Consider the following 112970-nt stretch of genomic DNA (forward strand, 5'->3'; position numbering starts at 1 on the left):
GCGTCACGTAGTCCTGCGCGTACTTGGTGCCGATGTACGAAAGGATGCGGATCGACACGAGGTTCTTGGACTTCTCGAGCGCGAGGCGCATCGGCATGGGCCCGTCGGGCTGATCGTCGTCCTTCGGCTCCCAGGCCTCGCCGCCGGGTGCGCTCGGCGGGAAATAAAGCGGCGCGTCGTTGATGATCGTTGCCGGCCCCAGGCCTTTTTCGAGCGACGCCGAGTAGATGAACGGCTTGAAGCTCGAACCCGGCTGACGCCACGCCTGGGTCACGTGATTGAACTTGTTCTTGTTGAAGTCGAACCCGCCGACGAGCGCGCGAATCCCGCCATCTTGCGGCGCGAGGGAAACGAGCGCGCCCTCGACCTGCGGAAGCTGCGTGATCTGCCAGTTGCCCTTTGCATCGGGCATCAGCCGCACGATGGAGCCCGGCTTGATCCGCAACGTCGCCGAGGCGCGCTGCGAAAGCGCGGAGGCAACGAAGCGCAAGCCCTCGCCCGTCACGTTGGCGGTATTGCCGTTGACGAACTGTACCGTCACCTGCTTGGGGGCGGCCGCTGTCACCACGGCCGAAACGATCTCGCCATCGTCGGGGTGGTCGGCAAGCGCATCGTCGATCGCTTCGTCGCGCTCGTCGCGCTCGGCCGGCAGTTCGACGAAACCCTCCGGGCCGCGATAGCCGTGGCGGCGCTCGTAGTCCATCACGCCCTTGCGCACCGCGCGGTAGGCCGCGTCCTGATCGGCCGAATCGATCGTGGTCACGACGGACAAGCCGCGCGTGTAGGTCTCGTCCTTGTATTGCGCGTACATCATCTGCCGCACCATCTCGGCGACGTACTCGGCGTGCACGCTGTATTCGTTGCCCGACAGCCTGGTGTGGATGTCCTCCTTCACGGCCTGATCGTACTGCGCCTGCGTGATATAGCGCAGATCGAGCATGCGCTTGAGGATGTATTCCTGGCGGATCTTCGCACGCTTGGGATTGACGACCGGGTTGTAGGCCGAGGGCGCCTTCGGCAAGCCGGCGAGCATGGCGGCCTGCGCGAGCGTGATGTCCTTCAGGTCCTTGCCGAAGTAGACACGCGCCGCGGCCGCAAAGCCATAGGCGCGCTCGCCCAGATAAATCTGGTTCATGTAGAGCTCGAGGATCTGATCCTTCGTGAGCGCGCGCTCGATCTTGTAGGCGAGCATCATCTCGTAGATCTTGCGCGTGTAGGTCTTCTCGCTCGACAGGAAGAAGTTGCGCGCCACCTGCATCGTGATCGTGCTCGCGCCCTGCGACGCGCCGCCGTGCAGCAGGTCGGTCGTCCCCGCGCGCAGAATGCCGATGAAATCGACGCCGCCGTGCTCGTAGAACCGGTAGTCCTCGATCGCGAGCACGGCTTTTTTCATGACGTCGGGAATATCGGCAAAGCGCACGAGACTGCGGCGCTCCTCGCCGAACTCGCCGATCAGGACGTGGTCGGCGGTATAGACGCGCAGCGGCACCTTGGGCCGATAATCGGTCAGCACGTCGAGCGACGGCAGTTGCGGCGCCATGACGATCAGCGCGTAGCCGACAACGAGGGCGCCGACGACGGCAACACCGCCGGCGAGCGCGCCGAAGGTCAATGCGAGCCGGGCCGCGATCGAGCCTTGCTGACGTTCGGAACTGCGTTTGGACGGTTGCCGGCGCTCGGCGGGAGACTCGGAAGTGGGGGGACGTTTGATAATTGGCATGACGGCAGGATCGGCGCGGCTGGCGGCGCCGCTTCGCGCGCACTCCGAGGTGGCGCCTTCAGGTCGTAATCATAATGGCGCGGCGCCCGCCACACTATCGGACGCGCCGGCGTAACAGCGCATTTTAATGAAATCGCGCTGGCGGAATCCAATTTTTTTGTAAAAATTCCCGACAGTTCGTCTACGCACGGCGCATTGGCGGTTATCAACAGAATATGTTGAAAGGCTTGTGGAAAACGTGCCGAAAAGCGCGCCAAGCCTTTGATCGCGCGCCGATTCCATGAAAAGCCCGTATTTTGCGCCGGCCCGCGGCATCCTATGATGGAAGGCGCTCCGTCGCAACGAGCGAACCCACACTGGCCTACATTCCGCTTGCGGAGCCGACCATGAACCAGAGCAGCGAACGCCTCGTCGTCTTCGTTACCGCCGCGCAAAAGCGGGCCATTGCCACGAAGGCTGCGAGCCTGGGGATCAGCGTGAGCGAATTGTTGCGCCGAGCCGTACTGGCCTACGGCGAGACGGCCGAAGAGGTGCGCGCCGCGCGCATCGTCGACAGCTGGCGCGCGCCCGCCCCGCCGGACGGGCTGAGCGACACGCTGCGGCGCATCGCGGCCGCGGCCGGAGCACCGGTTGCCGCGCCTGTCGAATCGCACGACCGGGCCGATGCGCCCGACGCGGCCAGCCGCCCTGCGGGACAGCCTGGGCAGGACGCGGAGCAAAGCGCGCCCGGTTCGGTTGCCGCCGCGGTCGCACAAGCGCTCGCCGAGCTTCCGCCAAATGGCGAATCTGATGAAGGTGAGGATGGCAACCCGGACGTCGACGTGCAAACGGTGGCCCGCGTCACGGCGAACTGGTGGCACGGTGCCACGGCGGCCGAGCCGGACGAGCCTGCGGGCGACGGCAAAGAGCGCGACACCCGCGTGCGCCGGCGCCGGCGCGGGCACGACGAGCCCTGAGCCCTGAGCCCTGCAGAGCGCCTGCGCCTCCGTGCACGGCGCACCGTCGATTCGCTTAAGCGTGCTTTAACGATCCGCTGTTGTAATATCCGCGACGGATCGCTCGGCTGCGCAATCTTTCGCCGGCTCGACCGTTGGAATCGGCGTGCGCACCCCGATATATCCGCCGAGCATGTTGGCTGCGCGGTGCCCCGCTCCCGCGTCATACATGCACTTCGAAACGCCGCCGGGACCATCGGCGGCGTAGTATCGGCGATTCAACGGCCAGGCGCTGCACGTTCGGCGCCGTAGTCAACCCAGGAGGATTTCATGTCGCTATTCGACACCATTTCGCGCACCGTCAAGGGTCTCTTGAACGACGCCGCCGAATCCGTGCAGGATCCGTCGCGCGACGCGCGGCAGATCGTGCGCGAACTCGACGACAGTATTGGCCGCGCCGAAAACGCGCTGATCGAGATCGAAGCGCAGGTGGCCACGCAACAGAGCAAACGCGATGCGGCCGCCGAAAAAGCGCGCAAATACGAGGACGGCGCCAAGCGCGCGCTGCAATCGGGCGACGAAGCGCTCGCGCGCGAAGCGCTTGCGGCCCAGGCAAACGCCGAAACCGAACGCGATGCGCTCGAACGCGAGTTGGCCACGCTGCAGCCGTCGGTCGACCAGTTGAAGAGCCAGATCGCCGATATGCGCCAGCGCCGCAACGATCTCAATGCGCGCTCCAACATTCTGCAGGCGAAGCAGCAGATCGCAGAGGCGAAGGACGTGGCGGCCACCGCGCTCGGCGGTATCGGCGGCAAGAATCTGTCGGAGGATTTCCGCAAGCTCGAGGACAAGGTCGCGCTCTCGAACGCGCGCTCCGACGCCCGGCTCAATTCGGCGGACGTATCGAGCGGCAAGGCGCTCGACGACAAACTTGCGGCACTCGACAGCGGCCCGTCCGTCGACGAACGGCTTGCGGCGCTGAAAAAGCAGCTCAATCCGCCGGCGCAATGAACGGCTGACGGCAAGGCAGCAGCAGTAACGACGGCCCGCATGCACGAAACTCGCTGCAGGCCGGTCGTACCCGAATGGGGATTGGCACGGAGACGGGCGCATGGCGCCCGGTTCAGCAGATGAAAACACTTTTCGCAGCGGCAGCCGTTTCGCTCGCTTTGCTGGCGGGGCCGGCATTCGCCGTGCCGAGCGCGCAACAAGTCGAACGGTCGATGGCGCAAGGCAACTGGCAGCAGGCCGATGCCGAGCTGACGCAGGTGCTCCAGGCACATCCGAACAACGCGCACGCGCATTACCTCTACGGCCAGGTTCTCGCACGCGAGGGCCGCTATGCCGAGGGCCTTGCGCAAATCGAGCAGGCGAAGCAGCTCGATCCGCAGATCCGCTTCACCGACGCGTCCCGATTCTCGCAGGTCGAGGCACGCATCCGCGGGCAAGCCGAGCGCGGTGCCCGCGCCATGGCACCATCGGCGCCGGCACAGCACGCGGCCAATCCATTCGTACAGCAGCAGGCGCAGGCAGTGCCCGCCGCGCCGGTTCGGCACGGGCCCTCGATGGCCGCATGGATCGGCATTGCCGTCCTGCTCGTCGCGATCGCCCTCGTCTTGCGCTGGACGCTGCGCCGCGCGCGTTCGAATGAAGAAGGACAAGCCGGCGAGCCCCGGCGCGCGCAGTTGAAACGCGCGACCGAGTTGCTCAACGCGGCGCGTGCGCTGAAGCTCGACGCCCGCCTGTCGAGCGCGCCGGGACATGAAGCGCTGCTCGCCGAAATCGAGGGCGCCGAGACCGAGCTGCGAGAACTTGTCGAGGGGCTGTCGAACGGCAATAACCCGGTGCCGCCCTATCAGCTCGACGATCTCGACCGCCGGCTCGATAGCCTGAAGGCACGCGCCGAGGGGCGCCCCGATCCGAATGCGGCGCCTGCACCGGTCGCGGGCGGCACGGGCGGCACGTCTGCGTACGCGCAGGAAGCCGAGCGTCTGCAGCAGCAAAGCGGGCAAGCGCCCTATCAACAGCAACCACCGCAGCAGCCGCCTGTCATCGTGCAGCAAGGCGGCGGGTTCGGCGGCGGAATGGGCGGCTTGCTGACGGGCGTGCTGCTCGGCGAAGCGCTTTCGCATGGGCGCGATCGCGTGGTCGAGCGCGAGGTGATCGTCGACGACGAAACGCGCCGCCGTGGCGACGCAGGCGGCGGCATCGACCTCGGCCAGGGCTCGAACGACTGGAACGATGGTGGCGCAGGCGGCGGCGTCGATTACGGCAGCAACGACTCCGGCAGCGACTGGAGCGACAATAGCTGAGCGCGTGCCGAGCCCGGGCCGAATCCTCACGCGTTCGTCTGCCGGGCCGGCTTCGAAACCTGAATCGCCGAGGCTCCCTTGCGGGAGCCTCTTTCGTTTCGCGGCGGCTGGTGCCGACCGCGCTGCCGCACGGCTGGAATTTCACCGAACACCGACCGATGACGTCTGCCCCCCCTCGCACCACCCCTCGCACCACCCCTCGCATTGCGATCATCGGCAGCGGCTTTGCCGGCATCGGCATGGCCATCCGGCTCAAGCAGATGGGCCTGACGTCGTTCACGATCTACGAAGCCGCAAGCGATATCGGCGGCACCTGGCGCGACAATCGCTACCCGGGCGCCGCCTGCGACATTCCATCGCATCTCTACTCGTTCTCGTTCGAGCCGAACCCGCACTGGTCGCGTACATTCGCGCCGCAGCAGGAAATTCTGGCCTACCTCGAACGGTGCGCGCAAAAGCACGGGCTGGCCTCGTTCGTGCGCCTTGCCACACGCGTGAGCGCCGTTCGCTTCGACGACGCGCTGCGCGTCTGGCGGCTCGAACTCCAGTGCGGTGACGCGCGCGAGCCGGCCGAAGCGCAAGCGGATATCGTCATCGCCGCGAACGGGCCGCTATCGCGCCCGTCGCTGCCGGCTATCGCGGGCATCGACCGGTTCGCGGGCAAGCTGTTTCACTCGGCTGCCTGGGACCACGACTACGTGTTCGAAGGCAAGCGCGTGGCGGTCATAGGCACGGGTGCGAGCGCCGTGCAGTTCGTGCCGCGCATCGCGCCACAGGTGTCGCAGCTCTTCGTTTTTCAGCGTACGCCTCCGTGGATCATGCCGCGCCGGGACCGCGAGATCGAAGCACGCGCGCAACGTCTTTTCCAACGATTCCCACTCGCGCAGCGCGCCGCGCGCTGGGCACTCTATTGGCAGCACGAAGCACGCGCACTCGCCTTCGTACTCGCGCCCGGCCTCATGAAGCGGCCGATGGCATTCGCGCGCGCCTATCTCTCCCGCCGCGTCCCCGATGCCGCGCTGCGTGCGAAGCTGACGCCCGACTACCGGCTCGGCTGCAAGCGCGTGCTGCTGTCGAGCGACTATTACCCGGCGCTTTGCCAACCGAACGTCGAACTCGTGACGACGCGCATTCGCGAAATCGTCGACGAAGGTGTCATGACCGACGACGGCCGCCTGCATCGGGTCGATGCGATCGTCTGCGGTACCGGCTTTCAGGCGGGCGATGCGGGAGCACCGTTCACGGTCATCGGCGAACAGGGCGCCGACCTCGACGCGCGTTGGCAGCGCGACGGCGCGCAAGCCTACCTCGGAACCGCGATCTCGGGCTTTCCGAATTTCTTCATGATGCTCGGCCCGAATACGGGGCTCGGCCATAACTCGATGATCTACATGATCGAGTCGCACATCGCCTATATCGCAGAGTGTCTGCGCACACTCGCGCGTCGCGGTGCGCGAACGATGACGGTCACGCCCGCCGCTCAGCATGCCTTCAACGGCCGCGTGCAACGCGCCTCCGCGCGCTCGGTGTGGCTGACCGGCTGCCGCAGCTGGTACCTCTCGAAAAGCGGCCGAAACACGCAGCTCTGGCCCGGCTTTACGTTTTGCTTTCGATGGCTGACGCGGCGCGTTCGCACGCGGGACTACCGATTCGAGAATTAGAAGACGTTTACGGGCTTTAACCCGGCAAAAACAGACTGAGGACCACGACAATAGCGACTGCTCCAAAGTGAAGCACGGTTGACTAGACCGGCAAAAGCCGGCTACAGGGAGAGAACCATGCATTTGAAGCTGTCCGCCGGCGCCGCCCCGTGGCGGCGCTCGCTCGTCGCGCGTCTGGGCATGACGAGCATCGACCGGCAAGCACTGGCACGCCGCCACGCATTGCCGAGCTCGCGTTTCGTGAACCTCCTGGGCACGCGGATCCACTACGCCGACGAAGGACGCGGCGATACGATCCTCATGCTCCACGGCTTCGGCGCGTCCTTGCATACATGGGACGCGCTTGCAGCCGACCTTGCGCGCGAGCGGCGCGTCGTTCGCGTCGACCTTCCGCCATTCGGCGTCACCGGGCCATTGCGCTCGCCCACCGGCGCCGTGGAGACTATGGATCTGCCGGCCTATCGCCGCTTCATCGACGCGTTCACCGCCGCGCTCGGAATCGGGCGCGTCACGCTGGTCGGCAACTCGCTCGGCGGTCTCATTGCCTGGGACTACGCGCTCAGACATCGCGGGGCCGTCGACAAACTCGTGCTCGTCGATTCAGCCGGCTTTCCGATGAAGCTGCCGATCTATATCGCGCTCTTCAACCATCCCCTCGTGCGCCTGAGCGTATCGCGGCTCATGCCCGACACGATCGTCAAGCGCGCCGTGCGCGACGTCTACGGCGACAAGCGCAAGCCCGATGCCGCCACGCTGCGCCGCTACATCGATTTTTTCCACGGCGAAGGGACACGCGAAGCGGTAGTCAAGATGGTGCCCGCGATCGACTTTGCGACGATCGACACCGGCGCCCTCGCCTCGCTCGACGTGCCGACCCTCGTGCTGTGGGGCGGAAAGGATCGCTGGATTCCTCCTGCCCATGTGCATGAGTTCGCCAAGCGCATTCCGAACGCACGCGCCATCGTGTACCCGGAGCTCGGTCACGTGCCGATGGAAGAAGCGCCGGCGCGCCTGGCACCCGACGTGCGTGCGTTCCTCGGCATGCGGGCCGCCGCCGAACCAGCGCGCTCGGCCGCCTGAAGCCGCAGCCCAAGCCGGCCGCGACCGCGACCCGCGCGCGATCAGGCGGCGAGCGCCGGCAGCGACGCGCCCGGCGCCGACCCAGCCACGGCCGGGTCCACACGCGGCACCGTTGCACCTTGTGCGCGCGCGTGCAGTTCGACGCGGAACGCCGCCACCGCTTCGTCGAGCCGTGCGGCCTGCTCCTCGAGCGACGCGGCCGCGGCAGCCGCCTCCTCGACGAGCGCGGCGTTTTGCTGCGTCACGGTGTCCATCTGCATGACGGCGCGCCCGATCTGCTCGATCCCGTTCGATTGCTCGTCCGAGGCCGTGCTGATCTTTGCAATGATGTCGGTCACGCGACGTACGGCGGACACCACGTCGTCCATCGTCGAGCCGGCCCGCGCGACGAGCGTCGTGCCTGCCTGCACCTTGTCGGCCGACTCCGCGATGAGCGCCTTGATCTCCTTGGCCGCGCTCGCGCTGCGTTGCGCCAGCGACCGGACTTCGGAAGCCACGACGGCAAAACCGCGCCCCTGCTCCCCCGCGCGCGCCGCCTCCACGGCTGCGTTGAGCGCGAGGATGTTGGTCTGGAACGCGATGCCTTCGATCACGCCGCTGATGTCGCCGATCTGGTTCGAGCTGGTGGCGATATCCTCCATCGTCCGCACGACATCGCCGACGACTTCGCCGCCTACCGTCGCCGTGCGGGACGCCTCGTGAGCCAGCTGGCTGGCTTCGCGCGCGTGGTCGGCGTTCTGCTTCACGGTGGAGGTCAGCTCTTCCATGCTCGAGGCGGTCTGCGCGAGCGAGGCGGCCTGCTGCTCCGTACGCTGCGAGAGATCCGCGTTGCCCGACGCGATCTCGCGCGCGCCATGCATGATCGCCTCCGAGCCCGTGCGCACGCGCGCCACGGTGGCGCCCAAGGCCGCCTGCATGCGCTGGAGCGCGACCATCAGCCGGCCCATCTCGTTGTTGCTGGACGCATCGATCGTCCCCGTCAGATCGCCGGCGGCGATCCGCTCGAAATGGCGGATCGCGCTGTCGATCGGTTTGACGACGGCCGCCACGATCGCAGTGCGCGCGATCACGCCGATCACGAGCGCGACGAACGCCATGATCGCCGCCGCGAACGCAAGCGTGCGAAAGTTCTGCTGCGAGCGGTCATAGCGCGCTTGCTGATGGCGCATCTGCAACGCTTCGAGCGCCCCGATCGCCGCGTCGTAGCGCGCATAGAGCTGGTTCGCCGTGCGGCCCTGGACGGTGCGAAACGCATTGAAATCGTTGTCCTGGAGCGCCTTGAACTCGGGCTCCACGGCTTGGGCGATGAGCGCGGAGCGGGCGTTGCCCACCGCATCGGCAAGCTTGGATTCCTCGTCGTCGCGCGGCTTGCGCAAGTACTCGGCCCAAGCCTTGTCGCTCTCCTTGAGCACGCCATGGGCCTTCGGCAGCATGTCGTCCGAAGCCTCGCCCATGGCAAAGAGCGTTTCGTAGCTGCTGAGCGCAAGTCGCACCTGCAGCATGCGTTCGGAACTCAGCTTCAGGTGCGTGAGCGCCGCCGTGTCGGTTTCGTACATCTGCCGCAGAGCATCGTTGCTCCGACCGAGGCCCAGCATGGCGATGGCCATCGTGGCCATCAGCGCAAGCGTATACCCCGCGATCGTGAGCGTAAGCCCGCCGCGTATCGTCAAGCGATTGAGCATGGTGTTGGCGCGTGCGTCGTCAGCGAGACGCGCACATCTCCCGTTGTAGTGTGAAGCACGCACGGATGGCTCTTCTTGCGGAGCGTTCTCGGACTGACCCGGCCTGCTGCGAGCGGTCTAATCGGGCGCGTCGTGCGTGCAAACCCTGAGCCAATCTAAGCGTTTCGCGGCCGGCACGCAACGGCGGGAAATTCACTACCCGCGCGGCCTCAAGTTGTGGGGCCCCGGCGCCGATAAAGCAAGGGTGAAACATGCACGAGCGCTCCGCTCGCCGCTCCGGGCCGCGTAAGTCTGGCGTAAGCGAACTTGGATAGAACTGGCCGCACCGGGCGACAGCCATATCGACAAAAATGCGGGGCTCGCGCACCCGCCTTCCAGGAGACCTGCATGAAGCGCTTCGCCTTGCGCCGCGCCCGTCCGTCGTCCACGCTCGTCGGCGACATCGCCGAACAGGCTGGCCGGCTCGGTATCGAAATCTGCGACATCTCGGGCCATGTCGAGGAAGTGGCCGAGCGCGTGGCCGAGCAGGCACATGTATGCCGCCGGCTGCGCGAATCCGCCGCCGTCACGATGGCGGGAAACCACCGGATCGCCGAGGCCGCGCGCGAGGTCAGCGCCGTCAGCGCACAAGCCTCGGAAGCGGTCGACACCTCCCGTCAGACGCTCGACGCCTCGCTTGCCGACATCCACGGCCTCGTCGAGGGGGTGACCGGGATCGCCTCCCAGATCGAGGCGCTGCGCGAAGCGCTGGCCCACGTGAGCAGCGTCTCCGAGGAGATCTCGCTGATCGCGCGCCAAACCCATCTGCTCGCCATCAATGCGGCAATCGAGGCGGCGCGTGCGGGCGAGTCGGGCAAGAGCTTCGCCGTCGTCGCTTCGGAAGTGAAGAACCTCGCCAACAAGACCGCGCAGGCCACCGCGCAGATCGAAACGACGCTTTCCCGACTGACCAGCCAGACCGAACAGCTCATCGCGGACGGCACGGAGAATACGGCGCGCGCACACCGCGTGAACGACGGCACGCGTGCCATCGGCGACATCGTGCAATCGACGGGCCATGCGATCACGCAACTGCATGGCCAGGCGCAGGAGATCGCGTCGCTCACGAGCGACATCGAAACGCAATGCCATTCGCTCGAGGCGGAAGTGCATACGATGGCCACCGGCGTGGAACAGTCGAGCGACAACTTTCTTCAAGCGAAGAATAGGCTCACGACGCTGCTCGGTGTTTCGGAGACGCTGATCGAGCTCACCGCTGCCACCGGGGCGGAAACGTCCGACACGCGTTTCGTCGAGGCCGCACAACGAACGGCGGCCGCGATCGGCAAGCTTTTCGAGCAGGCGGTCGCGCGCGGCGACATTTCGATCGCCGATCTCTTCGATGCGAACTACGTACCGATCCCGGGCACCGATCCTCAGCAGGTCATGACGCACTTCACGGCGTTCACCGACCGTGTATTGCCCGCACTGCAGGAGCCGATTCTCAAGTTCGATGCGCGCGTGGCATTTTGCGCGGCCGTCGATACCCGCGGCTATCTGCCCACGCACAACCTCAAGTTCTCCGAACCGCAACGGCCCGGCGACGCCGTCTGGAATGCCGCGCATTGCCGCAATCGTCGGATTTTCAACGATCGCACAGGGCTCGCGGCGGCCACGAACACGAAGCCTTTCCTCCTGCAGACCTACCGCCGTGACATGGGCGGAGGCCAGTTCGTGATGATGAAAGACGCTTCCGCACCGATCATCGTAGCCGGCCGGCACTGGGGCGGATTGCGGCTCGCGTACAAAATTTGAGCCCGGGCGCGCGCCGGCATCGCAAAAAAAGCCGCGCGCGCCCTACGTCCCTTCGCTATCATGCCCGATTGCGCATGCCGCGCGCCGCGGCATGCGCATGCACGTCTGCAAGGAGGGAATAACGCATGAGCATCGTGAAGGAATTCAAGGAGTTCGCACTCAAGGGCAACGTCATGGATCTCGCCATCGGCGTGATCATCGGCGGCGCATTTTCCACGATCGTCAATTCCATCGTGAAGGACCTCATCATGCCGATCGTCGGCGTGGCCACGGGTGGGCTAGACTTCTCCAACAAGTTCATCCGGCTCGGCGAGATCCCTCCGTCGTTCAAAGGCAATCCCGATTCGTTCAAGGATCTTCAAACAGCCGGCGTGGCGGTGTTCGGCTACGGCTCGTTCGTTACCGTGCTGATCAACTTCCTGATCCTCGCCATCATCGTCTTCGGCATGGTCAAATTCATCAACGCGCTTCGCCGCCTCGAAGAAAAGCCCGCCGAGCCGGAAAAGGCAGCCGAGCCGCCTCCCCCGCCGGAAGATATCGTGCTGTTGCGCGAAATCCGCGATTCGCTCAAGCGCGAGCCGCGCTAAACGCCGCGCCGCCCGTCTTGCCCGCGGCGGCCCGCTGAATGAGCTCTTCGAGCTGGATGAAGTTGACCGGCTTCGTCAGATGCGACGTGAAACCTGCCGCCAGGCAGCGCCTCACATCTTCGTCGGTGCCGAAACCGGTGAGCGCCACGGCCGGTACCTGGGAGCGCTGGCGAAATGCGCCGATGAAATCGATTCCCGTTCCATCGGGCAAACCGATGTCGCTGACGATGAGATCGAACGGCGCGGCCTGCGTGGCTGCAAGCGCGTCGGCCACCGACGATGCAACCGTCACATCGTGCCCGAGCCCGCGCATCAGTTGCGCCATGACCTCCGCCGTATCGGCATGATCTTCCACGAGCAGGATCGCCAGCCGCTCGTCGGCAGCAGCCGCGGCAGGCGCCGCCGCCGTTGGTTCCTCGGCAGGTGCGGCCACGGTGGGCAGTGCGATCGTAAACGTCGCACCGCAATGCGGGCCGGGGCTCTGCGCGTTGACCGTGCCGCCGTGCGCGTCGGTCAGCGCCTTCGTGATCGCAAGGCCCAACCCCAGCCCGCCGAATTGCTGCGTCATCCGCTGGCTGCCCTGCTCGAATGCATTGAAAAGCTTCGGAATCTGCTCGGGCGCGATGCCGATGCCGGTATCCTCGATCGAAATCTCGATCTGCATGCGCGCGTCGCGCGTGCGCACGTAGATGTGGCCGCCGTCAGGCGTGAATTTGGCCGCGTTGCGCACGAGGTTCCACAACATTTGCTGCAAGCGCGCACGATCGGCCAGCACGTAATGGTTCTCGGCCATTTTCTCGACGTGCACGTCCTGCTGCTTGACCTGAATCTCGCTGCGAAACAGCTCCAGCACGCTGTCGATGACCTCATGGACGTCGACGGTCTCGAGCGTCAGACGCAGCTTGCCGTTGGCCACACGCGTGAGGTCGAGCAGATCGTCGATGAGGCGCGCCTCGAGTTCGATGTTGCGCCGGATCATCTTGACGCTGCCCTGCGCGGCGTCGGGAAGCCCGGGCATCACTTCGAGCACGCGCGTGCCGGCCAGCACCGGGGTGAGCGGCGTGCGCAGCTCGTGGGAGAGCATCGCCAGGAATCGGTCCTTGGCCCGATTGGCCTCCTCGGCCGTCTGCCGCGCGCTCTGCTCGGCGGCGAGCAGCCGCTCGCGCTCGTCGATGGCCTCGCGTTGCGACTGAATGTCGGTGCAGCTCGCAAACCACTTGCCTATGCCACCGTTCGCGTCGCGCACGGGCGCAATGCGCATATCGAACCAGCGGTAGGCACCGTCGTGCGAGCGGAAGCGCAACTCGTGGCGATGGTCGCCCGCCTCGCCATGCACGGCGTCGAGCCACTTGCGGCGTAGCGTCTCGCGATCGTCGGGATGCACCGCCTCGAGCCAGCCAAGGCCTCGCGAGACCTGTTCGTCGAGGCCCGTATAGGCATACCACTGCTTCGAGAAAAAATCGCACTCGCCTTCTGCGTTGCTCGTGAACACGAGGTGCGGCAACGCCTCCGACAGGCTGCGGTAATGCGCTTCGCGGTCACGCAGCAGCAAGGCTTCGGCCGAGGCGCGCTGCAGCCGGAGCTGAGCCAGGACCCGCTCGACGGCCTCCGGCAAGTAATCGAGATAGCCTTCCGACTTGGGCACGACATCCGACACGCCTGCGCGCAACGCCTCGATCACGCGCGACTCGTCGGTAAAGCCCGTGACGAGGATCGCCGGCAACGCAACGCCCTCGCGTCTGAGCCGGCGAAAGAAATCGAGCCCTGTTTCGGCACTCTCGAGCTGATAGTCGAGCACCAGCAGATCGGGCCGGTCCCGCCCGATCGTTTCGCGTGCGGCGGCAACGCTCGAGCGCGCGAACACCAGGCAGCCCGCGCGCTCGAGCGACTTGCGAGCCAGCCGCAGGATGCCCTCGTCATCGTCGACGACTAGCACGCGGGCAGGTTCGGCGGGAAGCGCAGCGTCCGTCATGCTGTTTTTCGATCGTCCGATCGTTCTGTCGTTGTATTGCACAGATTAGGTCACGCGCAGCGGTTGTTCAGGCAGCGTCACAAAAAAAGTCGACCCTGCGCCTTCCGTCGACTCTACCCATACCCGGCCGCCGTGCCGCTCGGTCACGCGGCGCACGAGCGCGAGCCCGATGCCGTCGCCCTTGGCGCGCTCGCCGTGCAGGCGCTGAAAGGCGCTGAACATCTTCGACATATAGGCGCCCGGGATCCCGAGCCCATTGTCGCGCACATAATAGGTGCGCATGCGCGGCGCCCGTGCGCCCGGCTCGGCCGGCGGCGGCGGCTCGAGCGCCCCCACCTCGATGCGCCCGTTGCGGCTGGGATCGAGATAGTTGACGGCGTTGCCGATCAGGTTGCTGAAAATCTGCTCGATCGCGGTCGGGTCTCCCCAGACCGGCGGCAGCTCGCCGACCGAGACGGCCACGCCGCGCTCGCCGATCTGCGCATGCAGCGACTCGATCACGCGCGCAACGGCACGCGCGACGCTCACGCGCTGCCACTGGTATTCGAGCCGCCCCGCCCTGGATATCCGCAAAAGCGCGTCGATGATCGACGCCGAGCGGGAAACCGCCGTGCGCAAAAAGTGCAACGCCTCGTTCAGATTGCCGTCGAGCACGTGCGCGATGCGCTCGCGCTCGGCCCCAGGCAGCCGCGAGCCATCGAGCATCGTGCGCAATTCGTCGCACGATACTTGCAGCTCGCGCGAGAACCCCTGCAGATTGACGAGCGGCGAACGCAGGTCGTGCGAGACGCTGTAGATGAACATGTCGTTGTCCTGCTTCTGCTGGCGCAAGGTTTCGTTCACCTGCGTCAACTCGCGCGCACGCGCCTCGAGCGTCGTCTGCAGCGCCGCCTGTTCCTGCTCGGCCTGCGTGAGTCGTGCGCTTGTTTGGTGCAAGACGGTATCGAGCTGGGCGAGCTCGTCGTTGCCCGCGAGCGTCGCGCCGAGCGGTTGGCCGCCAGCCAGGCGCTGTGCGTTGGCCCGCAGCGTGGCGAGGCGCCGCCCGATGTCGCCGGCGAATCCGAGCGCCGCCACGGCCCAGATCAGCATGGAACCGGCGATCGCAGCGATGAGCGCATGGCGCTGCTCCTCCCGCGTGGCGGCCAAGCCGGCGCTCCGCTCGGCATCGAGCCGCGACTCGGCGGCGACGAACGCATCGAGTTCGTCGCGAAACGCCCGGATCGGCCGCGGCAGCGACTCCTCGTCGAACGCGGGCGGTTGCGCTCGCTGGCCGTCGCGCAGCGAAGCGTACATCGCCTCTACCTGGGCACGGTAGGCATTGACGGCTTCGCGCATACGGCGCACACGCTCGACTTGCAGCGGATCGTCGGCCACGAACCGTTCGAGCTGGTCGAGCCGATCGCCGAGATCGACCCATACCGCGCGGCGGTCGATGAAAGAAGGATCGCCGACGATCAGGCCTGCGCGCGAGCGCGCGGCCTCCCGCAGAAGCGGATCCACGATGATAGACGCCTGATACAGCACTTGCTTGCTGTGCGTGGCCCATTGGGCGGCCTTCGTCGTCTGCTCTTGTGTTTTCGACAGCATACCGACGAGCGCCAGCTCGACGACGCTCGGCACCGCGATCAGCAGCAGCCCCTTCGTGAACAGTTTCATGTGTCCTTGGCAGCCCTCCTGCGTCGTGAGTCGCCGCCGCCAGCCACCCGCCTCGGCACGACCCTTGCGCCGCACCGACGTGCGGGACGTGAAACCGACCCATTATCCGTGCACTCGGCAGATATTTCAACGAACCGCGGCCGGGCGGAAAGCGACCGGAGCGTGCGGTAGCCCCACGATTCGGGCATTTTTCTGCGCTCGATCAGCACGCCGACGGTTCTCGGGCCTATTATTGGCATAGACGGTGGACGAATCCTTCGACGCGAGCCGGAGGCTGACCGTCGGTGAAAGCGGATGGGACGCGATGGGGTTCGGCGTGCTTATCGTGAACACGCCGTATCGGTATGCTATAAAAGATCGACGTGCGGCGCGCGAGAGCCGGGAGTGGTCGCATGAGGACGCTGTGTTTCTTGCAATTCTTTTTCAGGCGAATGTTTATGTCCTTCCCGAAAAAGCGCAGGCGCGCGAGCGCGCAGTGCGAGGAGTCGTTTCTTGCCGTCTTGCGCCAATTCAAGCCTTTTGGCCAACTCGACACCAAGATCGCCCGAGCGCGCGCGCAGGATGAGCCGGTGCTCTATGCGCACGTGCTGCCAGGGCTCGACGTCCTGCTTTGCAGCGTGCGCGGCGCACAGCCGCCCTACCCGGCTGTCGACGAACTGCGGCGGCGCTGCATCGAGTCGATCGCCAACGCACTCGAGCAGCCGCTGGACGGGCTCGAAAACGGCGGCTACTGGTATGAGGCGAACGGCTTCGGCTTTCTCGTCTTTGCAAGCCGCGCGCGTTCGCGCATCCTGCCGGAGTTCGGTGCCGGCGGCGCCGCGCCCGGCACGCGCCCCCAGAGCACCGGCGACGCCACCCCGCGCTCGCTGCGCTGAGCGCCCTGGCGTGGGTGGCCGGTTTTGGTTCCGCCCGACGCGCGCGCGGGTTCGTGTTCCATGGCCGCTCAGTTGCCGCTCAGTTGCCGCGCGGGTGCACGACGTCGATGAACGCGGCCAGATCCGCATTGCCGAGTCCCATGGCGGCGCCGAGTCTAAGCACCTGCTGCACGGTGCTCGCCACCGGCATGACCGCACCCGATTCGCGTGCCGCGTCGGCCACCGCGTCGATATCCTTCTGAAAGGTTTTCAGTGAGCCGATGGCCGGATGACCGGCCTCTGTCATGCGCGGCACGAACGTACGCAGCAGCACCGAATCGGCCCAGCCGCCCGCAAGCGCCTCGGGCAACCTCGCCGCATCGATGCCGGCACGCTCGGCGAGCCCCACGGCTTCGGCGATCGCCGCAACCGTCGCACAGACGATCGCCTGATTGCACAGCTTCGTCGTCTGCCCGGCGCCCACTTCGCCCATGCGTGTCACGCGGGCCGCATAGGCGGCCATCACGGGCGCGAGCTGCGCCAGGTCTTGCTCGCCGCCGCCCGCCATCACAGCAAGCGTGCCGGCCTCGGCGCCCGGCACACCGCCCGAGACGGGCGCATCGATCCATGCCACGCCCGCGCGCTCGGCCCGCTGCGCGAGTACCCGGGTGGCCGACGGCGCGATCGTCGAATGATCGACGATCGTGTGCAGCCTGCGCGCCGCCGCGGCGGCACCGCCAGCCTCGCCGAGCACGCCGCCCGTGCCGAAGAGGACTTCTTCGACCGCTCGCGCATCGGTAACGCAAAGAAACAAGGCTTCGACGCGCGCAGCAAGCCCTGCTCTCTCCTCGACGGCGCGCGCCCCGTCCTTCACGAGCGCATCCACCTTCGCGCGCGTGCGATTCCAGACCCAGACCGTGTGCCCGGCGCGCAGCAGATGCCGCACCATCGGTGCACCCATGAGGCCTGGCCCGCAAAATCCGATATCCATCTCTTGTCCTTGCTCCTTGCGCCCAAGGCGGGAACGATCCCTGCGCGGCGCTTCGATGGCGGCGCGCGGCTCATTCAAAGCGGGAAACGAGGATCGCACGCCGCCTATACTTTTTTTCCCGGCCCAACAACGGAGCGCCATCATGAACGATCACGTCTACAAGCAGATCGAGCTGACCGGCTCGTCTACGACCTCGAGCGACGAGGCGATCCGCACCGCGATCCAGCGTGCCTCGAAGACCCTGCGCAATCTGCATTGGTTCCAGGTCACCGACGTGCGCGGGCACATCGAGAACGGCAATATCGTACATTGGCAGGTTTCGCTCAAGGTCGGCATGCGCATCGAAGACTAGCGCGATGCGGCGTCGCGCGTGGTCCGCGCCCACCCGAACAAAAAAGGCCGCGGCGAATGCGCGGCCTTCCGGCGCACTGCCGCTCGCATCGGGGCCGACCATGTCGGCAACGGCTGCGAGCCGGCGGATTTCGGCTTCGTCAAGCCCAGCCGTTACTTCGGCAGCGAGCCGTCCACACCCTCGACGTACCAGTTGAGCCGCTGCAACTCGGCGTCCGACAGCGCCTTGCCCGCCGGCACCTTGACGGCACCGCCCTGGTCCTTGATCGGGCCCGTGAATACGTCCCATTTGCCGCTCGCGATCTGCGCACGCATCGTCTCCACCTTTTTCTGGCTATCGGCCGAGATCGCGGACGTATTCAAATCTTCGAGGTTGACGGCCTTTTGCGGAATGCCCCACCAGATCGGGTCGTTCTTCCACTTGCCGTCGAGCACCTGCTGTATCACGGCCGAATAGTAGACGCCCCAATGGCCGACGACCGAGCCGAGGTGCGCGTCAGGCCCGAACTTCTTCATGTCGGAGTCCCAGCCGAACGCGTGCACCTTCTTCGCGGCGGCCGTCGCGAGCGTCGCGCTCGAATCCGTGTTTTGCAGCAGCACATCGGCGCCCTGGCCGATCAGCGTTTCGGCAGCCTGCTTTTCCTTGCCCGGGTCGAACCAGCTGTTGATCCAGACGACCTTCGTATGGATCTTCGGATTGACCGAGCGCGCGCCAAGCGTATACGCATTGATGTTGCGCACCACCTCGGGGATGGGCACCGAGGCCACGAAGCCGAGCGTGTTCGTCTTCGTCACCGAGCCGGCGACGATGCCGGCCAGGTAGGCGCCCTGATACATGCGAACGTCGTAGGTACCGAAATTCGGCGCCTTCTTGAAGCCCGTCGCGTGCAGGAACACCGTATCGGGAAAGTCCTTCGCCACCTTGAGCTCGAAATCCTGGTAGCCGAAGCTCGTGCCGACGATCACCTTGTTGCCCTTGTTCGCGAGATCGCGGAACACGCGCTCGGAATCGGCCGATTCGGGCACGTTCTCGACGCGCGTCACCTTGATCTTGCCACCGTACCTGGTCTCGGCCTCCTTCGAACCCTGGTCGTGCGCATAAGTCCAGCCGGCATCCCCCGGGTTGCCGATATAGACGAACGCCACGCCGGGTGCGTCGGCCGCGCGCGCGGCCGGGCCGAACCCGCAAGCAAGGGCCATGGCCGCGGCTCCGGCGAGCGAGGTCAACGTTTTTCTTTTCATCGAACTTCTCCAGTGGTGTGGGTTGATCGGTAGGTCTTTTCGATTCGACGGGCGGCGCACGCGTCAGCTCGCCGCAAAGAACGGCTTGCCCAACGACGCGGGCGCATTGAGCTTGATCGTATTCGGGTTGCGGGAAATCACGGCCAGCACGACGATCGTCGCGACGTACGGCAACATCGCGAGAAACTGCGTGGGTACGGCGACTCCGGCAGCTTGCGCATAGAACTGCAGGCTCATGACGGCGCCGAAGAGCAGCGCGCCGACCAGCAGCCGCCATGGCCGCCACGTCGCGAAAACGACGAGCGCGAGTGCGATCCATCCGCGGCCCGAGGTCAGTTGCTCCTGCCAGAGTTGCAGATAGACGATCGAGTAGTATCCGCCCGCCAGACCGGCCATGCCGCCGCCGAAAAGCGTCGCGCCGTAACGCACGCCCACGACCGAAAAGCCGACCGCGTGCGCGACGTCCGGCGACTCGCCCACCGAGCGCAGCACGAGCCCGGCACGCGTGCGATAAAGAAACCATGCCACGAGGGCGAACATGACGAAGGCCAGATAGCCGAGCGGCGTGAGCGAGAAGAACGCCGGCCCGAGCACCGGCAGGTGCGCCACGCCCGGTATCGGCCACGCGCCGATCGTCGCCGGAACCGCGGCCGATGTGTACGGCTTGCCGACATAGGCGGACAGGCCGATACCGAAGATCGTGAGCGAAAGGCCCGTGGCCACCTGGTTGGCGAGCATCGTCAACGTGAGAAAGCCGAAGAGCAACGCCATTGCGACGCCCGCGCCCACCGCGGCGGCCGCGCCGAGCCACGGGTTGCCCGTGGCCGACGTCACCGCGTAGCCGGTCACCGCGCCCATCAGCATCATGCCTTCCACGCCGAGATTGAGTACGCCGGATTTCTCCGTCACGAGTTCGCCGAGCCCCGCGTACATCAGCGGGATGGCGGCGACGACGGCGCTCGAGGCGAGTGTGCTGGCTTGTTCAACGTTCATCGGTCGGTCTTTACGAGTTATTCATCGTGGGGGCGCGAAGCGCCGCGCGTTCGGTGCCTCGCCGCGTTCAACGGTGCACGGCAGCCGCGACACGCCGCACGCGGTAGTTGACGAACAGATCGGCACCGAGCAGGCAAAAGAGCAGCAGCCCCTGGAACACGCCGCTCAACGCCTGAGGCAGCTGCAGCGACGTCTGTACCGCCTCCCCGCCGAGATAGAGCAACGCCATCAGCAGGCTCGCGAGCACGATGCCGATCGGATGAAGCCGGCCGACGAACACGACGATGATCGCGGTGAAGCCATAGCCCGGCGACCACGTGGCCTGCAACTGTCCGATCGGGCCGGCGATCTCGCCCATGCCGGCGAGCCCGGCGAGCGCACCGCTCAAGAGCAGCGACGTCCAGATGGTCCGTTTGTCGGAAAAACCGGCGTAGCGCGCGGCAAGCGGTGCAAGCCCGCCCACGTTCATACGGAATCCGGCAAAGCTCTTGCGCATGAAGAGCCACATCACGGGAATCGACGCGAGCGTAACGAAAAGAGACGCATTCAGACGCGTGCCGCGCAACAGCTTCCAGCGCCAGTCGCCGCCGAAAGTCGGATAGAGCGCATCGCCCGAGAACATCTCGGAAATCGGAAAGTTCATGCCTTGCGGGTCGCGCCACGGACCGCTCACGAGATAGATCAGCAGTTGCGTGGCCACATAGGTGAGCATCAGACTTGTAAGGATCTCGCTCGTATTGAAACGGCTTCGCAGGAATGCCGGAATGGCCGCCCAAGCCATCCCGCCTGCGACCCCGGCCGCCATCATGAGCGGCAGGATCCACCCGCCGCTCGATTGATCGAACGCGATCGCGATACCGCTCGCGGCAATCCCACCCGCAAGCATCTGCCCTTCCGCGCCGATGTTCCAGACGTTGGCGCGATAGCCGACAGCCAGCCCGAGCCCGATCAGGCAGAGCGGCGACGCCTTGAGCAGCAGCTCCGACCAGCCGTTCACCGTGGACAGCGGCTCGATGAAGAACGCCCACATCGCCTCGGCCGGATCCCGGCCGACGAGCCCGAAGATGGCGAAGCCGATGACGAGCGTAAGCACCGCCGCGATCAGCGGAACAGAGAAGCGCATCATGCGGGAAGGCGTCGATCGCGCCTCGAGTCGATAGGGGAATTGCATGGTCTGATTCAAACGTTGGCGGCAATCGTTTTGTGGTCGTATGCGTACTCGCGCGCGCGGCATCGAGCTCGTTGTGCGGCAGGCTCGCTCATGCGTGCAGCGGGTCCTCGGCGGCCGCAACGGCACCGCGCTCGCCGAAGAGGCCCGCCATCCAGCGGCCGATCTCCTCGGCGTTCGTTTCGCCCGTTTTCCGTGCCGGCGAAAGGCGGCCGCCGGCCAGTACCGCAATGCGGTCGCAGATATCGAAGAGTTCGTCGAGCTCCTCGGACACGACGAGCACTGCCACACCGCTGGCCGACAGATCGAGCAGTTGCTGGCGGATGAAGGCCGATGCGCCTACGTCCACGCCCCAGGTGGGCTGCGCGACGACGAGCACCTTCGGCGCTTGAAGGATCTCGCGCCCGACGATGAACTTCTGCAGGTTGCCGCCCGACAGCGATTGCGCGAGCGCCTCGGTGCCGCCGCAGCGCACGTCGAAACGTTCGATGCAACGCGCGGCAAATGCATGCATCGCGCGTGCGCCAATCCAGCCATGGCGCACCATGCGCGCCTGACGGTGCGCGGTCAGCAGGCCATTTTCGGCCAGCGTCATCGCGGGCACCGCGCCGCGGCCAAGACGCTCCTCCGGCACGAACGCGAAGCCGAGCCGGCGCCGCGCGTCGGGCGCAAGGTGCGCCGCCGGCTCGCCGCAGATCGAGACCGACTCGCGCGCCGCGTTGCCGCGCCGCTCGCCCGAGAGCGCCGCCAGCAGTTCGGCCTGCCCATTGCCCGAGACACCCGCAATACCGAAGATTTCGCCCGCGTGCACGTCGAAGGAAACATCGGCGAGCGAGGTGCCGAACGGATCGTCGCTCGCCACCGTCAGGTGCTGGACCGAAAGCAGGACCTCGCCGGGTGTATGCGGCCGGCGCGTGTAGTCCGGCAGCGAGTGCCCGACCATCAGTTGCGCGAGCGACGCGTGCGTCTCGTTGCGCGGTGTCACGCTGCCCGTGACGCGGCCCGCGCGCATGACGGTGGCCGTATCGCAAAGCGCCTGAATCTCATCGAGCTTGTGACTGATGTAGAGAATGCTGCATCCTTGCGCGGCGAGCCGCCGCAGTGTCTCGAAGAGCTTGCGCACGGCTTGCGGCGTGAGCACGGAAGTGGGTTCGTCCATGATCAAGAGGCGCGGGTGCTGCAGCAGGCACCGAACGATCTCGACGCGCTGCCTCTCGCCCACGGTCAGGCTGTGCACGTGCCGCAGGGGATCGATCTCGAGCCCGTATTCGGCCGATACTTCGCCGATGCGGCGCGCCAGCGCCCCGAGATCGAACGGTTCGTCGAGCGCGAGGGCGATATTCTCGGCCACCGTCAGCGTCTCGAATAACGAAAAGTGCTGAAACACCATGCCGATGCCGAGCTTGCGCGCGGCGGCCGGGCTGGTGATCTCGACGGCGTGCCCTTCCCAGCTGATCTCCCCCGCATCCGGCCGCACCGCGCCGTAGATGATCTTCATCAGCGTGCTTTTTCCGGCGCCGTTTTCACCCAGCACCGCATGAATCTCTCCGGGCGCGACGGTCAGATCCACCGCGTCGTTGGCGAGCACGCTCGGATACCGTTTCGTGATGCCGGCCAGCGCAAGACGCGGCACGCGCGCCGCGCGAGTCTCGGGACCGCCCTTCAATGGAATGTCGCTCATAACAATCAGTTGTCTGCTCTTGCTCGAAACGGGCGCATGCCGCCCCGCCGTGGCCCGACGATACCCAAATCACGACGCACCGTCGAGCCAACAAAATCGGCCGCCGAAACACTGTTCCGTTCGCGCGTCACCGGCTCGCCCCTTCTTGACGTCGATTTATGCACATATTAAAAGCCTGATATCCCCACCCGTGCTCGATCAGCGGTTCCATATATTCGGAGAGACCATGAGCCAGCAACGCGAAGCAATCGATACCTACCTGCTGCGCGTGTTGCACACGTTGCTGATGGAGCGCAGCGTGACGCGCGCGGCCGTCAAGCTCAACCAGTCGCAGCCCGCCATCAGCGCGGCCTTGCGGCGCCTGCGGGACATCACGGGTGACCCCCTGCTCGTGCGCGGCAAAGCAGGCATGGTGCCGACCGAATACGGGCTGCGGCTGCTCGAGCCCGTGCAAAACGCCTTGCGAGAGATCGAGCGGATCCGCTTCCAGCAGCACAACTTCAACCCCGCGACGTCGATCCGCTGCTACCGGATCGGCTGCCCCGATTATCTGAACGTCCTGTTCGTGCCCACGGTTGTCGAGCGCTTCCGGCAGGCCGCGCCGAATGCGCAGCTCGAGTTCCATTCGCTCGGGCCCGCTTTCGACTACGAGCTCGCGCTCGAGGACGGCAAGCTCGATATCGTCATCGGCAACTGGCCGGAGCCGCCCGAGCAATTGCATCTGTCGAATCTCTTCGTCGACGAGATCGTCTGCGTGATGAGCAATACGCATCCGTTCGCCAAACGCGGCAGCCTCACGCTCGATCAATATCTCAACGCACCTCACCTCGCGCCGACGCCCTACTCCGTCGGCCAGCGCGGCGCCATCGACGTCCATCTCGCGCGCGAGCGGCTGAAGCGGCATGTCGTCGTCACATTGCCCTACTTCAACCTCGCCCCCTACGTACTCGTCAAGTCCGATCTGATCTTCACGACCACGCGCCTGTTCGCCAACCATTACGCCGAACTCCTTCCGCTCACCGTCCTGCCCGCGCCACTCGACTTTCCGCCGATGCAGTACTACCAGCTCTGGCACGAACGCTCGCACTACTCGGACGAAGTGCGCTGGTTGCGCGGGCTCGTGGCCGACGCCACGCGCGCGCTCGTCGAGCACGCTTCCGATTCGGCCTAGCCAGCCGGCGGCGGATCGGCCTCGTGCCGCCGCTGCATCCGGCGCATGCGGCTCCCGACACGCCTGCCGCCGCACGCTGCAGGCGCACCGCTCAGCGCGCGGCCTCGGCCAGCTCGCGCGCGAGCCGGTTGTGTCGCTCGACGAGCGGCGCGACCTCGAGCCTCGTCAGCCGCCCGTTTTCGACCACGACTTTGCCGTCGATCACGCTCAATGCCACCTGGGACGGCGCGCACAACACGAGGGCAGCAACCGGGTCGTGCAACGCGCCCGCGAACTGCGGCTGACGCAGATCGAAGGCAATGAAATCGGCCGCCATGCCGGGCGCGAGCGCTCCAATGTCGTCGCGCCCGAGCACCGCCGCGCCGCCGAGCGTCGCCAGCTCGAGCGCATCTCTTGCCGTCATCGCCGCGGGCCCCGACGCCACGCGCTGCAACAGCAGCGCCTGACGCGCCTCGGCCACCATCTGCGCGCCGTCGTTCGACGCCGAGCCATCCACCCCCAACCCGACGGGCACGCCCGCATCGCGCATCGCACGAATCGGCGCGATACCCGACGCAAGCCGCATGTTCGAGCACGGGCAATGGGCAACGCCTGTGCGCGTGCGAGCGAACAGTCCGATGCCGGCCGCATCGAGCTGCACGCAGTGCGCATGCCAGACGTCGGGGCCGACCCAGCCGACATCCTGCGCGTATTGCGCCGGCGTCATGCCGAAGCGTTCGCGGCTGTACGCGACGTCGTTCGCGTTCTCCGCCAAGTGGGTATGCAGCCGCACCCGATATGCACGCGCGAGCGCCGCCGATTCGCGCATCAAGTCCCGGCTCACGGAGAACGGCGAGCACGGCGCGACTGCCACCCTCAGCATCGCGTAGCGCCCCTCGTCGTGATACGTCTCGATGAGGCGCTGCGTGTCCTCGATGATCGCGTCCTCGCGCTCGACAAGCGCGTCGGGCGGCAAGCCGCCGTCCTTCTCGCCGACACTCATGCTGCCGCGGCTCGCGTGAAACCGCATGCCAATGCGTACCGCCGCGCCGATGCTATCGTCGAGCCGGCTGCCGTTCGGATAAAGATAAAGATGGTCGCTCGACGTCGTACAGCCCGAAAGCAGCAGCTCGGCCATGGCCGTGAGCGTCGACACCTCGATCATTTCCGGCGTCAGATGGGCCCAAATCCGATAAAGAGCGGTCAGCCAGCCGAAGAGCTCGGCGTTTTGCGCCGCCGGCACGGCGCGCGTAAGACTCTGGTACATGTGGTGATGCGTGTTGACGAGGCCCGGCATCACGAGGTGCCCATGCAGATCGAGCACCTCGTCGGCCGTGTCCGGCAACTCGCTGCTGGCACCGACAGCCACGATCCGGTTACCTTCGACGAAGAGTCCCGCATCGCGCAGTTCGCGCCGCGTTCCGTCCATCGTGACCACAAGGTCCGCATGCTTCACGAGCAGCGTCTTCCTTCGGCTGGCCGCCCCGGCTTGCTGCTCGCCTGTCATGCGTTCTCCATGTGTCGTTTGCAGCCATCAGGTGCAGCCATAACGATCGAGGGCCAAAAACCGGCTGGCAATGCGTCCGGCAGCGATAGTCGCCTTCACGGCTACGATATAGTCCTCGTCTTCCCGGGTGGGGCCAGCCCGCGTCGGGCCCCGCTTCATGCGCCCGCCATTATCTTTCCTATCGCTCGTGCGCGCAGCATTGCGGCTTCTTAGAATGCCGGAACGACGCTCGCATCGCACTGAACTGCCCGCGGGCACGCGTTCAACCGGAGGAACCACCTCGAATGGGAAAACTCACGACCCACGTACTGGATACGGCATACGGACGCCCCGGTGCCGGCATCACCGTCGAGCTCTACGTACTGCAAGCCGACGCCCGGCGCCTGCTCAAGACCGCCGTCACCAACCGCGACGGGCGCTGCGATGCACCGCTTCTGGAGGGAGCCGAATTCGTACCCGGCGAGTACGAGCTCGTCTTTCATGCAGGGGATTACTTTGCCGCCGCCGGCGTCGCGCTTGCGAGCCCCCGTTTCGTCGATCGTGTCGTGCTGCGCTTCGGCATTGCCGATGCCACGGCCCACTACCACGTACCGCTTCTCGTTTCGCCCTGGGCGTACAGCACCTACCGCGGCAGTTGAGCGCTCACCGCACCGACACCGCGCCGAGAGGAGGCAATACATGGAAGGATTCATCATCGACTGGCTCAGCCTGGCGATTCGCTGGCTGCACGTGGTCGTCGCGATCGCCTGGATCGGCGAGTCGTTCTATTTCGTCGCGCTCGACAACGGCCTGAGAAAGCCCAAAGACGCGGCGCTCGCGGCACGCGGCGTGTTCGGCGAGTTGTGGCACGTCCACGGCGGCGGGTTCTACAACATGCAGAAGTACATGGTCGCGCCGCCCGAGATGCCCGAACATCTGCACTGGTCGAAGTGGCCGTCCTACACGACCTGGATGTCCGGTTTCGCGCTCTTCACCGTTCTCTATCTGTTTTCGCCGGGCACGTACTTGATCGACAGGAACGTACTCGACATGGAGCCCGCCGTCGCGATCGCGACGGCCCTCGGCTTTCTCGCGGCGGGCTGGCTCGTCTACGACACGTTATGCCGGCTGCTGGGCGGCAACGATCGCCTGCTCGGCCTGTGCGTCGGTGCCTATGTACTCGCGGCGGCATGGCTCGCCTGCCACTTGTTCTCCGGGCGCGCCGCCTATCTGATCGCCGGTGCGATGCTTGCGACGATCATGTCGGCAAACGTGTTTTTCGTCATCATTCCCGGCCAGCGAAAGGTCGTGGACGCCATGCTGAAGGGCGAGGCGCCGAACCCGGTCTACGGCAAGCGGGGCAAGCAACGCTCGGTGCACAACACCTATTTTACGCTGCCGGTCGTGTTCGCGATGCTGTCGAATCACTATGCGATGACGTACACGCACCGCTACAACTGGGCTGTGCTCGCGATCCTCATGCTGGCCGGAGCGCTGATCCGTCAATTCTTCGTGATGCGCCATCGCGGGCAGGTGCTCTGGTATCTGCCTGGAGCTGGCGTCGCGCTGCTCGCTGCCGCGTTCGCCTGGACGCTACCGAAGCCCGCCGGCGTCCCGCCCGGGGCGGCAGCCGATGCGCCGAAGCTGAGCGTCGCCGATATCGCGCCCGTCTTGCAGCAGCGTTGCGCGGCCTGCCACTCCGCACACCCCACGCTCATGGGTAGCGCCCCCGCCGGCGTCATGTTCGATACACACGATGAAATCGCGCAAAACGCGCAACGCATCTACCAGCAAGCCGTGCAATTGAAGGCGATGCCGCTCGGCAATGTGACGCACATGACCGACGCGGAACGCGTGAAGCTGGCGACCTGGTTCGAAAGCGGCGCATCGAGATAAAAAAAACCCGCCATTGGAGGCGGGCCGAAGCAATTCCGTCGTCAGACGGAAGGAGGAGACAAAACTGTCATGCAGCCGCGGCGAGCAGCGCATCCTGAACCACGGGAGCCGCCGTGGCAGGCGCGCCGAGACCGCCGAGCACCGCGTGGTCGTTGAAGCGGAAGAAACAGATCAACTGGTCGCGCGACGCGAGCTTGAGCGCCTGGGCCTGAGAGAGGCCCGTAAGCAGATCGGCGACGGGTGCCGAAATGCCGAGCACCTCGATGCCGCTCTCGCGGTTTTCACGCAGCATCCGCTGCACGAGCGAGAGATAAGACATGTTGATCTCGCGAATCGATTCAGAAGTATCGCAGCTGTTCATGGTATCCCCTTCCGCTTGAGTGTCCTGCTCACCAACCCCGTATTTCGTTGAATCCCTGATTGTTCGCCTGTCGCGCCGCCCCGGCTTCGTCGTCTTTTGCGCGAGCCGCCGGGTACGGCGTCGAATTTCGTCAGCAGCCGCCTCGTTGGTCGGCAACCCCCAATGCGATCAGGCTGGCGGCCAGTTCGCGCAGCAAATGCTGCGTGAGGGCGCCGGCACCGCCTTCGCTGAGGCGCTTGAGTTCGATGATGTCTTTGGCAATGCGGCTCATCTCGATGTCTCCTTGAGGTTGGCTGCTATCGCTTCGGGTCCGCGGCAACTTGTCGCATCTCCGTTTGCTGTGAGGAAAGTATCGGTCAGACCGATTCCGATTCAAATCAGCCTGCGCTGAAGCTCTCGTAATACCTACCGGCCGTCGTGTCAGCGTTTTCCTACGCGGGCACGCCAAAAGGCAGACGTAAACGCCGAAGCCCGCGCTGGACGCGGGCTTCGGGCGCATCGTTCGATCCGGTAAAAAGTGCTTATGCCCTGACAGCGCGTGGGGTTATCGCGCAGTCGCGGTGCGTTCGAGCGCTTCCTGGGTAAGCCAGAGCGGCTCAGGCAACGTCTGCTCATCGCAGTTGTTGCCCTCGCCCCCACGGTCGACGACGATGAAGTCGCTTGGTTCGCCGAGCGCAAGCAGCGGATGGTGCCAGACTCCTTTTGCGTAATTCACGCCTTGCCATCCGCGCGCGACGAACGCGCGGACCGCCTGCGGCGCCAGGGGCCCGGCCGGCGCCACGACGATCAGATAGGGCCGCGGCGCCAACGGCACGAACGCTTGCGATCCGAGCGGGTGGCGCTCGAGCATCGACACTTCGAACGGCAATGCGCGTGGCTCGCCGCGAAAGAGATTGATGAGTGGCCGCCCGCCGTCATCCGTAACGTCGATCCGGGCCAGATCGTGGTACCGCATCGTCGTTCCGCCGTTGATGGGAATACGGCGAGCCCCTTCGAGTTCGATCACGTCGCCGAACGGGGAGAAGCCCTCGCGTGTCAACGGTTCGATCACCAGTGCTTTCATGCAAACGGTTCCTTACTCGACGGTGCCCCACAGACGCAGCCGCGACACGCCGCCGTCGGGAACGATGTTGAAGCGCACGTGCGTGACGGGCCCGAGCGCCGCGAGCCCGCTTTCGAACACGTGCAAATGATCCATCTGCAGTTTCTGTTCGTCGAGCAGCACGGACCAGAACATCGCCTGGGTGACGAGCGAGCTGTCAGTGCCGCCCGCGACGTAGGCGGCTTGCAGCGAGCAGCGATCGGGATAGTTCCCCTTGAAATGCGCCGTATCGACTCCGATGCGCTTGATCGTGCCGGGGCGCGCCAGTGCGACGATGGCCCAGTCGTTACCCGGTTCGCGGCGCCGGCGCGTCTCCCAGCCATCGCCCATGTTGACGCCGCGGCCGGGCATGAGCAGATTCGACGCAGCGCCGAAGTGCTGATTGTTGGCGGCTACGATATACGCCCCATTTTCCAGCGCAGCGAGATCGACGAGCGCATCGGGCCCCACGCCCGCCCAGTCGATGCTCGGCTGGCCATAGACCCGCAGGCGCGCGATGCCGCCGTCGGGATAAAGGTTCAGGCGAAGGTGCGTGTACACCGCACAATCTTGCACATCGAGGTAATGATGGCTGTTTCCTTGCAGCGATACCGATGCGACGATCCCGGTCCATCGCGTCGATGCATCGGGCACCCCGCCATCCGGCACGTTCGCGGCTTCGATCGATGCGGCCGGCGGAAAGTTGCCCGTGAAATGGCTCGTATCGAGATCGACGCCCTTCACCACGCCGGCGCGCGCGAGTTTGATCACGCACCAGTCGTAGCCGGCCGTGCGCTTGCGCCGCGTTTCCCAGCCGTCCATCCACTTGCCGTGATCGTCGTACTTGCCGGGAACGAACACGGCCGGCTCCGGGTTCAGCATCCGCTCCTTCGGCGCGAAAAACTCGTCGCTTGCCGCGATTGCCTCGGCCCCAAGGCGCGGGTCGGCCAGATTGGCATAGCGCCGCGTGAATTCGGGCGCGTTCGGGTCGGAAATCTGTAGAGCCATTGTGTCGTCCTTGTTAGCGTGTGAGCGTCTCAACCGTGAATCGAGAAGCCCGGGGCTGTTGTGCCCCGTGCGTTTCGCGCGAAGATCTGGCGGCCATCAGCCCTCTATGAGCTCGGCAATGCGAAATCGCGCAATGCGATCGATTTGAGCGAGGCTCTCGCGCAGTTCCTCGTCGCGGCCGTTGCCGAGCCGTGCCTGGAAATTCGCGATGATCGCGCTTCGCTCATACCCGCGTACCGCGAGAATGAACGGAAAGCCGAATTTGTCGCGGTAGGCGCGATTCAGGTGCCGCAGTGTGTCCAACTCTTCCTGCGTGCATTGCGTGAGGCCAGCGCCGGCCTGCTCGCGCGTGGACTCGGCCGTCAGCTCGCCGCGCACCGCCGCCTTGCCCGCGAGCTCCGGGTGCGCCTTGATGAGCGCGAGCTGGCGCGCTTGCCCCGCGCGCGCGACGATGCCGGCCATCGCCTCGACGAGCGCGCTCACGCTCGCAAACGGCCGCGCGTGGGCGGCCTCTTCCGCCACCCAGGGCGAGCGTTCGTAAATACCGGCGAGCGCGGCCACGAATGCTTCGCGCGGTGCCGCATTCAACTGGTCGAGCGTGTATCGCATGGCGGTCATGCCGAAGCCACGCCCGGCGCAGGCTGAAACGGGTGGCGCGCACGCCAGTGCCGTGCGATGTCGACACGCCGCGCAATCCAGACGCGCTCGTGCTTCTCGACGTGATCGAGAAACCGCTGCAACGCGCGGAAACGGCCAGGACGCCCCAGCAGCCGGCAGTGCATGCCGATCGACATCATCTTCGGCGCTTCGTCGCCTTCCTCGTAGAGCACATCGAATGCGTCGCGCAGGTACGTGTAGAAGTGCTCCGCCGTATTGAAGCCCTGCGGCGTCGCGAAGCGCATGTCGTTGGTGTCGAGCGTATACGGCACGATCAGTTGCGGTTTTTTCTCGCCGCCCGTCACCTCGACTCGAGTCCAGAACGGCAGATCGTCGCCGTAGTAATCGGAATCGTAGAGAAACCCGCCGTACTCGGCCACGAGACGCCGCGTGTGCGGGCTGTCGCGTCCCGTGTACCACCCGACGGGCCGCACGCCCGTCACGCGTTCGATCGCCTCCATGCCGAGGCGCATATGCTCCGCTTCGCGCTCGGGCGGCATGTCCTGGTAATGGATCCAGCGCCAACCGTGGCATGCGATTTCGTGGCCGAGTTCGACGAAGGCGCGCGCGACCTCGGGGTGCCGCTCGAGCGCCATCCCGACGCCGAATACCGTCAACGGCAAACCGCGCTTTTCGAACTCGCGCAAGATTCGCCAGACACCCGCGCGAGAGCCGTACTCGTAGATCGACTCCATGCTCATGTGGCGCGCCGGATACGCCGCGGCCCCGACGATCTCGGAGAGAAACTGCTCGGAGGCCGCGTCGCCATGCAGCACGCAGTTTTCTCCGCCCTCCTCGTAATTGAGTACGAACTGCACGGCCACGCGTGCGCGGCCCGGCCAATCGGCCTGAACAGGATGGCGGCCATAGCCGATCAGGTCACGCGGGTAGGAAGGATCGAACGCCATGGTCTCGCGAAGGTCTACGGCAAGGGAGCCGATGCGCCGGCGGAGCCCCGAGGCCCATCGAGCCGGCTCTCGGCCGTGTCGGACCGGGCATCGGGAACCGGGCCAGTGTAACCAAAACACCAGCAGGCGCACATATGGCCGGGTGGATAGTGCGGGTCAGCGGCCCTGTATGATGACGGCGGCGAGGGGCGCCACCGGCGGGCGGACGCAGGCTGCCGAGCGGCGGCGCGCCTCAGGCCCTCGGCCGAGGATGGCCTGTCATCTCGAGCCGGAAGCCCCCGCGATCAGCGGCGAGATGCGCCTGCCCGCCGACAGGCAGGGTGGCGATGTCGGCCACATGGCCGAATGGCAACCCCGTGACGATGGGAATGCCGATGACCGCACGCATGTGCTCGATCATCGCCGCAAGGTCGTAACCGTTGTCGTAGTCGAACTGCCGGATGCCCGAGCATTCACCGATCACGAGCGCGTGCTGGCGGGCAAGCACGCCCGACAGATGCAGTTGATAGATCATGCGTTCGAGCCGAAACGGCTGCTCGTTCACATCCTCGACGAAGAGGATGCCGCCATCGATCCGGGGTAGATACGGCGTACCGACGAGCGAAACGAGCGTCGCGAGATTGCCGCCCCAGAGCATGCCGCGTACATCGCAGCATTCCCGCTGCGCCGATTCGACCTCCAGCACGAGCGACGGCTCCTCCATCGCCCGCCAGAAGTGCTCGAGGGTGAAAGCGCTCGGCGCCTCGGCGCCGAAATGCATGGCGAGCATCGGCCCACTGAAGCTCGGCAGCCCGGCGCGCGCGAGCAGCGCAAGCTGGATGGCCGTGAAATCGCTATGGCCGACGAGCGCCACGGGTTCGCCCGAAAGCCGACGGCGCAGCCCTTCGTAATCGAGCGAGTCGAGCAGCCGCACCGCACCGTAACCACCGCGCACCGCCATGACGATGTCGGGCAGCACGCGTGCCGGATCCGCGAGGCGGTTCAATTCGGCCGCGCGCTCGGCGTCGGTGCCGGCGAAGCGTTGGTGGCGCCGCTGCCCAGCCTCCTCGTTGACCACCTGGTGACCGGCCGCGCGCAGACGCGCGCAGGCGCGCTCGACGGCGGCCGCATCGGGCGGATAACCGGAGGGCGCGATCAGTTCGATGGTACGGGCGGCATTCGTGCGCATGATGGACGGGCAATGAGCGGAGTCACGAAGAGGACAGCTGCGCGGAGGCCTGGGCTTGCGTCGCCGCGGCACGCGCGGCCCGAATGGCCTCGCGCCGCTGCACGAAAAACGACTTGAGGGCCGCGCTGCACTCGGTTTCGAGCACGCCGCCCGTCACGCGCGTGTGGTGGTTCAACCGCTCGTCGGCGAAGGCATCGACGATGCTGCCGCATGCCCCGGTTTTCGGGTCGTGCGCTCCAAAAACGACGCGCGCAAGACGTGCGTGCATGATCGCACCCGCACACATGAGGCAAGGCTCGAGGGTCACATACAGTTCGCATCCGGGCATGCGGTAATTCTCGAGCGCTTTCGCAGCCGCGCGCAAGGCAGCCATTTCGGCATGGGCGGAAGGGTCGTGCGCGCCGATCGGATGATTGAAACCCTTGGCGATGATTTCGTCGCCGCGCACGAGCACGGCGCCTACCGGCACTTCGCCGGCCGCACGCGCGGCTTCGGCGGCCAGGAGTGCCTCGCGCATGAAGCGGTGGTCGCGCTCGGCCTGTACGTCGTTTGCATCCACGGGAGCGCCCGCGCTATCGGCTGCAGTGGTCACGAAAGCCCCGGCCGGTCGCCCGCGCCTTCGGCCTGCACCCGTTCCGACAGGCGCTCGGCGATACGCCGGCAATAGTCGCGCGGCACGATGCACGGCTCCCCGCGCAGCGATTCGAGCGCCATATCGAGCGCCAGCAGCTTCGCCTGCAGGCGGCCACGCGCCGCGTCGTCGCCGACGGCGCGCAATTCGTCCTGCAAATGCCGCAGCGAGCGCAACTGCTCGACGGCAGGCGGCACGAAACCGGCGTTTTTCAAGATCCGGTTGGCGACCCGGACCTCTTCCGGGACAAGTAGATCGTCGTCCAGATTCTGCGGTGCACCGGCACCGGGCAAGTCGTCGAACTCCCCGCGCGCGGCGGCGGCGGCAATCCGCTGTTCGACCAAGGCATCAAGCAATTTCATCGGCGATCCACTACGTGACGGCGCCGGCATTTTAGCAGGCCGCCAGACTGGATTTCATCGAGATACGCTAGATCCCCTCCTCGGTACCGGTGCCAGCCCCTGCAAAACCGCTGTCAGCGGCCGATCCGGGCTCGCAGCTCGCGCGCCGTCTCGAGCAGCGCTTCGTAGCCGGAACGGCTGTGCTCGGGGAGATCCGGGTCCCCGACGAGCGCGCCGAGCGTCTCGATCAGGCTGTAGAGAATGCCCTTGGCGGCGCCCGCCGCGATGCTGCCGGAATCGAGCGACGTATCGACGTGCGCGAGCGCGGCATCGAGCTCGTCCAACTGCTTGGACGATGAATCTTCAGGCGTCTTGTTCGACGGATCAGGCGTCATGCGTTGATTCCTCCTCGTTCGAGCCGGCCGCGCGCCTGCGTTTCGTGCGGCCACGGAGCCAAGCCCCATGTGGTCCTTATATACCCATGGCGCGCGGGCGTCCACCGCCCGGCCGTCGCACGGGCTCACCCAACAGGGCGCCCGGTGGCCCCATGGCCGGCGCAATCGTCGCCGCTTCGGTCATCCGGCGCCGCCCACCGATCAAGTAAAATGCCGCTCTTTCACGCGAACCCATCGACAGGCCGATGCTTCTTTCCAATGCGGACGGTGTTGCCGTTCTGATTCCTTGTTATAACGAAGCGGCCACCGTGGCAGGGGTGGTCGAAAGCTTTCGGCGCCATTTGCCCGGCGCCCGGATCTATGTTTTCGACAACAACTCGAAGGACGGCACGATCGAAGTGGCGCTGAACGCGGGCGCCATTGTCCGGACGGTCGGATATCAGGGAAAGGGTAATGTCATTCGGCGCATGTTTGCCGACGTCGAAGCCGACGTGTACGTGCTCGTCGACGGCGACGGCACCTACAACGCCGCGGATGCCCCGTTGCTCGTGCGCAAACTCGTATCCGAAGGGCTCGATATGATCGTCGGCGCCCGGGTGTCGGACGAGCAGGCCGCCTACCGCGCCGGGCACCGATTCGGAAACTTGATGCTGACGCAGTTTGCGGCCACGATCTTCGGCCGCTCTTTCACGGACATGCTCTCGGGCTACCGCGTCTTTTCGCGGCGTTATGTAAAGTCGTTTCCGGCACATTCGTCCGGCTTCGAGACCGAGACCGAACTCGCGGTGCATGCATTGGAGTTGCGGATGCCCGTGGCCGAAATGGAGACGCAGTATTCGTCGCGGCCCGAGGGTTCCGCGAGCAAGCTCAACACCTACCGCGACGGGTTCAGGATTCTGTTGACGATCCTCAAGCTCTTCAAGGCCGAAAAGCCGCTGTTGTTCTTTTCGATCGGATTTTTCGCCTGCGCCCTGGCGTCGGTGCTGCTCGCCCTGCCACTCCTGGACACTTACGTTCGCACGGGCCTCGTTCCCCGCCTGCCGACCGCGCTGCTATGCGCAGCACTGATGCTGTTCGGCACGATGCTGCTCGTTTGCGGGCTCGTGCTCGATACGGTGACACGCGGACGCACCGAGGCCAAACGCTTCGCCTATCTCTCGATTCCAGCGATAACGGGCCAGGATCATCGTGAATAGCCGGTTACGCGAGTTCATCCGCTTCGGAATAGCGGGAGGCGCCGGCTTCGTCGTCGATGCAGGCGTTCTCTATATCTGCCTCTGGGCCGGACTCGGCTACTTCTCGGGCCGGCTCGTCTCGTTCCTGTGCGCCGTGTTCTGCACGTGGCAGATCAATCGACGCTTCACGTTCGTCGCTGCCGGACGGCGAAGCTCGATATGGGCCGAATGGTGGCGCTACCTCGCCGCGATGTCCGCCGGGGGCGCGGTGAACTACGCCACTTACAGCGCCGCGGTTCTCGCGCTGGCGGGCATGCGGCTGCTGCCGCTCGTTTCGGTCGCTTTGGGTTCGGTTGCCGGGCTTGCCGTCAACTTCGCCGGCGCCAAGCTCTGGGTGTTCAAATCACGATGAAAACAAGAAACACACTCGCCTGCGACGGTTCCGTGCGCAAGCGTACGCTGCGGCAACGCATTGCCGGCATCGATCTCAACGATCCGCGGCTGACGGCCAAGGCGCGCATCTGGGTGCCCGTACTCTTTGGGCTCTGGTCGGTCTTCCTGGGGCAAGACCGCAACTGGGACGGTTTCAATTACCACCAGTACAACGGGTTCGCGCTGTTGCACGGCAAGCTGCTCGTCGATTTCGCGCCGGCCGGCATGCAAACCTACTTCAATCCGATGCTGGACGTCTTCTACTACGGATTGAACCAGCTTTTGCCGCCGCCGCTCGTCGGCTTCCTTCTCGGCACGCTGCATGGCACGATGTTTGTCCTGCTGCTGTCCGTCGTCAAACGGGTGCTTCCCGGCCTGCCCGCGGAGGACCGCTACCGGACCCCCTTGCTGCTTGCCGCCGCGGGGGTGTTGACCGCGAACTTCCTGTCCGGCCTCGGCAACTCGATGGGCGACGATACGACCGCTCTGTTCGTACTCGCTTCGGTGCTGGTCTTGCTTTCGCGCTGGGAACGGCTGGCCGCGCTCGACCGGCACGCATTGCTCGGGCTGACCGGCGCGGGCGTGCTCGCCGGCATCGCGATGGGGCTCAAGCTCACGAACGCCACGTACGCGCTCGCGCTCAGCGCCGCCTGTCTGCTGGCGCCCGGGAGCGCGCCGGGGCGCCTGCGAGCCGCGATCCTGTTCGGCGTTGCCGCGCTCGGCGGGCTGCTCGCTGCCGGAGGATATTGGATGGCCGTCATGTGGCACACCTTCGGCAATCCATTCTTCCCGCAGTTCAGTTCGCTCTTTCCCAACCCGCTCACGCCGCCGATCGGTGTATCCGATACGACGTGGCTGCCCAAAAGCGTGCTCGAATACGCGCTCTGGCCGTTCGTGTTTTCGCTCGACTCGAAGCGGGTCGGACAGGCAACGCTTCATCAAGTCATCTGGCCGGTGGTGTACCTGCTCTTTGGGGCGCTGGCCGCCGCGAGTCTCGCGAGGCTGAACGGCAGGCGACCACACCGACCGGCTCGCCTCGACTCCCGCGCCGCTTTCGTGCTCGTCTTCGTGGCATTGGGCTACCTCGCCTGGATGTTCGTCTTCAGCATCTATCGCTATATCGTGCCCATCGAGGTCCTCGCCCCGCTGGCCTGCTATCTGCTGCTGATGCGTCTCGCCCCCTACGCCACCGCGCGGCGCCTCGCCGCCTGGGTTCTGGGCGGCGCGACCGCCGTCGTGCTCGCGGGAGGCGTCGAAACCTGGGGACACGAACGCTGGGCCGCAAAGGCCTTCCGTGCCGACGTGCCGGCGCTGTCGAGCCCCGGGACCACGACCGTCGTGACCCTGGGCGGCGATCCTGTGTGGGGCTGGATCGTGCAGTTCTTTCCCGATACCGTCGCCTTCACGCAGATCAACGGGAGCTTCCCGCACACACCACTTTACGATCAGCGCATCGCGGACATGATCCGCCGCCGCGAAGGGCCGGCCTACGCCGTGATCGAAGGGCATTACAACTGGCGAGCGGATAGCGTCGAAAAGATGGACCGCATTGCAAGTGCCGTGGGCCTGACGGCGAGCGACAAAGGCTGCGCTCTGCTCCAGACCGCGGTTCTCAGGCTCCGCCTTCACGCAAGCGTGCGCACCGTGCCCGGCGGCAAGCCCGGGCATGTATGCAACCTCGGTCTGCGCGCGGACGACGTGCGGGACATCGCGGGGGAGAACGCCCGGCTCGTCGAGCGGGCGCAGCCGATATTCGCTCGCCATGGGCTGGCGCTCGATCAGCGTTCCTGCCAGGCGTATCGGGCCTACGTTGGGCAAGGCGTGTTTCCTTACCAGTGGTGCCGGGTCGCCTTGCAATGAGTGCCCGGCGGGTGCCGGTGCCCGCCCGCACGAAGTCAGTGCCGCACAGCCGTGTCGACGAACGTCGCGAGATCGCGATCGAAGCGGTCAGCCTCTTCGATGAACGGTGCATGCCCCGATTCGGCGTAGAGTTTGCTGCGCACGCGCGGGTTCAAAACCGTTGCGCGCGCAATCGCCGGTTTCGCCTGCACGAGCGCGTCGCGCCCGCCATAGATCAGCAGCACAGGCTTGTCGATCCGCTTCAGCCCGCGTTCGGCAAAGACCGTCATCGACTGCACCGCACGCTGCATGTCCCACGAGGCCATGGCCGCGTTGGCGAGCAGGCGCTCGAACGCGGGCGTCGGCGGCTGCGTCGCGAAGCACAGGCCGAGGAATACACGTTCGGCGTCGAGATGCGCGCGTAGATCCGGTGATATCAGATCGCGATAGAGCTGCGGATGCGCAGTGATCTGCTCGGGTTTCAACTCGATCACGCCGTCGACATAGACCGCGCCGGCAATTCGATCGTCGCCATAGGCGGCCAGATAGTTCGAAATAACGGCGCCGCCGAGCGACCACCCCACGAGCACCGGATTGCGCGCATGGGCAGCGTCGATGACGGCCGCCAGATCGTCGGCCCACCGGCGCCCATCCGCGTAGACATCGGTACCCGCGGGCTTGCCCGACAAACCGTGGCCGCGCATGTCGTAGGCGATGAGCCGGTATCGGCCCAGCTCGGCGCTTTTCAGTTGGACATCCCAGTCGAGCGTGCTGCCAAGCAGCCCATGAATGAAGATAACGGCAGGGCCGTCCGGGTCGCCGGCTTCCTCGACGGCCAGCGTCACGCCGTCGGGTGCCGTCACCGTATAGGTCCTGCCGACGTTCGCCGCAACGGCAGCCGGTACGGCGGCAAACGACACCGCTGACGCAACGAGCAGACAGGCGGTGTGGCGGATGTGGCGGAAAAGACAGTTTGGCATGGACACTCCGTGCGGTTGAGGAAATGTCCTGAGTGTCGACCTTGACATGGGTGTCAGGGTCAAGCGAAATCTGCTACGGTATCGGCCATGGATGAACCGAATCATTCGCGCAAAGCAACGCTGTCGATCGGCGAACTGGCGCGTGCAACGGGCGCCAGCGTGCGCTCGATCCGGCATTACGACAACGCGGGTCTACTCACATCGGCGCGCGCGAGCAACGGCTACCGTGCGTTTCCGGTAGCCGCCGTCGCACAGGTCAAGCAGATCCGCCGGTTCGTCGCGACCGGATTCAGCCTCGAGGAAATTCGCTCCTTTCCCGAATGCATGCTCGTGATCGAAGGTGCAGCCGCCTGCGAGCAGACCTCCGATGCCCAGCGCAAGCGGCTGGCCTCGATAGAGCGGCAAATCGCGGAACTGGAGCGTCGCCGGGCGCGCTTGCTGAAGACGCTCGAGGAAGGTGTCGTGCCGCCGTTGGAGTGACCGCCACCCAGCCGGTGGCCGCCAGCGAACCTCAATGCCGCCGGGCCTGAGGGCCTCCTTCCCGATTCGCTCGTTTCAAGAGACGCTCAATTGCGCCAAATCGGCAAGCAACCCCGGGCCGGTCGGCTGCCATCCGAGCTTTCTGCGCGTTTGCTCGCTTCGGGCCGGCATATCGTGAGCCGCGAACCCGGCGAGCCAGCCGAAAAATACCGGCGCCTCATCGGGCGCGATCGATTTGACCGGCAGGCCCAGACGCCGAGCCACAACCTCCGTGATATCTCGCAGCGTCACACCTTCCTCGGCAACCGCGTGATACCGTGCATTCGGTTCCGCTTTTTCGATCGCGAGCCGGTAAAGACGGGCCGCATCGAGCACATGCACCGCGGGCCAGCGATTGTGCCCGTCGCCGATATAGGCACAGGTGCCCTTCTCCCTGAACAGTGCAACGGCATACGAGACGAGTCCCTGTTTCTCCGGGTCGTGCACTTGCGAAAGACGCACGACGGAGACGTTGCCGCCCGCGGCCGCCACGGCAGCGGCCGCCTCTTCGGAAGCGGCGCGCGGAATCACATCGGCCGCAATCGTCGCCCCGTCTTCCGTGGCCGGCAACCCGGGCACCGCGTTCGCCATGCCCGTGCCCGACGTCACGATCAACGGCCGGCCGCTGCCGGCCAGCGCGGAGCCGAGCGCCTGGACTACTCGCCGATCGTCCTCGCAGTTCTGGGCGAACGTCGAAAAGTCGTGGTTGAAGGCGAGATGGATGACGCCATCTGCTTGCGCGGCCCCGCGCGCAAGGCCTTCCAGATCTTCGAGCGAGCCGCGATAAACCTCGGCGCCCACTGCTTCGAGTGCCGCGGCTTTTTCATCGGAGCGGCAAAGACCCAGCACCCGATGGCCGGCGGCAATCAGTTCCTGTACGACGGCCGAGCCGATGAACCCGGTAGCGCCGGTAACGAATACGCGCATGAACAAGATCTCCAGTGAAGAATGGCGCTCAGTCTGTGCGTGCGCGCCGGCCGGGAAAAGCCGGGAGCTTATCGTGGTATAGGCGTTAACAGGGTGGCGGTGGCGTACGGGCGCGCGCTCCGCACCCGGCACCCGTCCAGATGCGCTCGATCCGCACGCCGATGATAAGCTCCAGTTCGACGCACCAGCCGACGCGCTTTCGCTACGTTGCAAGGTCTCCGTACGTCTCCTTCGACAAAACGGAGACGTGGAGCCGATCGAAGCGACGGCGGCAGTCGAGGACCAGCCCGAATGCGCGCTATCGCGCTCACGCAGCGTCGTCCCGCCGAGTCGGCAAAGAGCCCTTGAGACCCGCGGCCCCGAGCACGGGCCCCATCGGAGCATCCATGACTATCGATCCATCCGTCGTCGCCGCTTTCGCGCCCACCGGCAAGGTGCGCGCATCGATCAACCTCGGCAATCCCATTCTCGCCAACAAGGATCCCGTGTCGGGCGAGCCGTTCGGCGTGTCAGTGGACCTCGCAAGAGCCTTTGCCGAAAAACTGGCGGTGGAACTCGAACTCGTGGTGTTCGATGCGGCCGGCAAGTCGGTCGAAGCCCTCAACGAGGAACGGGCCGATTTCGGCTTTTTCGCGGTCGATCCGCTGCGCGGCGAGAAAATCGCATTCACGGCACCGTACGTGCTGATCGAAGGTTTTTATCTCGTGCGCGACGAGTCGCCGATACGAACGAACGCGGATGTCGATCAACCGCACAACCGCGTCGCCGTCGGCAAAGGCAGCGCTTACGACCTCTTTCTCACACGCGAACTGAAGGCCGCGCAAATCGTGCGGGCGCCAACCTCCCCAGCCGTCGTCTCGACGTTTCTCGAGCAGCAACTCGAGGTTGCGGCCGGCGTGAAGCAGCAACTCGAAGCCGATGCCGCAAAGGCGACCGGGCTCAGGCTGCTCGACGAGCGCTTCATGGTCATTCAGCAGGCGATGGGGACGCCCAAGACCCGGGGCAGCGCGGCCGCAGCCATGCTTGGCGCGTTCGTAGAAGAGATGAAGGCGTCTGGCTTCGTTGCCGATGCGCTGAGACGGCACCGCATCGCGGGGGCTTCGGTCGCGCCGGCGGGCTGAACGCGCCCGCGTGTGGGCGCCGATCGGCGCTGCGCGACGCTCACACGCCTTCGACGAGACGGTCCAGCTCCGCCGCGACCCTGTCGAACGCGTCGATACTGCGCTGGGCGCGGCACAATGCGATGGCGCCATGAGCCAGGATACTGCCCAAACGGCCCTTCTCACGTTGACCGCCGCCGACGGCTATGCCTTGAGCGCCACACGCTACGCTGCGCAAGGCGCCGTGAAGGCCCGGCTGGTCGTCGCAGGCGCGACGGCCGTTCCTCAAGGTTTTTACCGGCGCTTCGCGCTGTTCGCCGCGTCGAACGGTTTCGATACCCTCACCTTCGACTATCGCGGTATCGGACGGTCTCGCCCCGCCTCGCTCAAAGGCTTCAGAATGAATCTGCTCGACTGGGGGCGGCTGGACCTCGCTGCGGCGATCGATGCGATGTCGCACGGCGACGCGCCGCTCTTCGTAATCGGGCATTCGTACGGGGGGCATGCGTTCGGGCTGCTGCCCAATCACGCGCGAGTTGCCGGCTTTTACGTATTCGGCACTGGTGCTGGCTGGCACGGCTATATGCCGCGGGCCGAACGACTACGCGTGCTCGCGATGTGGAACCTCGTGCTCCCGGTGCTGACGTGGTGGAAAGGATATTGCCCGTGGGAAATGCTCGGCCTCGGAGAGGACCTGCCGGTCGACGCCTACCGCCAATGGCGGCATTGGTGCCGATTTCCCCGCTACTTCTTCGACGACCCCGCCATGCTCGGCATCGAGCACACGTACGCCGAGGTGAAAACGCCGATCGTCGCCGCCAATGCGCTCGACGATCGGTGGGCGTCGCCCGAATCGCGCGACGCCTTCATGCAGGGGTACAGCAACGCGCCGCTCACGCGCAAAGACGTCGACCCTCGGAGCATCGGCGGCAAGATCGGACATATGGGCTATTTCCGCCAGACGGCCGAACCGCTTTGGGAAAACGCGCTCGGGTGGTTCGATAGCCTGGCCGGGCAAGCGCGCGCCCACGCCTGACCGCGCTGTTCACGCCCCCCCTGGCAACGAAGCGAGCCGCGGCTACGTCAGCGGCGCGCGTCGTACGACTCCTGGGCGCGAAGCACTTCCTCGATATGCGCTTCGGCCCACACCGCCAACGGATCGATAAGCGTTGCCAAGGTATGCCCGAGTTCCGTGAGTGAATACTCGACCGTGACGGGTACCGTGGCAAACGCATTCCTGTTCACCAGGCCGTCGCGCTCGAGCCGTTGAAGCGTCTGACTGAGCGCCTTTTGCGAAATACCGTCGATTTCGCGTCGGAGCTGATTGAAACGGTATGCGCCCGTGCGAAGGAGCTTGACGATCAGCAGCGACCATTTGTCCGCCAGCCGATCGAACACGAGCCGCGCGGGGCAGCCACGCGCATAGACGCTGTAGCCGGCTGGCTCGTCGGGCAGGCGGCGCAGCACGGTTTCGGTATCGACGGCATCTTCGAGCGACATTTTCGGGCGGTATCCTCGAGGTAACCAGCTAACGCCTTGGTTACCTCTTGTTGTACTGGTTTCGAAAATATACCATCCACTGCTCAATTTCGGTTGTCCACTCCTGGAGGCGTTACATGGCAAAGACGGTCGTCGTCTATTACTCGGGTTACGGTCACACGAAGGTGATCGCCGAGGCCGCAGCACAAGCATCCGATGCCCAACTGATCGCGATCGACGCGGACGGCAACGTGCCGGAGCACGCATGGGACACGTTGACCCGCGCGCAAGCGATCATCTTCGGCACGCCGACCTACATGGGTTCGGTTCCGTGGCAATTCAAAAAATTTGCCGATGCATCGTCGAAGAAGTGGTTCACGCGCGAATGGCAGGACAAGGTTTTCGGCGGATTCACGAACAGCGCGAGCCTGAATGGCGACAAGCAAGTGACGTTGATCTATCTGCAGACGCTCGCGTCACAGCACGGCGGCATTTGGGTCAGCCTGGGCATGCTGCCGGCCAATACGAAGAGCGCCACGCGCGACGACGTGAACAACCTCGGCGGATCGGTCGGCGCGCTTGTGCAGTCCCCTTCCGACTCGTCCGTCGAAGAAGTGCCGGCGGGCGACCTCGAAACCGTCAGGCGCTATGCCAAGCGCGTGTCGGACGTAGCCAAGCGCCTGCAGGGCTGAGCGGGGCAACGGGGCAGCCGCTCCGTCGCGAGTGCGCAGCGATTGCCCCATGCGGCCAAGCCCCGTCATCGAGCCGCGTCACCACGACAACGGGCGTGTCGCCGACGAACGAACGACGATGCCCGCCAATCCTCTTTACGCCTGACGCCTTGCGCGGTTATCGCCTGTTCCAGACACGCGATCGGATTTCCCGTGTGGTGCAACCGAACAGGCTCGAGCCGAGCCGGCAGAGTGCGCCCGACCGGACGTCGAGGCGCCGTTCCCAAGCGGTATGGAAGGCCACGCTTGCCGCACAAAAAACTTCTTCCCCGCTGTAACCAGCGTACGGCACGCGGCGAATTACCCTGCGTATCCGCCTTGGATACCTTCCATCCCTCTACTGGAGACATCCCATGTCCGCAAAGATCAACGTCAGTTCCGCCCTGCTCGCCAGCGCCGTTGCCGGCCTCCTTGCCTCGGCGGCGCACGCGGCACCGCTCACGAAAGCCGAAGCGAGCGCGGCCATCGCGGCCCACAAGGAGAAGTGCTACGGCGTGGCGCTGAAAGGGCAGAACGATTGCGCGGCGGGCCCGGGCACGACATGTCAAGGCACGTCGACAGCCGATTTCCAGGGCAACTCGTGGAAGTTCGTCCAGGGCGGCACCTGCACGAGCATCGAAGTGCCCGGCGGCGGCCACGGCTCGCTCACACCGAAGAACACCTGATCCCGGCGATCTCTCGTCAACACCGGGACGGCCATGAATGCATCCCCTCGATCCGCGGCGGCCCATGCGCCCGGCCGTCCCGCGCACGGCGCTCGCAGCTCGGCCGTGCTCGTCGGCACGAGCTTCAAGCACGAGCATCTCCGCGCAATTCTCGAAGACGGGCTGCAAGGCGGCTTCTTCGAAGTACATGCGGAAAACTACATGGGCGCGGGCGGCCCGCCGCATCGCGCACTCGCCGCTCTTCGCGAACGGTATCCGATCTCTTTGCACGGCGTTTGCATGTCGATCGGCGGACCCAACGCCCTCGACATGGGCCATCTCTCGCGATTTCGCGCGCTCGTCGACCGGTACGAGCCCACGCTCGTCTCGGAGCATTTGGCGTGGTCCTCGCACGGCGGCACCTTCTTCAACGATCTGCTGCCATTGCCGTATACGAAGGACACGCTCGACAAGGTTTGCGAACACGTGGAGCAAGTCCAGCATGCCATTCGCCGCCCGCTGCTCCTCGAAAACCCGGCCACGTATCTGACGTTCGCTTCGTCGACGATGAGCGAGCCCGAGTTCATTCGCGCGGTTGCCCGACGCACCGGCTGCGGGCTCCTGCTGGACCTCAATAACGTCTTTGTCTGCGCCACCAATCACGGCTACTCCGCCCCTGCGTATCTTGCCGATTTCCCGTTGGAATACGTCCAGCAAATACATCTGGCCGGTCATGACGAGCAGCACGACGACGCGCACGCGCCGCTGCTCATCGACAGCCATGATCGCGCCGTGGCCGACCCCGTATGGCGCCTTTACGAGCACGTTGCCGCGCGCATCGGGTCAGTGCCGACGCTGATCGAATGGGATAGCTGCCTGCCGCCGTGGCCCGAACTCAGAGCGCAGGCGCTCGCGGCACGACGCATCGCGTCGGCGGACGAGGTAGCGCAACATAGCGAGACAGGCGCCTTTCGCCCATGAAGCCGGATCGCCCTTCTCCTGCCTTCGGCTACGCAGCCGCATTCGCACCGGGGCTGACGAACCCGGCGGTGCCCGCGCCGCCGGACGTCTCCGCCTCGCGCACGAAAGGCGCCGCCAAGCGTTACGACGTCTATCGCAACAACGTGACGGTGAGCCTCATCGACGCTCTCGCGGCAATCTATCCCGCAGTTCGACGCATCACGGGCAGCGAGTTCTTCCGCGCCATGGCGCGCTTCCACGTGCGGGCAACGCCGCCTTCGTCGCCGCTTCTTTTCGAATATGGACGGGATTTCCCGGCGTTCATCGAGACATACGAATATGCGCGTGCCATGCCGTGGCTCGCCGATACGGCACGCATCGAGCGCGCATGGCTGGATGCCTACCATGCCGCGGATGCGACGCCGCTCGCGGCCGGCGCCCTGGCAAACGTCGCACGCGAATCGCTGGCCCAGGTTCGTTTCATCGCGCACCCGGCCGCGCGGATCGTGCGCTCCCGCTATCCGGCCGTTTCGATCTTCGCGATGAATCGCGTGGAGCGCCCCGTCTCGCCGCTGCGCTCGAGCGAGGCGCAAGACGCACTCGTCACGCGGCCCGGACACGAGGTGATCGTCTCGCAGCTTCCCGCCGGCGGCGCGGCGTTTCTGCTTGCGCTGATCGGCGGCTCACCGCTGGGAGCCGCAGCCGAAACGGCGTTCGCGCAGGCCGATTCGTTCGATCTCGCCGCCAATCTCGCCGCCATGATTTCAACCGGCGTGTTCATCGCCATTCAGCAGGAAGACTGACCGCCATGCACGATCGACAAGCTCCCCCCCGGGCCACCTTCGGCTGCATCGTTGCGAGCGCAATCGTGCGCGCGCGGTGCCTCGTCGAATGGTTTGCCCAACCCTCGTTCGTCCAGCTGGCGCTGCGCATCGCGCTCGCTGTGCCGTTTTGGCGCTCGGGCATCCTCAAGTGGCACGGTTTCCTGCAGTTGAACGACACGGCCGTCGACCTCTTCACGAGCGAGTTCCAGTTGCATCTGCCGGGCGGGCCCTATCCGTTCCCTGCCCCGTCCGTCTTTGCATTCCTGTCGGCATGCGGAGAGATTGCATTCCCGGTCCTGCTCGTGCTGGGCCTCGGCACGCGCTTCGCTGCGGCAGGGCTGCTCCTGATGACCGCCATCATCGAATTGACCGTGCCCGACGGCTGGCCCGTGCATCTCACCTGGGCCGCCATGGCGCTCGGGATCGCCGCATGGGGACCGGGGCCGATCTCCATCGATCGCTTGCTCGGAGACCGCGCATACCGCACGTGAACGTGCGCCGCCCGCAGCCATTCACGGCCCTGGAATCAGCAATGGCGAAACCTGCCGCGCATTGCCGATGAAGATGTTCTGCGCATCGGAACGCAGAAGATAACCCTCGGCGACCAACGCGTTTGCCGCCGCCGCAACCTTGCGTTGGTAGTCGCTTCGTCCCGTGTAGAGCGCGGCGAGCGACATGCGCGAATCGCCAGTGGCCTTCGTCGAATCGCTCACGGCCAGCGGTATCGCCGCGCCGCTCGAAATACAGCCTTCTCCCTCGGCGTGGCCGTCTCCCCGGTAGTTCCATCCCGTATAAGTCGCGAGCGGCACCGCGACGTCGGGCACCATGACACCGGCGGTCTCGTTGCCGTTGCGGTCCACGCTCGGAACGAGAATCGTATAAGCCTGCGACGTTTTCACGTGTGGAATCGCCCCGCTGTAATCGGTCACGAACACCTGGTTGTACTCGCCGTTGAAGACGAGCGACAGCGGTGTCGGCGTCGCGTTCGCCCCACTCGGCACCGTGATGTTCGCGAGATTCGGAAAACCCGTGGCGCCAGGGGCGACCGCGTTACCCGACGCGACTGTCGGATAGCGCGACGGCGGCGGCGCCTCGCCCCGCGCGATCCAGCGCACGAGTGCCGGGATCAGTGCGCGCTCGACCGCCGTTTCCTCCACGGGCGTACCGGGGAATCGGCACAGGCTGCCTACGGCCGGTACGGTCGACAAGCCAGTCGTCACGCCCGCACCGCCGCCGTGCTGCGTGCCCGGCACGAGGTAGTAGCGTACGTTCGGCGGCAGCGTTAGATCATGCCCCGCACCGTCGGTGGTGACGAGCGACGCACCTCCTCCCCACCATTCGAAGGAGCCGTCGAGCTGCATGATCTTCGGGCATGTCCGGCTTGCGCTGCAGCGTTCGAGCAAGCCGTCCGTCGCGCCGCTGACCGGATCGGTTATCACGTTGTAGGCAAACGGAAACTGAAAGCCCGGCATGAAATGATCTTCGTGCTGCTTCGACCACCGTCCCGGCTGCGAAAACGGCGCATTCGTCCAAGTCCGGCGCCCGGCGGCAATGATCGGCATCATGCCATCGAACACGCGCCTACCCTCGACGTCGGCGTTGAAGCCCTGATACAGAAAATCGCGCATGAAACGCCCGGACTGCGAAATGCCTTCGCCGATCGCCACGTCGAAGTTCGTCGATCGACTCGCACAACGCGGACTCACGCAGGCGGCCTTCCTCAATCCATTGAGCGGGTTCTGGTTGCCCACCGCGTCCGCGGGCTGGTAACGCAGGAATGAAATCAGATCGCGCACGGCCGCAAAGCCAATGCCGTTCACCGTGGGATCGGCCGCCTTATACACGAAGCTGTAGATGGTGCCCGCATCGGCCGGCACGCTGCTGCCGTCCGGGCCTGGCACATTGCCGGGTGGAGTGAAGCTCACCGAATAACTGCCATCGTCCGCCTTCACGTACCGCCAGTCGGTCACCGGCACCGACGGCGCGTCGTACGTCTGATTGCCGGCGGGGATCCGGCCGTAACGATCGAGCCACGACTGCCGCGCCGTGAGCGTGGGAGCGGACGTATCCGAAGGGTCCGCCGGGGGGTACGTCAGCGGGATCGTCGTGGCTGGGCCGCCGGCATAGTCGGCAATGAATTCCTCGCGGCTTTGGCCGGTTATCGCTGCGCCGCTGCGCTGCCTGGCAACCGGAAAGCGGACACCAAGAAGCCCGGCGGAGGCGATGGCCGTATCTCCCGTCTGCGCAATCGTCCCCTGCCAGCCGCTCCAGACGACCGTGTAGCCGTCTTGCAGCAGCGACGGCATCGAGCCGTCGGGCGGCATCCCCGTATCGAGCGCACCGCCGCCGATAAACGACTGCTGCCCGAGTTTTCTGCCGCGGTTCACGACGTCGTAGAAGACAACGCGCTTGCCGTTCGCCGGGTTTTGCGGCGTCAGGATCACGACGTCGGTCGAATAGGCCACGTAGCCGCGCGCATCGCGCGGCGCATTCGCGAGATTGGCGATGCCCGCATTGGCCGGCGCGTTCGGATCGAGTTCGCCGTGGACGGTAGCGGTGATGACCTGGTACGGGCCCGCGGCGCCAGCGGGCGTCGCGCCGCCGAACGCGGGCACGCTCGATAGCACTTGGAACTGACGGATGTAGCCTGCGGCATGCGGCCGCCATGCGGGCACGGCATCGCTGCAGTAGCCGTGCGATGCGAGCAGCGATGCACTGAGCAGGAAAGACAGGCAGGACGTCTTCATCGTTTGCCCTCGATCAAGGCAAGACCCGATTTCCGTCGCCGGTTCGGCTACGGAGCAGCCCCGTTGCGGCCAGCTACGCGCTGGCACGGATTCGACTTCTTTGTGGAAATGGCGGCCACGGCGCGCGCCGATTGGCTCGCCGCATTTCCCCGCCCGGCGCCGATGCCCACGCTCGTCGCGCGCCGCGCCTCGAGTCGCGCAACGATATATTTATGCGCGACCAACGTATATATAGATGATGTCTGCGTATCTTTTATGCTCGTTTACCAGCATGCCGGCGCCTCACTTGCGCATTGATTCACCGGCACGATTGCGTAAGATAAGGCGCATGAGCCTGAAAGCAACGCGAACGGATCAGTTGCGCGAAACCATCGAAGAGGCGATCGCGACTGGCGATCTGGCGCCCGGCGCGCCGTTGGACGAAGCGCAACTGATGCTGCGTTTCGGGGTATCGCGCACGCCGCTGCGCGAGGCCATGCTTCAGCTCGCGGCTACCGGCATGATCGAGATGCGCCCGCGCCGCGGCGCGGTCGTCGCCCAGGTGAGCCTGCCGCGCCTGATCGAAATGTTCGAGGTGATGGCCGAACTCGAAGCCCTGTGCGGCCGGCAGGCGGCGCGCCGAATGACCGCGCACGAACTCGACGAACTCGATGCCGCGCACCGTGCCTGCGCCGCAGCCAGCGATCCCGACGACTACTACCGCCTGAACGAGCACTTTCACACGCTGATCTACAAGGCAAGCCACAACGTCTTCCTGTGCGAGCAGGCAATCGCGCTGCATCGGCGGCTACGGCCCTACCGGCGGCTGCAACTGCGCGTAAAGGGGCGCCTTTCGGCATCGCTCGCCGAGCACGAGCGTGTGCTCGACGCGCTGCGAGCCGGCGACGGCGAAGAAGCGGCGGCAGCTCTGCGCGCGCATATCGTCGTACAGGGCGAGCGGTTCAGCGATCTGATCGCCGCGCTCGCGCTCGTGGGGGCGCAGGACTGACCGGATGCGAGCAACGAGCCCTATACCGGGCCGCGCCGACCATCCTTTGCGCAGCCTACCCGCTTTGCTGCGGCGCTCCTTTTCCAGCGCCGGACTTCGGTGCAAATTGCGGTGCAAATTGCGGCAACGTCCAGCGAAAGGGCAATACCGCGCGAGAACGCCTCGTCTGCCGTACATGAAAGCGAATGACGCGCTCGGCGCCCTCGAATTCGCTCAGCGCGGGGCCGTCCCACAGGATTTCCGCGTCCGCGGCCACGTATAGCAGATCGGCGCGCTCGAAGTCCATGAAAAGCAGACCTGCGCCCGGCGAAGCCACCAGGTTGCCGATCGTATTGAGGAAGCGATTGCCCGAATAATCCGGAATCGCAAAGGTGAAGGCATCGTACACATGCACGAAACCGGGCAGGCCGCCGCGATGCGATACGTCGACGCCGCCCGCCGCCCCGCCCCCCGGCACCCCATGAGCCGACGCGACGAAAAGCGTATCGGCACCATCGAGAAGAACACGGTCCTCATTGGATAACGCCGGCGCGCTCGAATGTGCTGGTGCGGCTTCCGACGAAGGGCGCTTCATCCACTCGGGCGCGCGGCTCTGAATGTATCTGGCGCAATTTCCGAAGGTCTGAGTGACGCTGACCGTCATGCCCGCCTCGCCGATGTCCGTCACGACACCATTGACCCGGTTGCGACGGCGCGTCGGCAACTCGATACCGAGCCCGCCGAACGATGCGCCATGCTGCCAGGTACCGTCGAGCGGATCGCCCGGCAGCGTCGCGCCTTCGATCATCAGCGTGCGCGCGTCCGGCGACGAAACGAAGCCTGGCTGTCCGATGCGCATGGTCGCCCATGGCTGCCCTGCTCGGTCCAGGCCGCCGACGACCATAAACGGCAATCGCGCGTAGAACGCCCGATGCTGCTCGGGCATGTGGTCGCGAATGCCGCGGCGGCCGGCGGCGTCGGCGGCTTCCAGGAAACCGGCACGCATTTGCGCCGCCCGTTCGCCCTCGTGGAACGGCGAGTGGGGGCCGGGCCAGCCGTGCGAGGCAGGAGCAATCGCGCTCATGGTTCACTCCGTGAATGGGTTACGAATTTTGCGGCGCCAGGGCAAGAAGGCCCGCCCGTGTAACTGGCATCGCGACGAAGCGCGGCAGCGCTTCGATACGGCGCAGCCACGCGCGCATGTTCGGATAAGGGTCGAGCGATATGCCGCCTTCAGGCGCATGGGCGATATAGGCATACGCGGCGATATCGGCGATCGTCGGATGCTCCCCGGCAGCGAACGTCTTCGACGCGAATTCCTGCTCGATGACGTCGAAAAGCTTGATCGCGACAGATTTCGCCCCATCCCAGTCGAGTGTTGCGCCGAACACGGTCACGAGACGGGCCGCGCACGGACCATAGGCGATCGGGCCCGCTGCAAGCGACAGCCACCGCTGCACCTCGGCGGCGCCGCGTGGGTCTATGGGCAGCCACGAGGCGTCGCCATACGTTTTTGCCAAGTAGACCAGGATCGCATTCGAATCGAAGAGGACGAGATCGCCGTCTTCGATCACCGGCACCTGCCCGAACGGATTTTTGGCGAGAAATCCGGGCCGGCGATTTTCGCCCGCCGCCATGTTTACGAGCGTCGTCTCATAGGGCAAGGCGAGGAGTTCGAGAAAGAGGCGCACTCTGTGCCCGTGGCCGGAAAGCGGCGTGGTGTACAAACGAATAGGACGCTGCGGTTGCACTCGTGCGGTGGACATCTCGGTTCGCTCCGTATCGAAGATCCGGTCCCGGACACCGAGACCATGTACAGAGCGTATCGCAGGCCCTCGCCTTGCATAAGATGGATAATCTCGATTTCACAGTCCACTTAAAGTGAACAGTCAAGATGGCCGACCTTCGCAATATCAACCTGAACCGGCTCGTCGTTTTCGTGGCCGTGGTGGACGCCCGGTCGCTGACGGCGGCTGCCGCCCCCCTCGGCATGGCGAAGACGATGGTTAGCGCACACATTCAGCGGCTCGAAGCCGAGCTCGGCGTTAGCCTGCTCACGCGCACGACGCGGCGACTCAACGTGACCGAGGCGGGAAGGCGCTTTTACGAGGCGGCCCGCGATATTCTCCGGGCGACAGAGGCGGCCATAGACGGCATCGCGAGCGACAATGCCGCGTTGCGCGGCACGCTGCGCGTCAGTGCGCCGGTCGATTACGGCTCGCTCGTCGTCGCGCCGGCGCTCGTTGCGCTGCGGCGCCAGCATCCGCAACTGCGTGTGGAATTGCTGTGCGACGATCGCTACGTCGATCTGATCGCCGACAACATCGACGTGGCCATTCGGCTGGGCAGATTGGCGGATTCGACCCACCGATCGATCCGCGTTGGCCGATACGTTTGCTGGCCCGTTGCGACGCCCGAGTTCGTCGCCGAACACGGTACCGTGCGAAAACCCGAGGACCTGGCAAGGCTGCCTTTCGTCGCTGCCGCGGCATTACCGCATCCGACATGGTTCGACCTCGTCAATGCGCAGGGCACGAAAAAGCGCATCCGCTGCCACAGCGCGATCACCGCGAACACGGCACCAGCCTGCCGCGCAGCGGCGCTGGCCGGCGGCGGTTTCGCGGTGCTGACGGACTTCTCGATTGGTGCCGACGTCAACGCGGGGCGTCTGCTCCGATTGCTGCCGGCCTGGGAAACGCCGATGGCGGAAATCCGTGCCGTCTTTCCGCCATCGGATCGCATCCCGGCGAAAGCGCTCGCGCTCGGGCACATGCTGAAACAAATCCCGGGTGCGGTGATCTGAGCAGTGCTAGCGCCCCGGGCGGGCGCCATGGCCCGCGAAGGACCCGACGAGCGGACCGTAGTCGTCCATCGACGGGAACTTCGCGAAACTGTGCGCCGCGCCGGTCTTGGCCCACGGCAGCGCTTCGCTCGTATAGGTCTCCATGTAGGGGACGAACCAGGAAGAATCGTCGAGCATCGAAGGTCGCACGTTGACGAACCCCATGCTCGGTTCGAGCTCGGTGAACACCCAGCTCTTGCACCAATCGCAGTGACGGTGATGAATCTGCTCTCCGTGAATGCCGCCGGTGACCGGCTCGCCCGCCGTCACGCGAAAGCCGTTCTCCGGAATCGCCATGGAAAGCGAAAACGCGCTCGCACTCATTTTTTGGCAGCCCGTACAGTGGCAGGCCATCGTCAGCAAGGGCGGTGCCGTGATTTCGAAGCGCAGCCGTCCGCAGCGGCATCCGCCTTGCCAGGGCAATTTCCATTCGTCCATCGTGACCTCGTCGTTTATGGTTTTACTCACGGCAGGCGAACGCCCGGCGCGCCGGGCAGAAGATCCACATCGGCAGGCAAGGCGTTTCGTCCCCCGTCCGTGTTTTGCGTCCGTCCCGATTGTAATGCCCAGGCGAACGCTTCGGCCTCGGTTTCCGGCGTCACGCCCAGCTCACGCCCAATTCACGCCCGAGGCATGCCCATCCGTGCGGCGTGACGTGCTACTTGTCGAGCCCGCTCATCAATACGTACTTGACCTCGACGTATTCCTCGATACCGTAGTAGCCGCCTTCGCGGCCGTATCCGGAATGCTTGACGCCCCCGAACGGCACGGACGCCGTACCGACCGACCCTGAGTTCAAGATCACCATACCGGCTTCGATATTTCTGGACAGGCGAAACGCGCGGCCGACGTCGCGCGTATAGGCATAAGCCACGAGGCCGTATTCGGTACGGTTGGCGCAGGCTGTTACCTCCTCTTCGGTCTCGAAGCGATAGACCGGAAACACCGGACCGAAAATTTCCGTCTGCGCCAATCGCATTCCGTCGTGCAGCTCGGCGAGGATGGTCGGCTCATAAAAGAGCCCGCCCTTGCGATGCGGTTTGCCGCCCAGTATCACCTTCGCTCCGCTGTTCCTGGCCGCCTCGACCAATTCGACGACCTTGTCGAAACCGGCCCGGTTGATCATCGGCCCGACCACGAACTCGTCTTGCATGCCGTCGTCCACGCGAATCGACGCAACCTTTTCCGCCAGGGCGGCGACGAATCGATCGTGAATGCCCGCCTGCACGTAGATGCGGTTCGGAGAGATGCAGACTTGCCCCGAATTTCGCAACTTGGCGCCGACAACTGCCGTGACGGCATCGTCGAAATCGGCGTCGTCGAATACGATGAACGGCGCATTGCCGCCAAGTTCGAGCGTCATCTTCTTGAGATCGCGGCCGGCGGCCGAGGCGAGCCGCTTGCCGACAGCGGTCGATCCGGTAAACGAGAGTTTGCGGATGCGCGAATCGCTGGTGAATATCTCTCCGATTTCATTCGGCGTGCCGGTCACCATCTCGAATACGCCCTCCGGAATGCCGGCCTTGCGCGCGTATTCGAGTAGTTTGTAGGCCGTCAGCGGGGTTTCTTCCGAAGGCTTGATGATCATCGTGCAGCCGGCAGCCAATGCCGTCGCAATCTTGCGCGTGATCATCATGAAGGGAAAATTCCAAGGCGTGATCGCCGCGGTCGGCCCCGCGGGTTCCTTGAAAACGAGCACCTGCGCGTTGGCGGCATGCGAGGGAATGGTATCGCCGTATACCCGCTTCGCTTCCTCCGCATACCATTCGATGAAACCGAGCCCGTACTCGATCTCGCCCATGGCTTCGGAGAGGCATTTGCCGTTCTCCTTCACCATGATTTCGGCAAAAATGCGCTTGTCGTCCCGAATCAGTTCGAACCAGCGGCGCAGCAACGCGCTCCGCTCGCGGGCCAGCTTGCGCGACCAGGTAGCGAATGCTTCGCAGGTACGGTCGACCGCGGCCTTCACTTCGGCCAAGGTCATTTCCGGCGCTTCACCGACAACCGATCCATCCGCGGGATTGAATACCTTGATCATGATTTTTTCGACTCCGTTGCTGAAACGGGTGGAATGATAGGATCGCCCTGCGCATTGGGCGATGGCATACGGTCTGCATTTATTGCCTGATCCTATGGCGCAACGATATGGCGCAACGATTCACCCTGAGACACGCAACCGATCGACGAGCAGGCGAAAGCGCAATGAAACCCCGTCCCAATCATGGCAGTGACAGCAACCCTCGGCATCTGCGCACCCGCATGGTCGCGCTGCTCGAAAAGCTCGCACCCACCGAGGGGTACAACCTGACGGCCCTGCCCGATGTCAGGTTTTTGCGCTCGAATCGGCCACTGAGGTCCACACCGGTCCTATACGATCCCGGGATCGTGATCGTCTGCCAGGGGCGCAAGCGCGGCTTCTTCGGCGACGAGGTTTACGTGTATGACGAGCAGCACTACCTGGCGGTATCCGTGCCGGTACCGTTCACGATGGAGACGGACGCCACGGAGCACGCGCCGCTGCTGGCCATTTACATGCACCTGGATTTCAAGCTGGCTGCCGACCTGATGCTGCAGATCGACCAGAGCGGGAGCGCCGAGCCGCCTGCCGAACCCAAGGGCATGATGTCCACACCGATGGACGGCCGGCTCGGCGAATCCGTGCTGCGCCTTCTCGAGGCAATGGCACGGCCGCTGGAAGCGGAAGTACTCGGCCCGGCGTTGGTACGCGAGATCTATTTCCGCATCCTCACCGGCGACCAAGGGCCATCGATGCGAGCCGCGCTCGGCATGCAGGGCCACTTCGGCAAAGTGGCAAGAGCGCTTCGCCGCATCCACGCCTCGTTCAACGTCGATCTCGACGTCGCGCAGCTGGCGCGCGAGGCACGCATGAGCGTGCCGACTTTTCATGCGCATTTCAAGGCCGTGACGAACACCTCGCCGATGCAATACCTGAAATCCACGCGTTTGCATCAGGCGCGGCTGCTCATGGTGCGAAACGGTATGACGGCAGCGGCGGCCAGCGCCGAGGTGGGCTACGACAGCCCCTCGCAATTCAGCCGAGAATTCAAACGGCTCTTCGGCCGGAGCCCCATGGCGGAGGTGAAACGCATGAGAGACGACTTTGCCGTTCCGCCCGCCCACGCTTGCGCCGTGTACGTCTCGTCGCATTGAACCATTGAATTGCGTGCGAGCACGACGGTCGAATACGATGACGGCTTGCACGGCCTCGCGCGCGGCCGCCGCCGCACGGGGCCGGTCCGTCGCGACGCCAGGCGAGCCGTGCCGCTTCGATCAATACAAGCTTGCCTTGACGCGCTCCGGCAACTCGCGGTCGTACGTCGTTGCATCGAACGTCCCCTGACTGAGGCGCTTGAGCATCGCCCCCGCGCTCGGCAGGCTGCTGCGTTCGATGTGCTTTTCCACGTCCCAAAGGCGCGAGCGGACGAGCGCTTTCGAACAGTGGAAATATGCCGCTTCGACCTTGATGACGATTACAGTGCGCGGCAGTTTGCCGTTCGCCTCGAATGCCGCCAGCAGCTCCGGGGCAACCGAGATCTCGGCGCGCCCATTGACGCGCAACGTTTCGTCCACGCCCGGAATGAAAAACAGCAGCGACACACGCGGATCGGCAAGGATGTTGCGCAAGTTGTCGATCCTGTTGTTGCCGGGCCGATCGGGAACGGCAAGCGTGCGCTCGTCGAGAATTTTGACGAAGCCCGCGACGTCGCCCTTCGGCGAACAATCGGTGCCCTCCTCTCCCACCGATGACAACACGACCAGCGGCGAAGCCCTGACGAAGGCCTGATAGTCCTCGTTCAGAAAACCGATCTCCTTCCAGATGGATCGCTCGTTGGGTTTGCCGTAGATCGCTTCCAATTGCTCGACGCTGGTGATCATGTTGCTCATACCAAATGCTCCTCTTCGATCTGCTTGCCCGATTGGAGATGATTCGGCGCTCAGTCTAGCAGCCCTGTCGAATGCCGATCGACGAACGTGGTCCGGCATTTGCTGCGATCCGCAGGAGCGTCGGACATTTGCGCCGGCTCGCACCTTGAACGGATCCCATGCTCAACGACCTTTGGTACAAGAACGCCATCGTCTACTGTCTGTCGGTAGGTACGTTCCTGGATGCGAACGGCGATGGCGTGGGGGATTTCCAGGGCCTCATACGCCGGCTCGACTACCTGCAGGGGCTCGGCGTGACCACGATCTGGCTGATGCCCTTCCAGCCCTCGCCGGGGCGCGATAACGGCTACGATGTTTCGGACTACTACAACGTCGAGCCGAAATACGGCACGCTCGGCGACTTCGCCGAATTCACGCACGCGTGCCGCGAGCGAGGCATGCGCGTGATCATCGATCTGGTAGTGAATCACACATCGGACCAGCACCTGTGGTTCAAGTCTGCGCGCAGCGACCCCAGCTCCCCATATCGCGACTGGTACGTCTGGTCCGACACCAAGCCACCCCATGCGAAAGACGGCGTGGTGTTTCCCGGCGTGCAGAAATCCACCTGGAGTTTCGACAAGCAAGCCAGGCGTTGGTATTTCCATCGCTTTTACAGCTTTCAACCGGACCTCGATACGGCCAACCCGCACGTTCATGCCGAATTGCTGAAGATCATGGGCTTCTGGATTCAGCTTGGCGTATCGGGATTTCGCATGGACGCCGTGCCGTTCGTGATCGCCACCAAGGGCCCCAAGATACGGCGGCATATCGAACAATACGGCATGCTGCGCGCGTTTCGCGAGTTTCTGCAGTGGCGCGAGGGCGACGCGATCATCCTCGCGGAAGCCAATGTGCTGCCCGATACGGATTTCGAATACTTCGGCGACGCGGGCGAACGCCTACCGATGATGTTCAATTTCCAGTTGAACCAGAACACGTTTTACACGCTGGCAACGGGCGACACGAAACCACTGAAGAAGGCCCTTTTGGCTACCAGGCCGCGCCCGGCAACCGCGCAATGGGGTGTATTCCTGCGCAATCACGACGAACTCGATCTGGGCCGACTGAGCCCGGAAGCCCGCGACGCCGTGTTCGCCGCATTCGCCCCCGATCCGGACATGCAACTCTACGGGCGCGGGATCCGCCGCAGACTCGCGCCGATGCTCTCTGGCGACCGGCGCCGGCTCGAACTCGCCTACAGCCTGATGCTGACTTTGCCTGGCACGCCGGTCTTTCGTTACGGCGATGAAATCGGCATGGGCGACGACTTGCGGCGGCCCGAGCGCGAAAGCACGCGCACGCCCATGCAATGGTCAGGGGAGCCGCAAGGCGGCTTCACGAAACATCCCAGGCCGCCCGTCTCCACGATTTCCGGCGGGGCTTATGGTTTCGAGCGCGTCAACGTGGCGAACCAGCGGCGCGACCCGAATTCGTTTTTGAACTGGACCGAGCGGATGATCCGCATGCGTCGCGAGACCCCGGAAATCAGTTGGGGCGATTTCGAGGTGTTGCGCACGCCGCGAAACGATGTCCTTGCCCTGCGCTACGACTGGCGCAACAACTCGGTGTTGTGCATGCATAATTTCGGCCCCGAGGCGTGCACCGTGAGGTTCCGCTCGGGCTACGAGGGACCGGGCGGCGACCGGCTCGTCAACCTTCTCTCCGAGGACCACAGCCAGGCTGGCGATGACGGCCGGCATACGGTGGTGCTCGAACCGTATGGATACCGGTGGTACCGCGTCGGCGGCCTCGATTATCTGCTCAGGCGCGCTGACGTGTAGATTCCGCGCAGCGCATACGGAGTGGCGTGCAGTTACCGTTTACGCGGGCCTGCGTAAACGGGCCCGCATCCGTGGTCAGGACAGGGCCCGGAGGCTGCGATCACGACAAGCGCGTTCTTGGCGAGGGCGCATCTGCGCCGAAGAACCTCAGCAACACGCGCGATACAGCGTCAGGCGCCTCTTCAGGCATGTAATGCCCGCACTCGTCGAATATGCCGCCCTCAACGTCGTCGGCCACGAGGCGCATGGTATCGAGCAGCGCTGTCCCGACGCCCGACTCCGCCCCATAGGCAAGCACCGGCGCGCCGAGCTTTTGTCTCGCGCGTTGTCGATTTTGCTCCAGCCCCTGCTCGCCGAATTGATGACGGTAGTACGACATTGCGGCACGCACCGCGCCCGGAGCCGCGTTGACGCGCACATACTCGTCCAGATCGCCCGCATCGATGGCCCAGGAGCGAACGGCCTTGGCCCGAAACAACCAGGTAAGGAATTCGCGTTCGCGCCCCTGCAACAGAATTTCAGGCAGATCGGGAAGCCGATTGAACGGAAAATGCCAGGTCTTCATGTTCATCTCTTCCGAAGCGACACCTACCGGTGGTGGCGGAGAAATTCCGGGCAGCGCGGCGTCGAACACCGCGAGACGCTTCACCTCCTGGGGCCATCCGGCGGCATAGGCGTAGGCGATCCAGGTGCCGACATCGTGCCCCGCCACGTCGACGGGGCCGTCCGTCAAAAGGCCCAGGGTTTCGACCAAGCCGTGTATGTCAGCCGCCACGGTCTGGAGGTCATACCCCGACGCGGGCTTGTCGGAGTCCCCCATACCTCGCGGATCGAGAGCGATCACGCGACGGCCCGCGTCTGCCAACAGCGGCATCACTTTTCGCCACGCATACCAGCTTTGAGGCCAGCCTGGAATCAGCAGGACGGGCGCGCCGTGACCGCCTTCCACGTAGTGCAGACGGACGCCATTTACCGACGCGGTGCCGTGACGGAATTGCTTCCAGAAGCGTTCGGAATCGAACGGCGTAAATACAGCATCAACGGGCTCTTTCATCACATTGCGATTCATGAAAACTCCTACGTTAAAAACTCAGAAATCGGTTTCCTGCGAGCGAATCGCCCGCACAGCGTCGTCGCGATTTCGCATCGGTAACTCGGTCGAAAAACCAAGGACCGCCATCACCGGCATGGCGAAACCCTGTCGTGCGTGCGAGGTCCGCCATGGAGGCGCAGCAATGCGCGATATCCGACCCCGGCTTGCGGCATCCGCGGCGGCAATACGCGCCAGACGACGACCATGGAGGCGAGCAGACAAATACCGGAGAGCACGAAGATCAGGCGCCATGAAGCCGCATGAGCAGCCACACTCGCAGCCGGTCTCGCGAGCATGATGCCGAGCATCTGGCCGCTGGTCATGACGCCGATGATGCGACCGCGGTTCGCGTCAGAGGCTAGATGAGACGCGTAAGGAAACAAGATCTGCACGGCGACCGACGACACGCCGATACACAACGATGCGGCCAGAAACACGCCGGCATGCCTTGCCATCGAGGCAGCGAATAACGAGGTAACGCAAAACCCGATCAGGCGCAGCATCAGGCGACGGTTCTCCAGGATGTCGGCTACAGGAACGATCAATAGCAAACCCAATCCGTATCCGAGCTGAGTCAACGTGACGACCAGGCCGGCCCCGGCCGGCGACAGCCCGAACGACGATCCGATCAGTCCGACCAACGGTTGGGCGTAGTACATGTTCGCCGTGAGCAATGCGCTTGCCGTCGCCATCGCCAGAATGAGTCCCGAAGACAGTTCCCGATGCGCCGACGCCGCAGGATGTTGTCTCGCCATGGTTGAGCCACCTAAATAGAGTGTAATCGTTTCCAAATTCAACGGAAAAATTCAGTCGCCCGATTTCGCGCGGACAGGCCGCAGTCGTGGCAACTTCTGTGTTCCCGGGTGCAGCCACGGCCGGATATTAGAGTGTGATCGCTTCCAAATCAACTATTCTTTTTGAAATGATCTGTTGCGGCAACGAAAGACGACCGCACCGCGTCGCAACTTCGCGCAATGCGAACGATGCGAACGATGCGCGTCCAACGAAGAGTCGACCGTTGCGGAGGTATTCAATTTCGGCACCTGCAAAAGCGAATAGAGTCGACGCCGGGTGTCATTCGCGTCGGGCATGGCAGCCGTCTCAATCGTAGAACCCGATGATCGACTTTACTTCCATGTACTCTTCCATGCCTTCGATCCCGTACTCTCGACCATTGCCGGACTGCTTGTATCCGCCGAATGGCGCTTGCGGATCCCAAGCCGGGTAGTTCAGATGCACCTGGCCCGAACGAATGCGCGCCGCGACCGCGTGCAACAGTGCCTTGTCTGTGCCTTGAACATGGGCGCCGAGCCCATAAACCGTGTCGTTCGCGATAGAAACCGCTTCTTCGACCGAGTCGTAGGGAAGGATGGCAAGGACTGGCCCGAAGATCTCCTCCTGAGCAATCCTCATCTTCGTATCGACTTCGGAAAAGATCGTCGGCTGTGCGTAGAACCCTCGGCTCAGGCCGGCCGGCCTTCCCGGTCCACCCACGAGCAACAGCGCCCGTTCGTCCATGCCCGCTTCGATCATCTCCTGCACCCTGCCGAACTGCGCACGATTGGCCAACGGACCGTGGGTCGTCGCGTCGGCGAACGGATCGCCGACGATCATCCTTTCCGTTGCCGCGACGGCCAACGCTTCGACCTGCCGCAACACGCCACGCGGCACGATCATCCGCGTCGGCGCGCTGCACGACTGGCCCATGTTCCGAAACGCGGCAGCAACGCCCAGCGAGGCGGCACGCGGCAGATCCGCATCGGGCAGCACGATATTCGGCGACTTGCCGCCGAGTTCCTGCGCCACGCGTTTGACCGTCGGCGCAGCTGCCTGCGCAACGAGCACGCCCGCACGCGTCGAGCCGGTGATCGACACCATATCGACTTGCGGGTGTGACGCCAGCAACGTCCCGACTTCCGGGCCGGTGCCGCTCACGAGGTTGAATACGCCCGCCGGAACGCCGGCATCCGCGATGACTTCAGCAAACAGCAAGGCGCTCAGCGGCGCGAGCTCACTGGGTTTCAGCACCACCGCGCAGCCGGCTGCGAGCGCCGGGGCGACCTTCGCCGTAATCTGATAGATCGGCCAGTTCCAGGGCGTGATCAGCGCGCAGACGCCGATCGGCTCGCGTACGACTGCCGTCGTCCCCCTTTGCGTCCGGAACGGATAGCCAGCCAGATTGTCCCGCGCGACCCGGATATGTTCGGCTGCGAGCGGCACATGTGCGGCGCGCGCATAGCTGATGGGCGCGCCCATTTCCGTTGATAAAGCAGCGGCGAACAGTTCAGCGCGTTCCAGCATCAGCCTATGAACGCGGTCGAGCAGCGCGGCACGTTCTTGCGGCGAAGTTGCCAACCAACCTGCGAAAGCCTTACGCGCGGCGAACACTGCCCGCTCGCCGTCGCGCGCGTTGCCAACGGCAATCTCGCAGACTGCGTCCCCGGTGGAAGGCGAGATAACGCCGATTCGATCGCTGCCATCGGGAGCGGCCCACTCGCCGTCGATGTAAAACCGGTCGAGTCGTCCAGCTTGCAGCAGATGTCGAACAGGTGAAGTCATTGCAGCGCGTCCTTGATTCGATACCATGCCCCAACGAACGGCAAAAACCACGGCTTGCCAAAGTGGCCGGGAATGGCAGGTCAGTCGAAGTCTTTCCACGGGTTCAGATCGGCGCGCCGTCCATGATCTCCGCCATCAACGTGGCCATCTGCTGTCGCAGGATCAGCCCGCGCTTCCGTCTCGCCTGAAGCGCAACCTGCTCGGGGCTACGCTGCTGCAACCGCTTCGACTTCGATCTTCAGGCCGTAATGCAGCGCAGGAACCGGCACGACCGCCCGAGCTGGTCTCGCGTCGCCGGCCCAACGCGCATAGATCTCGTTGAATTTCGTCCAATGCCCGACATCGTCGATATAAACGCGGACCTGGACCAGTTTCTTGATTTCGCTGCCAGCGCCGGCGAGTGCCGAAGCCAGATTCGCCAGTACCTGCTCGGCTTGTTCTTCGAAAGCGCTATTTGCAAGTTTTCGTCCGCTCGAGTCGATCGGCAGTTGGCCCGACACAAAGATCAGACCACTTGCGATCGAGACGTGACTGTAGTGCCCACCCGGCGTTGCCAGGCCGTCGAGGTTCGTTGTCCGAGGTTTCTGCGTACCGTGTTCGTTCTGGTCCATCAAGGGCACTCCAGGCAAGAGCATGTCGTTGAATGTCCGGGGCGCTTCGCCAGCCCCTGCGGCGGCATCGACCGACGCTGTTGGCAAGCCGGTGCGACGTACTATAGGAAAAAATATTTTTATCGTGTTTAATCTCCAATGAATCCATCGTTAACAGGCCATTAATGCTTCAGCTTGAAGACATGCAGCTGCTGCGTGCGCTCGGCGTGTCCCAGTCGCTTGCCGCGGCAGCGAGGTTGTTAGACCTGACGCCGCCCGCGGTCACAGTACGTCTTCAGCGCATCGAGGAGCGGATGGGGGGGAGTCTTGCCACGCGCGCAGCACGAGGCATTTCGCTCACCGACGAAGGACAGTGCCTTGTTCAGGAAGCCATCGAGATCCTGGAGCGGATCGAGTCCATTCCATCGCGCGTCTCCGGAGCGTCCGCCGGTGTAAGTGGTCATTTGCGCGTCGTGGCTCCATTCGGCTTCGGCAGGGAATATGTCGCGCCGCTCGTCCGCGGACTGCATCGCTCACACCCCAATCTGGCGATCTCGCTGATTTTGGTCGAAAGTCCGCTCGCGTCCGCGTCGGGCGCAGACGCGGTCGTTTCGATCGGCCACATCAAAGACTCTTCCTGGGTGGGACATTTCCTGGCGCCGAACGACCGCCTTCTTTGCGCAGGCCCCGCCCTTGCGCGTTCGCTGTCAAAGCTCAAGCATCCCTCCGAACTTACCCGGCATCCTTACCTGACCTTACGAGAAAACGATGAAGACGTGACGCGTCTGCGTTTTGCTCAGCACGATGCTGTAGGCAAACGCATCGGCAAGGGCGTGACGGTCCGCTTGAGCAGCGCGTTGTCTTCGAACGATGGCACTGTCGTCAGAGACTGGGCCGTCGACGGCCTCGGCGTCGTTGCGCGATCCGAATGGGATTGCGCGCGGCTGATCGCAGAGGGGAAGCTGAAGCGCATTTTGCCGGCATGGCACCTCGAACCTGCACCGGTCATGGCCCTGACGTCTACGCGCCAAGGCCTGACCATTCGGCAGCGTGTGTTCCTGGAAGCCGCGAAGCGAGCCTTCAATCCCGTGCCCTGGCGCGGTTGAATCAACCAGGCGCCGCCTCGCGCCACGGATGCATTGCGCCGCGCCCCGGCGCCCTCTAAAAATCAGCGACCTTGCCCCATGCAGACGAGGCGAATCGGCTCGGTCGATACGGTGTGGGGTCCACGATGGGGTCCGCACCGGTGGCGAGATCGGCGACCAGGTGGCCTGCGCCAGGGCCTATTCCGAAGCCGTGCCCGGAAAAGCCCGCTGCCAGGATCAACCCCGGTACGCCCGGTACTTCGCCAATTCCTGGAACACCGTCTGGCGTGCTGTCGACGAAGCCGGCCCATGCATGAGTAATCTTCGCGTCGCGTAGTTCGGGCAACAGTTCGACTGCGCGGCGATGCGTTTCAGCAACCGTCGCGCGATCGGGCTTGGGATCGAGGATGCGCATTCGCTCCATAGGCGTCGGTGCATCGAGCCGCCAGCGCTTCAGCGTTTCGTGCCCGCCTCGAACGCCCTCGAGCCCCCCGGGAAGAAGGCTGCGCCAGCGCGCGGCGAACATCGGCACGAATTGCGGCGCGAAACGCAGAAACTGGCCCGTCACATCGACGCGCGCCCGCCCGCTGATAGCTAGTGCGTAGCGTCCGTCATTTCGGCGAGTAACCGAAACGCCGGAGGTAAACAGCGCATCGGGCAAACGACGTTCCACGGCGGAGACGCTGAGGATCGATTGACGAATCGATGCCTGCGGAAAACGGATGCCGAGCTGCCTGCAGAACGACGACGCCCAGGCACCGCCCGCAAGCACCACCGTCCGGGTCTTGATGACGCCAGCTTCGGTGACGACGCCGCTGACCCGCCCGCCCTGCAGTTCGAGTCCGCGGGCCGCGCACGCCTGGATGACACTGCCGCCTGACTTAATGAGCGCAGCGGCCACGGCCGGCGCGGCCTTGCCGGGGTCGGCCGTGCCGTCGGTGGGGGAAAAGACGCCGCCTTTCCAGGTTCGCCCGGTCACTCGCCCACGCTCGGTAGCCTGCCGGCTGTCCAGCATGTAAGTTGTCACGCCCGCGGTCTTCGCAAAGTCGCCCCAACTGGCCCAACGGGACAATTCGGCGTCGTCATTGCTGAGGTATAGAAGCCCGCACCGATGAAAACCCGTGTCTTCGCCCGTTTCGCTCGCAAATCGTTGCCAGAGGTCGAGACTCTTGCTCGCCATCGGCAATTCGCGCGCGTCACGATTCTGCTGCCGGCACCAGCCCCAATTGCGGCTCGACTGCTCGGCGCCGATTCTCCCCTTCTCGACCAAGGCAACTGACACTCCGCGCCGGGCCAGGTAGTAGGCGGCAAACACACCGACGATGCCTCCACCGATCACCACCACGTCGGCAGCGGCCGGCAGCGTGGGCGAAGTTTGAATCTGCTGCAGCGGGGGCGACATGATCAGCCTCGGTCGGTTGAAGTCTGAACGTTCTGCGTCACGTAGAATTTCGCTACGCGCTCGCTACTCTCCCATCCGATCGGCGCGCCCTGGGGCACGAAGATCGCATCGCCGGTGCCAAGCGACAGGACGCTGCCATCAGGCTCCGCGAACCGCACGCCCCCGGCCACGAGATGCATGAACTCGTTCACGCGATGCGGGCGAACGATCCGATGGTAAGGCGTCGAATCCCACGTGCCCGCGCAGTACTCCGCGCCTTCATCAGTGAATACATTGGCACTTCGGCACTGCGGGGCGGAACCCAGCAGCACCTCGGCTGGTAGTGTTGCGGACGGCCTGAAGTCAGCGTCAACGCGCAAGGGGAATAGCCCGGTCTTCGTGGGTCCGTTGCTAAGTGCCGTGCAGGACACGAAAACCGTGCGCGATTCGGCCCTGACGCGAAGCGCAGTGCCGCCGCCGATCACGACACCCGCTTGCGGGCCGAGTACCAACGGCGCCATTCCGGCCGCCTCCAGCGTGAGCTGGCCTTCGACAACGACGATGGTCTCGGTGTGCGGAAAGCGCGCTACGTCGAGCTCGCCAATAAAGCTCACACGGCCCGCGGCCATCGAGTCGGGTCCTTCCCAAGCGATCTCCCGATGTTGCGCGAACGGGTCGTTGGCGCCGAATGCCGCTCGCCGGAAGGCGGTTGATACAGGCGCACCGTCGGCACGGTGCAATACGAATGCTACGGTCACTTTTGCTCCTGCGGATCTGGCGGGTGATGGTTCGTTTATCTAATCGAAATTAAATCAGCAACGGCTTTCCGCCTATGCTGAATTGGGAGGTCAAAAGCGCAGTTTCATGCGCTTTTGAGGGGGCTCACGGCAGTTTCTGCGATGCAAGACGGCGCGCTCCCGCTGTGGGCGGGCGGATCTTCGATGTGGTGTGTCAGCACATGGCGCAGAAATTCTCGCGTACGCGCTGCTGGTGGCCACCCGGCAGTTGATGTGGCTTAACGGTCACTTTATTCTTCGTTAAGCACAAGTTCTCGGCTAACTTCTATAGTGGCTTCTTCTCGTGCGCCACACGGCATCGACACCGACCGCGCCGGGAATTGCCAGGAGCCACCGATGAATCTGGAGTCGTTGATTACACCCGCTGCAGTAATCGATGTCGCGCGTATGCACCGCAACATCGAACGGATGCAGCAACGCATGAATGCGCTCGGCGTGCGGTTCCGCCCGCACGTCAAGACGACGAAATGCGAGCGGATAGTCCAGGCACAACTGGACGCCGGAGCACGCGGCATCACCGTATCCACGCTTAAGGAAGCCGAACAATTCTTCGCAAGCGGCATTCGCGACATCGTCTACGCGGTGGGCATAGCCCCGGCAAAACTCGCGCGGGCGCTGGCACTGCGCCGACAAGGCTGCGATCTGAAGATCGTTGCCGATAACGTCGCCTGCGCCGAGGCCATCGCTGCCTTCGGTCGAGCGCATGAAGAGGCCTTCGAAGTCTGGATCGAGATCGACGTGGATGGTCACCGCTCAGGTATCGCACCCGATGACGACGCGCTTCTCGCTGTCGCAGCGATCCTGTCCAACGGAGGCATGCATCTCGGCGGCGTTTTAGCCCATGCCGGTTCGAGCTACGACTACGATACCCATGACGAGCTCGTGCGCATCGCGGAGCAGGAACGCTCGCGCTGCGTGCGTGCCGCTGAACGCATTCGGGCAGCAGGCCTGCGGTGCGACGTCGTGAGCATCGGATCGACTCCGACCGCGTTGGCCGCCGAACATCTGGAGGGCGTGACCGAAGTTCGCGCAGGCGTCTACGTCACGTTCGATCTGGTCATGCACAATGTCGGCGTGAACGACACGTCCGAGATTGCGCTGAGCGTGTTGACCACCGTCATCGGGCATCAGAGCGAGAAAGGCTGGGCCATCGTCGATGCGGGGTGGATGGCCATGAGCCGAGACCGTGGCACCCAGCGCCAGAAGCGCGACTTTGGTTACGGGCTCGTGTGCCGCGAAGACGGAGAGGTGCTTGGGGAGTATGTGATGAGCGGTGCAAACCAGGAGCACGGAATCGTCTCGCGGGCGGGTACACCGGATCACGAGATCGAGAAACGTTTTCCGATCGGGACGCGCCTTCGGATACTGCCCAATCATGCGTGTGCCACCGGCGCACAGCATCCCGCCTATCAGGCCGTCAGCCCTGACGGCAATGTCGAAACCTGGCCGCGGTTCTATGGCTGGTAACGGGCATCGATTGCTGAGGAATTTATATGACCCAACGTTACGCTTTGCACGATCTGATCCGTTCAGACAATTTCATCGACGGTAAGTGGGTTTCTGCCGGGAGCGGCAAGCGCTTCGCCGTGACCGACCCAGCGACGGGCGACGTCATTGCTCAGGTGGCCGACAGCGGGCCCGCCGATGCCCGCGCCGCCACCGATGCCGCCGACCTGGAATGCGCGTGACGGCGTTCGGGATCAGGCTCGGGATCGGCAATATATCCGCCGGGAAGCCGCGGCGCCTCACCGGCAGCGAGGAGCATTCGCTGATCGCCGTGACGAGCCTTCTGATTGCGTCCGCCGCGGCATTCAATCTTCTGTCGCTGCCGATGTTAGGCACGCTCATCTGTCTTATTTGCTGGCTACAGCGGTAGGCGCATCAGGCTGCCACCCACCGCCCAGCGCTTTAAAGGCATCGACTGCGGCACGGGCGGACTCAGTCTGAGACTGCACTCGCGCGTCGGACGCACGCAGCAAGCTCTCATCCGCTTGCAAGACCTCGATCAAGCTGACGACGCCTTTCTGGTATGCCGCAAACGAAGCTGCTCGTGCTTGACCAAGCGAGTCCACTCCTTGGGAGAGCACGGCAGTTTGTTCTTCACGCTTGACCAGGGCCGAAAAGGCGTTTTCTACGTCTTCGGTTGCGTGCAGCGCTGCGAGCCGATACGCCGCCAGCATTTCGGCCTCTTGTCCCTTGGCTTGCTGAATCTGCGCATTGATGCGGCCGAAATCGAACAAGCGCCAGCGCAAGCCGAGCACGCCGGAGGCTTGACTGGCGCCGCTGGTGAACAGATTGCCGCTGGATATCGCCGTGGCGCTGCCGATCAGTCCACTCAAGGAAAGTTTGGGGTAGTACTCTGCGACAGCCACGCCGATACGCGCGTTCGACGCAGCCAAGCGGCGCTCAGCAACGATCAGATCCGGCCGCCTCCTCAGCAGGTCACCCGGCGATCCAGTGGCTGCAATTTGCGGAGCCACCGGGATGTCGGCAGTTTTAGCCAGTTCCTCCCGGTGTGTGCCGGGTGGTGTGCCGAGCATCACATCCAGAGCGTTCATGGCGGTATCCAGGCCCGCTTCAAGAACGGGGACGGATGCCCGTACCTGGGCCAGCGCGCCTTCGGCCTGCCTCACTTGAAGGTCAGGCGCCAGGCCCTTGCCGTTAAGAAGTTTGATGGTCGAGAGCAGTTCCTGCTGTGTTTGCACTTGACGCCGCGCGACATCCAGGCGGGCTTGCAACCCGCGGATGCTGATATAAATGTCGGCGGTTTGCGCGGCCACTGCCAGCCGCGTGGCGGCCTCACCGGCCTCCGAAGCCTGGTACTCGGCAAGCGCAGCTTCCCGACCACGGCGTAGCCCCCCAAACATATCCAGTTCCCAGCTCGCAGTGAGATTGGCTTCGTAGGTGCTGCCGTAACGGTCAAAGCCAGGCGCTGAGTTCAGGACTTGCCCCAACGGCGTTTCAACGGATTGGTAGGCCCTGGCTGCCTGCGCGCCGACATTGCCAGATGGCAACAGTGCAGCATTCGCCGCGCCGAGACCTGCACGCGCCTGCGTGACTCGGGCGGATGCCTGTGCGAGATCGAGGTTCTGGTCGAGGGCAATCGTTACGTACCGCGTCAGTTGCGGATCGCCGAAACCTGTCCACCAAGTGGCGAGGTCGGCATTTGTGGCCGCATGTCGAAGATCCATTGCAGCCTGACCATGAAATTGCGCAGGCATGCGTGCATCGGGCCGAACATAGTCTGGGCCGACAGCGCAGCCAGCCAGAAGGCCGGCGACAGTAAGCGCGGCAAGGGTGAGTTTGGGCGACATGGACTTCTTCCACAAAAAGCAGAGTGTGACCATAATACCAAACAGTCACCCGTTGTCCAACATTTGTGGTTGGCGTAAGCTGGAGTCCATGAAGAAATCAAGCGCTTATCCCGTTTCGGCCCGAGGCCCGGCCGACCACGAGGTGCGGAACCAGATCGTCACGGCCGCCACGGAACACTTCAGCCGCTACGGCTACGAGAAGACGACCGTATCTGATCTCGCCAAGGCCATTGGCTTTTCCAAGGCGTACATCTACAAGTTCTTCGAGTCCAAGCAGGCCATTGGCGAAATGATCTGCGCGAATTGCCTGTGCCAGATCGAAACCGAGGTGAGGGAAGCCGTGGCCGAGACCGATCTTCCGCCGGAGAAATTGCGGCGGATGTTCAAGACTGCCACCGAGGCGACCCTGAAGCTGGCCTTCCAGGATCGCAAGCTCTACGAGATTTCAGCCTCCGCCGTCGCAGAGAACTGGCAGGCAGTGATTGCCTATGAAGAGCGCACCCAGAAGCTGCTGCAGGACATCTTGCAGGAAGGTCGGCAGACCGGAGACTTCGAGCGGAAGACCCCTTTGGATGAGACTACAAAGGCGATCTATCTGGTGATGCGTCCTTACCTCAACCCGTTGCTTTTGCAACACAGCCTCGATTACGCCGAGGAGGCGCCGATGCACCTGTCCAACCTGGTTCTCCGCAGCTTGTCTCCATGACGCATGACCAAAACACAAAGTGACTATTGACTGAAATCGTCACTAGTACCAAAATGAAAGTTCGATCACTTCGTCGATGGGACTTTCATGCTCTGGCGCCGCTTCGCTACCTCTACCTTCATCTGTGCATTGCCTTTCGCGCTGGCCGCCTGTGGTGACAAAGCGACATCTGACCCCCGCACCGAAGCACCATTGGTGCGTGCTGCCACGGTCGAAGGCGCAACCTCCGCATCGCGCTCATTTACCGGAACCGTCGCCGCACGGGTGCAGAGCGATCTAGGGTTCCGTATCGCCGGCAAGGTGCTGGAGCGGTTTGCGGATGCCGGGCAAACCGTCAAGCGCGGCCAGCCGCTCATGCGCATCGACCCCGTCGATCTGAAGCTCTCGGCCCAGGCGCAGCAAGAGACAGTTGCTGCAGCACGGGCACGAGCGCAGCAGACCGCAGAAGATGAGGCTCGCTACCGCGACCTGCGGGGCACCGGGGCGATTTCGGCCTCAACCTACGATCAGATCAAGGCGGCGGCGGACGCCGCGAAAGCCCAACTTAGCGCTGCCGAAGCCCAAGCCCTCGTTGCCCGCAATGCAAGTGGCTATGCGGAATTGGTCGCCGACAGCGATGGCGTCGTCATGGAAACGCTCGCCGAGCCTGGGCAAGTGGTCAGCGCTGGGCAGACTGTCGTGCGCCTAGCGCGTGCCGGACAGCGCGAGGCCGTGATCCAACTGCCGGAGACCCTGCGCCCGGCGATCGGCTCGACTGCGCAGGCCACGCTCTTTGGCAAAACGGGTGCTAGCACTCCGGCCAAGCTGCGCCAGCTCTCCGATGCCGCGGATCGGCTCACTCGAACTTTCGAGGCCAGGTATGTGCTCGACGGCGAGTTGGGTAACGCGCCGCTGGGCAGCACGGTCACGATCCAGATTCCGAAAGGGCCGACTTCGGCGCAGGGCGGTCTGCAAGTGCCCATCGGCTCCGTTTTCGATGCTGGCAAGGGGCCAGGTGTTTGGCTCATCAGCGGCAAGCCCGAGAGGGTGTCTTGGCGTGCCGTGACGATCGAGCATTTGGGAGACGATAGCGCTCAGATTGCAGGGCCGCTCAAGCAAGGCGACCAAATCGTCGCGCTGGGCGCCCACCTTCTTCAAGAAGGCGAACAGGTGCGCGTAGGCGCACAAACGGCCGCCACGGCGCAAGGAGCACGTCCGTGAGCGAAGGCCGATTCAACCTGTCTGCGCTCGCCGTGCGCGAGCGATCCATCACGTTGTTTCTGATTTTGCTGATTACCGGCGCCGGCATTTTTGCGTTCTTCCAACTTGGACGCGCAGAAGACCCGCCGTTCACGATCAAGCAGATGACGATCGTCACCGCTTGGCCGGGCGCCACGGCGCAGGAGATGCAGGATCAAGTTGCTGAGCCGCTGGAAAAACGCATGCAGGAGCTGCGGTGGTACGACCGGACGGAGACCTATACCCGCCCCGGTTTGGCCTTCACGATGGTTTCCCTGCTCGACAGCGCTCCGCCATCCGAAGTTCAGGAGGAGTTCTATCAGGCCCGTAAAAAGCTCGCAGATGAGGCCAAGAAGCTACCTGCGGGGGTCATCGGGCCGATGGTCAATGACGAATATGCAGATGTGACCTTCGCGCTCTTTGCCCTCAAAGCCAAAGGCGAAGCACAGCGCTTGCTCGTGCGTGACGCGGAAACGTTGCGCCAACAACTGCTGCACGTTCCCGGAGTGAAGAAAGTCAACATCATCGGGGAACAACCCGAACGCATCTTCGTGTCGTTCTCGCACGATCGCCTGGCCACGTTGGGTGTCACGCCGCAAGACATCTTTGCCGCACTCAACGATCAAAACGTGTTGACTCCGGCTGGGTCTATCGAGACCAAGGGGCCGCAAGTCTTCCTCCGCGTCGATGGCGCGTTCGACAACCTGGAGAAGATTCGCCAGACACCGATCGCCGCCAAGGGACAAACGCTGAAACTGTCGGATGTCGCCACTGTCGAGCGCGGCTATGAAGACCCGGCAACCTTCCAGGTGCGCAACAACGGCGAACCAGCGCTGCTGCTCGGCGTCGTGATGCGCGACGAATGGAATGGCCTCGACCTCGGAAAGGCGCTGGACGCGGAAGTCTCCAAGATCAATGAACGTCTCCCCCTGGGAATGTCTCTGACGAAAGTAACCGATCAGGCCGTCAACATCAGTTCGGCGGTAGACGAGTTTATGGTCAAGTTCTTCGTCGCACTGCTAGTCGTGATGGTGGTCTGCTTCCTCAGCATGGGCTGGCGGGTCGGCATCGTGGTTGCAGCGGCCGTGCCGCTAACGTTGGCGGCTGTGTTCATCATCATGGCGGCGACCGGCAAAAACTTCGACCGCATCACGCTCGGCTCACTGATTCTGGCACTGGGCCTGTTGGTGGACGACGCCATCATTGCCATCGAAATGATGGTCGTGAAGATGGAGGAAGGCTTTAGCCGGGTCGCCGCATCGGCCTATGCCTGGAGCCACACAGCGGCGCCCATGCTAGCAGGCACGTTGGTGACTGCCATCGGCTTCATGCCCAATGGATTCGCACGCTCTACAGCGGGTGAGTACACCAGCAACATGTTCTGGATCGTCGGCATTGCCCTGGTCGTCTCCTGGGTGGTAGCAGTCGCGTTCACGCCATATCTTGGCGTGAAGATGCTGCCGGACATCAAGCAGGTCGAGGGTGGGCACCAAGCCATCTACAACACGCGTAACTACAACCGCTTCCGGCGGGTACTGGGGCGCGTTATTGCCCGTAAATGGCTGGTGGCCGGCGCGGTTGTGGGGACGTTTGCACTTGCCATCCTCGGCATGGGGTTGGTCAAAAAGCAGTTCTTCCCGACTTCCGATCGGCCAGAGGTCCTTGTCGAAGTGCAGATGCCGTATGGCACCTCGATTGAGCAAACCAGTGCAGCGACGGCCAAGGTCGAAGCCTGGCTGGCGAAGCAGAACGAAGCCAAGGTCGTAACCTCCTACATCGGTCAGGGCGCTCCGCGCTTCTTCTTGGCGATGGCGCCTGAATTGCCCGATCCGTCGTTCGCCAAGATCGTGGTGCTTACGGGCGACGAGAAGGAACGAGAGGCCCTTAAATACAGGCTGCGCCAAGCGGCGGCCGACGGATTGGCACCGGAGGCGCGGGTGCGCGTCACTCAGATCGTTTTCGGCCCACCTTCGCCATTTCCTGTTGCCTATCGCGTTATGGGCCCAGACCCGGACAAGTTGCGCGCGATCGCCGCGCAGGTCGGTGACGTAATGCGCACCAGTCCAATGATGCGCACGGTCAACACGGATTGGGGCACGCGTGTCCCTACCCTGCACTTCACTCTCGATCAGAATCGGCTCCAAGCCATGGGGCTAACGTCCAGCTCAGTGGCCTCGCAGTTGCAATTCCTATTGAGCGGAGTGCCGCTTACTGAAGTGCGCGAAGATATCCGTTCAGTGCAGGTGGTCGGTCGTGCAGCAGGCGACATTCGTCTTGATCCTGCAAAGATCGCCGGTTTGACCCTGGTCGGATCGGCGGGACAACGCATACCGTTTTCGCAGGTCGGCACTGTCGATGTACGGATGGAAGATCCTATTCTTCGGCGCCGTGACCGCATGCCGACCATCACGGTTCGGGGCGATATCGCCGATGGGCTGCAACCGCCTGATGTCTCCACCGCCATCTTGAAGCAGTTGCAGCCGATCATTGCCCAGCTTCCTTCTGGCTACCGTATCGAACAGGCTGGCTCCATTGAGGAGTCTGCCAAAGCCACCACTGCGATGCTGCCGCTGTTCCCGATCATGATTGGGCTCACGCTGCTCGTCATCATTTTGCAGGTGCGTTCGATGTCTGCGATGGTCATGGTTTTCTTGACTAGCCCGCTTGGATTGATCGGCGTGGTGCCGACGCTGCTTTTGTTCCAGCAGCCGTTCGGCATCAATGCCCTGGTCGGTTTGATCGCGCTGTCCGGCATTCTGATGCGCAACACGCTGATATTGATCGGGCAGATTCACCACAACGAGCAAGAAGGCTTGAGCCCGTTCAATGCGGTTGTCGAAGCGACGGTACAGCGCGCGCGGCCCGTGATCTTGACGGCCTTGGCCGCGATCCTGGCATTCATCCCGCTGACCCACTCGGTGTTCTGGGGAACGCTTGCCTACACGCTCATCGGGGGCACGTTCGCAGGAACGATCTTGACCTTGGTATTCCTGCCGGCCATGTACTCCATCTGGTTCAGGATCAGGCCAGTTCCTGCGCAAAGCTGATCGTCCCTCTCCAACTCCTCAAGCGAAAAGTAACTGCCATGTCGAACTCTAAAGTCGTCGTCATCACTGGCGTGTCATCTGGCATCGGACGCGCCACTGCAATCAAATTTGCCAAGCAGGGATGCCAGGTATTCGGCACCGTGCGTAACCTGGAAAAGGCACAGGCAATATCGGGCGTCGAATTGGTCGAAATGGATGTTCGCGACGAAGCCTCGGTGCAACGGGCGGTCGAGACCATCACCGCCCACGCCCGACGCATCGACGTGCTGGTCAACAACGCCGGGATCACCCTCCTCGGCGCAACGGAAGAAACCTCAGTCGTCGAAGCTCAGGCGCTGTTCGACACCAACCTTTTCGGAATCCTGCGCACCATCAAGGCGGTGCTGCCGCGCATGCGCGAGCAGCACACCGGCCGCATCGTCAACATCAGTTCGGTACTAGGCTTCCTCCCGGCGCCGTACATGGCGCTGTATGCAGCATCCAAGCATGCCGTCGAAGGGCTATCCGAGAGCCTGGATCACGAGGTTCGCCAATTCGGGGTTCGCGTCTCACTGGTTGAACCGTCTTTCACCAAAACCAACCTGGATCTCAATGCCCCGAAGGCCGTTTGCAGGATCCCGGACTACAGCAAAGAGCTCGACATCGTCTCCAAGGCCATTGAGAAGAACGTCCAGCATGCACACGAGCCCAATGGCGTAGCCGACACGATTGTGGATGCCGCTTTGGGTCCCTGGAGGATGCGCCGGACGCCCAAAGGCGAGGCATCTCTTCTGGCCAAACTCCGCCGTTTCATGCCCGCCGGCCCGGTCGAGAAGGGCCTCAGAAAAACATTTGGGCTGGCCTGAGCCAATCCCTGCCATCAAGTAGGCATGTGCACCAACATTTTCGAGCGTCGCGCAAACTTGGGGGGACGTTGCCCTGCCCTCAAAGCCTCTAGCTCGCTAATGGCGGCCTCCAAAGCAGAAGAGACGTCAATCTGAGCGGCCAAAGACGCCCGCCTCCACCGAGCGCGGGCGTCTCCCTTGTTAATCCCTGTCAGCCTGCCGGATTGCGTGCCATGACGATCCACGCCGCGCCGTCGATCATCACCGACCGTTCGCCGGGCAGACCCACGAAGGCGGCACGAACTGCGGCTGCGGCGCTGGTGCGGATGTCGTCGGACTGATCAGCGAGCGCACGCGACAGCGGGCCAACCTCAAGCGTCATCTTCACGGCGTCGTCGAGCGCAGCATCCCGCGTCTCACCCTCGCCGAACGAAACCGAAGCATCGAAGGGCGCGATAGCGACATCGGTGAAGCCGGCTGCCGTCAGGATGCGTGCCACGCGCGCCCGGTCGCCGAACGAAAATGGGCCGGGCGCTTCGGGGTCGGGCGGCGCGCTCGGCGGAAGAATGCCCTTGAGCGCGCCCATCGGCAGGCGCACCCAATCGTTCTCGGCCGCGCCGCGCCAGCAGACGAAAGCAACCCGCCCGCCCGCCCGGAGCGCGCGTCGCATATGGGCGAACGCCCCTGTCGGGTCGTCAAAGAACATGACCCCGAAACGCGAGAACAGGATATCGAATGCGCCCTCTGGCAGCTCGGCGCTGCTCGCATCGGCCGCCTGGAACAGGACCGGCAGATCCTGTGGCGCAAGGGCGCGCGCTCGGCCGATCAGCGGTTCGGATATGTCCACGCCCATCACTTGCCCCCTCGTGCCGACACGGGCGGCCAGAGCCAGAGTCGACGCGCCGGCGCCGCAGCCGATGTCCAGCACGCGCTCACCCGTCACGGGTGCGACGGCTTCGATTGCGGCCTCGCCGAACACCGCCGCCATGGTGTCGAGCCGGGCCTGGTTGACGACCCAGCGCTCCCCGCTTTGGCCGTTCCAGTCGCCGATCTGATCGGCATTTTTCTCTGCCATGACATATCCTCGTTCTGATGGTTCTTAACTAAGCTGCCGGCGACCGTCCGTAGCCGAGCATGTCAGGTGCCAACACCCTGGCGCCACGCGCCTCCAGACCTGCGCGGAGCGCGCCCCAAGAGTGGGGTCGCTGGCGGAGCCATGGAGGGGCACAATGGGAAGGTCGTTGTTCATCGCAGATCCTGATTTCGGAGTGGCACCGGATGTCTGCGTGTCAGGCGGCCAGCCGATTTTCCGTGACACCGGCTCGCAACCTTCACCCCCACGGCAAGGAAGCCGGTGCTGGTTTATCAGAAGGCCCCGCAGGCACCAGCGACAGAATAGTCAGAGCCAGCGGCGAACTTCGGCCTTGTAACGGCGGTAGTCGTCGCCGAACTTCGTTTCGAGATAGCGCTCCTCGCGGGCGATCACCTGCGTCTGGATCGCGATCAACACGAACGGGAGCAAGGCAAAGGCGATCGGCCCGTCGAAGCCGATCGCAAGGCCGGCATAGATAAGCGCCATGCCGAGATACATGGGATTGCGGGTCCACCGATAAGGACCGGCCGTTGCGATGAGGATTGTTGGCTGCGACGGCGGAACGTTGGTGCCCAGCCGTCGGAACAGCCCCGCCGCCGCAAGCATCATCGCCGCGCCGGCGACGAACAGCAGCGCGCCCGTCGCGACCAGCAACCGCCAGTCGATGCCGAACGAGCACAGGATGACGAACCGCTCCGCCGCCAGCCCCAACAGCAGCGCTCCCAGATAGACGAAGGGCGGAGGGAAGCGCACACCCGCGCTGTCCGGTTCGACGGCCATGCTCATCTCCAATCTATGCTCTCAAACCAGCATCGACTGCTGGCGAAGATTCCCGCCGTCGTGCCTTGCCATATTTCCGGAGTCAGGCCGTGCAGAAGCCGGGGACGGCGACCTTTTGGAACAGGTGCGGTCTGGCTTCGACCGATGACGGATATGCTGGAAGTTTCGCGAGGAACGCGGGATCAGTGAAGGCGGCGCGGACCGCCTCGGTGGATTCCCACACCACATAGTTCAGGTACGTCGGGCTATCGCCGATCGCTCGATGCAGTTGCATGGAAATGAAGCCCGGCTGCTTCGTTATGACCTCGGCAGCCGCCTTGAAAGCGTCCAGGAAACCCTCTTCGTCGGCGGGATCGACGACCGTGAAGAGATTGATGAGCACGAGAGGCGCGGCCGCGATACCGAGTTGGCGGTCAAACGGAAATTTCTCGTCGAGAGGTATGAATGGTTTTGCCGCGGTCATGGTGGCGCTCCTATCTATCGTGAAATTGAAAATGGCGTGATCGATGCTGCTTGCACTCAAGTGAGCATCGACTGCTGAGCGAAGATACCCGCCATCGCGCCTTGCCATGTAGCCGTGGTGACCGAGGGGATGCCGGGGTTGGCAAGGTCACCGGCGGCGTAGATGCCTGGCATGCTGGTTTCGCGGCGCTCGTCGGTCTTGAGGGCGATGCCGGTCGGTGTATTGACCGTGGCAAGGCCCAGTGCGTCATGAAGGCTTGCGGACGGCTTATTGCGCGGATGGGCGAACAGGATGTCGACTGCGACATCGGGGCCGGTATCGATCTTGATGATGGCACCATGGCTCCCCTGACGTGCGATTTCGGTGATCCGGCCATCAACGAGAGGTACCTGGCGGCCCGCCAGATCGGCCCGTATGTCGGGGGTGATGTCGTGACCATTGCCGAAGACAGTCAACCTGTCGGTCCAATCGTGAAACAGCCTGACCTGATTCATCGACTGCGGGCCAGACCAGACGAGACCCCAATGCTGGTCAGCAACTTCGAAGCCGTCGCAATAGGGGCATGGGATGACGGATGTGCCCCAGTTCTCGGCAAAACCCGGAACATCAGGCATTTGGTCAACAACGCCATAGCTCAGGATCAGGCGGCGCGCGCTAAGGGTTTCACCATCGCCAGTGAGGACGGAGAAATTGTCGATGGCACCGGAGATGCTGTCGGCGCGGGCATTGACCATCCTGATAGCAGGGTAGCGCGCGAGTTGCTGCCGCGCCGCGGCCAGGATGTCAGACGGTGGCTTGTCATCATGGCCGAGCACGCCGTGCGAGCGGCCAGCGAAGCGGTTGCGCTGAAGGCCGGTGTCGAGAACGATGACTTTGCGGCGGGCACGGCCAAGCTGCAGAGCGGCGGCGAGGCCGGCAAAGCTGCCTCCGATGATGATGACGTCATTCATAGTAATGGGCTCCGTGTTGTGGATGGAGGGAGATGGGCTAGCCCTAGCGCACTTGCATATTTATAAAACTGTCTGGTATCCTAATTAAAGAATTAGGATACTGTCAAGGACTATATTTTCGTGACCAAAAAGAACAGCCAGACCCGGCGGGGCCGGCCCGTCAACGAGGCGCTTGGCCAGACAATCGTCGACGCTGCGTCCGAACTCTTTGTGGAATTGGGTTTTCAAGCGACGACATTGGACAAGGTCGCCCAGCGAGCGAAGATATCCAAGCTCAGCATCTACAGGCACTTCGAGAACAAGGAGGCGCTGTTCGGCGCGGCCATGGCGGCCGGCTGCCAACAGTTGTTTGCACCACAGGCCCTTCTTGAAGGCGTCGACGGTTCGGTCGAAGATCAGCTCATGGCTGTGGGATCATCACTGCTTCGTACGCTGTTGAGATCAGACGTCCGCAGCCTCGAAGCCATGGTCATGGCCGACAAGACGAGTCAGAAGTCGTTAAGCAAGCTCCATTACGAAGCCGGCCCCGCCCATGTCATCGCCCAAATCGAGGCCCTGTTGCGTCAGTTGCACGCGAAGGCGCTTCTGAACGTGCCCGATCCTCTCCGGTCCGCCCGCTTGTTTGCCGCGCTTTTCAAAGGCTCCGATCTTCTGATGATCGCGCGCTTCGATGAGGCCAAAGCAGAAGACGACAACGAAATCGAATCCTATTGCCGGTCGGCCGTCGCCATGTTCATCGCCGCGCACAGTGGCACCTCACCACATTAGCCGTGTGCGTCCAAAAACTTACGTTGGTGCCTATGTGGCGAGATTGTCCCTTCTGCACGTTCATCACCGTGGCCGTTGCCGCACACGTCAATTCACGGTCGTGCCCATCAGACCCTGCTCCGGACAACAAGCAGCTTCCGAAGGGCAGACGCTGAGTCCAACCAGCAATAGAACTGCGGCGGATGAAACTTAGGGAGTACTTTTCTCAGGTCTACGAGTGAAACCGGTCGTTCGATCGATTTCGGGTCTCGCACTCCCATCGCAAAGGCTTCTGTAACTCCATTGAAGTAGCTCATGAACTCTGAGCGAACCAAGCCTGATATGTCGCCACAATGCTTCCAGAGCGCGGCCGGCCCATCGGTCATGCACTGCCCCACAACAGCACAACCAACCACAGCCGCCACGGGACTTTTAACATATAGCCAAACGATGTCCCCTTCGCTGACATGCATCCGCCGACGTCTCAGTTCAACGCGTTTTTTCCCAGCAAGAATGTTTTCTGCGTGACGGCTTTCGAGCGATATGAGCAGATGCCCCCTTCCCCTCATTGCGTTCCTCTGCTCAAAATATTGAGCAACTGCTCCGATGTGAGTCGACGGCTCGTTTGTAGCTGATGGGCATCTCCACACCCTAGTTCTCTCAGATATGTAAGCGGAACGGGATGAGGCAGTCGCTGTAGATTGTCGAACGCAGTCACTGTCTTGACCTTTGCCCTTCCTATGCTCTCCAATCGATCTTTGTCCAAGACGGAAGGTATCAAGTCAGCTGCGGCGAGTGCCTCCTCGCTACGCCGATAGGAGCGAAGCACTCTCGCTATTGCAATCACCGCACCCGCGCCGTGGGCCTTGCCTGATTCGTAAAACAAAACCAGGTCACCACGCGTAAACACCCTCAGCGTTGCGGGCCCGCTGAGATAGTGGCGCTGGCTCAGCAACTGAGCCCTCGCCTGCGGTAACAGTGATGCCTGCGGAGACTGCATGAGCAGGTGTTCAGAAAATTTACGCTGCAGCGGGACCAGCACGGCGCCGCGTCCGGGCAGACATAGTAAAGCAGGTGCCAGATGCGTTTCAAGCGTGAAAAGTGAAATGTATGCCCGCTCACCGTCCGGCCTTGCAATGGGGATCTGCTGGTCCACGTGGCGGAACGCTGGGGCGTCGACCGGCAAGCCAATGCCACTCGCCGCCGATAACGACTGGGAGGTTGACGACCAGTTCGTTGCGGTGACGAGCCGCGTCACGACAACCTTCTGCAGTTCGTTTCCGCCTGCAGATGACCGCGTAAAACCGAGGGAAGCCGCAACCTCTCGAACCAAAGCCTGGCGTCGTGGGCAAAACAGTCGTATCCGCGCGAATTCCGACCTCGACGCCAGTCCCGTCAAGTGGTTGAGCATCAGCCTGCATGCGTCCTTCGCAGCAACTTTTGTTTCCAGAACAGCGACATGGGCATTGATGGGTCCGTCGTTGATAACTTGCGACCATGTGACATAGCCGACAAGACCCTGCTCATCTCTGACAAGTAAGCGCAGGCTCGTGCTACCGTCGCCTCCGACCGCTGCCCAATGCGTCGTTTGGTCTGCCGTTCCAACTTCAAGTCCAGTCAGCAGTTCCCTTATATCCGGCTCATCGTGCTTCGTGACCAAGCCAAGGGTCAAGACATGCTCTTCCGTTGATGTCCCAAAAAACTCAAGCGCCTGGTGATCAGACTGGCTGGCTTCAAACGCCGCAGGTGAGACGACCTCGATTCCATAGCGACGCCGGAGTTCTCGCGCGCAGCCAAGCACGCGAGCATCGCTTGTTACCAGTCCAGGTAGGCGATGATGGATCGCTGTGGCCAGGTGCCTGATATCTGAGACATCGTTGGCACTCAGGCTGCCGTCACGATCGCGTTCGGGGAAGACCAACTTGGCCAGTTCGGGGGAGAGCCGGTGCCAGTCTTCATCCGTAGCCATGGGAAAGCTGGGCAATGCTCTCGCCAACGCTTGCATCGGGTCGGTCTTGCCCTTGTCAGCCGTCCTCTTCAACTCGACTTCGATTTCTTCGCTAATTGCCAGTGAGCATGTCTGGCTTCGCTCCGCTCGAAATACCGCGATAGCCTGTTCGTGACGGGCCCGGCGGGGGCCGAGGTCGAATAGAACATTCAAGTCCAGGAGATACAATGGCTTTTCATGGTCACGCTGGAAGTCAAGCCCCAGCGGGTCCGCGGCGGTGATTCCGCTGGACTGAAACAGCTGGGGTGTTGCTAGTTCGTGAGCCCGCACCACGATGGTTCGCTGCCGGCGCGCACCACCTTGAGCAAGCTGTTGTGTATAGAATCCCTGCTGCTCCCAGAAACGGTTTGCAGTCTCAAGATCCTCGGCAACGCGCGCATTGATGGAGATGAATTGGAGCGTGGTAAGTTGGTCCTTCAAGGCATCGACCAACAATTTGCCCAACTTGAGCCTACGAAACGGCTCTGCGACAAAGATCTGGCGAACTTTCGCTTTGGGAAAGCGGACATCGAAAAGCAGATGACCACCGTAGACCTCCGCGTTGCTGTCTCTGACTAGCGCAACAAAGATCAAGTCCTTTCGCGCATAGTCCTCGAAAACGCGTGCAGCGAAGAATCCGAGCGCGTCCTTGGCGCTGTCAGCTGCGTTTACCACGTCTTGAAGATACGGACGGACGTCCTCAAAGGTGTTCAATATCCTGGTAGCCACCTTGGCGATCCTCATTGTTCTTTTCCCCGCTTCTTCTGATCGTTATCCCAACTACATTCGTACTTTCAACATTGCCGCCTCACTGTCACCTCAGTGATTTTCGCCACAATATCGAAAGCTTGCCATCTGACTTTCGCGGAATAGCAGTTTGCCGCCGTACAGTGTAAAACTGTTGGGCATCAGCGAATAGCCTCGCCGCTTATTGTCGCCACCAACGCTGCGCGGCAACGGGGTCGCGTCATCGGAGCGGCCACTGGACCGAGCACAGCCGACGTATTCATACTGTCGGGTAGCGAGGCGAAGGACGTCTTGACCGACGGGAACTGCGGGACTGCACACGGACTTTGTGTAGCGGAGGATGATGCCCGGGCACGCGTTGCCGAGCGGCTCTCAGGTGGGCCGCTCCCCGTACCAGCCGAGGAAACGGTCTTTCGCACGGGTGGCCGCGTTGTATTGCAGTCGACGTTTTTGATCGACGCTACCCCAACCGTCGCCGGCCAAAGCACAATGACGTTGTCCAACTTGCTGTTCTTGGCACCATAAACTTTCATCCCCTTCGGGTCGCCTTCGCCGCCACTTAGTGCTCGACGTCGACAGGCAAACTCTCGCTCGATCGCAAGCGCGGACCAACTTCGACAGGTCTTCGTTGAGTCGTGGTATCCGTCTCAGGATCCGTTTCGATCCACCCCTCAAGCATATCGGCCCATGCCTGCAGCATTGACCGCCTCTGCTCGGCATATTCAGCCTTGTTGTAGACGGCGCGTACCCCGCGCTGCTCGTGGGCCAGGCACTTTTCTATCCAGTCGCTGTTGAACCCCGCTTCATGCAATTGCGTACTGGCGGTTCGACGCAGGTCATGCACCGAGAAAGATTCGAAGTCCTCCTGCCCGCTCTCGCGAACGATCTTGACGGCGGCGTCGATCACGCGATTCAGGGTGGCGGCACTGATCGGCAGCTCCGTTTCGTAACGACCGGGATGCAGGTAGGAACTTGCGCCGAAGCACGTCTTGAAAGCGACCAGGATATCCAGGGCCCGCTGGCTCAGATACACGTTGTGTGGACGCCCGGCCTTCATCCGGTCTTTCGGAATTGTCCAGAGTGCTGCATTGAAGTCGACCTCTTCCCACGTCGCGAGGATAAATTCCGACTTGCGCACCATTGTGAGCAGCAGGAATCTGACGGCCAGACGGAGCGTTGGCAAGGTAGGTGTCCTTTCCAGCGCCTTGAAGAAGACGTGAATTTCGGCGGGCGCCAGCGCCCGGTCGCGAGGCTTGAACCGTGCGATGGCCGACGGCCGGATGGCTTCTGCCGGGTTGTCTACCTTCAGCCCCCTCGCCTGCACAAAACAGTAGATTTGCAGCACGATGTCGCGCGCCTGCACGGCGGGAGCAGCGGCCCCCCGTTCCTTGATCTTTTCGCACCTGGCCATCAGGCGCGACGGCGAGATCTCTTCAAGTTTCAGGCGACCGAATTCCGTCGCGAGATTCCGGTCGTAAACAGATTTCCTCATGGCACGCGTCGACTCTGCGAGGCTGGCTTCAGCGAAGTATTTCTCGGCCCACTTGCCAAATGTCAGAGCCTCAGCCGCTTCAACACGCTTCTCGACCTTGGACCTTGACGGACTGACGCCCTGTTCGACTTCCCGGCGAGCCCGTTCGAGAAGGAGTCTCGCTTCTGCAAGGCTGAGCGACATGCCGAAGCTCAGATCCTGCATCTCCCGTACTCCCCTTGCGGGGAGCCTGGGATCATAGCGGCCAATGACCAGCGTCTCGCGCCGGCCGTTGAGGCGATAGTCAAAGCGGAAGCTGATCACGCCGGACAGCGTGACCGCGACGTACAGGCCGCGCTGGTCGGCCACCTTGTAGATCCTGCCGGCGGGCTTGAGTGCCCGCAATTCGAGATCGGTAAGCATGCGATGCTCCGTGAACTGATACCGTTACCTGATACCGTCACGCCTCGTGACGGTATCGCGTTGGATCGTCCGCAGAGCAAAATGCTATACCGTCGGTAGTGCCCAGCTGTTATCGGTCCCCATTAGACCACGTTAGGCAATAAACCCTTGATTCTGTGGGGAAAAGCGGGAGGATTTCGATGTCTGCAGACTGCCGCAGAGCAGTCTGAATTACTCCCACTCGATCGTCGCCGGCGGCTTCCCAGAAATGTCATATACCACGCGATTGATCCCTCGCACCTCATTGATGATGCGATTGGACACACGCCCGAGCAGTTCATGCGGCAGATGCGCCCAATGCGCGGTCATGAAGTCGAGCGTCTGCACGGCCCGCAGCGCGACAACATACTCATACGTCCGCCCATCTCCCATCACGCCCACGCTCTTGACCGGCAGGAACACGGCAAAGGCCTGGCTGGTGAGGTCGTACCACGACTTGCCGCTGGCCTCATCGATGGTATTGCGCAGCGTCTCGATGAAAATCGCATCGGCACGGCGCAGCAAATCGGCGAAGTCGCGACGCACCTCCCCGAGGATCCGCACGCCGAGGCCCGGCCCCGGGAACGGGTGCCGATACACCATCTCGTAGGGTAGCCCGAGCTTCACGCCGAGCTCGCGCACTTCATCCTTGAACAGCTCGCGCAACGGCTCGAGCAGCTTCAGATTGAGCGTCTCGGGCAAGCCGCCGACGTTATGGTGACTCTTGATCGTATGCGCGGCCTTCTTGCCCTTGCCCGCCGATTCGATCACGTCGGGATAGATCGTGCCCTGCGCGAGCCACTTGGCATCCGAGAGCTTCCCGGCTTCCGTCTGGAACACTTCCACGAACTCGGCACCGATGATCTTGCGCTTCTGCTCGGGATCGGTCACACCGGAGAGCTTCGAAAGAAACGCTTCGCTCGCATCGACATGAATCACGCGCACGCCGAGGTGATCGGCGAACGTCGACATCACCTGCTCCGCCTCGTTCAAGCGCAGCAGCCCGTGATCGACGAACACGCACGTGAGCTGGTCGCCAATCGCGCGATGCAGGAGCGCCGCCGCCACGGACGAATCCACACCGCCCGACAGCCCCAGAATCACATGTTCGTTGCCAACCTGCGACCGAATCTTCTCGATGGCCTCGTCGATGTAGTGCCCCATTTCCCAATCGGCCTTCGCGCCGCAGATCTGCAGCACGAAACGCTCGAGCATCGCCCGCCCCTGCACCGTGTGCGTCACTTCCGGGTGCCACTGCAAGCCGTAGAAATGACGCGACTCGTCGGCCATCGCCGCGATCGGGCACGATTCCGTCGACGCCATCAGCTTGAAGCCCTCCGGCATCTCCGTGACCTTGTCGCCGTGACTCATCCACACTTTCAGCATGCCGTGCCCTTCCGGCGTGCTGAAATCCTCGATCCCTTCGAGCAGGCTCGTATGGTTGCGCGCGCGCACCTCCGCATAGCCGAATTCGCGCACGTGGCCGCCATCGACTTTGCCGCCCAACTGCTCGGCCATCGTCTGCATGCCGTAGCAGATGCCGAGCACCGGCACGCCCAGTTCGAACACGGCCTGGGGCGCGCGCGGGGTATCCGACTCAGTCACCGAATTCGGCCCGCCCGAGAGGATCACGCCCTTCGGCGCGAATTCGCGGATGAACGCGTCGTCTACGTCGTACGGATGAATCTCCGAATAGACATGCGCTTCGCGAATGCGGCGCGCGATCAGCTGGGTCACTTGCGAGCCGAAATCGAGGATCAGGATCTTGTCATGCATGGCAGGGGCACGAAACTCAAATGGTACGAATGGAAAACGAATGCGACGCACCGGCATGACCGGCGCCGCACGAAAACGTCGATAAATAAATTGCGCCGCGACGCCGGATACCGCGCACTTCCGGCACGCTGGCGCAATGGGCCGCCCCCGGCGCGCGCCGCACAGGCAACGCGCGGCGGCGGGGGCATCGGCACGTCAGTCGACGTGGTAGTTCGGCGCTTCCTTCGTGATCTGCACGTCATGCACGTGCGATTCACGCATGCCGGCCGACGTGATTTCGACGAATTGCGCCTTCTCGTGCATTTCCTCGATCGTGCTGCAACCGCAGTAGCCCATGCTTGCACGCACGCCGCCGATCAGTTGGAACAGGATTGCGTTGACCGAGCCCTTATACGCGACGCGCCCTTCGATACCTTCCGGCACGAGTTTGTCGATGTTCGCCGAGTTGTCCTGGAAGTACCGGTCGGCCGCGCCGTCCTTCATGGCGCCGACCGATCCCATGCCGCGATACGACTTGTACTGGCGACCCTGATAGAGGAACACGTCGCCGGGCGACTCTTCCGTGCCCGCGAACATGCTGCCCATCATCACCGCATCGGCCCCCGCCGCGAGCGCCTTCGACACGTCGCCCGAAAAGCGCACGCCGCCGTCCGCAATCACGGGCACGCCCGTTCCCTTCAGTGCTTCCGAAACATTGGCGATGGCTGTGATCTGCGGCACACCCACGCCCGCGACGATACGCGTCGTACAGATCGAACCAGGGCCGATACCCACCTTCACGCCGTCCGCACCGTATTCGATGAGCGCGCGCGCCGCGTCGGCCGTCGCGATGTTGCCGCCGATCACTTCCACGTGCGGGAAGCTCTTCTTCACCCAGCGCACGCGCTCGAGCACGCCCTTGCTGTGGCCATGCGCCGTATCGACGACGATGACGTCCACGCCCGCCGCCGCGAGCAGCGTCACGCGCTCCTCGTTGTCCGCGCCGACGCCGACGGCCGCACCCACGCGCAGCTTGCCGTGCTCATCCTTGCACGCTTCCGGATGCTCCGTCTGCTTCGTAATGTCCTTGACGGTCATGAGGCCGCGCAGGTCGAATGCGTCGTTCACGACCAGCACGCGCTCGAGCCGGTGGCTATGCATAAGCGCCTTCGCTTCGGCGAGCGGCGTGCCCTCCTTCACCGTCACAAGCCGCTCGCGCGGCGTCATGATGCTGCGTACGGGCTCGTCGAGCCGGGTTTCGAAGCGAAGATCGCGGTTCGTGACGATGCCGACGAGCCGGGTGCCTTCCACGACCGGAAAACCGGAGATGCCATGCTGTTGCGAAAGCGCGATCACGTCGCGCACTTTCATTTCGGGCGGCACCGTGATCGGATCGCGCACCACGCCTGACTCGAACCGCTTGACCTTCGCCACCTCACGAGCCTGCTCGACCGCAGTCAGATTCTTGTGGATGATGCCCACGCCGCCTTGCTGCGCCATGGCGATGGCAAGACGTGCTTCCGTAACCGTGTCCATCGCGGCGGACACGAGCGGCATGTTCAGGGCGATGGAGCGGGTCAGCTTGGTCTTGAGGCTGGTGTCGCGCGGCAGAACGTCGGAGAAGGCCGGGACGAGGAGCACATCATCGAACGTGAGTGCTTTCTGGATCAGACGCATGGCAAATCCTATAGGCGCAAAAGCGAATTATACGCGATACCTCCCTGCTTTTCACTGTCCGGACAGCAGGTTAGCGACTTTTCCACCCGGCGGCTCGCCCCCTTCTTTCGCTTTCCGGTTCGCCTGATGTTCGGTCGTTTTTCGTTTGCCCAACGCACCCCGATAAACGCAACGCACAAAATTGCGCCAGATCAACCGGGACGCCGGCCCTCGAAGCCCGCAACCGCAAGGCAGCCCCGAGCAAGGCGGCCCGGACGACCGTTCGTGGACGCGAGGTGGAAAGAGAGCGTGCCCGATCGAGCGAGATCGGCTCAGCGGGAATCCTTCGGGAGCCATTTGCGGCCCTCGATGGACCCCTCGCGGCGCGTCTTGTCCACGCGGCGCTGACGCGCCACCTTCGGATCGACGATGAGCGGGCGGTAGATTTCGACGCGATCGTGCTCGACAAGCGGCGTATCGAGCGTCTTCAGCTTGCCGTAAACGCCCACTTTCGCCACCGCAGCGTCGATTTCGGGGTGGCGTTCGGCGATGCGGCTGGCCTCGATGGCATCACGTACCGTCGCGCCCGCCGGCAGTTCCACGGCAATGAGCGTCTGGGCGCCGGGCAGCGCGTAGCAGACTTCGACGGAAATCCGCCCGCTCATGGCTTGCCGTAGCGCACGTCGGCGCGCTTCACGAACGATTCGACGAATGTGTTGGCAATGTGGTTGAACACGGGCCCGATGATTTTTTCGAGCAGGATGCTCGAAAACTCGTAATGGAGCGCAAACTCGATCTTGCAGGCATCGCTGCGCAGCGGCGTGAAGCGCCAGTAGCCCGTGAACTTGCGAAACGGCCCGTCGGCGAACTCCATGTCGATGCGCGTGGGCCGCTCGTGCGTGTTGTGCGTGGCGAAGTGCTGCTTGATGCCCTTGAAATTGATGTCGATGCGCGCTTCCATCCTGTGCTCGTCCCGGTGCCGAATCTCGACGCCCCCGCACCAGGGCAGGAAGTTCGGGTAATCGGCGACGTCCGTCACGAGATCGAACATCTGTTCCGCCGAGTGACGGATCAATACGGTTTTTTGAACATCGGCCATAAATGCACTGCTCGGCGAAAGGGAGCGAACATAGCGGCGTGGAGCAGCGCCGCTTTGCTAAAATTGCAATTTTAAACGAGTTGGACGCCCTCCATTCATGAGCATCATCGACAACAGAAAAGCCTTCTTCGACTACTTCATCGAAGAGCGCTACGAAGCAGGGCTCGTGCTCGAGGGATGGGAAGTCAAAGCCCTGCGCGCCGGACGTGGCCAGATCAAGGAAGGCTACGTCGTCATTCGCGACAGCGAGCTCTTTTTGATCGGCGCGCATATCAGCCCGCTGCCCGAAGCGTCCACGCACGTGACGCCCGACCCGATCCGCACGCGCAAGCTGCTGCTGCATGCCGACGAAATCAAGAAACTGATCGGCAAGGTCGAGCAGCGCGGCTATACGCTTGTGCCGCTCAACTTTCACTACAAGGGTGGGCGCGTCAAATGCGAGATCGGCCTCGCCAAGGGCAAGAAACTGCACGACAAGCGCGAGACCGAGAAAAAGCGGGATTGGGAGCGCGAAAAGGCGCGGCTCATGCGTACCGCCACCTGAGCCCGCGCCGGCTGCGCGTCAGCGCCCCGCCTCCGCCTGCGCGGTTTTGCCGCGGTTCACGATCGTCAGCGCCGACGAGATCATCGTGCTGAGATCGGACATATTGCCCGGTACGATCAGCGTATTGCCCGCCTTCGCGAGGTTCGCGAACGCGTTGACGTACTGTTCCGCCACCTTCAGATTCACGGCATCCATGCCGCCCGTCGACTGAATCGCGTTCGCGATCTTCTGGATGGCCTGCGCGTTGGCCTCCGCCACAGCGAGAATCGCCGCGGCCTCGCCCTGCGCCTGGTTGATAGCGGCCTGCCGCTCGCCCTCCGAGCGCTGAATCGCAGCCTCGCGCCCGCCTGCGGCGATATTGATCTGCTCCTGCTTGCGGCCTTCCGACGCGGCGATCAGTGCCCGCTTTTCGCGCTCGGCCGTGATCTGCGCCTGCATGGCGTGCAGGATTTCCTTCGGCGGCGTGAGATCCTTGATCTCGTAGCGCAGCACCTTCACGCCCCAGCTCGTGGCGGCTTCGTCGAGCGCGTCCACCACGCTGCGGTTGATCAGATCGCGCTCCTCGAACGTCTTGTCGAGCTCGAGCCGGCCGATGACCGAGCGCAGCGTCGTCTGCGACAGCTGCGTGATCGCCACCACGAAGTTGCTGGACCCGTAAGACGCCTTCATCGCATCGGTGACCTGGAAATACAGCACACCATCGACCTGCAACTGCGTGTTGTCACGCGTGATGCAGACCTGCGCCGGCACGTCGAGCGGAATTTCCTTGAGCACGTGCTTGTAGGCGACGCGGTCGACGAATGGCAGCACCATATTCAAGCCCGGCGCGAGCGTGGCGTGGTAGCGCCCGAAGCGCTCGACTACCCAGGCGTGCTGCTGCGGCACGATCTTGATGGTCTGCGCCGCAATGACGATGACGACGACCAGCAGCACGGCCCCGACGATGGTCATGTCCATTGTTCACTCCTTTGTTGTGGTGAGCGGATGATGTGGCTTGCCCGGCGGCGGGCGCTTTTCGACAACCACGAGACAACTGCCGCGCACAGCCGCAATCTCGTAGACGCGGGCATCGGCGCGTTCTCCTGGCGCGAGCTCGACGTCCCATTGCGCTCCGCGATATGGCACGCGCGCATAGCCGCCCTGCCAGACCGGCACCTCGACGATGGCACCGATATCCGGATTGACGTCGGGATTCGATGCGGCGTCGCGACGCTGCCGGCGGCGGCCAGGCTTCGAGCGGCGCAGCATGATCACGGCCGCAAGCGCCACGAGCGCGGCGCAGACGAATTGGAGGCCGGCATCGGCGCCTGCCAGACGCGCGAGCGCACCGGCCACGAAGCCGAGCGCAACCATGAGCAGATAGAAAGTGCCCGTGAGCAGTTCGGCGACGATCAATAGCCCCGCGCCGATCCACCACAAATATTCGTTCGGGCTCATCGTTGGTCTCCCGGTATCTGAGTGCAAGCCGCCCGCCCAAGTAAAAACGCCCCGGTGCGAGCACCGGGGCGTTATAGCATGAAGCATTGCACCGTAGGCGGTGCGGCGCTTTATTTCGCCGCTGCCTTGGCGAGCGCCTGCCAGGTCTCGATGATCGTATCGGGATTCAGCGAAATCGAAGCAATACCCTCGTCACTGAGCCATTGCGCGAAGTCGGGGTGATCCGATGGGCCCTGGCCGCAGATACCGACGTACTTGCCGAGACGACGGCACGTTTCGATCGCGCGCTTGAGCAGGAACTTCACCGCTTCGTCGCGCTCGTCGAAATCGGCCGCGAGCAGTTCCATGCCCGAATCGCGATCGAGGCCGAGCGTGAGCTGCGTGAGGTCGTTCGAGCCGATCGAGAAGCCGTCGAAGTACTCGAGGAACTGCTCGGCCAGAATCGCGTTCGACGGAATCTCGCACATCATCACGAGGCGCAGGCCATTTTCGCCGCGCTTCAGTCCGAAGTTCGCGAGCATACCCACCACGCGCTCGGCCTGCTTGAGCGTACGCACGAACGGCACCATGATCTCGACGTTCGTCAGCCCCATGTCCTCGCGCACGCGCTTGAGCGCGAGACACTCCATCTCGAACGCCTGGGCGAAGTCCTGCGCGATGTAGCGCGAGGCGCCGCGGAAGCCGAGCATCGGATTTTCCTCGTCCGGCTCGTAACGCGAGCCGCCGATCAGCTTCTTGTACTCGTTCGACTTGAAGTCGGAAAGACGCACGATGACGGGACGCGGATAGAACGCGGCCGCGATTGTGGCAATACCCTCGGTCAGCTTGTCGACGTAGAACGCCCGCGGCGAGGCATGGCCACGCGCGACGCTCTCCACGGCTTTTTTGAGATCGGTGTCGACATTCGGGTACTCGAGAATCGCCTTCGGGTGGACGCCGATGTTGTTGTTGATGATGAACTCGAGCCGCGCGAGACCCACGCCTGCGTTCGGCAATTGCGCGAAATCGAACGCCAGCTGCGGATTGCCGACGTTCATCATGATCTTGACCGGGATCTCGGGCAGCTCACCACGCTCGATCTCGGTAACTTCGGTCTCGAGCAGGCCGTCGTAAATCTTGCCTTCGTCGCCTTCGGCGCACGAAACGGTCACGAGCGTGCCGTCCTTCAGCACGTCGGTGGCATCGCCACAGCCGACCACCGCCGGCACGCCGAGCTCGCGCGCAATGATCGCCGCGTGGCAGGTACGCCCGCCGCGATTCGTGACGATTGCCGAAGCACGCTTCATCACCGGCTCCCAGTTCGGGTCGGTCATGTCGGCAACGAGCACGTCGCCGGGTTGCACGCGCTCCATCTCGGCCGGATCGTGAATCACGCGCACCGGGCCCGCACCGATCTTCTGACCAATGGCCCGGCCCGTGGCCAGGACGGTCGACTGGCCCTTGAGCTTGAAGCGCTGCTCGATCTTGCCCATGTTCTGGCTCTTCACCGTTTCAGGACGCGCCTGGAGGATGAAGATCTTGCCGTCGCGGCCGTCCTTGCCCCACTCGATATCCATCGGGCGCTTGTAATGCTGCTCGATGATCACCGCGTACCTGGCAAGCTCGATCACGTCCTCATCGGTGATCGAGAAGCGGTTGCGCTGCTCGTGCGCCACGTCCACGGTCTTCACGCGGCCCGGCTCGCCCGGCTTCGTGAACTCCATTTTGATCAGCTTCGAGCCGATCGAGCGGCGAATGATCGGGTACTTGCCCTGCGCGAGCGTCGTCTTGAAAACGTAGAACTCGTCCGGATTCACCGCGCCTTGCACGACGGTTTCGCCCAGGCCATAGCTCGAGGTGATGAAGACGGCGTCCTTGAAGCCCGACTCGGTGTCGAGCGTGAACATGACGCCGGCTGCGCCCACGTCGGAGCGGACCATGCGCTGCACGCCGGCCGACAACGCCACTTCGGCGTGCGTGAAACCCTTGTGGACGCGATACGAGATAGCGCGGTCGTTATAGAGCGACGCGAACACGTGCTTCATGCGATCGAGCACGTCCTCGATGCCAACCACGTTCAGATAGGACTCCTGCTGCCCCGCGAACGAGGCATCGGGCAAGTCCTCGGCCGTAGCCGACGAACGCACGGCGAACGAGAGCTCCTCGGGCGAGCTCTTTTGCAGTACCTCGAACTGCTCGCGGATCCCGGCTTCGAGACGCGGCTGCAGCGGCGCATCGACGATCCACTGACGGATCTCGGCGCCGGCCGCAGCCAACGCCTTCACGTCGTCGATATCGAGCGACTCGAGGCGAGCGGCAATGCGCTCGGTCAGATCGTTGTGCTTCAGGAAGTCGCGAAAGGCGAGCGCCGTCGTGGCGAAGCCAGTGGGCACGCGCACGCCGGCCTCGGCCAGCTGGCTGATCATCTCGCCGAGCGAGGCGTTCTTGCCGCCCACAATCTCGACATCGGTCATTCGCAACTGTTCGAACGGAACTACATACGCCTGGTCCTTTGCGACGTTTGCTGCGTTAGTCATACAAGCCCCTAAGTGTGAAAGAAATTCTCGGTTGCGCACGCGGGCTTGGACGCGCGCGCTCCGATTGCGGAGCCTCGCGCATCATGCGCAACCTGTTGGAGAAGCAATCGCCAACAAAAACTGATAGCAATTGCTTATCCAACAGGTTGTCGCTATTTTACCCTCGTGCCTCGCCAAATAGTGGCCGGCGCGCGATAATTGCGCACTTCCACGCTGGGAATGGCCGTTCGGGCCTGTGTCGGCCCGCTCCAACCGGCTGGCCGGCCTTGGCCGCCCGCCATCGTGGGACCTGTTCAACCGCCCTGAGCGCAGCCCGCTGCCCTTCCGAGTTTGTTCGATGCCGCCCACCGTATTCATCGTTTCCGACGGTACCGGGATCACTGCCGAGACGTTCGCGCATTCGATCCTCTCCCAATTCGACCAGAAATTCCGCCTCGTGCGCGTGCCGTTCGTCGACTCGGCGGACAAGGCCTATGCGACCGTCGAGAAGATCTGCGAAGCGGGCACGCTCGATGGCCGCAGGCCGATCGTCTTTACGACGCTGGTCGATAGCGCCTCGAACGCGATCGTCAAGAATTCGGACGCACTCGTGCTCGACATCTTCCAGCAGTTCGTCGAGCCGCTCGAGGTCGAACTCGACATGAAGTCGACGCACGCCATCGGCCGCGGCCATCAGAACGCGGACACCGAGGAATACAAGAAGCGCATCGAAGCGATCAACTTCTCGCTCGCGCACGACGACGGCCAGTCGAACCGCAGCCTCGCCGACGCCGACGTGATCCTGATCGGCGTCTCGCGCAGCGGCAAAACGCCAACGAGCCTCTACCTCGCGATGCAGTACGGCGTGAAGGCAGCCAACTATCCGCTCATTCCCGAGGATTTCGAGCGCAGCAAGCTGCCGAGCGCGCTCGATGCTCACCGCGACAAACTGTTCGGCCTGTCCATTGATGCGCAACGGCTTTCCGAGATTCGCAACGAGCGGCGCCCAGGCAGCAAGTACGCCGCGCTGGAAAATTGCCGCTACGAGATCAACGAAGCGGAAGCGATGATGCGTCGGGAAGGGATCAAGTGGCTCTCGTCGACACACAAGTCGATCGAGGAAATAGCGACCACGATCCTGCAGGAAATCAAGATCGAGCGGACGGGCTAGGGCCGCGCGGGCTTAGCGCGTTTCGCCGCGCTGCTGGCGGCATTGCTCGAAGAGGCAGATGGCCGCCGCGGCGGCCACATTGAGCGACTCCATGCCACCGGGCTGGGGAATCGTAAGCCGGTAGGTGACTGCACGCCGCCATGCGGCGGAAACGCCTGCGCCTTCGTTGCCGAACACCCAGGCTACCGGCCCGGACAGGTCGCACTCGTAAAGCGGTTCGGCCGCATGCGAATCGGTGATCGCCACCGGCACCGCCAGGCGCTCGATCAACGTCTGGGCATCGACATCTTCGTGTATGCCGACGAGAAAATGGGCGCCCATCGCCGAGCGCAGCACTTTCGATGACCATGCGTAGGCCGTGCCCGGCGCGCAAAAGACGTGCTTGACGCCCGCCGCGGCCGCCGTGCGGAGAATCGAGCCGACGTTGCCCGCATCCTGCACGCCGTCGAGCACAACGCAGGTTTCGTCGACACGTTCGGGCAAGGCTGCCGCGAGTTTAGGCACGACGAAGAGCATTCCCACGCCGTTCACGACGTTCGACAACTGCCCGAAAAGCGCCTGCGGCAGTGTGACGACGCGTGAAGCATCGACACGCGCGACGATCGCGCGCGCCTCGTCCTGAGCGAGCGCCTCGTCGGTCACGACACAGGTTTCGGGCTGTCCGGCCGCATCAAGATAAGCACTCGCGAGATGCAAACCCTCGAGCAGTGCATGAGCGCTTTTGCGCTGCTGGTGGGTGGAGCCGGCGAGCGCTTTCAGGCGCTTGTATAACGGATTGTCGCGGGAAGTGATCGCTTTCACGGCGGGCAACGAAGGCAAACGAAAACGGGAGACGTCAGCGCCCAGGGGCGCCGCGCGCGGCTAGGTGGCGGGGGCGTCGGTATCGCGTCCGGCTGGCTGCCCGCCGTCGCTCGACACAGTAAGGCCCGCGGCGGCATTCGCATCGAGACCCGCACGCGCTGGTGCCCCCTCGTCAGCATCGACGAGATCGAACGCCGCTTCGATCATCTCGGCCGCGTCCACTGTTGTCGCGCCCCGCGCCAGCGTCACCTGAATGCCGCGCCGCGCGTACGCCTCGCGCACGGGCGCAAACGACCGCCGGTGATGCTCGCACGGGCCGTGCGCGATGAGCGCAGCCAGATGCTGAGGCGTGCCGTAGCCGACATGCGCGTCGAAACCGTACATCGGGTACCGCTCGTGCAAGTCGAGCAGCATCCGGTCACGCGTGACTTTCGCGAGGATCGATGCAGCCGAGATCGCCGGCACGAGTGCATCGCCGCCGATGATCGCCTCGCTGCGGATAGAAAGAACCGGGCAGCGATTGCCGTCGATCTTCGCGAGCGTCGGCGCCACCGCGAGCCCTTCGACGGCCCGCTTCATCGCCAACATCGTTGCGTGCAGGATGTTGAGCGTGTCGATCTCCTCCACGCTCGCCGATGCGACGCAATAGGCAATCGAACGTTCGACGATCTTGTCGTAAAGCGCCTCGCGCGTCTTCGCGTTCAGCACTTTCGAATCGTCGAGGCCGCGAATGCGGCGCTTGGGATCGAGAATCACGGCTGCCGCCACCACCGGCCCGGCGAGCGGCCCCCTGCCCGCCTCGTCGACACCGCAGACGATATCGAGCGGCGAGCTGAAATCGAGCGGCGACTGATCTGCCCTCGGATTCGCGGCAGCAGTCTTGCGCGGCGGCTTCGCGGCGCCACGGCGCTCTGCGCGCTTATCGGTCATGAGCGCGGTTTCCTCGCCTCGATGACGCATTCGACGGCTTCGGCCGCGCACTCGGCCGTGTTGCGGCGCAGCGTCTCGTGCATCTGCGTGAAGACGTCCACGAGCGTGCGCCGATTCGCCTCGTCGTGCAACTGCGTTAGCGTGGCATCGGCGAGTGCCTCGGGCGTGGCGAAGTGCTGCAGCAACTCGGGCACGACGAAGCGCCCAGCCAGAATGTTGGGCAATCCCACATAGGGCAGATAACCCTGCCGGCGCATGATCTGCCCCGTGAGCCAAGGCACCTTGTAGGAGATGACCATCGGTTTTTTGAGCAGCGCCGCCTCGAGGGTCACCGTGCCGCTCTTCACGAGCACGGCGTCCGCCGCGGTCATGGCACGCTGCGCGTCCCCATCGGTAAGGGTCAACGCGAGATGCGGGTGCGCCTGCGCGAGCGGCTGCAGCAATGCCCGCAACGCCGGCGTGGCGGCCGGCATCACGAAGCGCAAGCCCGGCTCACGCTGCTGCATGATCGCCATTGCCGCAAAAAACGTCGGGCCGATGAGTTCGATCTCCGAACGCCGGCTGCCGGGCAGCACCGCGATCACGGGCCCCGAGTCGGGCAGGCCGAGCAAGCGACGGGCACCCGCAACGTCGGGCACGAGCGGGATCTCGTCGGCGAGCGGATGGCCCACATAGGTGGCCGCCACCCCCGCCTTTTCGAGCAGCTCGATCTCGAACGGGAACACGCACAGCATATGATCCACGGCCCGTGCGATCTTTTTGATACGGCCGCCGCGCCATGCCCAGATCGAGGGGCAGACGAAATGGATCGTCGGGATACCTGCCGCGCGCAGCGGCTCTTCGAGACCGAAGTTGAAATCGGGCGCATCGACGCCCACGAACACGTGCGGCCGCTCGGCTAGCAGTTGATGCCGCAGATCGCGCCGGATGCGCAAAATCTCGGGAATGTGCCGAAGGGCCTCGACATAGCCGCGCACGGCGAGCTTTTCCATCGGCCAGTGCGCATCGAAGCCCTGCGCGGCCATACGCGGCCCGCCGATGCCGTAGTAACGCGTATCCGCGGGCAACCGCCGCGCGAGCCCGCCCAGCAGAGCGGCCGCGAGCAGATCGCCCGACGGCTCGCCCGCCACCATTGCGACACGCAAGGCACTGGTGGGCGACGCCATCAGCGAATGATGCCGCGCTCTGATGCGTCGATGAACGCGATCAGCTTCTGCACGGGGGCATCGCCGTCGCCGCCGGCCGCGGCCAGCTCGGCAAGCTGCGACTTGGCCTCTTCGAGCGACAGGCCGTTTTTGTAGAGCAGCCGATAGGCGCTTCGCAGCGCGGAGATCGCATCGGCCGAAAAACCGCGCCGGCGCAGGCCTTCCACGTTGATGCCATGCGGCTCCGCCTTGTTGCCCGCCGCGATCACGAAAGGCGGAACATCCTGCACGAGCGCGGAGGCACCGCCGAGCATGGAGTGCTCGCCGATTCTCACGAACTGGTGTACGCCGGACATTCCGCCGACGATGGCCCAGTCGCCGATGAACACGTGCCCGGCCATCTGCGCGTTGCTCGACAAAATGACGTGGCTGCCGACGTGGCAGTCATGACCGATATGGACATAGGCCATGATCCAGTTGTCGTTGCCGAGCGTCGTCACGCCGCGGTCCTGCACGGTGCCCGTGTGAATCGTCGTGAATTCCCGGATCGTGTTGCGATCGCCGATCACGAGGCGCGTGGGCTCGCCCTGGTATTTCATGTCCTGCGGCCGCCCGCCGATCGAAGCGAAATGACCGATCCGATTATCGGCGCCGATCGTGGTATGCCCCTCGACGACGCTGTGCGAGCCGATGACGGTACCGGCACCAATCGTCACGTGCGCGCCCACGACCGCATAAGGGCCGATCTCGACATTTTCACCGATCTGCGCGCCCGGCTCGATGATTGCGGTGGGATGAATCCTGCTCATGCGCCTTCGCCCTTCTTCATTGCCTCGTGTCTGCTTCGCGGCGCTGGAACGAGGTCGTCCATGCACCGCCTGCCATCCTCGACAGGCGCCCGGCGCCCGCGGGGCATTACTCGTCGGTATGCTTCACCGTGCACATCAGGTCCGCTTCGGCCGCCGTCGCGCCATCGACTTCGGCTCGTGCCTTGAACTTCCAGATCCCGCGCATGTAGCGTTCGAACGATGCGTGCAGGATCAGTTGATCGCCCGGCTCGACGACGCGCTTGAAGCGGGCGCCATCGATGCCGACGAAGTAGTAAAGCGTCTTTTCGGGGTCGTGCGGCTCTTCGGCGAACGTGAGAAGCGCAGCCGTTTGCGCAAGCGCCTCGAGAATCAGCACGCCCGGCATCACGGGCCGTTGCGGAAAGTGGCCTGTGAAATAGGGCTCGTTGATCGACACGTTCTTCAGCGCCTTGATGCTCTTGTGGGGCTCGAGCTCGAGCACCCGATCCACGAGCAGAATCGGATAGCGATGCGGCAGCAGCGTGAGAATCTTATGAATGTCGAGATTGATTTTTTCAGTGCTCATGGTCTGTCTGCTCCACGCCTTGACTGCGCGGAAGATAACTGCGGACGCTTCGATCGAAGCAATCATGCTGCCCGACTCCAACGCGCGCCGCCTGATGGCGCGCCCCCGGATCGGGCGCGTCATCCGCGCGTCGGGCGGACCGGACTCCTTTATGCGCCGCCGGCGCCCTTCTCGACGGCGGCTTCCAACGCTTTGATACGCTCGCGCAATTTGTCGAGGTTGCGCATCAACGCGGCGCTCCTGTTCCAATCGGTATGCTCGACCGCCGGAAAGGCGCTCGTGTAAATCCCCGGCTTCGACAGCGACTTCGACACGCCCGACTTCGCCGTCACGATCACGTAGTCGGCGAGCGTTACATGCCCCGCGATGCCAACGGCGCCGCCGATCATGCAATGGCGGCCGATCGTCGTACTGCCTGCGATGCCGGCGCAACCCGCGATTACCGTGTAGGCACCGATACGGCAGTTATGGCCGATCTGCACGAGATTGTCGATCTTCACGCACTCTTCGATGATCGTGTCAGCCATCGCGCCGCGATCGATCGTGGTATTTGCGCCGATTTCGACATCGGGGCCGATCCTGACGCCACCGACCTGCGGGATCTTGACCCAGGTGCCCGTGCGAGCCTCGCCGTCGCCGACGAAGTCGGGCGCAAAGCCGAAGCCGTCGGAGCCAATGACGGCGCCCGAATGGATGATCGCGCGCGGCCCGATCTTGCAGCCGTGATAGACCGTCACATTGGGATAAAGATGCGTCCCCTCGCCGATTTCCGTCGCGCGCCCGACGACGACGTTCGCGTCGAGCCGGACCGCATCGCCGATAACCGCGCCCGCCTCGACAACCACGTGCGGCCCGATGACGGCACTCGCGGCCACCTTCGCCGATGGATCGACGACGGCACTCGGATGCACGCCCGCCTGCGCCTTGGGTGCGGCCAGATCGATGAACATCTGCGCGACGCGGGCGAAGTAAGCGTAGGGATTCGGTGTGACGAGGAAATTACGTCCCTCGCGCGAGCCGAGCTTCGCCAGATCGGCCGGTGCGATCAGCACCGCACCCGCCTCGGTGGTCTCGACCTGGGAAATGTATTTCGGGTTGGCCAGAAAGGCCAACTGATGAGCGCCTGCCTGATCGAGCGGTGCAAGGCCGCCGATGGGCAAGGTCGCGTCTCCGACGATGTCTCCGCCGAAGCGCTGTGCGATATCTGCAAGCGTCAATGCCATTCGCGTGCGGCTCCCGGCAATCAATTGGATGCGTTCGCGGCCAACGCCTTGAGCACCTGATCGGTGATATCGATGCGCGGACTGACGTAAACGGCTTCTTGCACGATCAGATCGTAATGTTGCTGCTCGGCGATCTGCTTGATGACCTTGTTCGCGCGCTCGAGCACGGCAGCGAGCTCTTCGTTGCGGCGCTGGTTGAGGTCCTCGTTGAACTCGCGGCGCTTGCGTTGGAAGTCGCTATCGAGATTCGAAAGCTCGCGCTGCTTTTCGGCACGATCGGCCATCGACAACGACGTACCGTTCTTGTCGAGCGAGTCCGACATCGACTTGAGACGCTGCGCCATATCGCGCAGATCCTTGTCGCGCTTTGCGAATTCCGCCTCGAGCTTCTTCTGCGCGGCTTGCGCCGCGGCGGATTCGCGCAGGATGCGGTCCGAGTTGACGGCCGCGATGCGTGCTTCCTGCGCCCGCGCCTGCGCGACACCCGCGCCGAGCACCACGGTGAGCGCCAGCGCGCAGAACAAGCGTTTCGAAAACGTACGGGTAAGCAAAATCTTCCTCTCGATACTGTTGGGGCGCGCGATCAGAATGCCGTCCCGATCTGGAACTGGAATTTCTGGTACTTGTCGCCTTCATGCTTCTGCAACGGGAAGCCGAGACTCAGCTTGAGCGGGCCGATCGGTGAAATCCATGCGAGACCCACGCCATAGCCGTAGCGCAGGCCGTTTGCCCCCGTGCTGTTGCCGAGTTCGCCCCAGACGTTGCCGCCGTCCAGGAAGGTGAACACGCGCAGCGTCCGGTCATAGCCGGTACCCGGCAGCGGGAACGTCAGTTCGATATTGCCGACGAGCATCTTCGAGCCGCCGATCGGGTCGCCCGTCGTCGCGTCGCGCGGACCCAGCGAGCTCGGCTCGTAACCGCGCACCGAACCGATACCGCCCGCGTAGTAGTTCTTGAAGATCGGGTAGTTCTTGCCGCTCAGGCCTTTACCGTAGCCGCCCTGGAAGTTCAAGCCGAGCACGAAGCCGCGTGCGAACGAGTAGTAATACTGGGCCTGGATGTCGGCCTTGTAGTATTGCGTTGCACCAATCGGCGTACCGTATTCGGCGTTGGCCTGCGTGAAGTAGCCGCGGCTCGGCACGAGCGCGCTGTCGCGCGCATCGCGGGCCCACGCTGCCGTGATCGGAATGTTGTTCGAAACGCGTCCGAATTCGTTCACGTAATCGCGATAGCTTTGCGGCGTGGCCGAGTCCACGTCGAGCCGGTTCTGCTCGAACCCGGCGCCGAAGTAGACCGTATCGACTTCGGAGAACGGAATACCGAACTTCAGATCGCCACCGGCCGTGATGATGCGGAAGCTCGAGTCGGTCGAGTAGTAAAGCGGCTGCGTCGTGCGGTAGTAAACGTCGGTGATCCGTTTGATGCCGTCAACCGTGAAGTAAGGGTCGACCTGCGTCACCGTCAACGTGCGGTAGCTGCGCGCGGTATTGACGTTCACGGCGAGGCTCGTGCCCGAGCCGAACACGTTGTCCTGCGAGACGCCGGCCGACAACACCACCTTGTCGGTCGACGAGAAACCGGCGCCGAGCGTAATAGCGCCCGTCGGCTTCTCGGTCACCTTCACGTCGACGTCGACCTGATCGGCCGTACCTTCGACGGGTACGGTCGTGACATCGACGTCGGTGAAGTAGCCAAGCCGGTTCACGCGATCCTTCGACAACGCCAGCCGGCTCGAATCGAACCACGAGCTTTCGAGCTGCCGCATTTCGCGACGCACGACTTCGTCGCGCGTGCGCGTGTTGCCGACGATATTGACGCGGCGCACATACACTCGCCGGCTCGGATCGATCTGCAGCGTGAGCGCCACTTTGTGGTGCAGCTGATCGATCTCCGGTTGCGCATTGACCGTCGCGAACGCATAGCCGTATTCGCCGAGTTTGTCGACGACCGCCTTGGTGGTGGCCTGCAGTTTGTCCGCCGAGAAGCGCTCGCCCGGCTTGATCTTGACGAGCTTTTGCAGCTCGGGCCCGCGATCGAGCAGATTGCCCGCGAGCTTGATGCTCGAGATCGTGTACGGCTCGCCCTCATGCACCGTCAAGGTGAGGTACATGTCTTTCTTGTCGGGCGAGATCGACACCTGCGTCGACTCGATGTTGAACTCGAGGTAGCCGCGGTTCAGGTAGTACTTGCGGACGTTCTCGAGGTCGACCGTCAGCTTGTCCTTCGAGTACAGATCGTTCTTCGTGTACCAGGAGAACCAGTTCGGCGTGGACAACTGCATCTCGCTGCGCAGCGTGCTCGTACTGAACGCCTTGTTCCCGACGAAGTTGACCTGGCGGATCTTCGCGCTCGGCCCTTCGTTCACCGAGAACAGAATCGAAACACGGTTGCGGTCCACCGGCGTGACCGTGGTCGTCACCTCGGCCGCATAGAAGCCGCGCGTCAGATACTGGCGCTTGAGTTCCTGCTCCGCGCGATCGACGAGCGACTTGTCGTAATAGCGCCCTTGCGACAAACCGACGCTCTTGAGCGCCTTGAGCAGCGCGTCCTTCTCGAATTCGTGCAGCCCCGAAAAATCGATCGAGGCAATGGCCGAACGCTCGACCACGTTGACGATGACCACATCGCCTTCCGTCGACACCTGCACGTCGTTGAAGAAGCCCGTGGCGTAAAGCGCCCGAATGGCCTCCGATGCCTTGTCGTCCGAGAACGTATCGCCTTGCTTGATCGGCAGGTAGGCGAAGACCGTGCCGGGTTCGATCTGCTGCAGCCCGTTGATCTTGATGTCTTTCACCACGAACGGCGTCGTTGCATGAGCCACGAGCCCGTGGGCGGCGATAGCCGCGACCGCGACAGTCTTAGGAACAAAGCGATGAGGTTTCAACAACGTGCTTCCCCAGTGTTTTAGCTACACTCGTCCTCGGCGGCTGCCAACGCGCACCGCCGGACGCTTTAGAAGTGGATTAAACGAGCCAGATCGTTGAAGAGCGCGACCGCCGACAAAGCGACGATGCATACGAGGCCGGCTCTTTGCAGAACGAGTTGCCAACGCTCCGATACGGCCTTGCCGGTCGCAGCTTCAACCAAATAATATAACAGATGCCCCCCGTCCAATACGGGAATCGGCAATAAGTTCAACACGCCGAGACTGATGCTGACGAGCGCCAGAAAGGAGAGGAAAGGCGCGAGCCCCAGGCGCGCGCTCTTGCCGGCATAGTCGGCAATGGTGACCGGGCCCGACAGATTCTTGATCGAGGCCTCGCCCGTGAGCATGCGGCCGAACATGCGCAGCGAATAAACGCCGATATCCCACGTGCGGCGCGTGCCGCGCACGACGCTCTCCGCGGGCCCGTAGCGCACGTCCACCGTCGAAACCTTGGTCGCGAGCGCCGCACCGATGCGGCCGATCTCGAGCCCCGTCTTCGGGTCGCGCTGTGCCGCCGGCGTGATCGCGAAAGAAAGCGGCTCGTTCGCTGCCTGTGGGCGCAGCACCTGAAGCGCGAGCGGCCGGCCCGCGTGTGCCTTGACGTAAGCAATGAAAGCGTCGGCGCCATCGATGCGCCTGCCGTCCACCGCGCGCAATAAATCGCCGGGCGCGAGCCCCGCGCGCTCGGCGGCGCTGCCGGGCTCGACACCCGCCACCGACAGCGAGCCGCCTTCGCCGAACCCGAGCTTCGCCATGAAATCGTCGTCGACGTCATGGTCGGAAACCCGCGTCAGGTCCACCGGGAAATCGAACGTGCCATGTCCATCGCGCGCACGCAAGACGATGCGCCGATGGTCGAACGTGGCATCGAGCAGTTTCCAGCGCAGGTCCGACCATGAGCGCACCGGCTCCATCTGGCCGCCTGGCTCGCTCGCGATCGCCACGACCGTCTCCCCGCCCTCGAAACCCGCGCGCGCGGCCGCGCTGCCGGCAGGCGGCGTGGCAAGCGTCGCCGTGGGTTCGACCACGCCAGTCGCGAACACGGCGGCAAAAAGCGCGATGGCGAGCACGAAGTTCGCCAGCGGCCCCGCCAGTACGATTGCGATGCGCTTGGCCACATGCTGGCGATTGAACGCGAACCGGAGGTCCTCGGGTGCGATGCCCGGCCCCGGATCGCGCTCGTCGAGCATCTTGACGTAGCCACCGAGCGGCAGCGCGGAAATCGTCCACTCGGTGCCGCTCTTGCGCCCGACCCAGCGCACGAGCGGCCGCCCAAAGCCGATCGAGAACCGCAGCACCTTGACGCCCGCGAGCCGCGCCACGCCGTAGTGCCCGAACTCGTGCACGACGACGAGCACCCCGATCGCGACGACGAAGGCGGCGATTTCGATCAGCAGGTTCATCGCGGCCTCACTGTCATTGCAACGCGCGGTCCGCCCCGCCGGCGCGGGTCGGCACACGGCCGCCCATCGGGCGCGCGGCGATGAACTCGCGTGCCGCACGGCGCGCCGCGGCATCGACGTCGAGCACGTCGTCGAGCCCCTCCGGGCGGCGGTTCGGCAACGCGTCGAGAACCGCGCCTACCGTCGCCGCGATCTCCATGAAGCCGATCCGGCGCTCGAGAAATGCCTCGACGGCCACCTCGTTGGCGGCGTTCAGTGCCGCGCTGGCGATGCCGCCCGCGGCCAGCGCCTGCATCGCCAGTGCCAGGCATGGGAAGCGGTCGTAATCGGGTTTCTCGAAGCTGAGCGAGGCCACCTGAACCAGATCGAGCTGTGCAACCCCCGAATCGACGCGCTCCGGATAGGCGAGCGCGTGAGCGATCGGCGTACGCATGTCGGGGTTGCCGAGCTGTGCCAGCACGGAGCCGTCCGCATACGAGACGAGCGAATGGATAACGCTTTGCGGGTGAATCAGCACGTCGATGCGCTCGCCGGGCAGGCCGAAGAGCCAATGCGCCTCGATGACTTCGAGGCCTTTATTCATCATCGTCGCCGAATCGACCGAGATCTTGCGGCCCATGACCCAGTTCGGATGCCTGCAGGCTTCGTCGGGCGTGACATCGAAGAGCGTGGCCGGCTCGCGCGTGCGAAACGGTCCGCCCGAAGCCGTCAGGATGATCTTCGATACGCCGCCATGCTCGGAAACGGCGCGCGGCAGGCATTGAAAGATCGCGTTGTGCTCGCTGTCGACGGGCAAGAGCGTCGCGCCGTGATCCCTCACGGCGTCCATGAAGATGGCGCCCGACATGACGAGGGCTTCCTTGTTGGCAAGCAGGATCCGTTTGCCTGCGACAGCGGCTGCCAACGTCGGCGCAAGGCCGGCCGCGCCGACGATCGCGGCCACCACGGTGTCGCAGCCGTCGCTGGCAGAGACTTCGACAAGCGCGTCGGGCCCATACGCCACGCGCGTCGGGCAGCCCGCCGCACGCAGCCGGGCTTCGACGGCGGCTGCCGTGGCGGCATCTCCGACGACGGCCACTTCGGGCGCGAATTTCAGGCATTGCGCGACGAGTTTGTCGCCGTTGCGATGCGCCGTCAGCGCATAGACCGAGAAACGCTCCGGATGGCGGGCGACGACATCGAGCGTGCTGTCGCCGATCGAGCCCGTGGAGCCAAGCAGTGTCAATCGTTTTTTCATATCCGTTTCCCTGAGTGCGCCGCGCGCTTCACCCGATGAGCAGCATCGCCAGCGGCAGCACCGGCAGCAGCGCGTCGATGCGGTCCAGCACGCCGCCGTGGCCGGGCAGCAGGCCGCTCGAGTCCTTCACGCCTGCCTGGCGCTTCAGCAACGATTCGAACAGATCGCCGACGATGCTGAACGCAACGAGAAAAGTCAGGGCCAGGCACGCGCGGCCCCATCCGAGCCGCATGCCGAGCACCGTGAAGAGCGTGGGCGCCAAAAACTGCGAGGCGATCGCCACCACACCGGCGATCATCACCGCGAGCCACCCGCCGAGCGCGCCTTCCCACGTCTTGCCCGGGCTGATCGCCGGAGCGAGCTTGTGGCGACCGAACCCCTTGCCGGCAAAGTATGCGCCGATGTCTGCGAGCCATACGACCAGAAGCACCGATAGAACGAACGATACGCCCATTGCGCGGGCGACGACGAGGGCATGCCAGCAGGCGACGAAAAGCAGCAAGCCGGTGAGGAACAGGAAGAGGCGCCAGGCCCCGTGCGCGAGCTGCGGCTTGCGCACGAGAACGAAGGGCCCCGCGAGCACCCAGAAAACGGCCGCCGCCTCGAAGAGCGGCCGCGCCGCGCGTGGGCCGGGCGGCAGGCGCGTGCTTGCAGCCACGGCGAGCGCGGCCACCGCCGCATATCCGATTGCCGCCGCCGCGGGAAGCTTGAGCAGCCGAGCCCATTCCCAGGCAGCCAGCACGACCACGAGCCCGATGAGGGCGCCGAACGCGCCGATCGGCGCGTACAGGGTTACGGGAACGAAGACCGCCAGAAGTACGAGCGCCGTGGCGACACGGGTCTTTAGCATGAGAGAGAATCGACGTCCTGCGATTGCGGCTCGAGTTGCGCGCTCGTGCGGCCGAAACGGCGCTCGCGCCGCGCATACGACGCGATCGCATCCGAGAGCGTTTGCGCGTCGAAATCGGGCCAGAAGGTGTCGGTGAAATAAAGCTCGGTATAGGCGAGCTGCCAGAGCAGAAAATTGCTGATACGCGTTTCGCCGCCCGTGCGAATGAACAGATCGGGCTCCGGCGCGTAGGCCATGACCAGATGCTGGGCGAGCGTTTCCTCGTCGATCGTCGGCGCCCGGCCCTCGCGCGCCGCGTCTTCGACGATCTTTCGGGTGGCCTGCAGGATGTCCCAGCGGCCACCGTAATTTGCCGCGATGGTCAGCGTGAGCCGCTCGTTGCGGGCCGTCTTCGCCTCGGCGCGGCTGATCAGATCCTGAATGCGCGAGTCGAAGCGCGAGAGATCGCCGACGACACGAAGACGGATGCCGTTCGCATGGAGCTTGCCGACCTCGCGCTCGAGCGCCGTGACGAAGAGCCGCATGAGGAAGGAGACCTCTTCGACCGGCCGCCGCCAGTTTTCGGAGCTGAACGCGAAAAGCGTCAGATATTCGACACCGGCCTTCGCGCACGCCTCGACGGCCGCGCGCACCGCATCGACGCCGCGCGTATGTCCCGCCACGCGCGGCAGGCGGCGCTGCGTCGCCCAACGGCCGTTGCCGTCCATGATGATCGCGATGTGGCGCGGGACTGCTGCGACGTCAGGCACGCGAACGGTTGAGCTGGTGTAGGTCATGGCCGCCGGGACGAATAACTGCAAAAAACAACCGATACGAGATGATGAGTCGGACCGGGCGGCATCAGACCGTCATGATCTCGGCTTCTTTCGTATGGACGAGCTTCTCGATCTCGGCGACGTATTTGTCGGTCAGCTTCTGGACTTCGTCGCCGGCACGGCGCTCGTCGTCTTCCGAGATTTCCTTGTCCTTCACGAGCTTCTTCAACTGCTCGTTCGCGTCGCGGCGCAGGTTACGCACGGCAACCTTGGCCGTTTCGCCCTCGCTCTTGACGACCTTCGTCAATTCCTTGCGGCGCTCCTCGGTGAGGGCCGGCATCGGCACGCGGATGAGATCGCCCTGCGTAGCGGGATTGAGCCCGAGATCCGACTCGCGAATGGCCTTTTCGACGACGCCGACCATCTTCTTTTCCCACGGCTGCACGCCGATCGTGCGCGCATCGATCAGCGTCAGGTTGGCCACCTGGGAGATGGGCACGTTCGAGCCGTAGTAGTCGACCTGGATGTGGTCGAGCAAACCCGTGTGGGCGCGCCCAGTACGAATTTTCGCCAGATCGTTCTTGAACGCCTCGATCGAACGCTGCATCTTCTGCTCGGCGCCCTTTTTTACGTCTGCCACACTCATTTGAACCTCCGAACCTTCATGACAGTGCGCGGGCGCCGCGCGCGGATCGTCGGATCCTCGCCGCGTGCCGGGCGCACCCCGCGTTGAAGCGAGAGTTTACACGTGGACGAGCGTGCCCTCGTCCTCACCTTGAATGATGCGCTTGAGCGCGCCGGGCTTCGTGATCGAAAACACGCGAATCGGCAGCTTCTGGTCGCGGCAAAGCGCAAATGCCGTGGCATCCATCACCTGCAGATTGCGGCCGATCGCCTCGTCGAAGCTGATGGTCGCATAGCGCGTCGCGCTGGGATCTTTGTTCGGATCCGCCGAGTACACGCCGTCGACCTTCGTCGCCTTCAACACCACTTCGGCGCCGATCTCCGAGCCGCGCAGCGCGGCCGCGGTGTCTGTCGTGAAAAACGGGTTGCCCGTACCGGCCGCGAAGATGACGACTTTGCCTTCCTCGAGCTGACGGATCGCGCGCGGCCGAATATACGGCTCCACGACCTGATCCATGCGCAGCGCCGACTGTACGCGCGCCTCGATGCCGGCATGCCGCATCGCGTCTTGCAACGCGAGCGCGTTCATCATCGTCGCGAGCATGCCCATGTAGTCGGCCGTTGCCCGGTCCATGCCCGCTGCGCCGCCCGCGACGCCACGGAAAATATTACCGCCGCCGATCACGACTGCCAGTTGGGTACCGAGGCGCACGACCTCGGCGACATCGGTCACCATTCTCTCGATCGTCGCGCGGTTGATGCCGAAGGCGTCGCCGCCCATCAAGGCTTCACCGGAGAGTTTGAGGAGAACGCGTTTGTAGGCAGTGGGCATAGCGGTATCCGATCGCGCCGAAGGAGATGACAACAATGTGGAACTGTAGGGGTGAAACCCGAATTGGAGCAAGCGTCGCCACCGTGCGCCGCGGCATGGCGCACCAAGCTGCGGCAAAAAGCTTGCGCACGGTGACTAGGTACTTACCCTTAACCGACTTGCGACAGCCAAGGGGCGCGACGGGTGGTATTCCGCCGCGCTTGCGGTTCGATGCCGAACGCGATTACTGCTGTTTGGCGGCCGCGACTTGCGCAGCCACTTCAGCCGCGAAGTCGTCCTGACGCTTTTCGATGCCTTCGCCGACCACGAAGAGCGCGAACTGCTGCACGGACGAGTTGGCCGCCTTCAGCATCTGTTCGATCGTCTGTTTGTCGTTCTTGACGAACGGTTGGTTCAACAGCGAGACCTCCTTCAGATACTTCTGCACGCTGCCGTCCACCATCTTGGCGACGATTTCGGCGGGCTTACCCGACTCGGCGGCCTTTTGCTCGGCGATGCTGCGCTCTTTCGCGATGAGCTCGGCCGGCACGTCGCTGGCGGACACCGACACCGGCTTCATGGCGGCGATGTGCATCGCCACGTCCTTGCCGACTTGCTCGTCCGCGCCCGTGTATTCGACGAGCACGCCGATGCGCGTGCCGTGCAGATAGGCGGCAACCTTGTTTGCCGTCTCGAAGCGCACGAAGCGGCGGATCGAGAGGTTTTCGCCGATCTTGCCGACGAGCGCGAGGCGCGTCGCATCGACGGTCTGGCCGCCCAGCGACAAGGCCGAGAGGGCCGCGACGTCAGCCGGGTTTTGCGTGGCGACGAGTTCGGCCACCTGCTTGGCAAACGCGTTGAAGTCGTCGTTCTTGGCCACGAAGTCGGTTTCGCAGTTCAGCTCGACGAGCGCACCGGCATTGCCGCCGATGAACGACGCGACGACGCCTTCCGCCGTCACGCGCGAGGCCGCCTTGCTCGCCTTGTTGCCGAGCTTTACGCGCAGGAGCTCTTCGGCGCGGCCCATGTCGCCGTCGGCCTCGGTCAGCGCCTTCTTGCACTCCATCATCGGCGCGTCGGTCTTCGCGCGCAGTTCTGCCACCATGCTTGCGGTAATTGCCGCCATCATTCGCTCCTTGAGTCTGTCTTCCATAGGCCGCCCGCATTCGATGCGAACGGCAGTCGTTCGTTCGCGCCGCACTCAAAAAATCGCGACGCACGAGCGGCCGCACCTTAAAAAAAGGGGGCCCTCTGGAAGCCCCCTTTTTTGCCGGCCGCGGGGTTGCTTACGCCTCCCCGTTGACCTCGACGAATTCGTCGCCATCGCCGCGCACGGCCTGAACGACTTCGTTCACGGCATTCGCACGGCCTTCGAGGATCGCATCGGCCACGCCGGCGGCGTAGAGCGCCACCGCCTTGCTCGCGTCGTCGTTACCGGGGATCACGTAGTCGACACCCTCGGGCGAGTGGTTCGTATCGACCACCGCGATGACGGGCACGCCGAGCTTGTTCGCTTCGGTGACGGCAATCTTGTGATAGCCGACGTCGACGACGAAGATTGCATCGGGAATGCCGCCCATGTCCTTCACGCCGCCGATCGACTTCTGCAGCTTCGCGATCTCGCGCTCGAACAGCAGCCCTTCCTTCTTGCTCATGCGCTCGAGCTCGCCCGCCTCGACCGACGCTTCCATGTCCTTCAGGCGCTTGATCGATACCTTCAGCGTCTTGAAGTTGGTCAGCATGCCGCCGAGCCAGCGCGCGTTCACGTACGGCATGCCGCAGCGCTGCGCCTCTTCGGCGATGATTTCACGCGACTGGCGCTTCGTGCCGACGAAAAGGATCGTGCCCCGATTGGCCGCCAACTGACGCACGTACTTCAGCGCGTCGTTGTACATCGGCAGCGTCTTTTCGAGGTTGATGATGTGAATCTTGTTGCGATGACCGAAGATGAAGGGGGCCATCTTCGGGTTCCAGAAGCGCGTTTGGTGACCGAAATGGACACCGGCTTCCAGCATTTGACGCATGGTGACTGCCATGAAAATCTCCACGAGGGTTGGGTCTTAAGCCGGCTGCCGTACCGGCCACGCCGCTTGCACCGGAACCGGCGGTTTTCCGCCCGACACCTGTACACTGCGTGGCCCGGCACCCTGAATGCGCCGGCTCGCGAATCGGCGTGCGACAAACACTTGCGCACGCCCCTTTTAGCCGCCTGCGCGCGCCGCACACTTCGGTGCGCCCGACACCCGCGATGCAGGTGCCGAAAAAGCGGAAGACGACTAGCCCGCAAGTATAGCACGCAGGCATTACGGCCCTCAAGAACCCACTTCGCCGCTCGAAACGGGAATGCGGGGGTGGAACAGGAACAGGGACGGCCCAGGGCACATCCGACGATGAGTGACGGGCTCAGTGACGGGCTGAGTGACGGGCAGGCGGGTCTTCGAGGGAAACGTCGCGCCAGCCGGCAAAGGCGCCCCCCAGGCGCGCCATATGGTGCATATGGTGCGATAATCGCGAAATTCCACGTCTTTTGTCCCGCATCCATGGCCACCACGATCAAGAACGAGCACGACATCGCCGAAATGCGCGTTGCGTGCCGTCTCGCGAGCGAAGTACTCGACTACATCACCCCGTTCGTCAAGCCGGGAGTGACGACGGCCGAGCTCGACCGGCTCTGCCACAACTACATGCTCGATGTGCAAGGGACGATTCCCGCGCCGCTCAATTACCAGCCGCCCGGCTATCCGCCGTACCCGAAGGCGACGTGCATCTCGGTCAATGACGTCATCTGCCACGGCATTCCTGGCGACAAGATCGTCAAGAACGGCGATGCGCTCAACATCGACATCACCGTCATCAAAAACGGCTACTTCGGCGACACGAGCCGCATGTTCATTGCCGGCGAGGGCTCCATTCTCGCCAAGCGGCTTGTGCAAACCACGTACGAATGCATGTGGCTCGGCATCGAGCAGGTGCGCCCCGGCGCGCGGCTCGGCGATATCGGCCACGCCATTCAGCGCCACGCGGAAGCCGCCGGCTACAGCGTCGTGCGCGAGTACTGCGGCCACGGTATCGGCACGGTCTTTCACGAAGATCCGCAGATCCTGCACTACGGGCGGCCCGGCACCGGCCTCGAACTGCAACCCGGCATGATTTTCACGATCGAGCCGATGATCAACGCGGGCCGCCGCGAAATCCGAACGATGCCCGATCAGTGGACGGTCAAAACACGCGATCGCAGCCTTTCCGCGCAATGGGAGCACACCGTGCTCGTGACCGAAACCGGCTTCGAAGTGCTCACCGTCTCGGCGGGTACGCCCGAACGGCCGCGCCTCGCCGTCGCGGCCTGACACCGGCCGTGCGTGCGGACTGCCATCGCGCAGGCACCCGCACGCCGTCCGCCGCGCCTTTCCTTCGCCCCGTTGCCCGACCAGCCGCACTCGAGTCGCCCCCATGAGCGTACCCGCCGCCCTGCCCGATCCCATGTCGCTCAAAGCCGATTACCGCATCGCCAAAACAGCGCTCCTCGAGCGCTTCAAGGCGGCCGGCAACGTCGATGCAGCCATGCGCGCGCTTTCGCGCACCACCGACGACGCGTTGCGCCGCGCCTGGCTCGCATGCGAGATGCCGGCAGCGCTCGCCCTCGTCGCGGTGGGCGGCTATGGACGAGGCGAGCTCGCGCCCTTTTCCGACATCGACATCCTGGTCCTGCTGCCCGAGGCCCCTGACGCCGGGCTCGAGGCACGCATCGAGCGGTTCATCGGCATGGCGTGGGACCTCGGGCTCGAGCTCGGCAGCAGCGTGCGCACGGTCGGCGAATGCATCGAAGAGGCCGAGCGCGACATCACCGTGCGTACCTCGCTGCTCGAGGCGCGGCGGATCACCGGCAGCACCACGCTCTTTCAGCGGTTCGCATTGCGCTTCAACGAAACGCTCGACGCCCGCGCCTTCTTTCAGGCCAAGGTCCTCGAAATGCGGCAGCGGCACGCCAAATTCCAGGATTCGCCATACAGCCTCGAGCCGAACATCAAGGAGAGCCCGGGCGGACTGCGCGACCTGCAACTGATTCTCTGGATCGCGCGCGCAGCCGGCTTCGGCAGCAGTTGGCGCGAGCTCGACGAACGCGGGCTCATCACCGCACGCGAAGCGCGCGAGCTGCGCCGCAACGAGGGCTTTCTCAAGAGCCTGCGCGCGCGGCTTCACATCATCGCGGGCCGCCGCCAGGACGTCCTCGTGTTCGACTTGCAGACGGCGGCTGCCGAAAGCTTCGGCTATCGTTCCGACCAGGGCCGGCGCGCGAGCGAGCAGATCATGCGGCGCTATTACTGGGCAGCCAAGGCCGTCACGCAGCTCGCAACGATCCTGATCCAGAACATCGAGGCCCAGCTCTTTCCGCGCACGAGCGGCATTACGCGCGTATTGTCCGACCGCTTCGTCGAGAAGCAGGGCATGATCGAGATCGTAAGCGACGACGCATTCGAGCGGACGCCGAGCGCGATTCTCGAAGCATTCCTGCTCTATGAAGCCACACCCGGCGTCAAGGGGCTTTCGGCCCGCACGCTGCGCGCCCTCTACAATGCGCGCGAGATCATGGATTCGCGCTGGCGCAAGGACCCCGAAAACCGGCGCCTGTTCATGGCGATTCTCAAGGAACCGCAAGGCATCACGCATGCGCTGCGGCTCATGAATCAGACGAGCGTGCTCGGCCGCTATCTGCTCAACTTCCGGCGCATCGTCGGACAGATGCAGCACGACCTCTATCACGTCTATACCGTCGATCAGCACATCCTGATGGTGCTGCGCAATCTGCGCCGCTTCGCGCTTGCCGAGCACGCTCACGAATATCCGTTCTGCAGCCAGTTGATGGCCAATTTCGAACGGCAGTGGGTACTGTATGTCGCCGCGCTCTTTCACGACATCGCCAAGGGCCGCGGCGGCGATCACTCGACACTCGGAATGGCCGACGCCCGGCGCTTTTGCCGCGAACATGGCATTGCGGGCGACGACGCCGCGCTCGTCGTCTGGCTCGTGCAACAGCACTTGACGATGAGCCAGGTCGCACAAAAGCAGGATACGAGCGACCCGGCCGTGATCGAGCATTTCGCCCGGCTCGTCGGCAACGAGCGGCGGCTCACGGCACTTTATCTGCTCACCGTCGCCGATATCCGCGGCACGAGCCCGAAGGTCTGGAACACCTGGAAAGGCAAGCTGCTCGAAGACCTCTATCGCATGACGCTGGCCGTGCTCGGTGGCGCCCGGCCCGACGAGCACTCCGAGCTCAAGGTGCGCCAGGAGCAGGCGCTTGCGCTGCTGCGCCTCGAGACGGTGCCCGAAAACGCGCACCGTGCGCTCTGGGAGCAGCTCGATGTCGGCTACTTCCTTCGCCACGACGCCGCCGACATCGCCTGGCAGACGCGCGTGCTCTATCGGCACGTCGAAGCCCAAGGCCCGATCGTGCGCGCGCGGCCGTCGCCGATCGGCGAGGCATTGCAAGTACTCGTCTATGTGCGCGACCGGCCAGATCTGTTCGCCGGCATCTGCGCCTACTTCGAGCGTAACGGCCTGTCCGTGCTCGATGCGCGCATCAACACGACGCGCCACGGCTACGCGCTCGACAACTTCATCGTTGCTCATCCGGAAGGCGACGTGCAGTATCGCGACATCGCCAATCTGGTCGAACAACAGCTCGCTGCATGGCTTTCGTCGGGAGAACCGCTTCCCGAGCCCTCCAAGGGGCGGTTGTCGCGGCTCTCGCGCACGTTCCCTATCACGCCGCGCGTCGATTTGC

At 63.9% G+C, this 112970-nt stretch carries 103 protein-coding genes and 2 pseudogenes (2 of these 105 only partly in view); 39 read left to right on the forward strand and 66 right to left on the reverse strand.

What is annotated here, in order from left to right; genetic code table 11:
• On the reverse strand, window positions 1-1720 hold the 5' portion of the coding sequence (locus tag U0034_RS01255; protein ID WP_085226279.1) for a penicillin-binding protein 1A. Its footprint begins 755 nt before the window's first position; the window shows 1720 of its 2475 coding nt (coding positions 1-1720); the start codon lies at window positions 1718-1720; its stop codon lies off the left edge, out of view.
• A gap of 386 nt (window positions 1721-2106) precedes the next feature.
• On the opposite strand from U0034_RS01255, the gene U0034_RS01260 reads away from it, so the two are divergent.
• From U0034_RS01260 to U0034_RS01280, 5 genes are all read left to right on the forward strand, one after another.
• The gene (locus U0034_RS01260; protein ID WP_102623057.1) at window positions 2107-2676 is read left to right on the forward strand and encodes a plasmid mobilization protein; all 570 of its coding nucleotides are present in this window, start codon (window positions 2107-2109) and stop codon (window positions 2674-2676) included.
• 309 nt (window positions 2677-2985) lie between these two features.
• Complete coding sequence (locus tag U0034_RS01265) at window positions 2986-3666, forward strand: PspA/IM30 family protein (protein ID WP_085226274.1); 681 nt, start codon at window positions 2986-2988, stop codon at window positions 3664-3666.
• 119 nt (window positions 3667-3785) lie between these two features.
• Window positions 3786-4967: a tetratricopeptide repeat protein gene (locus U0034_RS01270; RefSeq protein WP_085226499.1), complete on the forward strand. Its 1182-nt coding sequence runs from the start codon at window positions 3786-3788 to the stop codon at window positions 4965-4967.
• Window positions 4968-5125: 158 nt separating this feature from the next.
• On the forward strand, window positions 5126-6628 hold the full coding sequence (locus U0034_RS01275) for a flavin-containing monooxygenase (RefSeq protein ID WP_085226497.1): 1503 nt from the start codon (window positions 5126-5128) through the stop codon (window positions 6626-6628).
• 117 nt (window positions 6629-6745) lie between these two features.
• On the forward strand, window positions 6746-7708 hold the full coding sequence (locus U0034_RS01280) for an alpha/beta fold hydrolase (protein ID WP_085226273.1): 963 nt from the start codon (window positions 6746-6748) through the stop codon (window positions 7706-7708).
• 41 nt (window positions 7709-7749) lie between these two features.
• On the opposite strand, the gene U0034_RS01285 is transcribed toward U0034_RS01280, so the two are convergent.
• On the reverse strand, window positions 7750-9390 hold the full coding sequence (locus U0034_RS01285) for a methyl-accepting chemotaxis protein (RefSeq protein ID WP_085226272.1): 1641 nt from the start codon (window positions 9388-9390) through the stop codon (window positions 7750-7752).
• A 387-nt stretch (window positions 9391-9777) separates the two neighbouring features.
• On the opposite strand from U0034_RS01285, the gene U0034_RS01290 reads away from it, so the two are divergent.
• Window positions 9778-11184 (forward strand): methyl-accepting chemotaxis protein, encoded by a 1407-nt coding sequence (locus U0034_RS01290; RefSeq protein WP_085226271.1) that lies wholly within the window; start codon window positions 9778-9780, stop codon window positions 11182-11184.
• Between the two features lie 125 nt (window positions 11185-11309).
• Window positions 11310-11771 (forward strand): large conductance mechanosensitive channel protein MscL, encoded by a 462-nt coding sequence (gene mscL, locus U0034_RS01295; protein ID WP_085226270.1) that lies wholly within the window; start codon window positions 11310-11312, stop codon window positions 11769-11771.
• On the opposite strand, the gene U0034_RS01300 is transcribed toward mscL, so the two are convergent.
• Both U0034_RS01300 and U0034_RS01305 read right to left on the reverse strand, forming a co-directional pair.
• Window positions 11752-13743, reverse strand: coding sequence for a hybrid sensor histidine kinase/response regulator (locus tag U0034_RS01300; RefSeq protein WP_085226269.1), 1992 nt, complete (start codon window positions 13741-13743; stop codon window positions 11752-11754). The two genes, mscL and U0034_RS01300, sit on opposite strands and share 20 nt — an antisense overlap.
• A 45-nt stretch (window positions 13744-13788) precedes the next feature.
• Window positions 13789-15399 (reverse strand): sensor histidine kinase, encoded by a 1611-nt coding sequence (locus tag U0034_RS01305; RefSeq protein WP_085226495.1) that lies wholly within the window; start codon window positions 15397-15399, stop codon window positions 13789-13791.
• A 392-nt stretch (window positions 15400-15791) separates the two neighbouring features.
• Between U0034_RS01305 and U0034_RS01310 the strand changes: the two genes are divergently transcribed.
• Window positions 15792-16274: a hypothetical protein gene (locus tag U0034_RS01310; RefSeq protein ID WP_085226268.1), complete on the forward strand. Its 483-nt coding sequence runs from the start codon at window positions 15792-15794 to the stop codon at window positions 16272-16274.
• A 79-nt stretch (window positions 16275-16353) separates the two neighbouring features.
• Here U0034_RS01310 and U0034_RS01315 read toward each other — a convergent pair whose 3' ends face one another.
• The gene (locus U0034_RS01315) at window positions 16354-17244 is read right to left on the reverse strand and encodes an NAD(P)-dependent oxidoreductase (protein WP_085226267.1); all 891 of its coding nucleotides are present in this window, start codon (window positions 17242-17244) and stop codon (window positions 16354-16356) included.
• Window positions 17245-17386: 142 nt separating this feature from the next.
• Between U0034_RS01315 and U0034_RS01320 the strand changes: the two genes are divergently transcribed.
• Window positions 17387-17596, forward strand: coding sequence for a dodecin (locus U0034_RS01320; RefSeq protein ID WP_085226493.1), 210 nt, complete (start codon window positions 17387-17389; stop codon window positions 17594-17596).
• A gap of 152 nt (window positions 17597-17748) precedes the next feature.
• On the opposite strand, the gene U0034_RS01325 is transcribed toward U0034_RS01320, so the two are convergent.
• The 4 genes from U0034_RS01325 to U0034_RS01340 all read right to left on the reverse strand — a co-directional run bounded on the left by U0034_RS01325 (window position 17749) and on the right by U0034_RS01340 (window position 22679).
• Window positions 17749-18837: a BMP family ABC transporter substrate-binding protein gene (locus tag U0034_RS01325; protein ID WP_085226266.1), complete on the reverse strand. Its 1089-nt coding sequence runs from the start codon at window positions 18835-18837 to the stop codon at window positions 17749-17751.
• 63 nt (window positions 18838-18900) lie between these two features.
• Window positions 18901-19830: an ABC transporter permease gene (locus tag U0034_RS01330; protein WP_085226265.1), complete on the reverse strand. Its 930-nt coding sequence runs from the start codon at window positions 19828-19830 to the stop codon at window positions 18901-18903.
• A 67-nt stretch (window positions 19831-19897) separates the two neighbouring features.
• Window positions 19898-21001 carry an ABC transporter permease gene (locus U0034_RS01335; RefSeq protein WP_085226263.1) on the reverse strand — a complete coding sequence of 368 codons (1104 nt, stop codon included), beginning with the start codon at window positions 20999-21001 and terminating at the stop codon, window positions 19898-19900.
• 88 nt (window positions 21002-21089) lie between these two features.
• Entirely contained in the window at window positions 21090-22679 is a 1590-nt protein-coding gene (locus tag U0034_RS01340) for an ABC transporter ATP-binding protein (protein ID WP_085226261.1), read from the reverse strand.
• A 226-nt stretch (window positions 22680-22905) separates the two neighbouring features.
• Between U0034_RS01340 and U0034_RS01345 the strand changes: the two genes are divergently transcribed.
• Window positions 22906-23850 carry a LysR substrate-binding domain-containing protein gene (locus U0034_RS01345; RefSeq protein WP_085226259.1) on the forward strand — a complete coding sequence of 315 codons (945 nt, stop codon included), beginning with the start codon at window positions 22906-22908 and terminating at the stop codon, window positions 23848-23850.
• Window positions 23851-23941: 91 nt separating this feature from the next.
• Here the strand turns inward: U0034_RS01345 and U0034_RS01350 are convergent, their stop codons facing one another.
• The gene (locus U0034_RS01350; protein ID WP_085226258.1) at window positions 23942-25336 is read right to left on the reverse strand and encodes an 8-oxoguanine deaminase; all 1395 of its coding nucleotides are present in this window, start codon (window positions 25334-25336) and stop codon (window positions 23942-23944) included.
• Between the two features lie 284 nt (window positions 25337-25620).
• On the opposite strand from U0034_RS01350, the gene uraH reads away from it, so the two are divergent.
• Window positions 25621-25974: a hydroxyisourate hydrolase gene (uraH, locus tag U0034_RS01355; protein WP_085226256.1), complete on the forward strand. Its 354-nt coding sequence runs from the start codon at window positions 25621-25623 to the stop codon at window positions 25972-25974.
• A 40-nt stretch (window positions 25975-26014) separates the two neighbouring features.
• Window positions 26015-27211 carry a urate hydroxylase PuuD gene (locus U0034_RS01360; RefSeq protein ID WP_085226254.1) on the forward strand — a complete coding sequence of 399 codons (1197 nt, stop codon included), beginning with the start codon at window positions 26015-26017 and terminating at the stop codon, window positions 27209-27211.
• Window positions 27212-27278: 67 nt separating this feature from the next.
• On the opposite strand, the gene U0034_RS01365 is transcribed toward U0034_RS01360, so the two are convergent.
• The 10 genes from U0034_RS01365 to U0034_RS01410 all read right to left on the reverse strand — a co-directional run bounded on the left by U0034_RS01365 (window position 27279) and on the right by U0034_RS01410 (window position 33761).
• Window positions 27279-27572 carry a flagellar transcriptional regulator FlhD gene (locus tag U0034_RS01365; protein ID WP_085226244.1) on the reverse strand — a complete coding sequence of 98 codons (294 nt, stop codon included), beginning with the start codon at window positions 27570-27572 and terminating at the stop codon, window positions 27279-27281.
• A gap of 130 nt (window positions 27573-27702) precedes the next feature.
• Complete coding sequence (locus tag U0034_RS01370; protein WP_170151716.1) at window positions 27703-27843, reverse strand: hypothetical protein; 141 nt, start codon at window positions 27841-27843, stop codon at window positions 27703-27705.
• A 273-nt stretch (window positions 27844-28116) separates the two neighbouring features.
• The gene (locus tag U0034_RS01375) at window positions 28117-28635 is read right to left on the reverse strand and encodes an ureidoglycolate lyase (RefSeq protein ID WP_085226242.1); all 519 of its coding nucleotides are present in this window, start codon (window positions 28633-28635) and stop codon (window positions 28117-28119) included.
• Between the two features lie 12 nt (window positions 28636-28647).
• The gene (alc, locus tag U0034_RS01380; protein WP_085226240.1) at window positions 28648-29661 is read right to left on the reverse strand and encodes an allantoicase; all 1014 of its coding nucleotides are present in this window, start codon (window positions 29659-29661) and stop codon (window positions 28648-28650) included.
• A gap of 96 nt (window positions 29662-29757) precedes the next feature.
• The gene (uraD, locus tag U0034_RS01385; RefSeq protein ID WP_085226238.1) at window positions 29758-30279 is read right to left on the reverse strand and encodes a 2-oxo-4-hydroxy-4-carboxy-5-ureidoimidazoline decarboxylase; all 522 of its coding nucleotides are present in this window, start codon (window positions 30277-30279) and stop codon (window positions 29758-29760) included.
• Window positions 30276-31226 (reverse strand): allantoinase PuuE, encoded by a 951-nt coding sequence (gene puuE, locus U0034_RS01390; RefSeq protein ID WP_085226236.1) that lies wholly within the window; start codon window positions 31224-31226, stop codon window positions 30276-30278. The genes uraD and puuE overlap by 4 nt, the downstream gene beginning before the upstream one ends.
• 232 nt (window positions 31227-31458) lie before the next feature.
• Window positions 31459-32394: a muramoyltetrapeptide carboxypeptidase gene (ldcA, locus tag U0034_RS01395; RefSeq protein ID WP_085226234.1), complete on the reverse strand. Its 936-nt coding sequence runs from the start codon at window positions 32392-32394 to the stop codon at window positions 31459-31461.
• Between the two features lie 22 nt (window positions 32395-32416).
• On the reverse strand, window positions 32417-32911 hold the full coding sequence (tadA, locus tag U0034_RS01400; RefSeq protein WP_208458727.1) for a tRNA adenosine(34) deaminase TadA: 495 nt from the start codon (window positions 32909-32911) through the stop codon (window positions 32417-32419).
• A gap of 71 nt (window positions 32912-32982) precedes the next feature.
• Complete coding sequence (locus U0034_RS01405) at window positions 32983-33387, reverse strand: DnaJ family domain-containing protein (protein ID WP_085226226.1); 405 nt, start codon at window positions 33385-33387, stop codon at window positions 32983-32985.
• Between the two features lie 113 nt (window positions 33388-33500).
• Window positions 33501-33761, reverse strand: coding sequence for a hypothetical protein (locus U0034_RS01410; RefSeq protein WP_085226221.1), 261 nt, complete (start codon window positions 33759-33761; stop codon window positions 33501-33503).
• Window positions 33762-34006: 245 nt separating this feature from the next.
• On the opposite strand from U0034_RS01410, the gene U0034_RS01415 reads away from it, so the two are divergent.
• Genes U0034_RS01415 through U0034_RS01425 form a run of 3 tightly spaced genes read left to right on the forward strand, consistent with a single transcriptional unit; the run spans window position 34007 to window position 37228 of the window.
• Entirely contained in the window at window positions 34007-34957 is a 951-nt protein-coding gene (locus tag U0034_RS01415) for a glycosyltransferase (protein WP_085226214.1), read from the forward strand.
• Window positions 34950-35348 (forward strand): GtrA family protein, encoded by a 399-nt coding sequence (locus tag U0034_RS01420; protein WP_327197033.1) that lies wholly within the window; start codon window positions 34950-34952, stop codon window positions 35346-35348. The genes U0034_RS01415 and U0034_RS01420 overlap by 8 nt, the downstream gene beginning before the upstream one ends.
• Window positions 35345-37228, forward strand: coding sequence for a glycosyltransferase 87 family protein (locus tag U0034_RS01425; protein WP_114717981.1), 1884 nt, complete (start codon window positions 35345-35347; stop codon window positions 37226-37228). Before U0034_RS01420 ends, U0034_RS01425 begins: the two co-directional genes overlap by 4 nt.
• A gap of 35 nt (window positions 37229-37263) precedes the next feature.
• Here the strand turns inward: U0034_RS01425 and U0034_RS01430 are convergent, their stop codons facing one another.
• Window positions 37264-38187, reverse strand: coding sequence for an alpha/beta fold hydrolase (locus tag U0034_RS01430; RefSeq protein ID WP_085226209.1), 924 nt, complete (start codon window positions 38185-38187; stop codon window positions 37264-37266).
• A gap of 87 nt (window positions 38188-38274) precedes the next feature.
• Here U0034_RS01430 and U0034_RS01435 point away from each other — a divergent pair, with 87 nt between their 5' ends.
• Window positions 38275-38667, forward strand: a complete 393-nt coding sequence (locus U0034_RS01435; RefSeq protein WP_085226207.1) for a MerR family transcriptional regulator — start codon at window positions 38275-38277, stop codon at window positions 38665-38667.
• 75 nt (window positions 38668-38742) lie between these two features.
• Here the strand turns inward: U0034_RS01435 and U0034_RS01440 are convergent, their stop codons facing one another.
• Window positions 38743-39633: an SDR family oxidoreductase gene (locus U0034_RS01440; RefSeq protein ID WP_085226205.1), complete on the reverse strand. Its 891-nt coding sequence runs from the start codon at window positions 39631-39633 to the stop codon at window positions 38743-38745.
• A gap of 386 nt (window positions 39634-40019) precedes the next feature.
• Between U0034_RS01440 and U0034_RS01445 the strand changes: the two genes are divergently transcribed.
• Together U0034_RS01445 and U0034_RS01450 are read left to right on the forward strand one after the other, a co-directional pair.
• On the forward strand, window positions 40020-40754 hold the full coding sequence (locus tag U0034_RS01445; RefSeq protein WP_085226203.1) for an ABC transporter substrate-binding protein: 735 nt from the start codon (window positions 40020-40022) through the stop codon (window positions 40752-40754).
• A 130-nt stretch (window positions 40755-40884) separates the two neighbouring features.
• Window positions 40885-41769 carry an alpha/beta hydrolase family protein gene (locus U0034_RS01450; protein ID WP_085226489.1) on the forward strand — a complete coding sequence of 295 codons (885 nt, stop codon included), beginning with the start codon at window positions 40885-40887 and terminating at the stop codon, window positions 41767-41769.
• 47 nt (window positions 41770-41816) lie between these two features.
• On the opposite strand, the gene U0034_RS01455 is transcribed toward U0034_RS01450, so the two are convergent.
• Complete coding sequence (locus U0034_RS01455) at window positions 41817-42233, reverse strand: winged helix-turn-helix transcriptional regulator (protein ID WP_085226201.1); 417 nt, start codon at window positions 42231-42233, stop codon at window positions 41817-41819.
• Window positions 42234-42349: 116 nt separating this feature from the next.
• Here U0034_RS01455 and U0034_RS01460 point away from each other — a divergent pair, with 116 nt between their 5' ends.
• From U0034_RS01460 to U0034_RS01480, 5 genes are all read left to right on the forward strand, one after another.
• Entirely contained in the window at window positions 42350-42904 is a 555-nt protein-coding gene (locus U0034_RS01460; RefSeq protein WP_085226198.1) for an NAD(P)H-dependent oxidoreductase, read from the forward strand.
• Window positions 42905-43296: 392 nt separating this feature from the next.
• Window positions 43297-43608, forward strand: coding sequence for a BufA1 family periplasmic bufferin-type metallophore (locus tag U0034_RS01465; RefSeq protein WP_085226196.1), 312 nt, complete (start codon window positions 43297-43299; stop codon window positions 43606-43608).
• 33 nt (window positions 43609-43641) lie between these two features.
• Window positions 43642-44568 (forward strand): MNIO family bufferin maturase, encoded by a 927-nt coding sequence (gene bufB, locus U0034_RS01470; protein ID WP_085226193.1) that lies wholly within the window; start codon window positions 43642-43644, stop codon window positions 44566-44568.
• Window positions 44565-45350: an HvfC/BufC N-terminal domain-containing protein gene (locus tag U0034_RS01475; protein ID WP_085226191.1), complete on the forward strand. Its 786-nt coding sequence runs from the start codon at window positions 44565-44567 to the stop codon at window positions 45348-45350. The genes bufB and U0034_RS01475 overlap by 4 nt, the downstream gene beginning before the upstream one ends.
• Before the next feature lie 5 nt (window positions 45351-45355).
• Entirely contained in the window at window positions 45356-45862 is a 507-nt protein-coding gene (locus U0034_RS01480; RefSeq protein ID WP_085226188.1) for a DoxX family protein, read from the forward strand.
• Window positions 45863-45883: 21 nt separating this feature from the next.
• Here the strand turns inward: U0034_RS01480 and U0034_RS01485 are convergent, their stop codons facing one another.
• Window positions 45884-48118, reverse strand: a complete 2235-nt coding sequence (locus U0034_RS01485) for an alpha/beta hydrolase domain-containing protein (RefSeq protein ID WP_085226186.1) — start codon at window positions 48116-48118, stop codon at window positions 45884-45886.
• 328 nt (window positions 48119-48446) lie between these two features.
• Between U0034_RS01485 and U0034_RS01490 the strand changes: the two genes are divergently transcribed.
• Window positions 48447-49106 carry a GntR family transcriptional regulator gene (locus U0034_RS01490; RefSeq protein WP_085226182.1) on the forward strand — a complete coding sequence of 220 codons (660 nt, stop codon included), beginning with the start codon at window positions 48447-48449 and terminating at the stop codon, window positions 49104-49106.
• Between the two features lie 55 nt (window positions 49107-49161).
• Here the strand turns inward: U0034_RS01490 and U0034_RS01495 are convergent, their stop codons facing one another.
• Complete coding sequence (locus U0034_RS01495; RefSeq protein WP_085226180.1) at window positions 49162-50169, reverse strand: pyridoxamine 5'-phosphate oxidase family protein; 1008 nt, start codon at window positions 50167-50169, stop codon at window positions 49162-49164.
• A 19-nt stretch (window positions 50170-50188) separates the two neighbouring features.
• On the reverse strand, window positions 50189-50851 hold the full coding sequence (locus tag U0034_RS01500) for a glutathione S-transferase family protein (RefSeq protein ID WP_085226178.1): 663 nt from the start codon (window positions 50849-50851) through the stop codon (window positions 50189-50191).
• Between the two features lie 128 nt (window positions 50852-50979).
• Here U0034_RS01500 and U0034_RS01505 point away from each other — a divergent pair, with 128 nt between their 5' ends.
• Entirely contained in the window at window positions 50980-51888 is a 909-nt protein-coding gene (locus U0034_RS01505) for a LysR family transcriptional regulator (RefSeq protein ID WP_085226175.1), read from the forward strand.
• Window positions 51889-51894: 6 nt separating this feature from the next.
• Here U0034_RS01505 and U0034_RS01510 read toward each other — a convergent pair whose 3' ends face one another.
• Together U0034_RS01510 and U0034_RS01515 are read right to left on the reverse strand one after the other, a co-directional pair.
• The gene (locus tag U0034_RS01510) at window positions 51895-52317 is read right to left on the reverse strand and encodes a GFA family protein (protein ID WP_199187089.1); all 423 of its coding nucleotides are present in this window, start codon (window positions 52315-52317) and stop codon (window positions 51895-51897) included.
• A 268-nt stretch (window positions 52318-52585) separates the two neighbouring features.
• Window positions 52586-53965: an NAD-dependent succinate-semialdehyde dehydrogenase gene (locus tag U0034_RS01515; RefSeq protein WP_085226171.1), complete on the reverse strand. Its 1380-nt coding sequence runs from the start codon at window positions 53963-53965 to the stop codon at window positions 52586-52588.
• Between the two features lie 164 nt (window positions 53966-54129).
• Here U0034_RS01515 and U0034_RS01520 point away from each other — a divergent pair, with 164 nt between their 5' ends.
• Window positions 54130-55098, forward strand: a complete 969-nt coding sequence (locus U0034_RS01520; RefSeq protein WP_085226169.1) for an AraC family transcriptional regulator — start codon at window positions 54130-54132, stop codon at window positions 55096-55098.
• A gap of 120 nt (window positions 55099-55218) precedes the next feature.
• Here U0034_RS01520 and U0034_RS01525 read toward each other — a convergent pair whose 3' ends face one another.
• Window positions 55219-55824: a pyridoxamine 5'-phosphate oxidase family protein gene (locus U0034_RS01525; RefSeq protein ID WP_085226487.1), complete on the reverse strand. Its 606-nt coding sequence runs from the start codon at window positions 55822-55824 to the stop codon at window positions 55219-55221.
• Between the two features lie 167 nt (window positions 55825-55991).
• On the opposite strand from U0034_RS01525, the gene U0034_RS01530 reads away from it, so the two are divergent.
• On the forward strand, window positions 55992-57656 hold the full coding sequence (locus U0034_RS01530) for an alpha-amylase family protein (RefSeq protein ID WP_085226167.1): 1665 nt from the start codon (window positions 55992-55994) through the stop codon (window positions 57654-57656).
• A gap of 100 nt (window positions 57657-57756) precedes the next feature.
• On the opposite strand, the gene U0034_RS01535 is transcribed toward U0034_RS01530, so the two are convergent.
• The 5 genes and pseudogenes from U0034_RS01535 to U0034_RS01555 all read right to left on the reverse strand — a co-directional run bounded on the left by U0034_RS01535 (window position 57757) and on the right by U0034_RS01555 (window position 61919).
• Entirely contained in the window at window positions 57757-58725 is a 969-nt protein-coding gene (locus U0034_RS01535; protein WP_085226165.1) for an alpha/beta fold hydrolase, read from the reverse strand.
• A 110-nt stretch (window positions 58726-58835) separates the two neighbouring features.
• Complete coding sequence (locus tag U0034_RS01540) at window positions 58836-59546, reverse strand: MFS transporter (RefSeq protein ID WP_139831132.1); 711 nt, start codon at window positions 59544-59546, stop codon at window positions 58836-58838.
• A 304-nt stretch (window positions 59547-59850) separates the two neighbouring features.
• Entirely contained in the window at window positions 59851-61308 is a 1458-nt protein-coding gene (locus U0034_RS01545) for an aldehyde dehydrogenase family protein (protein WP_085226161.1), read from the reverse strand.
• A pseudogene (locus U0034_RS01550) lies at window positions 61305-61456 on the reverse strand (FAD-dependent oxidoreductase); the annotation flags it as partial. The pseudogene U0034_RS01550 and the gene U0034_RS01545, both read right to left, overlap by 4 nt.
• 58 nt (window positions 61457-61514) lie before the next feature.
• A complete protein-coding gene (locus U0034_RS01555) occupies window positions 61515-61919 on the reverse strand; it encodes a RidA family protein (protein WP_085226159.1) in 405 nt (134 codons plus the stop codon).
• A gap of 164 nt (window positions 61920-62083) precedes the next feature.
• Here U0034_RS01555 and U0034_RS01560 point away from each other — a divergent pair, with 164 nt between their 5' ends.
• Window positions 62084-63004, forward strand: coding sequence for a LysR substrate-binding domain-containing protein (locus U0034_RS01560; protein WP_085226157.1), 921 nt, complete (start codon window positions 62084-62086; stop codon window positions 63002-63004).
• A 55-nt stretch (window positions 63005-63059) separates the two neighbouring features.
• Here the strand turns inward: U0034_RS01560 and U0034_RS01565 are convergent, their stop codons facing one another.
• Together U0034_RS01565 and U0034_RS01570 are read right to left on the reverse strand one after the other, a co-directional pair.
• The gene (locus tag U0034_RS01565) at window positions 63060-64385 is read right to left on the reverse strand and encodes an NAD(P)/FAD-dependent oxidoreductase (protein ID WP_085226155.1); all 1326 of its coding nucleotides are present in this window, start codon (window positions 64383-64385) and stop codon (window positions 63060-63062) included.
• A gap of 2 nt (window positions 64386-64387) precedes the next feature.
• The gene (locus U0034_RS01570) at window positions 64388-65122 is read right to left on the reverse strand and encodes a cupin domain-containing protein (RefSeq protein ID WP_085226153.1); all 735 of its coding nucleotides are present in this window, start codon (window positions 65120-65122) and stop codon (window positions 64388-64390) included.
• A 375-nt stretch (window positions 65123-65497) separates the two neighbouring features.
• On the opposite strand from U0034_RS01570, the gene U0034_RS01575 reads away from it, so the two are divergent.
• Both U0034_RS01575 and U0034_RS01580 read left to right on the forward strand, forming a co-directional pair.
• Window positions 65498-66628: a DSD1 family PLP-dependent enzyme gene (locus U0034_RS01575; RefSeq protein ID WP_085226151.1), complete on the forward strand. Its 1131-nt coding sequence runs from the start codon at window positions 65498-65500 to the stop codon at window positions 66626-66628.
• A gap of 26 nt (window positions 66629-66654) precedes the next feature.
• Window positions 66655-66831: pseudogene (locus tag U0034_RS01580) on the forward strand (succinate-semialdehyde dehydrogenase (NADP(+))); the annotation flags it as partial.
• A 183-nt stretch (window positions 66832-67014) separates the two neighbouring features.
• On the opposite strand, the gene U0034_RS01585 reads toward U0034_RS01580, so the two are convergent.
• The gene (locus tag U0034_RS01585) at window positions 67015-68475 is read right to left on the reverse strand and encodes an efflux transporter outer membrane subunit (protein WP_085226146.1); all 1461 of its coding nucleotides are present in this window, start codon (window positions 68473-68475) and stop codon (window positions 67015-67017) included.
• An 88-nt stretch (window positions 68476-68563) separates the two neighbouring features.
• Here U0034_RS01585 and U0034_RS01590 point away from each other — a divergent pair, with 88 nt between their 5' ends.
• From U0034_RS01590 to U0034_RS01605, 4 genes are all read left to right on the forward strand, one after another.
• Window positions 68564-69181, forward strand: coding sequence for a TetR/AcrR family transcriptional regulator (locus U0034_RS01590; RefSeq protein ID WP_085226484.1), 618 nt, complete (start codon window positions 68564-68566; stop codon window positions 69179-69181).
• A gap of 87 nt (window positions 69182-69268) precedes the next feature.
• A complete protein-coding gene (locus tag U0034_RS01595; protein ID WP_085226144.1) occupies window positions 69269-70381 on the forward strand; it encodes an efflux RND transporter periplasmic adaptor subunit in 1113 nt (370 codons plus the stop codon).
• Window positions 70378-73446, forward strand: a complete 3069-nt coding sequence (locus U0034_RS01600) for an efflux RND transporter permease subunit (protein ID WP_085226142.1) — start codon at window positions 70378-70380, stop codon at window positions 73444-73446. The genes U0034_RS01595 and U0034_RS01600 overlap by 4 nt, the downstream gene beginning before the upstream one ends.
• Window positions 73447-73484: 38 nt before the next feature.
• Window positions 73485-74291, forward strand: coding sequence for an oxidoreductase (locus U0034_RS01605; RefSeq protein ID WP_085226140.1), 807 nt, complete (start codon window positions 73485-73487; stop codon window positions 74289-74291).
• Between the two features lie 190 nt (window positions 74292-74481).
• On the opposite strand, the gene U0034_RS01610 is transcribed toward U0034_RS01605, so the two are convergent.
• The 4 genes from U0034_RS01610 to U0034_RS01625 all read right to left on the reverse strand — a co-directional run bounded on the left by U0034_RS01610 (window position 74482) and on the right by U0034_RS01625 (window position 77556).
• Window positions 74482-75345: a class I SAM-dependent methyltransferase gene (locus U0034_RS01610; protein ID WP_085226138.1), complete on the reverse strand. Its 864-nt coding sequence runs from the start codon at window positions 75343-75345 to the stop codon at window positions 74482-74484.
• Window positions 75346-75669: 324 nt separating this feature from the next.
• Complete coding sequence (locus U0034_RS01615) at window positions 75670-76143, reverse strand: methyltransferase family protein (protein WP_085226482.1); 474 nt, start codon at window positions 76141-76143, stop codon at window positions 75670-75672.
• Window positions 76144-76225: 82 nt separating this feature from the next.
• The gene (locus tag U0034_RS01620; RefSeq protein ID WP_085226136.1) at window positions 76226-76606 is read right to left on the reverse strand and encodes an antibiotic biosynthesis monooxygenase family protein; all 381 of its coding nucleotides are present in this window, start codon (window positions 76604-76606) and stop codon (window positions 76226-76228) included.
• Window positions 76607-76662: 56 nt separating this feature from the next.
• Complete coding sequence (locus U0034_RS01625; RefSeq protein WP_085226134.1) at window positions 76663-77556, reverse strand: NAD(P)/FAD-dependent oxidoreductase; 894 nt, start codon at window positions 77554-77556, stop codon at window positions 76663-76665.
• A gap of 120 nt (window positions 77557-77676) precedes the next feature.
• Between U0034_RS01625 and U0034_RS01630 the strand changes: the two genes are divergently transcribed.
• Window positions 77677-78324 carry a TetR/AcrR family transcriptional regulator gene (locus U0034_RS01630; RefSeq protein WP_085226132.1) on the forward strand — a complete coding sequence of 216 codons (648 nt, stop codon included), beginning with the start codon at window positions 77677-77679 and terminating at the stop codon, window positions 78322-78324.
• 544 nt (window positions 78325-78868) lie between these two features.
• On the opposite strand, the gene U0034_RS01635 is transcribed toward U0034_RS01630, so the two are convergent.
• The 6 genes from U0034_RS01635 to U0034_RS01660 all read right to left on the reverse strand — a co-directional run bounded on the left by U0034_RS01635 (window position 78869) and on the right by U0034_RS01660 (window position 87459).
• Window positions 78869-81034, reverse strand: a complete 2166-nt coding sequence (locus U0034_RS01635) for a GNAT family N-acetyltransferase (protein WP_085226128.1) — start codon at window positions 81032-81034, stop codon at window positions 78869-78871.
• 562 nt (window positions 81035-81596) lie between these two features.
• On the reverse strand, window positions 81597-82931 hold the full coding sequence (locus U0034_RS01640; RefSeq protein WP_085226126.1) for a tyrosine-type recombinase/integrase: 1335 nt from the start codon (window positions 82929-82931) through the stop codon (window positions 81597-81599).
• A 210-nt stretch (window positions 82932-83141) separates the two neighbouring features.
• The gene (gene guaA, locus U0034_RS01645; protein WP_085226124.1) at window positions 83142-84725 is read right to left on the reverse strand and encodes a glutamine-hydrolyzing GMP synthase; all 1584 of its coding nucleotides are present in this window, start codon (window positions 84723-84725) and stop codon (window positions 83142-83144) included.
• Between the two features lie 195 nt (window positions 84726-84920).
• Window positions 84921-86381: an IMP dehydrogenase gene (gene guaB / locus U0034_RS01650; RefSeq protein ID WP_085226121.1), complete on the reverse strand. Its 1461-nt coding sequence runs from the start codon at window positions 86379-86381 to the stop codon at window positions 84921-84923.
• 311 nt (window positions 86382-86692) lie between these two features.
• On the reverse strand, window positions 86693-87025 hold the full coding sequence (locus U0034_RS01655; protein ID WP_085226119.1) for an RnfH family protein: 333 nt from the start codon (window positions 87023-87025) through the stop codon (window positions 86693-86695).
• Window positions 87022-87459 carry a type II toxin-antitoxin system RatA family toxin gene (locus tag U0034_RS01660; protein WP_085226117.1) on the reverse strand — a complete coding sequence of 146 codons (438 nt, stop codon included), beginning with the start codon at window positions 87457-87459 and terminating at the stop codon, window positions 87022-87024. Before U0034_RS01660 ends, U0034_RS01655 begins: the two co-directional genes overlap by 4 nt.
• 97 nt (window positions 87460-87556) lie before the next feature.
• Between U0034_RS01660 and smpB the strand changes: the two genes are divergently transcribed.
• Window positions 87557-88003, forward strand: a complete 447-nt coding sequence (smpB, locus tag U0034_RS01665) for an SsrA-binding protein SmpB (protein ID WP_085226115.1) — start codon at window positions 87557-87559, stop codon at window positions 88001-88003.
• A gap of 18 nt (window positions 88004-88021) precedes the next feature.
• On the opposite strand, the gene U0034_RS01670 is transcribed toward smpB, so the two are convergent.
• From U0034_RS01670 to ppsA, 3 genes are all read right to left on the reverse strand, one after another.
• The gene (locus U0034_RS01670; protein WP_085226113.1) at window positions 88022-88960 is read right to left on the reverse strand and encodes an SPFH domain-containing protein; all 939 of its coding nucleotides are present in this window, start codon (window positions 88958-88960) and stop codon (window positions 88022-88024) included.
• Window positions 88961-88963: 3 nt separating this feature from the next.
• On the reverse strand, window positions 88964-89440 hold the full coding sequence (locus tag U0034_RS01675; protein WP_085226111.1) for an NfeD family protein: 477 nt from the start codon (window positions 89438-89440) through the stop codon (window positions 88964-88966).
• Window positions 89441-89550: 110 nt separating this feature from the next.
• Window positions 89551-91956: a phosphoenolpyruvate synthase gene (gene ppsA / locus U0034_RS01680; protein WP_085226109.1), complete on the reverse strand. Its 2406-nt coding sequence runs from the start codon at window positions 91954-91956 to the stop codon at window positions 89551-89553.
• 337 nt (window positions 91957-92293) lie between these two features.
• On the opposite strand from ppsA, the gene ppsR reads away from it, so the two are divergent.
• Complete coding sequence (gene ppsR, locus U0034_RS01685; RefSeq protein WP_085226107.1) at window positions 92294-93106, forward strand: posphoenolpyruvate synthetase regulatory kinase/phosphorylase PpsR; 813 nt, start codon at window positions 92294-92296, stop codon at window positions 93104-93106.
• A 12-nt stretch (window positions 93107-93118) separates the two neighbouring features.
• Here ppsR and U0034_RS01690 read toward each other — a convergent pair whose 3' ends face one another.
• From U0034_RS01690 to rpsB, 16 genes are all read right to left on the reverse strand, one after another.
• Window positions 93119-93907, reverse strand: a complete 789-nt coding sequence (locus tag U0034_RS01690) for a TrmH family RNA methyltransferase (protein ID WP_085226480.1) — start codon at window positions 93905-93907, stop codon at window positions 93119-93121.
• A 60-nt stretch (window positions 93908-93967) separates the two neighbouring features.
• Window positions 93968-94837 carry a ribonuclease HII gene (rnhB, locus tag U0034_RS01695; protein ID WP_085226105.1) on the reverse strand — a complete coding sequence of 290 codons (870 nt, stop codon included), beginning with the start codon at window positions 94835-94837 and terminating at the stop codon, window positions 93968-93970.
• Window positions 94834-96003 carry a lipid-A-disaccharide synthase gene (gene lpxB, locus U0034_RS01700; RefSeq protein WP_085226103.1) on the reverse strand — a complete coding sequence of 390 codons (1170 nt, stop codon included), beginning with the start codon at window positions 96001-96003 and terminating at the stop codon, window positions 94834-94836. The genes rnhB and lpxB overlap by 4 nt, the downstream gene beginning before the upstream one ends.
• Window positions 96003-96791 carry an acyl-ACP--UDP-N-acetylglucosamine O-acyltransferase gene (lpxA, locus tag U0034_RS01705; protein WP_085226101.1) on the reverse strand — a complete coding sequence of 263 codons (789 nt, stop codon included), beginning with the start codon at window positions 96789-96791 and terminating at the stop codon, window positions 96003-96005. Before lpxA ends, lpxB begins: the two co-directional genes overlap by 1 nt.
• Before the next feature lie 106 nt (window positions 96792-96897).
• A complete protein-coding gene (gene fabZ / locus U0034_RS01710; RefSeq protein WP_085226478.1) occupies window positions 96898-97356 on the reverse strand; it encodes a 3-hydroxyacyl-ACP dehydratase FabZ in 459 nt (152 codons plus the stop codon).
• Window positions 97357-97505: 149 nt separating this feature from the next.
• Window positions 97506-98579: a UDP-3-O-(3-hydroxymyristoyl)glucosamine N-acyltransferase gene (lpxD, locus tag U0034_RS01715; RefSeq protein WP_085226099.1), complete on the reverse strand. Its 1074-nt coding sequence runs from the start codon at window positions 98577-98579 to the stop codon at window positions 97506-97508.
• Window positions 98580-98599: 20 nt separating this feature from the next.
• Window positions 98600-99130, reverse strand: coding sequence for an OmpH family outer membrane protein (locus tag U0034_RS01720; protein ID WP_085226097.1), 531 nt, complete (start codon window positions 99128-99130; stop codon window positions 98600-98602).
• Between the two features lie 32 nt (window positions 99131-99162).
• The gene (gene bamA / locus U0034_RS01725; RefSeq protein ID WP_085226095.1) at window positions 99163-101466 is read right to left on the reverse strand and encodes an outer membrane protein assembly factor BamA; all 2304 of its coding nucleotides are present in this window, start codon (window positions 101464-101466) and stop codon (window positions 99163-99165) included.
• A gap of 65 nt (window positions 101467-101531) precedes the next feature.
• Window positions 101532-102908 (reverse strand): RIP metalloprotease RseP, encoded by a 1377-nt coding sequence (gene rseP / locus U0034_RS01730; protein WP_085226093.1) that lies wholly within the window; start codon window positions 102906-102908, stop codon window positions 101532-101534.
• Between the two features lie 13 nt (window positions 102909-102921).
• Complete coding sequence (locus U0034_RS01735) at window positions 102922-104145, reverse strand: 1-deoxy-D-xylulose-5-phosphate reductoisomerase (RefSeq protein WP_085226091.1); 1224 nt, start codon at window positions 104143-104145, stop codon at window positions 102922-102924.
• A 28-nt stretch (window positions 104146-104173) separates the two neighbouring features.
• Entirely contained in the window at window positions 104174-104995 is an 822-nt protein-coding gene (locus U0034_RS01740; RefSeq protein WP_085226089.1) for a phosphatidate cytidylyltransferase, read from the reverse strand.
• Window positions 104989-105771, reverse strand: a complete 783-nt coding sequence (uppS, locus tag U0034_RS01745; protein WP_085226087.1) for a polyprenyl diphosphate synthase — start codon at window positions 105769-105771, stop codon at window positions 104989-104991. Before uppS ends, U0034_RS01740 begins: the two co-directional genes overlap by 7 nt.
• A gap of 64 nt (window positions 105772-105835) precedes the next feature.
• Window positions 105836-106396 (reverse strand): ribosome recycling factor, encoded by a 561-nt coding sequence (frr, locus tag U0034_RS01750; protein WP_085226085.1) that lies wholly within the window; start codon window positions 106394-106396, stop codon window positions 105836-105838.
• 96 nt (window positions 106397-106492) lie between these two features.
• Entirely contained in the window at window positions 106493-107206 is a 714-nt protein-coding gene (pyrH, locus tag U0034_RS01755) for a UMP kinase (RefSeq protein ID WP_085226083.1), read from the reverse strand.
• Between the two features lie 223 nt (window positions 107207-107429).
• Window positions 107430-108311 (reverse strand): translation elongation factor Ts, encoded by an 882-nt coding sequence (gene tsf / locus U0034_RS01760; RefSeq protein ID WP_085226475.1) that lies wholly within the window; start codon window positions 108309-108311, stop codon window positions 107430-107432.
• Between the two features lie 160 nt (window positions 108312-108471).
• Complete coding sequence (rpsB, locus tag U0034_RS01765) at window positions 108472-109221, reverse strand: 30S ribosomal protein S2 (protein ID WP_085226473.1); 750 nt, start codon at window positions 109219-109221, stop codon at window positions 108472-108474.
• Between the two features lie 504 nt (window positions 109222-109725).
• Between rpsB and map the strand changes: the two genes are divergently transcribed.
• Together map and U0034_RS01775 are read left to right on the forward strand one after the other, a co-directional pair.
• The gene (gene map, locus U0034_RS01770; protein ID WP_085226081.1) at window positions 109726-110532 is read left to right on the forward strand and encodes a type I methionyl aminopeptidase; all 807 of its coding nucleotides are present in this window, start codon (window positions 109726-109728) and stop codon (window positions 110530-110532) included.
• Window positions 110533-110635: 103 nt separating this feature from the next.
• Window positions 110636-112970: the 5' portion of a [protein-PII] uridylyltransferase gene (locus U0034_RS01775; protein WP_085226079.1), read on the forward strand. The gene runs 233 nt beyond the window's last position; the window shows 2335 of its 2568 coding nt (coding positions 1-2335); its start codon is at window positions 110636-110638; the stop codon falls past the right edge of the window.

The organism is Trinickia caryophylli (genome assembly GCF_034424545.1).
GTDB lineage: Bacteria > Pseudomonadota > Gammaproteobacteria > Burkholderiales > Burkholderiaceae > Trinickia > Trinickia caryophylli.

What these genes read in the sequence shown, in the direction of transcription:
- U0034_RS01260 (WP_102623057.1), top strand. Translation starts at nt 2,107, where the DNA reads ATGAACCAGAGCAGCGAACGCCTCGTCGTCTTCGTTACCGCCGCGCAA.
- U0034_RS01265 (WP_085226274.1), top strand. Translation starts at nt 2,986, where the DNA reads ATGTCGCTATTCGACACCATTTCGCGCACCGTCAAGGGTCTCTTGAAC.
- U0034_RS01270 (WP_085226499.1), top strand. Translation starts at nt 3,786, where the DNA reads ATGAAAACACTTTTCGCAGCGGCAGCCGTTTCGCTCGCTTTGCTGGCG.
- U0034_RS01275 (WP_085226497.1), top strand. Translation starts at nt 5,126, where the DNA reads ATGACGTCTGCCCCCCCTCGCACCACCCCTCGCACCACCCCTCGCATT.
- U0034_RS01280 (WP_085226273.1), top strand. Translation starts at nt 6,746, where the DNA reads ATGCATTTGAAGCTGTCCGCCGGCGCCGCCCCGTGGCGGCGCTCGCTC.
- U0034_RS01285 (WP_085226272.1), bottom strand. Translation starts at nt 9,390, where the DNA reads ATGCTCAATCGCTTGACGATACGCGGCGGGCTTACGCTCACGATCGCG.
- U0034_RS01290 (WP_085226271.1), top strand. Translation starts at nt 9,778, where the DNA reads ATGAAGCGCTTCGCCTTGCGCCGCGCCCGTCCGTCGTCCACGCTCGTC.
- mscL (WP_085226270.1), top strand. Translation starts at nt 11,310, where the DNA reads ATGAGCATCGTGAAGGAATTCAAGGAGTTCGCACTCAAGGGCAACGTC.
- U0034_RS01300 (WP_085226269.1), bottom strand. Translation starts at nt 13,743, where the DNA reads ATGACGGACGCTGCGCTTCCCGCCGAACCTGCCCGCGTGCTAGTCGTC.
- U0034_RS01305 (WP_085226495.1), bottom strand. Translation starts at nt 15,399, where the DNA reads ATGAAACTGTTCACGAAGGGGCTGCTGCTGATCGCGGTGCCGAGCGTC.
- U0034_RS01310 (WP_085226268.1), top strand. Translation starts at nt 15,792, where the DNA reads ATGAGGACGCTGTGTTTCTTGCAATTCTTTTTCAGGCGAATGTTTATG.
- U0034_RS01315 (WP_085226267.1), bottom strand. Translation starts at nt 17,244, where the DNA reads ATGGATATCGGATTTTGCGGGCCAGGCCTCATGGGTGCACCGATGGTG.
- U0034_RS01320 (WP_085226493.1), top strand. Translation starts at nt 17,387, where the DNA reads ATGAACGATCACGTCTACAAGCAGATCGAGCTGACCGGCTCGTCTACG.
- U0034_RS01325 (WP_085226266.1), bottom strand. Translation starts at nt 18,837, where the DNA reads ATGAAAAGAAAAACGTTGACCTCGCTCGCCGGAGCCGCGGCCATGGCC.
- U0034_RS01330 (WP_085226265.1), bottom strand. Translation starts at nt 19,830, where the DNA reads ATGAACGTTGAACAAGCCAGCACACTCGCCTCGAGCGCCGTCGTCGCC.
- U0034_RS01335 (WP_085226263.1), bottom strand. Translation starts at nt 21,001, where the DNA reads ATGCAATTCCCCTATCGACTCGAGGCGCGATCGACGCCTTCCCGCATG.
- U0034_RS01340 (WP_085226261.1), bottom strand. Translation starts at nt 22,679, where the DNA reads ATGAGCGACATTCCATTGAAGGGCGGTCCCGAGACTCGCGCGGCGCGC.
- U0034_RS01345 (WP_085226259.1), top strand. Translation starts at nt 22,906, where the DNA reads ATGAGCCAGCAACGCGAAGCAATCGATACCTACCTGCTGCGCGTGTTG.
- U0034_RS01350 (WP_085226258.1), bottom strand. Translation starts at nt 25,336, where the DNA reads ATGACAGGCGAGCAGCAAGCCGGGGCGGCCAGCCGAAGGAAGACGCTG.
- uraH (WP_085226256.1), top strand. Translation starts at nt 25,621, where the DNA reads ATGGGAAAACTCACGACCCACGTACTGGATACGGCATACGGACGCCCC.
- U0034_RS01360 (WP_085226254.1), top strand. Translation starts at nt 26,015, where the DNA reads ATGGAAGGATTCATCATCGACTGGCTCAGCCTGGCGATTCGCTGGCTG.
- U0034_RS01365 (WP_085226244.1), bottom strand. Translation starts at nt 27,572, where the DNA reads ATGAACAGCTGCGATACTTCTGAATCGATTCGCGAGATCAACATGTCT.
- U0034_RS01370 (WP_170151716.1), bottom strand. Translation starts at nt 27,843, where the DNA reads ATGAGCCGCATTGCCAAAGACATCATCGAACTCAAGCGCCTCAGCGAA.
- U0034_RS01375 (WP_085226242.1), bottom strand. Translation starts at nt 28,635, where the DNA reads ATGAAAGCACTGGTGATCGAACCGTTGACACGCGAGGGCTTCTCCCCG.
- alc (WP_085226240.1), bottom strand. Translation starts at nt 29,661, where the DNA reads ATGGCTCTACAGATTTCCGACCCGAACGCGCCCGAATTCACGCGGCGC.
- uraD (WP_085226238.1), bottom strand. Translation starts at nt 30,279, where the DNA reads ATGACCGCCATGCGATACACGCTCGACCAGTTGAATGCGGCACCGCGC.
- puuE (WP_085226236.1), bottom strand. Translation starts at nt 31,226, where the DNA reads ATGGCGTTCGATCCTTCCTACCCGCGTGACCTGATCGGCTATGGCCGC.
- ldcA (WP_085226234.1), bottom strand. Translation starts at nt 32,394, where the DNA reads ATGCGCACGAATGCCGCCCGTACCATCGAACTGATCGCGCCCTCCGGT.
- tadA (WP_208458727.1), bottom strand. Translation starts at nt 32,911, where the DNA reads ATGCGCGAGGCACTCCTGGCCGCCGAAGCCGCGCGTGCGGCCGGCGAA.
- U0034_RS01405 (WP_085226226.1), bottom strand. Translation starts at nt 33,387, where the DNA reads ATGAAATTGCTTGATGCCTTGGTCGAACAGCGGATTGCCGCCGCCGCC.
- U0034_RS01410 (WP_085226221.1), bottom strand. Translation starts at nt 33,761, where the DNA reads ATGACGCCTGATCCGTCGAACAAGACGCCTGAAGATTCATCGTCCAAG.
- U0034_RS01415 (WP_085226214.1), top strand. Translation starts at nt 34,007, where the DNA reads ATGCTTCTTTCCAATGCGGACGGTGTTGCCGTTCTGATTCCTTGTTAT.
- U0034_RS01425 (WP_114717981.1), top strand. Translation starts at nt 35,345, where the DNA reads ATGAAAACAAGAAACACACTCGCCTGCGACGGTTCCGTGCGCAAGCGT.
- U0034_RS01430 (WP_085226209.1), bottom strand. Translation starts at nt 38,187, where the DNA reads ATGCCAAACTGTCTTTTCCGCCACATCCGCCACACCGCCTGTCTGCTC.
- U0034_RS01435 (WP_085226207.1), top strand. Translation starts at nt 38,275, where the DNA reads ATGGATGAACCGAATCATTCGCGCAAAGCAACGCTGTCGATCGGCGAA.
- U0034_RS01440 (WP_085226205.1), bottom strand. Translation starts at nt 39,633, where the DNA reads ATGCGCGTATTCGTTACCGGCGCTACCGGGTTCATCGGCTCGGCCGTC.
- U0034_RS01445 (WP_085226203.1), top strand. Translation starts at nt 40,020, where the DNA reads ATGACTATCGATCCATCCGTCGTCGCCGCTTTCGCGCCCACCGGCAAG.
- U0034_RS01450 (WP_085226489.1), top strand. Translation starts at nt 40,885, where the DNA reads ATGAGCCAGGATACTGCCCAAACGGCCCTTCTCACGTTGACCGCCGCC.
- U0034_RS01455 (WP_085226201.1), bottom strand. Translation starts at nt 42,233, where the DNA reads ATGTCGCTCGAAGATGCCGTCGATACCGAAACCGTGCTGCGCCGCCTG.
- U0034_RS01460 (WP_085226198.1), top strand. Translation starts at nt 42,350, where the DNA reads ATGGCAAAGACGGTCGTCGTCTATTACTCGGGTTACGGTCACACGAAG.
- U0034_RS01465 (WP_085226196.1), top strand. Translation starts at nt 43,297, where the DNA reads ATGTCCGCAAAGATCAACGTCAGTTCCGCCCTGCTCGCCAGCGCCGTT.
- bufB (WP_085226193.1), top strand. Translation starts at nt 43,642, where the DNA reads ATGAATGCATCCCCTCGATCCGCGGCGGCCCATGCGCCCGGCCGTCCC.
- U0034_RS01475 (WP_085226191.1), top strand. Translation starts at nt 44,565, where the DNA reads ATGAAGCCGGATCGCCCTTCTCCTGCCTTCGGCTACGCAGCCGCATTC.
- U0034_RS01480 (WP_085226188.1), top strand. Translation starts at nt 45,356, where the DNA reads ATGCACGATCGACAAGCTCCCCCCCGGGCCACCTTCGGCTGCATCGTT.
- U0034_RS01485 (WP_085226186.1), bottom strand. Translation starts at nt 48,118, where the DNA reads ATGAAGACGTCCTGCCTGTCTTTCCTGCTCAGTGCATCGCTGCTCGCA.
- U0034_RS01490 (WP_085226182.1), top strand. Translation starts at nt 48,447, where the DNA reads ATGAGCCTGAAAGCAACGCGAACGGATCAGTTGCGCGAAACCATCGAA.
- U0034_RS01495 (WP_085226180.1), bottom strand. Translation starts at nt 50,169, where the DNA reads ATGAGCGCGATTGCTCCTGCCTCGCACGGCTGGCCCGGCCCCCACTCG.
- U0034_RS01500 (WP_085226178.1), bottom strand. Translation starts at nt 50,851, where the DNA reads ATGTCCACCGCACGAGTGCAACCGCAGCGTCCTATTCGTTTGTACACC.
- U0034_RS01505 (WP_085226175.1), top strand. Translation starts at nt 50,980, where the DNA reads ATGGCCGACCTTCGCAATATCAACCTGAACCGGCTCGTCGTTTTCGTG.
- U0034_RS01515 (WP_085226171.1), bottom strand. Translation starts at nt 53,965, where the DNA reads ATGATCAAGGTATTCAATCCCGCGGATGGATCGGTTGTCGGTGAAGCG.
- U0034_RS01520 (WP_085226169.1), top strand. Translation starts at nt 54,130, where the DNA reads ATGAAACCCCGTCCCAATCATGGCAGTGACAGCAACCCTCGGCATCTG.
- U0034_RS01525 (WP_085226487.1), bottom strand. Translation starts at nt 55,824, where the DNA reads ATGATCACCAGCGTCGAGCAATTGGAAGCGATCTACGGCAAACCCAAC.
- U0034_RS01530 (WP_085226167.1), top strand. Translation starts at nt 55,992, where the DNA reads ATGCTCAACGACCTTTGGTACAAGAACGCCATCGTCTACTGTCTGTCG.
- U0034_RS01535 (WP_085226165.1), bottom strand. Translation starts at nt 58,725, where the DNA reads ATGAATCGCAATGTGATGAAAGAGCCCGTTGATGCTGTATTTACGCCG.
- U0034_RS01545 (WP_085226161.1), bottom strand. Translation starts at nt 61,308, where the DNA reads ATGACTTCACCTGTTCGACATCTGCTGCAAGCTGGACGACTCGACCGG.
- U0034_RS01555 (WP_085226159.1), bottom strand. Translation starts at nt 61,919, where the DNA reads ATGGACCAGAACGAACACGGTACGCAGAAACCTCGGACAACGAACCTC.
- U0034_RS01560 (WP_085226157.1), top strand. Translation starts at nt 62,084, where the DNA reads ATGCTTCAGCTTGAAGACATGCAGCTGCTGCGTGCGCTCGGCGTGTCC.
- U0034_RS01565 (WP_085226155.1), bottom strand. Translation starts at nt 64,385, where the DNA reads ATGTCGCCCCCGCTGCAGCAGATTCAAACTTCGCCCACGCTGCCGGCC.
- U0034_RS01575 (WP_085226151.1), top strand. Translation starts at nt 65,498, where the DNA reads ATGAATCTGGAGTCGTTGATTACACCCGCTGCAGTAATCGATGTCGCG.
- U0034_RS01585 (WP_085226146.1), bottom strand. Translation starts at nt 68,475, where the DNA reads ATGTCGCCCAAACTCACCCTTGCCGCGCTTACTGTCGCCGGCCTTCTG.
- U0034_RS01590 (WP_085226484.1), top strand. Translation starts at nt 68,564, where the DNA reads ATGAAGAAATCAAGCGCTTATCCCGTTTCGGCCCGAGGCCCGGCCGAC.
- U0034_RS01595 (WP_085226144.1), top strand. Translation starts at nt 69,269, where the DNA reads ATGCTCTGGCGCCGCTTCGCTACCTCTACCTTCATCTGTGCATTGCCT.
- U0034_RS01605 (WP_085226140.1), top strand. Translation starts at nt 73,485, where the DNA reads ATGTCGAACTCTAAAGTCGTCGTCATCACTGGCGTGTCATCTGGCATC.
- U0034_RS01610 (WP_085226138.1), bottom strand. Translation starts at nt 75,345, where the DNA reads ATGGCAGAGAAAAATGCCGATCAGATCGGCGACTGGAACGGCCAAAGC.
- U0034_RS01615 (WP_085226482.1), bottom strand. Translation starts at nt 76,143, where the DNA reads ATGGCCGTCGAACCGGACAGCGCGGGTGTGCGCTTCCCTCCGCCCTTC.
- U0034_RS01620 (WP_085226136.1), bottom strand. Translation starts at nt 76,606, where the DNA reads ATGACCGCGGCAAAACCATTCATACCTCTCGACGAGAAATTTCCGTTT.
- U0034_RS01625 (WP_085226134.1), bottom strand. Translation starts at nt 77,556, where the DNA reads ATGAATGACGTCATCATCATCGGAGGCAGCTTTGCCGGCCTCGCCGCC.
- U0034_RS01635 (WP_085226128.1), bottom strand. Translation starts at nt 81,034, where the DNA reads ATGAGGATCGCCAAGGTGGCTACCAGGATATTGAACACCTTTGAGGAC.
- U0034_RS01640 (WP_085226126.1), bottom strand. Translation starts at nt 82,931, where the DNA reads ATGCTTACCGATCTCGAATTGCGGGCACTCAAGCCCGCCGGCAGGATC.
- guaA (WP_085226124.1), bottom strand. Translation starts at nt 84,725, where the DNA reads ATGCATGACAAGATCCTGATCCTCGATTTCGGCTCGCAAGTGACCCAG.
- guaB (WP_085226121.1), bottom strand. Translation starts at nt 86,381, where the DNA reads ATGCGTCTGATCCAGAAAGCACTCACGTTCGATGATGTGCTCCTCGTC.
- U0034_RS01655 (WP_085226119.1), bottom strand. Translation starts at nt 87,025, where the DNA reads ATGAGCGGGCGGATTTCCGTCGAAGTCTGCTACGCGCTGCCCGGCGCC.
- U0034_RS01660 (WP_085226117.1), bottom strand. Translation starts at nt 87,459, where the DNA reads ATGGCCGATGTTCAAAAAACCGTATTGATCCGTCACTCGGCGGAACAG.
- smpB (WP_085226115.1), top strand. Translation starts at nt 87,557, where the DNA reads ATGAGCATCATCGACAACAGAAAAGCCTTCTTCGACTACTTCATCGAA.
- U0034_RS01670 (WP_085226113.1), bottom strand. Translation starts at nt 88,960, where the DNA reads ATGGACATGACCATCGTCGGGGCCGTGCTGCTGGTCGTCGTCATCGTC.
- U0034_RS01675 (WP_085226111.1), bottom strand. Translation starts at nt 89,440, where the DNA reads ATGAGCCCGAACGAATATTTGTGGTGGATCGGCGCGGGGCTATTGATC.
- ppsA (WP_085226109.1), bottom strand. Translation starts at nt 91,956, where the DNA reads ATGACTAACGCAGCAAACGTCGCAAAGGACCAGGCGTATGTAGTTCCG.
- ppsR (WP_085226107.1), top strand. Translation starts at nt 92,294, where the DNA reads ATGCCGCCCACCGTATTCATCGTTTCCGACGGTACCGGGATCACTGCC.
- rnhB (WP_085226105.1), bottom strand. Translation starts at nt 94,837, where the DNA reads ATGACCGATAAGCGCGCAGAGCGCCGTGGCGCCGCGAAGCCGCCGCGC.
- lpxB (WP_085226103.1), bottom strand. Translation starts at nt 96,003, where the DNA reads ATGGCGTCGCCCACCAGTGCCTTGCGTGTCGCAATGGTGGCGGGCGAG.
- lpxA (WP_085226101.1), bottom strand. Translation starts at nt 96,791, where the DNA reads ATGAGCAGGATTCATCCCACCGCAATCATCGAGCCGGGCGCGCAGATC.
- fabZ (WP_085226478.1), bottom strand. Translation starts at nt 97,356, where the DNA reads ATGAGCACTGAAAAAATCAATCTCGACATTCATAAGATTCTCACGCTG.
- lpxD (WP_085226099.1), bottom strand. Translation starts at nt 98,579, where the DNA reads ATGGCATTGACGCTTGCAGATATCGCACAGCGCTTCGGCGGAGACATC.
- rseP (WP_085226093.1), bottom strand. Translation starts at nt 102,908, where the DNA reads ATGAACCTGCTGATCGAAATCGCCGCCTTCGTCGTCGCGATCGGGGTG.
- U0034_RS01735 (WP_085226091.1), bottom strand. Translation starts at nt 104,145, where the DNA reads ATGAAAAAACGATTGACACTGCTTGGCTCCACGGGCTCGATCGGCGAC.
- U0034_RS01740 (WP_085226089.1), bottom strand. Translation starts at nt 104,995, where the DNA reads ATGCTAAAGACCCGTGTCGCCACGGCGCTCGTACTTCTGGCGGTCTTC.
- uppS (WP_085226087.1), bottom strand. Translation starts at nt 105,771, where the DNA reads ATGACCTACACCAGCTCAACCGTTCGCGTGCCTGACGTCGCAGCAGTC.
- frr (WP_085226085.1), bottom strand. Translation starts at nt 106,396, where the DNA reads ATGAGTGTGGCAGACGTAAAAAAGGGCGCCGAGCAGAAGATGCAGCGT.
- pyrH (WP_085226083.1), bottom strand. Translation starts at nt 107,206, where the DNA reads ATGCCCACTGCCTACAAACGCGTTCTCCTCAAACTCTCCGGTGAAGCC.
- tsf (WP_085226475.1), bottom strand. Translation starts at nt 108,311, where the DNA reads ATGGCGGCAATTACCGCAAGCATGGTGGCAGAACTGCGCGCGAAGACC.
- rpsB (WP_085226473.1), bottom strand. Translation starts at nt 109,221, where the DNA reads ATGGCAGTCACCATGCGTCAAATGCTGGAAGCCGGTGTCCATTTCGGT.
- map (WP_085226081.1), top strand. Translation starts at nt 109,726, where the DNA reads ATGGCCACCACGATCAAGAACGAGCACGACATCGCCGAAATGCGCGTT.